General features: G+C 55.2%; 94 protein-coding genes, 3 tRNA genes and 1 other RNA gene. 12 read left to right on the top strand and 86 right to left on the bottom strand.

What is annotated here, in order from left to right:
• Positions 1-97 precede the first annotated feature (97 nt).
• From ACO5R6_RS01180 to ACO5R6_RS01190, 3 genes are read right to left on the bottom strand one after another with little or no spacing between them, the layout of a single operon-like run.
• The gene (locus ACO5R6_RS01180; RefSeq protein ID WP_485625350.1) at positions 98-712 is read right to left on the bottom strand and encodes a M48 family metallopeptidase; all 615 of its coding nucleotides are present in this window, start codon (positions 710-712) and stop codon (positions 98-100) included.
• The gene (locus ACO5R6_RS01185; protein WP_485625351.1) at positions 699-1,355 is read right to left on the bottom strand and encodes a YoaK family protein; all 657 of its coding nucleotides are present in this window, start codon (positions 1,353-1,355) and stop codon (positions 699-701) included. Before ACO5R6_RS01185 ends, ACO5R6_RS01180 begins: the two co-directional genes overlap by 14 nt.
• A gap of 60 nt (positions 1,356-1,415) precedes the next feature.
• Positions 1,416-1,682 carry a glyoxalase gene (locus tag ACO5R6_RS01190; protein ID WP_485625352.1) on the bottom strand — a complete coding sequence of 89 codons (267 nt, stop codon included), beginning with the start codon at positions 1,680-1,682 and terminating at the stop codon, positions 1,416-1,418.
• Between the two features lie 234 nt (positions 1,683-1,916).
• On the opposite strand from ACO5R6_RS01190, the gene ACO5R6_RS01195 reads away from it, so the two are divergent.
• Positions 1,917-2,666 (top strand): helix-turn-helix transcriptional regulator, encoded by a 750-nt coding sequence (locus tag ACO5R6_RS01195; protein WP_485625353.1) that lies wholly within the window; start codon positions 1,917-1,919, stop codon positions 2,664-2,666.
• Here the strand turns inward: ACO5R6_RS01195 and ACO5R6_RS01200 are convergent.
• The 9 genes from ACO5R6_RS01200 to aroD all read right to left on the bottom strand — a co-directional run bounded on the left by ACO5R6_RS01200 (position 2,635) and on the right by aroD (position 16,680).
• On the bottom strand, positions 2,635-6,540 hold the full coding sequence (locus tag ACO5R6_RS01200) for a UvrD-helicase domain-containing protein (protein WP_485625354.1): 3,906 nt from the start codon (positions 6,538-6,540) through the stop codon (positions 2,635-2,637). The two genes, ACO5R6_RS01195 and ACO5R6_RS01200, sit on opposite strands and share 32 nt — an antisense overlap.
• Positions 6,541-10,101 carry a PD-(D/E)XK nuclease family protein gene (locus tag ACO5R6_RS01205; protein ID WP_485625355.1) on the bottom strand — a complete coding sequence of 1,187 codons (3,561 nt, stop codon included), beginning with the start codon at positions 10,099-10,101 and terminating at the stop codon, positions 6,541-6,543.
• 4 nt (positions 10,102-10,105) lie between these two features.
• On the bottom strand, positions 10,106-11,074 hold the full coding sequence (locus ACO5R6_RS01210; protein WP_485625356.1) for a homoserine O-succinyltransferase: 969 nt from the start codon (positions 11,072-11,074) through the stop codon (positions 10,106-10,108).
• A gap of 51 nt (positions 11,075-11,125) precedes the next feature.
• A complete protein-coding gene (gene ligA, locus ACO5R6_RS01215) occupies positions 11,126-13,141 on the bottom strand; it encodes an NAD-dependent DNA ligase LigA (RefSeq protein ID WP_485625357.1) in 2,016 nt (671 codons plus the stop codon).
• A 49-nt stretch (positions 13,142-13,190) separates the two neighbouring features.
• Positions 13,191-14,000 carry a pseudouridine synthase gene (locus ACO5R6_RS01220; RefSeq protein ID WP_485625358.1) on the bottom strand — a complete coding sequence of 270 codons (810 nt, stop codon included), beginning with the start codon at positions 13,998-14,000 and terminating at the stop codon, positions 13,191-13,193.
• A gap of 32 nt (positions 14,001-14,032) precedes the next feature.
• The gene (locus tag ACO5R6_RS01225; protein WP_485625359.1) at positions 14,033-14,956 is read right to left on the bottom strand and encodes a YesL family protein; all 924 of its coding nucleotides are present in this window, start codon (positions 14,954-14,956) and stop codon (positions 14,033-14,035) included.
• A gap of 244 nt (positions 14,957-15,200) precedes the next feature.
• Positions 15,201-15,274: transfer RNA gene (locus ACO5R6_RS01230), tRNA-Arg, on the bottom strand.
• A 103-nt stretch (positions 15,275-15,377) separates the two neighbouring features.
• Positions 15,378-15,905, bottom strand: a complete 528-nt coding sequence (locus ACO5R6_RS01235; protein ID WP_485625360.1) for a shikimate kinase — start codon at positions 15,903-15,905, stop codon at positions 15,378-15,380.
• Positions 15,898-16,680, bottom strand: a complete 783-nt coding sequence (gene aroD / locus ACO5R6_RS01240) for a type I 3-dehydroquinate dehydratase (RefSeq protein ID WP_485625361.1) — start codon at positions 16,678-16,680, stop codon at positions 15,898-15,900. The genes ACO5R6_RS01235 and aroD overlap by 8 nt, the downstream gene beginning before the upstream one ends.
• A 166-nt stretch (positions 16,681-16,846) precedes the next feature.
• Here aroD and aroE point away from each other — a divergent pair, with 166 nt between their 5' ends.
• Positions 16,847-17,719, top strand: a complete 873-nt coding sequence (gene aroE / locus ACO5R6_RS01245; protein ID WP_485625362.1) for a shikimate dehydrogenase — start codon at positions 16,847-16,849, stop codon at positions 17,717-17,719.
• Between the two features lie 9 nt (positions 17,720-17,728).
• Here the strand turns inward: aroE and thrH are convergent, their stop codons facing one another.
• Positions 17,729-18,328, bottom strand: a complete 600-nt coding sequence (thrH, locus tag ACO5R6_RS01250; RefSeq protein WP_485625439.1) for a bifunctional phosphoserine phosphatase/homoserine phosphotransferase ThrH — start codon at positions 18,326-18,328, stop codon at positions 17,729-17,731.
• A 205-nt stretch (positions 18,329-18,533) separates the two neighbouring features.
• On the opposite strand from thrH, the gene ACO5R6_RS01255 reads away from it, so the two are divergent.
• The 4 genes from ACO5R6_RS01255 to ACO5R6_RS01270 all read left to right on the top strand — a co-directional run bounded on the left by ACO5R6_RS01255 (position 18,534) and on the right by ACO5R6_RS01270 (position 20,292).
• Complete coding sequence (locus tag ACO5R6_RS01255; protein WP_485625363.1) at positions 18,534-19,037, top strand: CYTH domain-containing protein; 504 nt, start codon at positions 18,534-18,536, stop codon at positions 19,035-19,037.
• A 58-nt stretch (positions 19,038-19,095) separates the two neighbouring features.
• Positions 19,096-19,179: transfer RNA gene (locus tag ACO5R6_RS01260), tRNA-Leu, on the top strand.
• A 27-nt stretch (positions 19,180-19,206) separates the two neighbouring features.
• A tRNA-Leu gene (locus tag ACO5R6_RS01265) sits at positions 19,207-19,290 on the top strand.
• A 132-nt stretch (positions 19,291-19,422) separates the two neighbouring features.
• Positions 19,423-20,292, top strand: a complete 870-nt coding sequence (locus ACO5R6_RS01270) for a nitroreductase family protein (protein WP_485625364.1) — start codon at positions 19,423-19,425, stop codon at positions 20,290-20,292.
• A gap of 85 nt (positions 20,293-20,377) precedes the next feature.
• On the opposite strand, the gene ACO5R6_RS01275 is transcribed toward ACO5R6_RS01270, so the two are convergent.
• From ACO5R6_RS01275 to rd, 8 genes are all read right to left on the bottom strand, one after another.
• Positions 20,378-22,051, bottom strand: a complete 1,674-nt coding sequence (locus tag ACO5R6_RS01275) for a TRM11 family methyltransferase (RefSeq protein ID WP_485625365.1) — start codon at positions 22,049-22,051, stop codon at positions 20,378-20,380.
• A 299-nt stretch (positions 22,052-22,350) separates the two neighbouring features.
• Entirely contained in the window at positions 22,351-23,223 is an 873-nt protein-coding gene (locus ACO5R6_RS01280) for a YhfC family intramembrane metalloprotease (RefSeq protein WP_485625366.1), read from the bottom strand.
• Between the two features lie 134 nt (positions 23,224-23,357).
• Entirely contained in the window at positions 23,358-24,398 is a 1,041-nt protein-coding gene (locus ACO5R6_RS01285) for a branched-chain amino acid aminotransferase (RefSeq protein ID WP_485625367.1), read from the bottom strand.
• Between the two features lie 121 nt (positions 24,399-24,519).
• Positions 24,520-25,692, bottom strand: a complete 1,173-nt coding sequence (locus tag ACO5R6_RS01290) for an endonuclease/exonuclease/phosphatase family protein (RefSeq protein ID WP_485625368.1) — start codon at positions 25,690-25,692, stop codon at positions 24,520-24,522.
• Positions 25,693-25,941: 249 nt separating this feature from the next.
• Positions 25,942-27,786 carry an aspartate--tRNA ligase gene (gene aspS, locus ACO5R6_RS01295; protein WP_485625369.1) on the bottom strand — a complete coding sequence of 615 codons (1,845 nt, stop codon included), beginning with the start codon at positions 27,784-27,786 and terminating at the stop codon, positions 25,942-25,944.
• 49 nt (positions 27,787-27,835) lie between these two features.
• Positions 27,836-29,095, bottom strand: coding sequence for a histidine--tRNA ligase (gene hisS / locus ACO5R6_RS01300; protein WP_485625370.1), 1,260 nt, complete (start codon positions 29,093-29,095; stop codon positions 27,836-27,838).
• A gap of 453 nt (positions 29,096-29,548) precedes the next feature.
• Complete coding sequence (locus tag ACO5R6_RS01305) at positions 29,549-32,083, bottom strand: thioester domain-containing protein (protein WP_485625371.1); 2,535 nt, start codon at positions 32,081-32,083, stop codon at positions 29,549-29,551.
• Positions 32,084-32,366: 283 nt separating this feature from the next.
• The gene (rd, locus tag ACO5R6_RS01310; protein WP_485625372.1) at positions 32,367-32,528 is read right to left on the bottom strand and encodes a rubredoxin; all 162 of its coding nucleotides are present in this window, start codon (positions 32,526-32,528) and stop codon (positions 32,367-32,369) included.
• Positions 32,529-32,625: 97 nt separating this feature from the next.
• Between rd and ACO5R6_RS01315 the strand changes: the two genes are divergently transcribed.
• On the top strand, positions 32,626-32,937 hold the full coding sequence (locus tag ACO5R6_RS01315; protein WP_485625373.1) for an integrase core domain-containing protein: 312 nt from the start codon (positions 32,626-32,628) through the stop codon (positions 32,935-32,937).
• 90 nt (positions 32,938-33,027) lie between these two features.
• On the opposite strand, the gene ACO5R6_RS01320 is transcribed toward ACO5R6_RS01315, so the two are convergent.
• Both ACO5R6_RS01320 and ACO5R6_RS01325 read right to left on the bottom strand, forming a co-directional pair.
• Positions 33,028-34,281 (bottom strand): hypothetical protein, encoded by a 1,254-nt coding sequence (locus tag ACO5R6_RS01320; RefSeq protein WP_485625374.1) that lies wholly within the window; start codon positions 34,279-34,281, stop codon positions 33,028-33,030.
• Positions 34,282-34,286: 5 nt separating this feature from the next.
• Positions 34,287-35,006: an ABC transporter ATP-binding protein gene (locus ACO5R6_RS01325; protein ID WP_485625375.1), complete on the bottom strand. Its 720-nt coding sequence runs from the start codon at positions 35,004-35,006 to the stop codon at positions 34,287-34,289.
• A gap of 155 nt (positions 35,007-35,161) precedes the next feature.
• Here ACO5R6_RS01325 and ACO5R6_RS01330 point away from each other — a divergent pair, with 155 nt between their 5' ends.
• Positions 35,162-36,163: an aldo/keto reductase gene (locus ACO5R6_RS01330; protein WP_485625376.1), complete on the top strand. Its 1,002-nt coding sequence runs from the start codon at positions 35,162-35,164 to the stop codon at positions 36,161-36,163.
• Positions 36,164-36,194: 31 nt separating this feature from the next.
• Here the strand turns inward: ACO5R6_RS01330 and ACO5R6_RS01335 are convergent, their stop codons facing one another.
• The 6 genes from ACO5R6_RS01335 to ACO5R6_RS01360 all read right to left on the bottom strand — a co-directional run bounded on the left by ACO5R6_RS01335 (position 36,195) and on the right by ACO5R6_RS01360 (position 42,814).
• Positions 36,195-36,899, bottom strand: a complete 705-nt coding sequence (locus tag ACO5R6_RS01335) for a precorrin-2 C(20)-methyltransferase (protein ID WP_485625377.1) — start codon at positions 36,897-36,899, stop codon at positions 36,195-36,197.
• A gap of 70 nt (positions 36,900-36,969) precedes the next feature.
• Positions 36,970-37,491, bottom strand: a complete 522-nt coding sequence (locus tag ACO5R6_RS01340) for a pyridoxamine 5'-phosphate oxidase family protein (protein ID WP_485625440.1) — start codon at positions 37,489-37,491, stop codon at positions 36,970-36,972.
• A gap of 70 nt (positions 37,492-37,561) precedes the next feature.
• Positions 37,562-38,074 carry a nitroreductase family protein gene (locus tag ACO5R6_RS01345; RefSeq protein WP_485625378.1) on the bottom strand — a complete coding sequence of 171 codons (513 nt, stop codon included), beginning with the start codon at positions 38,072-38,074 and terminating at the stop codon, positions 37,562-37,564.
• 61 nt (positions 38,075-38,135) lie between these two features.
• Positions 38,136-40,265, bottom strand: a complete 2,130-nt coding sequence (locus ACO5R6_RS01350; RefSeq protein ID WP_485625379.1) for a YhgE/Pip domain-containing protein — start codon at positions 40,263-40,265, stop codon at positions 38,136-38,138.
• Positions 40,258-40,617 (bottom strand): hypothetical protein, encoded by a 360-nt coding sequence (locus ACO5R6_RS01355; protein ID WP_485625380.1) that lies wholly within the window; start codon positions 40,615-40,617, stop codon positions 40,258-40,260. The genes ACO5R6_RS01350 and ACO5R6_RS01355 overlap by 8 nt, the downstream gene beginning before the upstream one ends.
• 34 nt (positions 40,618-40,651) lie before the next feature.
• Positions 40,652-42,814, bottom strand: coding sequence for a YhgE/Pip domain-containing protein (locus tag ACO5R6_RS01360; protein WP_485625381.1), 2,163 nt, complete (start codon positions 42,812-42,814; stop codon positions 40,652-40,654).
• Between the two features lie 244 nt (positions 42,815-43,058).
• Between ACO5R6_RS01360 and ACO5R6_RS01365 the strand changes: the two genes are divergently transcribed.
• Complete coding sequence (locus ACO5R6_RS01365) at positions 43,059-43,970, top strand: DMT family transporter (protein ID WP_485625382.1); 912 nt, start codon at positions 43,059-43,061, stop codon at positions 43,968-43,970.
• Here ACO5R6_RS01365 and udp read toward each other — a convergent pair.
• The 7 genes from udp to hisA form a co-directional block, all read right to left on the bottom strand.
• Positions 43,949-44,746 carry a uridine phosphorylase gene (gene udp / locus ACO5R6_RS01370; RefSeq protein WP_485625383.1) on the bottom strand — a complete coding sequence of 266 codons (798 nt, stop codon included), beginning with the start codon at positions 44,744-44,746 and terminating at the stop codon, positions 43,949-43,951. The genes ACO5R6_RS01365 and udp overlap by 22 nt on opposite strands.
• 14 nt (positions 44,747-44,760) lie before the next feature.
• On the bottom strand, positions 44,761-46,629 hold the full coding sequence (gene hemZ, locus ACO5R6_RS01375) for a coproporphyrinogen dehydrogenase HemZ (protein WP_485625384.1): 1,869 nt from the start codon (positions 46,627-46,629) through the stop codon (positions 44,761-44,763).
• Between the two features lie 39 nt (positions 46,630-46,668).
• Positions 46,669-47,301, bottom strand: a complete 633-nt coding sequence (locus ACO5R6_RS01380) for an MBL fold metallo-hydrolase (protein ID WP_485625385.1) — start codon at positions 47,299-47,301, stop codon at positions 46,669-46,671.
• Positions 47,302-47,382: 81 nt separating this feature from the next.
• Positions 47,383-49,758 carry a RelA/SpoT family protein gene (locus ACO5R6_RS01385; RefSeq protein ID WP_485625386.1) on the bottom strand — a complete coding sequence of 792 codons (2,376 nt, stop codon included), beginning with the start codon at positions 49,756-49,758 and terminating at the stop codon, positions 47,383-47,385.
• 78 nt (positions 49,759-49,836) lie between these two features.
• Positions 49,837-50,658, bottom strand: coding sequence for a GNAT family N-acetyltransferase (locus tag ACO5R6_RS01390; RefSeq protein WP_485625387.1), 822 nt, complete (start codon positions 50,656-50,658; stop codon positions 49,837-49,839).
• Positions 50,655-51,872: an LL-diaminopimelate aminotransferase gene (locus ACO5R6_RS01395; protein ID WP_485625388.1), complete on the bottom strand. Its 1,218-nt coding sequence runs from the start codon at positions 51,870-51,872 to the stop codon at positions 50,655-50,657. The genes ACO5R6_RS01390 and ACO5R6_RS01395 overlap by 4 nt, the downstream gene beginning before the upstream one ends.
• A gap of 18 nt (positions 51,873-51,890) precedes the next feature.
• Positions 51,891-52,676 carry a phosphoribosylformimino-5-aminoimidazole carboxamide ribotide isomerase gene (gene hisA, locus ACO5R6_RS01400; RefSeq protein WP_485625389.1) on the bottom strand — a complete coding sequence of 262 codons (786 nt, stop codon included), beginning with the start codon at positions 52,674-52,676 and terminating at the stop codon, positions 51,891-51,893.
• 180 nt (positions 52,677-52,856) lie between these two features.
• Here hisA and guaB point away from each other — a divergent pair, with 180 nt between their 5' ends.
• Positions 52,857-54,329, top strand: a complete 1,473-nt coding sequence (gene guaB, locus ACO5R6_RS01405) for an IMP dehydrogenase (protein WP_485625390.1) — start codon at positions 52,857-52,859, stop codon at positions 54,327-54,329.
• A gap of 102 nt (positions 54,330-54,431) precedes the next feature.
• Here the strand turns inward: guaB and ACO5R6_RS01410 are convergent, their stop codons facing one another.
• The 13 genes from ACO5R6_RS01410 to mtaB form a co-directional block, all read right to left on the bottom strand.
• Positions 54,432-54,938 carry a phosphatase PAP2 family protein gene (locus tag ACO5R6_RS01410; protein WP_485625391.1) on the bottom strand — a complete coding sequence of 169 codons (507 nt, stop codon included), beginning with the start codon at positions 54,936-54,938 and terminating at the stop codon, positions 54,432-54,434.
• Positions 54,935-55,633 carry a peptidoglycan recognition protein family protein gene (locus ACO5R6_RS01415; protein ID WP_485625392.1) on the bottom strand — a complete coding sequence of 233 codons (699 nt, stop codon included), beginning with the start codon at positions 55,631-55,633 and terminating at the stop codon, positions 54,935-54,937. Before ACO5R6_RS01415 ends, ACO5R6_RS01410 begins: the two co-directional genes overlap by 4 nt.
• Positions 55,634-55,657: 24 nt before the next feature.
• Complete coding sequence (locus ACO5R6_RS01420) at positions 55,658-55,996, bottom strand: DUF3837 family protein (RefSeq protein ID WP_485625393.1); 339 nt, start codon at positions 55,994-55,996, stop codon at positions 55,658-55,660.
• 151 nt (positions 55,997-56,147) lie between these two features.
• A complete protein-coding gene (locus tag ACO5R6_RS01425; RefSeq protein WP_485625394.1) occupies positions 56,148-56,705 on the bottom strand; it encodes a CarD family transcriptional regulator in 558 nt (185 codons plus the stop codon).
• 198 nt (positions 56,706-56,903) lie between these two features.
• Complete coding sequence (locus ACO5R6_RS01430; RefSeq protein ID WP_485625395.1) at positions 56,904-58,352, bottom strand: aminoacyl-histidine dipeptidase; 1,449 nt, start codon at positions 58,350-58,352, stop codon at positions 56,904-56,906.
• Between the two features lie 4 nt (positions 58,353-58,356).
• Positions 58,357-58,713 carry a PqqD family protein gene (locus ACO5R6_RS01435; RefSeq protein ID WP_485625396.1) on the bottom strand — a complete coding sequence of 119 codons (357 nt, stop codon included), beginning with the start codon at positions 58,711-58,713 and terminating at the stop codon, positions 58,357-58,359.
• An 84-nt stretch (positions 58,714-58,797) separates the two neighbouring features.
• Positions 58,798-60,690, bottom strand: a complete 1,893-nt coding sequence (locus ACO5R6_RS01440; RefSeq protein ID WP_485625397.1) for an OPT family oligopeptide transporter — start codon at positions 60,688-60,690, stop codon at positions 58,798-58,800.
• 261 nt (positions 60,691-60,951) lie between these two features.
• On the bottom strand, positions 60,952-61,677 hold the full coding sequence (gene tsaA / locus ACO5R6_RS01445; RefSeq protein WP_485625398.1) for a tRNA (N6-threonylcarbamoyladenosine(37)-N6)-methyltransferase TrmO: 726 nt from the start codon (positions 61,675-61,677) through the stop codon (positions 60,952-60,954).
• A 165-nt stretch (positions 61,678-61,842) separates the two neighbouring features.
• Positions 61,843-62,370 carry an adenine phosphoribosyltransferase gene (locus ACO5R6_RS01450; RefSeq protein ID WP_485625399.1) on the bottom strand — a complete coding sequence of 176 codons (528 nt, stop codon included), beginning with the start codon at positions 62,368-62,370 and terminating at the stop codon, positions 61,843-61,845.
• Positions 62,371-62,484: 114 nt separating this feature from the next.
• A complete protein-coding gene (locus tag ACO5R6_RS01455; RefSeq protein ID WP_485625400.1) occupies positions 62,485-64,764 on the bottom strand; it encodes a glycogen/starch/alpha-glucan phosphorylase in 2,280 nt (759 codons plus the stop codon).
• Between the two features lie 13 nt (positions 64,765-64,777).
• A complete protein-coding gene (locus ACO5R6_RS01460) occupies positions 64,778-65,848 on the bottom strand; it encodes a LacI family DNA-binding transcriptional regulator (protein ID WP_485625401.1) in 1,071 nt (356 codons plus the stop codon).
• 15 nt (positions 65,849-65,863) lie between these two features.
• On the bottom strand, positions 65,864-67,378 hold the full coding sequence (gene malQ / locus ACO5R6_RS01465) for a 4-alpha-glucanotransferase (protein ID WP_485625402.1): 1,515 nt from the start codon (positions 67,376-67,378) through the stop codon (positions 65,864-65,866).
• Positions 67,379-67,553: 175 nt separating this feature from the next.
• Positions 67,554-68,900: a tRNA (N(6)-L-threonylcarbamoyladenosine(37)-C(2))-methylthiotransferase MtaB gene (mtaB, locus tag ACO5R6_RS01470; RefSeq protein WP_485625403.1), complete on the bottom strand. Its 1,347-nt coding sequence runs from the start codon at positions 68,898-68,900 to the stop codon at positions 67,554-67,556.
• Positions 68,901-69,079: 179 nt separating this feature from the next.
• Between mtaB and ACO5R6_RS01475 the strand changes: the two genes are divergently transcribed.
• Positions 69,080-69,316 (top strand): HPr family phosphocarrier protein, encoded by a 237-nt coding sequence (locus ACO5R6_RS01475; RefSeq protein WP_485625404.1) that lies wholly within the window; start codon positions 69,080-69,082, stop codon positions 69,314-69,316.
• Positions 69,317-69,429: 113 nt separating this feature from the next.
• Here the strand turns inward: ACO5R6_RS01475 and thiI are convergent, their stop codons facing one another.
• From thiI to holA, 15 genes are all read right to left on the bottom strand, one after another.
• Positions 69,430-70,614 (bottom strand): tRNA uracil 4-sulfurtransferase ThiI, encoded by a 1,185-nt coding sequence (thiI, locus tag ACO5R6_RS01480; protein ID WP_485625405.1) that lies wholly within the window; start codon positions 70,612-70,614, stop codon positions 69,430-69,432.
• A 33-nt stretch (positions 70,615-70,647) separates the two neighbouring features.
• The gene (locus ACO5R6_RS01485; RefSeq protein WP_485625406.1) at positions 70,648-71,802 is read right to left on the bottom strand and encodes a cysteine desulfurase family protein; all 1,155 of its coding nucleotides are present in this window, start codon (positions 71,800-71,802) and stop codon (positions 70,648-70,650) included.
• Between the two features lie 8 nt (positions 71,803-71,810).
• Positions 71,811-72,551, bottom strand: coding sequence for an RsmE family RNA methyltransferase (locus ACO5R6_RS01490; RefSeq protein WP_485625441.1), 741 nt, complete (start codon positions 72,549-72,551; stop codon positions 71,811-71,813).
• An 81-nt stretch (positions 72,552-72,632) separates the two neighbouring features.
• On the bottom strand, positions 72,633-73,589 hold the full coding sequence (locus ACO5R6_RS01495) for a 50S ribosomal protein L11 methyltransferase (protein ID WP_485625407.1): 957 nt from the start codon (positions 73,587-73,589) through the stop codon (positions 72,633-72,635).
• A 202-nt stretch (positions 73,590-73,791) separates the two neighbouring features.
• Complete coding sequence (locus ACO5R6_RS01500; RefSeq protein WP_485625408.1) at positions 73,792-74,670, bottom strand: sugar ABC transporter permease; 879 nt, start codon at positions 74,668-74,670, stop codon at positions 73,792-73,794.
• A complete protein-coding gene (locus ACO5R6_RS01505) occupies positions 74,670-76,013 on the bottom strand; it encodes a carbohydrate ABC transporter permease (RefSeq protein ID WP_485625409.1) in 1,344 nt (447 codons plus the stop codon). Before ACO5R6_RS01505 ends, ACO5R6_RS01500 begins: the two co-directional genes overlap by 1 nt.
• A gap of 93 nt (positions 76,014-76,106) precedes the next feature.
• Positions 76,107-77,348, bottom strand: a complete 1,242-nt coding sequence (locus tag ACO5R6_RS01510; protein ID WP_485625410.1) for an extracellular solute-binding protein — start codon at positions 77,346-77,348, stop codon at positions 76,107-76,109.
• Between the two features lie 278 nt (positions 77,349-77,626).
• Complete coding sequence (dnaJ, locus tag ACO5R6_RS01515) at positions 77,627-78,811, bottom strand: molecular chaperone DnaJ (RefSeq protein ID WP_485625411.1); 1,185 nt, start codon at positions 78,809-78,811, stop codon at positions 77,627-77,629.
• A 7-nt stretch (positions 78,812-78,818) separates the two neighbouring features.
• A complete protein-coding gene (gene dnaK, locus ACO5R6_RS01520; protein WP_485625412.1) occupies positions 78,819-80,693 on the bottom strand; it encodes a molecular chaperone DnaK in 1,875 nt (624 codons plus the stop codon).
• 54 nt (positions 80,694-80,747) lie between these two features.
• Positions 80,748-81,440 (bottom strand): nucleotide exchange factor GrpE, encoded by a 693-nt coding sequence (gene grpE / locus ACO5R6_RS01525; RefSeq protein WP_485625442.1) that lies wholly within the window; start codon positions 81,438-81,440, stop codon positions 80,748-80,750.
• 233 nt (positions 81,441-81,673) lie between these two features.
• Positions 81,674-82,744, bottom strand: coding sequence for a heat-inducible transcriptional repressor HrcA (hrcA, locus tag ACO5R6_RS01530; RefSeq protein ID WP_485625413.1), 1,071 nt, complete (start codon positions 82,742-82,744; stop codon positions 81,674-81,676).
• A gap of 136 nt (positions 82,745-82,880) precedes the next feature.
• Positions 82,881-84,158 carry a radical SAM family heme chaperone HemW gene (hemW, locus tag ACO5R6_RS01535; RefSeq protein WP_485625414.1) on the bottom strand — a complete coding sequence of 426 codons (1,278 nt, stop codon included), beginning with the start codon at positions 84,156-84,158 and terminating at the stop codon, positions 82,881-82,883.
• A 33-nt stretch (positions 84,159-84,191) separates the two neighbouring features.
• Positions 84,192-86,006 (bottom strand): translation elongation factor 4, encoded by a 1,815-nt coding sequence (gene lepA, locus ACO5R6_RS01540; protein WP_485625415.1) that lies wholly within the window; start codon positions 86,004-86,006, stop codon positions 84,192-84,194.
• A 142-nt stretch (positions 86,007-86,148) separates the two neighbouring features.
• Complete coding sequence (gene rpsT, locus ACO5R6_RS01545; protein ID WP_485625416.1) at positions 86,149-86,412, bottom strand: 30S ribosomal protein S20; 264 nt, start codon at positions 86,410-86,412, stop codon at positions 86,149-86,151.
• A gap of 131 nt (positions 86,413-86,543) precedes the next feature.
• Positions 86,544-87,545 (bottom strand): DNA polymerase III subunit delta, encoded by a 1,002-nt coding sequence (holA, locus tag ACO5R6_RS01550; protein WP_485625417.1) that lies wholly within the window; start codon positions 87,543-87,545, stop codon positions 86,544-86,546.
• A 189-nt stretch (positions 87,546-87,734) separates the two neighbouring features.
• On the opposite strand from holA, the gene ACO5R6_RS01555 reads away from it, so the two are divergent.
• Complete coding sequence (locus ACO5R6_RS01555; protein ID WP_485625418.1) at positions 87,735-88,184, top strand: hypothetical protein; 450 nt, start codon at positions 87,735-87,737, stop codon at positions 88,182-88,184.
• 14 nt (positions 88,185-88,198) lie between these two features.
• On the opposite strand, the gene ACO5R6_RS01560 is transcribed toward ACO5R6_RS01555, so the two are convergent.
• The 22 genes from ACO5R6_RS01560 to recA all read right to left on the bottom strand — a co-directional run bounded on the left by ACO5R6_RS01560 (position 88,199) and on the right by recA (position 112,509).
• A complete protein-coding gene (locus tag ACO5R6_RS01560) occupies positions 88,199-90,808 on the bottom strand; it encodes a ComEC/Rec2 family competence protein (protein ID WP_485625419.1) in 2,610 nt (869 codons plus the stop codon).
• A gap of 17 nt (positions 90,809-90,825) precedes the next feature.
• A complete protein-coding gene (locus ACO5R6_RS01565) occupies positions 90,826-91,752 on the bottom strand; it encodes a GerMN domain-containing protein (protein WP_485625420.1) in 927 nt (308 codons plus the stop codon).
• Positions 91,749-93,248, bottom strand: coding sequence for a sensor histidine kinase (locus tag ACO5R6_RS01570; RefSeq protein ID WP_485625421.1), 1,500 nt, complete (start codon positions 93,246-93,248; stop codon positions 91,749-91,751). Before ACO5R6_RS01570 ends, ACO5R6_RS01565 begins: the two co-directional genes overlap by 4 nt.
• A gap of 54 nt (positions 93,249-93,302) precedes the next feature.
• A complete protein-coding gene (locus tag ACO5R6_RS01575) occupies positions 93,303-93,992 on the bottom strand; it encodes a response regulator (protein WP_485625422.1) in 690 nt (229 codons plus the stop codon).
• A gap of 8 nt (positions 93,993-94,000) precedes the next feature.
• Positions 94,001-94,612, bottom strand: a complete 612-nt coding sequence (locus ACO5R6_RS01580) for a helix-hairpin-helix domain-containing protein (RefSeq protein ID WP_485625423.1) — start codon at positions 94,610-94,612, stop codon at positions 94,001-94,003.
• A gap of 101 nt (positions 94,613-94,713) precedes the next feature.
• Positions 94,714-96,060, bottom strand: coding sequence for a bifunctional folylpolyglutamate synthase/dihydrofolate synthase (locus tag ACO5R6_RS01585; protein WP_485625424.1), 1,347 nt, complete (start codon positions 96,058-96,060; stop codon positions 94,714-94,716).
• Position 96,061: 1 nt separating this feature from the next.
• The gene (locus ACO5R6_RS01590; protein ID WP_485625425.1) at positions 96,062-96,901 is read right to left on the bottom strand and encodes a DegV family protein; all 840 of its coding nucleotides are present in this window, start codon (positions 96,899-96,901) and stop codon (positions 96,062-96,064) included.
• A 151-nt stretch (positions 96,902-97,052) separates the two neighbouring features.
• Positions 97,053-97,256 carry a cold-shock protein gene (locus ACO5R6_RS01595; protein ID WP_485625426.1) on the bottom strand — a complete coding sequence of 68 codons (204 nt, stop codon included), beginning with the start codon at positions 97,254-97,256 and terminating at the stop codon, positions 97,053-97,055.
• Between the two features lie 106 nt (positions 97,257-97,362).
• Positions 97,363-97,869, bottom strand: coding sequence for a DUF5721 family protein (locus tag ACO5R6_RS01600; RefSeq protein WP_485625427.1), 507 nt, complete (start codon positions 97,867-97,869; stop codon positions 97,363-97,365).
• Positions 97,866-98,165: a YerC/YecD family TrpR-related protein gene (locus tag ACO5R6_RS01605; RefSeq protein WP_485625428.1), complete on the bottom strand. Its 300-nt coding sequence runs from the start codon at positions 98,163-98,165 to the stop codon at positions 97,866-97,868. Before ACO5R6_RS01605 ends, ACO5R6_RS01600 begins: the two co-directional genes overlap by 4 nt.
• Positions 98,166-98,167: 2 nt before the next feature.
• Positions 98,168-99,544, bottom strand: coding sequence for a glycosyltransferase family 2 protein (locus ACO5R6_RS01610; RefSeq protein ID WP_485625429.1), 1,377 nt, complete (start codon positions 99,542-99,544; stop codon positions 98,168-98,170).
• A gap of 168 nt (positions 99,545-99,712) precedes the next feature.
• Positions 99,713-100,060: a hypothetical protein gene (locus ACO5R6_RS01615; protein ID WP_485625430.1), complete on the bottom strand. Its 348-nt coding sequence runs from the start codon at positions 100,058-100,060 to the stop codon at positions 99,713-99,715.
• A gap of 206 nt (positions 100,061-100,266) precedes the next feature.
• Positions 100,267-100,601: RNase P RNA component class A (gene rnpB, locus ACO5R6_RS01620), an RNA gene on the bottom strand.
• Positions 100,602-100,727: 126 nt separating this feature from the next.
• Positions 100,728-102,407 (bottom strand): uridine kinase family protein, encoded by a 1,680-nt coding sequence (locus tag ACO5R6_RS01625; protein ID WP_485625431.1) that lies wholly within the window; start codon positions 102,405-102,407, stop codon positions 100,728-100,730.
• Positions 102,408-102,470: 63 nt separating this feature from the next.
• On the bottom strand, positions 102,471-103,319 hold the full coding sequence (locus ACO5R6_RS01630) for a Nif3-like dinuclear metal center hexameric protein (RefSeq protein WP_485625432.1): 849 nt from the start codon (positions 103,317-103,319) through the stop codon (positions 102,471-102,473).
• 36 nt (positions 103,320-103,355) lie between these two features.
• A complete protein-coding gene (locus tag ACO5R6_RS01635) occupies positions 103,356-104,063 on the bottom strand; it encodes a tRNA (adenine(22)-N(1))-methyltransferase (RefSeq protein ID WP_485625433.1) in 708 nt (235 codons plus the stop codon).
• A 2-nt stretch (positions 104,064-104,065) separates the two neighbouring features.
• Entirely contained in the window at positions 104,066-105,295 is a 1,230-nt protein-coding gene (rpoD, locus tag ACO5R6_RS01640) for an RNA polymerase sigma factor RpoD (RefSeq protein WP_485625443.1), read from the bottom strand.
• 844 nt (positions 105,296-106,139) lie between these two features.
• Positions 106,140-108,065 (bottom strand): DNA primase, encoded by a 1,926-nt coding sequence (gene dnaG, locus ACO5R6_RS01645; RefSeq protein ID WP_485625434.1) that lies wholly within the window; start codon positions 108,063-108,065, stop codon positions 106,140-106,142.
• 9 nt (positions 108,066-108,074) lie between these two features.
• Positions 108,075-109,091, bottom strand: a complete 1,017-nt coding sequence (locus ACO5R6_RS01650; protein ID WP_485625435.1) for a deoxyguanosinetriphosphate triphosphohydrolase — start codon at positions 109,089-109,091, stop codon at positions 108,075-108,077.
• Between the two features lie 110 nt (positions 109,092-109,201).
• Positions 109,202-110,755, bottom strand: coding sequence for a ribonuclease Y (gene rny, locus ACO5R6_RS01655; protein WP_485625436.1), 1,554 nt, complete (start codon positions 110,753-110,755; stop codon positions 109,202-109,204).
• 99 nt (positions 110,756-110,854) lie between these two features.
• Complete coding sequence (locus tag ACO5R6_RS01660; RefSeq protein ID WP_485625437.1) at positions 110,855-111,469, bottom strand: regulatory protein RecX; 615 nt, start codon at positions 111,467-111,469, stop codon at positions 110,855-110,857.
• Complete coding sequence (gene recA / locus ACO5R6_RS01665; RefSeq protein ID WP_485625438.1) at positions 111,466-112,509, bottom strand: recombinase RecA; 1,044 nt, start codon at positions 112,507-112,509, stop codon at positions 111,466-111,468. The genes ACO5R6_RS01660 and recA overlap by 4 nt, the downstream gene beginning before the upstream one ends.
• Positions 112,510-112,617 lie beyond the last annotated feature (108 nt).

The following is a 112,617-nucleotide window of genomic DNA, read 5'->3' on the forward strand; positions in this document are numbered from 1 at the left end:
CTCTATTTACAAGGCTTTAAAGGGGTTTTCATCAACACGTTTTGTCCTATAACTCTTCATGTATGTCTTCTGTCTCGCCCGGCCAAGGGAATCCCCACTAGCGACTCCTGTCCGGCAACCGTCTGATCAGGTCTCTTCCGTGCTCTTTGAGCCAGGCCCGGCTCTTGCGATAGTCCGGGCAGTAGTCCTCCACAATCTTCCAGAAGGCCTGGGAGTGATTCATCTCAAAGCGATGGGCCAGCTCGTGCACCACCACATAGTCCTGCACCCGATCCGGGCAGAGCATGAGCAGGCAGTTGAAATTGAGATTGCCCTTGGAGGAACAGGAGCCCCAGCGACTTCTCTGCCGCCGGATCGCAATGCGATGGTAATCCGTTCCCATCATCTCGGCATAGGAGGCAGCCTTCTTTCGGAGCAGCTTTTGCGCTTTTCCGGTCAGGTCCTTGAGCTCCTCCTCACTGTAGGAAGCAGCAAGCCCCAGTGCCCGGCACTTCTCCTCGAATTGCATCCGGTCCTGTCTGGCCTGCCCGGACTTCCTCTCAATCCAATCCTCATGCTCTCTGACAAAGCGCAGGATTCCCCGATCGGGGATCTCCATGGGCGCCCGCACCAGGATATCTCCGTTCTCACGGACCTCGATCGCAAGGCTCTTGCGATGAGTTCGAATGACATCCACCGGCCTTGCGCTTTGCTTTCTCTTATTCCACCACATGCTCCGCATCCAAAGACATCAAGCCAAGAGCCACCATCAGAAGCAGGCAGCAAATCCATATGGACTTTACGCCCAGGAGGAGGGAACAGTTCCCTCCGACTCCGGCCCCCAATCCAAAAATAAGGATCACCGCGAAATAATAAGAGGCCTGTTCCAGCTGCTGGGTCTTCCTGTCGTGCAGGTAGGCCGAGACGGCTGTAATTCCCGACCTCAGATTGCCGATGCACATGGTTGAGGCATAGGCATGCCCGGCCACCTTGCGAAAGGACTGCACCTGCATGGCACAGGAGAAGCTGACAAACGAGCTGGCCAACATGTTGACCGGGCCTTCCGGCATGAAACCGACTGCGAATAGGATTCCGATTTCAAGGAGCAGAATTGCCTGCCTCCAGTGAATCTTTCTCGCGTACTTATAGCGGTGCTGCACCTGGTCGGCCAGGAAGACCCCCAGGGCAAATGCCAGGATCGGGAACAGATAGCTGATCGCCCGGGCCAAATCTCCCCGCATCAGATGCGAGAACATAAGAACGATGTTGCCGGTCTCCGCATTGGAGAAGACGTGATCCCTGAGCATGTAGGTGTAGGCGTCCTGAAATCCTCCGGAGAAGGCTAGAAAAGCTGCCAGAATAAATGCCTCTGACATCTGTTCTCTCCTCGTCAGCCGTCTCTTGATTTGATTCCTGCGACCGCTCTTTGACATCTCTCACCCTTCCACGATAAGGAATCTGCCGTCTCCGACCGCGAAGACCTCCGGAATATCCTCCAGATCCTTAAGCTGCGGATCGCTGACATCCATATTGTCAGCCAGATACGCAAGGGCCTCCTGTTTGGACGCGGCCACTAGCGCACAGACCTCCTCCAGGAATTCATCCGCTTCTTCAAGATTCTCCGCAACCGGCTCCGGAAAGAGCTGCAGCTGATTGGCAAGAAAGGCTTCCAGAACCTCGTCATCGTAAGCATTCATACTCATTACTTCTTCCTTGTTAAAACCGCTCACGCATACCATGCTTCGCTTGTATTTCCTAATATTATAGGGCATCTTCTCCTGTCAGCGCAATTCAATGGGTCCGCTTTTACACCGCTTTTACATTTGATCCGGCATCTGCTATTGTATATCTAACTTATAGATCGACTCACTCAAACAAATCTCTTCTCTCATACTCAGGCGCTTATATGCGCCCTCACTTATCAGGGGGCTTACCCTATGTCCTTTTCTCTCTCAAGAATTCCGCAATCCAGTGGCTTTGCTATTCAAGAGCAGATTGCAAGCCTGATCGAATCCTGCGACAGCGACTACCGGGCCAAACTATCTGCTCTCCTCCCCTCCGTCCATCCTCCTGCCGAGGGATCCCGGGAAGTGATCCTCCTATGGATCTGCCTGGCCCAATCTCTTCTGCTTCTATCCTGCCGGGCGGCCAGAAGGGGCGGCCTGCCTGAGGAGACCGTCCTCGCCCTCGCGAACCGCTACCAAGAGGCCTTTGCAGACGCCGGAGATATCCGCAGGCTCGATGAGGTCTTCGACCAAATGCTGGATGATTTCATCCGCAGGCTCCGGCAGTGCCGTCAGGCTTGTGTCCTGTCCCCTCCCGTCCGCTTCTGCATGGATTATATCCGGCTCCACTACGACCGAAACATCAGCGCCGCCGTCCTCGCGGGCAAGATGGGCTATACCGCCTCCTATCTGTCCTCCAAATTCCGGGAAGAAGTCGGTCTGACTCTGTCAGCTTATATCCTCAGGGTGCGAATGGAACACGCCATACACCTGATCCTTCAATCGGACCTCAGTATTACAGCTATCTGCCGGGCGGTCGGCTACCGGTCCCGGTCCTTTTTCAACGCTCAGTTCCGAAGCTACACCGGCATGACTCCGTCTGCCCTTCGAAGAAGCGGTCATCTTCCGGCTGCAGAGGCTTGCTGCCCCTTCATCGAACTTCAACCAGGTCCTCTAGCATGAAGGAGTACATGACCGTCTGACCCCTGACCAGGGGCCGCCGGTCCGTGGACATAGCCCTGCGAATCGCCTCCTCATAGAGCAGGAGCTGAGCCTTATACCGATCCAACAATTCCTGCTTGCTCTTCACCCGGTCTGTCTTATAATCGACCAGCACGATCTTCCCGTCCTCGATGAAGAAGAGATCAATGATTCCCTGCACCAGAACCAGGTCCTCCTGCGGATCACTCCCGGGAGCATCCTCTCCCTCTTCTCCCTGTCTATCATCTCCCAGGATTTCAGCCATCTCCGATGGCCTAAAGCCCATGGTAAAGGGCTGCTCCCGGTACAATTTGCCTGCGAGAGCCGCCCTGTGAATACGGGCCGCCATCCGACTCTCCAGGAAATTCTGAATCCGATCCGGCAGGATCCGGTCGGCCTCCTCTTCCCTCAGCCTGCCATCGGACCGCATCTGTATGATTTGTTCTCGCAAAGAGTGGGCGTAGTCTTCTCTCGTAAAGTCATAGCACTCCATCAGACGGTGCATCGCCGTTCCCCGCAAGGCCCCGGAGCCGGCTGCCCCGCCTGCCTTCTCCTGCTTGGCCTTGCTCTTGTCATTTCGCATGAAGTCCGGGACCGATCTTTCCTTTGGATCCGGGCAAAAGACCTCCTGGGCCTGCTCATCCCCCAGAGTCCTTTGCATGGAGGCATGCTTGATCTCAGAGACAGAATACTTGCTCTTGTAATTCAGATTTTCCTCATAGGGATAGCGATAGGCAAAGATCTGATGCAGCGACTGTCGCAGGCTGTCATCGGACTCCATGATCGGTTCGCAGGCAGACAGGCTCAGGTCCGGCTCTCCTGCCGTGGGATGCTCCTCCTTCTCCGCCGCATAGAAGTAAATCTGATCTCTGTAAGTCCCTCCATAAGAGGCCAGGGCCGGAAGAATCCAGTCCAGGTACATCTTTGCCCCAAGCCGCTTCTGGTAGGGCAGGACATAGCTATCTTCCCTGCACTCTTTCCAGGCTTCCGGCTTCAGCCATTCCTGCAGGCCTTTGCCACTTGCGCTCAGAATCAACTTCTCCTTGGCCCTGGTCAAGGCGACATAGAGGACCCGCATCTCCTCCGCCAGGGAATTCTCAATGATTCGATCGCTCACCGCCCGGTGCAAGAGGTTGTCTGCCTCTGTCCTCCTGATGGGATCCCTGGTCCGAAGAGAGATGCCAAGATCTGCGTCGATCAGCATATCCCCTCTGCTGTCTTTCATATTGAACTTATGTCCCAGGCCGGAGACGAAGACAACCGGGTACTGGAGTCCCTTGCTCTTGTGAATGCTGCTGATCCGGACGGCGTCATCCTCCTCCCCGATCAGCTCGGCCGCCGACAGGTCGACATCATAGGTCCTGAGCTTCTGAATGTAGTTCATGAAACGATAGAGACCCCGATAAGAAGACCGCTCGAATTTAATGGCCTCATCGACCAGTTTGAGCAGGTTGGCTCGCCGGATCCGGCCCGCCGGCAGGCCGGTCACATAGTTCAAATAGGCGGTTTCCTCCAGAAGCTCCTCAATCAGCCGGTGAATGGGCGTATAGGGAAGACGGGTCCGCACTGCGTTCAGACGTGTGTCGAAATCAATGGCCTTTTGTATCAGGGACCTGTCTGCAGTCAGCCGCTTGCGAAGGCGAAGGACCTCCCCTGTTTCGCTCGGCATCCCCGGCTCTTCCGGTCTTCCCCGGCTGTAGTCAAGCATGGCCTGAAACGACTCCCAGAGAGACGCATTGCGGCAGATGTCCGGCTCCCCGACCCCTGACCCTCGGAGCAGAATTCTGGGGAAGGCGGACCGAATCAGATAGAGGTCATCCTCCGTAAAGGGGTCTCCGAAGACATGAGACAACATAACGGCGGCCAGACACTTGTCATCCTGACGATTGTTCAAAAGGGAGAGAAGGGCCAGAAAACGTGAGACCTCCACCGTATCGAAGTATCCCTTATTGGAAGTCATATGGGCCGGAATCCCCATTTTCATGAGCTGGTCCACATAGGCCTGTCCGCAGGAGCCGGGGCTTCGCAGCAGGATCACAATATCCTGGTAGCGCAGCTTGCGAAGCGGAGATGTCTCCTCTCCCTTATGATCCTCCTTGACCACCCTCTGCTCTCGCATCAGCCTGAGGATCCGCTCTCCAACCATCCTGGCCTCAAGCTCATCCTTGTCTTCAAGACCGGCGGCCTCCGCCGTCTCCTCCTCCCGGTCACAGAGCAGAATTTCCACCCGGTAGGGATCTTCCCCCGCCGGCTCCGCAGCAGTCCGGTCTCCCGCATCAGCAGCCGGATATGCCGCTCCCGGATAGAGGGCAACATCCTCATGGTAGGCCACGCCTCCCAGGTCCTCCTGCATCACGCGATAGAAGAAGTCATTGACGAAGTCTAAGATCTCTTTTCTGCTCCTGAAATTCCTGGACAGGTCGATTCTCTGCCTCTTAACCCGGTCTGTACTATCTTCCGGGACTTTCTCATAGGACTTGAGCTTGCTGTTAAAGAGGTCCGGCTTAGCCTGGCGAAAGGAGTAGATGCTCTGTTTGATATCTCCTACCATGAAGGTCTTATGCTCACCCAGGTCTCTCCCGGCGACCGCGGAGAGAATTGCCTCCTGGAGCTCATTGGAATCCTGATACTCATCAATCATCACTTCCGCATACTGCCGGCAGAGTTCCTCCGCCGTCTCCGTCATCGGATGCGACGGATCGGCAGGATCTCGCAGGATTCTAAGGGCATAGTGCTCCAGGTCCGCAAAATCCACCACATTCTTCTCTCTCTTACGCGCCTCGAAGGAGGACGCATACTCCCGGCTCAAGTCCAGCAAGCTGCTGAGATAGGGGGCCATGCGGGAGATTTTCTCCCCCTCCGCCGCCGGGTCTCTGCCGTACTCCTCCCGCAGCTTGTCCATGACCTTCTTGGACTGGTCCCTAAGTTCCTTGGCCCTCTCTTTGAGTTCCTCGTCCACGCCCTTTCTCTTGCTCGGAAGCCGCTCCCACGCAATCCCGGACAGGACGTCCGCAATCTGACCCAAGTCCTTTGCCTGACCTATGCTCTTGCAGTAAGTCAGGTCTGTCGCAAGCACGTCCTGGTAGGAGGGGCCCCCGGGGAGCCGGCTCAGCCGCATGGCCTCATTCAGAAGCTCTTCACATGCCGCCGCCTGCTTCTTGATTCTCTCGGCAATCCCTTGGATCCAGGGCATTTTCATCATGTCCTCAGGGCTCTTGATCCGATAGAGGTCATAAGACCGGTCCATCCAGTCCATGGGCCAGGGATCTGCGCTGGCAGCCGTGTAAATGTCCCGGATCATATCTGTAATCCGGTCATCCTTGCCCCGCCTGGAATAGAGGTCGACCAGGTCTAAGAAGGCCTGATCTTCGGCCTCGTAATGGTCATCCATGAGCTGATCCATAACCTCCTGGGCGATCAGCCGGACCTCCCCCTCTTCTGCAATCCGAAAGTCCGGCTCCAGATCGATCTCATTGTAGTGATTGCGGACGAGATTGGCGCAGAAGGCGTCAATCGTCATAATCTTGGCAGAGTGAACCAGGGTCAGCTGTCGCTCCAAATGAGAGAGCAGGACTCTCTGCTCGGCCGTCGGATTGACTATGGTCCTGGCCGCCAGGACCTCTGCGTCAATGGCCCTCCGAATCTTCTCCTTCATCTCATGGGCTGCTGCCCTGGTGAAGGTGACGACCAGAAGCCGGTCCACATCCATGGGTTGATCCCGGTCTGTCAACATGCGAATGATGCGCTCGACAAGGACCGCTGTCTTGCCGCTTCCTGCGGCAGCAGAGACCAGAAGATCTCTGTCCCTGCTTCGGATCACCTGACGCTGCTCCGGCGTCCACTTTTCCTCGGACATCTATGACTCCTTCTCCTGCATCTTGTCCTGCATCTCGTCCTGCATCTCGTCCTGCATCTCGTCCTGCGCCTTGTCCTCCATCTTCTCCCGGATCAGGTCCAGAACCTGGCTGCTCTTGTAATTGATCATCCGGTGAAAGTGCATCCCCCTCAGGCCGTTCTCAAAGCCGCAGATCGGTCGAAATCCGCAGTACTGACAGCCATTCTCTCCCCCGAGCTGGTAGGGATCTTTTTCTATCCTGCCTCCCAGGATATGACGGCCTGTCTCTTCTATTTTGCCATGGACATAATCCCCGAGAAGCCGCAGATCTTCTTCTGTCAGAGCGTCTCGGCTTGCCGCCAGGCTTCCGTCCTTCTTGCGCTTGGCGCTGATGACCCGAGAGGCCTCCGAATTCGGTTCGGCCAGACTCCGATCCAGGGCATTGACCACCAGATCCTCGCAGTTATAGAGGCCTCTTAGCTGATGGGCGGCGAGCTGTTCCTCCCGGATTTCCTCCTCTCCTGCCCCCTCCTTACTCTTGATCCAGGGCTCATCCACATGAAAGTAGAAGAGGCCGGCCGGATGTACCTTTCTTCCATCCCTGCCCAGCTTCTCAAGAGCCGCTGTCATATAGAGAATCAGCTGAATCTGCAAGCCATGATAGAGGCGGGTCAGGTCTATCTCCCTGCTGCCCGACTTATAATCCGTCAACTTGACATAGACTCCCCCGTCTGTCCGCAGGCAGTCCACCCGGTCAATCTTGCCGCGAAGCTGCATCCGGTCTCCCTCTCTCAGCCGGAAATTCATGGAGGCCAGCCGATCCTTGGGGCCGAAGGCCATCTCAAAATCCTCCGGCACAAAGTCTCCCCGGGCCGCCTGCTGGCGAAGGGCCCAGATTGTCCGCCTTAAGACGGTCTTCATCCGCAAGATCACATGTTCCTGTCGCCGTCTCTCCAGAAAATCAGCCCTCTCCATCTCTTCTAAGGCCCTGTCGAAAGCCCTCTCCAAGACCGCATCCGAGTCCCGGTCCGAGATCTCCTGCCAGGACAGGCCCTCTTCCTTCAAGTCCTTTGAATAGAGTTCCAGTGTCCGATGATAGAAGTTTCCCATATCCAGGTCATCCATGTCCGGCTCCTCCTGATCCTGCAGAAGGAGTCCGTAACGCAGGTAGTACGCGTAGGCGCACCGGACATACTGCTCCAGCCGACTGACAGATCCGCAGATCAGATCTCCGGTCACAGCGCGCACAATTTCTTGAGACAGTCTGACTTGACCCGGCTGGCCGAAAACCGTCTCGAAGATCATCCGGGCCCGGCCGGCAAAGGTCTCATCCTCTGCCAGTTCCCGGTAGACCGCACAGGCCAGCTGCCGCTCCCGGTCAGAGGAGGTCTGCTCGCGCATCCCGCGCAAGGCGTCCGGCAGGTAGTCAAGGGCCAGGGGAGCTGTCGCAAGCCTCTGCCGGTCCTCCCGCTCCTCCAGATTCTCAACCCTGAGGCCCGGGAAGAGTTTCCGAATCAGGCTGATCAGGTAAGACTCCCGCAGGGCGCTGCCGTCCCTGCTCAGGCGAGCATAGGTGATCACCAGCTGGTCTGAGGGCTTGGTCAGAGCCAGATAGAGATAGAACCTCTGCATGAAAGCCCTCTCCCGATCTCCGGGCGCGAGCTCAATCTGCCTGGCCCTGAGCTTCTCCCGGTCTGCCTGTGAGAAGAGGCCGCCCCCTTCTGCCGCCTTTGGAACAGCGGCGTCTGAGACCCCCAGGACATACAGAGTCTTGATGTTCTCCAGGCGGGTCCGCTCCAGATCACCGACAACAACCGCATCCAGACTGGGCGGAACCGTGGGAACAGAGATGGAGGCAAATCCGGCCTCCAGAAGCTGCGCGAAGTCGGCAAGAGGCATCTTCTCCTCCCCCAGGAGGTCAGACATCTTCTCTAAGACCCCCATGGCAAGCCCAAAGACGCGTCTGTGAACACTGGCTGCGATTTCGTCCCCGGCTGCTTGACAGGCATCGGCCTTCGCCTCCAGCCGGTCCTCCACCCTGTGGCCTTCCAGATAGCGATAGAGGGCGATGGCCCGATCCCGGCTGCTAGCCTCTTTGGAGCACATCTGCTCCCGAAAATCGGCCAGATCAGAGACGATCTCTCTTCGCAGTTCCTCCAGCCGAAGCGCCCGGTCTCTGCTCAGCTTTCCGGCCATGCCCCCGAAAGGACGGCGGTAGCGCGCAAATCCGCGGATCTGTCTCGCGTGAATATAGCGCTCCAAGAGATCCACATCCTCTCCCGCCATATCTGACAGACCGCTTCGCAGCTGGTGAACCAGACTCTCCTCACTGAAATCCTCAATCAGAACCGCAAGCGAGGACAGGATGAACTCAAAGAGGGGATGAAAGAGGACCTCCTGGTTCTGATCCAGATAATAGGGCAGATCCATCTTCTGAAAGGTCAGAGCGACATAGTCGGCGTAGTCAGGCAGATTGGCGCACACAATGGCGAAGTCCCGATACTGCCCCTTCTCCTGACGGATCTTCTTCTTGATCTCCTCCCCGGCAAATGCCAGCTCATCCCGGAAATTGGCCGCCCTTCCCAGCCGGATCTGGGACTGCACATATCCGGTTCTATCTTCTCCTTTGACCTCTTCTCCTTTGGCCTCTTCCTCTTTGGCCTCTTCCTCTTTGGCCATATAGGCCTTGCTCTTTGGGCGAAAGAGATTGGCCTCCAGGTGGGCCAGCATGGGAGATCCGGCAAAACGGTGCTCCTCCCTGCAATAGACCGGCTCCTCGATCCGGCAGTCTGCTTCCCGGGACAGGCGCAGGAGGTCCTCCCCCATCGCCTTGGTCATGGCGAAGAGCTCATAGTCCAAGTGCCTGCCGCTGATCCTTTCTCCGGGGTCCATGGTCATCGTCACCAAGATCGAAGAGGCCAGCCTCATCATCTTGGCCAGGACCTGTTTCTGAATGGGGGTAAACCCCGTGAACCCGTCGAAAGCGATCACCGCGTCCCGGATCATGGAGGACCGATCCATGACTTGAACCAGACGGTCCAAGACCTCCTCCGCCGTGATATAGCGGCCCTCGATCTCCTGCCGGAATGCCCGGTAGATCACCGAGAGGTCCCGGGCCTTCCTCTGAAAGGCCCTGCTCATCTCCGGCAGTTCAGCCAGGTCTGCAAATTCCTCCGGTCCGATCCGATACTGCTCCATCTCGGTCAGAAGAGACTTGATCTCATCGATCGAGCCGGGCCGGCGGACATTGCCCCTTAAGACAGTCAGCTCGTCCTCATGTTCCTGGGCCACCCTGCGCAGAAGGAGGTTCTTTCCCGCATCCTCAAGCACGTCATTGAGTCTGGTCCCTGTCTCCTCGAAGATCCGATAGGCCAGCCGGTTGAAGGAGAGCACATCCACATTCATGATGGCCTTCTTGGGGGATCTCTTGACCAGTTCCCTCTGCGCTGCCATGGTGAACTGCTCCGGCACGAGAAGAAGGAAGCGACGCCCTGGCTCCTCTGCCGCTAGACCTAAAATCTGATGGAACAAATATGTGGATTTCCCGCTTCCGGAGCCGCCGATGATCATGCGAAGTGCCATTGACTCAGTCCTCCTTGACCAGGTCTGTCAGTCGCTGCGACGCCTGCGGAAGGACCTTGTTGGCGTCGATGAAGTCATAGGGTGTCATCTGATAGACATAGTAATTGAGCCAGTTGCTGTAGAGGGCATTGGCATGGCTTCTCCACTGCAAGAGGGGCCGTCTCGAGGGATCGTTGTCCGGATAGTAGTTGACCGGCATCTCCGGCTGCAGGCCGTTTCTTATATCCCGCTTGTATTCCCGGTCCAGGGTCATACGGTCATATTCCAGATGGCCGAAGTCGAAGATCTGCTTACCGGCCTTGGTCATGCACAGAAGGATTCCAGCCTCCTTGGAATCGGACACGACAACCAGGTCCCGGCAGGCGCGTATTTCATCCGAATGACATTCCGTCCAGCGGGATACCGGAGCCATAAAGAGGTCGTCAAAACCTCTGACCAGGGGGACCTTGCGGTTTTCCACATGCTGCGGATAAACTCCTGACAGCTTCCTGTTAAGCTCGTACTTCTTGATTCCGTAGTGATAATAGACTCCCGCCTGCGCGCCCCAGCATACATGCAGGGTGGATGTCACATGAGTCTTGGTCCACTCCATGATGGAGCATAGCTCCTCCCAGTAGTCCACCTCCTCGAAGTCCTTCATCTCCACAGGCGCGCCGGTGATGAGAAAACCGTCGAAATTCTGGTCCCTGATATCGTCAAAGTGCAGATAGAAATTGTTCAGGTGGGACTTGGATACGTGGCTTGCCCTATGGCTTGCCGTTGTAAGAAAGGCCACATTCACCTGCAGGGGGGTATTGGACATACTGCGCAGGATGTCCAGTTCTGTGTCCTCTTTGAGGGGCATCAGATTCAAGATGCAGATCTCAATCGGTCGAATATCCTGGTGCAGGGCCCGATCCTCATCGACTACGAAGATATTTTCACGCTCCAGCTTCCTCTTAGCCGGAAGATCATTCTGTGTGCGAATTGGCATGGATCTATCCTTTCTGGAACTCATGTGTTCGCCCGGTCCAAAACCGGGAGCCTAGTTCTCCCCAATGAGGGCGAGCAGACCCGCCTCGTCGATGACAGGGATTCCAAGGCTCTTTGCCTTGTCCAGCTTAGATCCAGCCGCCTCTCCGGCTACAAGATAACTGGTCTTGCCGGAGACGGATGTTCTGCATTCGCCTCCGTTCTTCTCAATCAGGGCCTTGGCCTCAGACCGGCTCAGGTTGGGAAGGGTCCCCGTGACAACAAAGGCCAGGCCCGCAAGGGCATCGGTCTTGTCCTCCCGGGGCATGACCATGTTAAGACCCAGGGAGGAGAACTCCTCCATCATCTTCCTCTTATCTTCATGCGAGAAGAAGCGTACGATCTCAGCCGCCGTTGCCTCTCCGATGTCCGGAATCTTCTGCAGGTCCTCATAGCTTGCCCCCATGAGGTCCATCAGGTCCGGATAGGAAGCCATGAGGGCGGCGGCTGTCGACGTCCCGACATTTCTTATCCCAAGTCCTGCCAGCAGGCAGACCGGGCTCCTGGACTTGGACTCCTCAATGGCGGCGAGAATCTTGTCCGTGTTCTTCTCCTTGCCGAGGATCCCCCGGCAGATCAGCTCGTCCCTGTGGTCTCTCAGCCGGTAGATATCCAGGTAAGAAGTCAGATAGGCCCTCTTTTTCCCCTCCATCTTCTCCCTGCAGAGAGCATCAACCAAAGTCTGCCCCAGTCCCGCGATATCCATGCAGGATCTGCCTGCGAAGTAGGCGATGGTGCGGGAGAGCTGGGCCGGGCAGGATGGATTGACGCAGCGGATATCCGCCGTATTCTCCTCTTGCTCCAGTTCCTCCCCGCAGACCGGACACCGGTCGGGTGCCTGAAAGACATCCTGCGGCTCTTTCACACAGCCATTCAGCTTGGGAATGATCTCCCCGGACTTAAAGAGTCGATAGTGGCCCCCGATCCCGATTTTCATCTGACAGATATAATCCTGATTGTGCAGGGTTGCTCTGGAGACGGACGTCCCGCAGAGCTGAGCCGGTCCTCCCGTCTCTACATCGTGAAACTGACCCGTGAAGGTCAGCTTACCGGTTCTTCCCACATCGACCAGAATCCGGTCCATCTCGACCACCCGCTCTTCGGGTGGGTACTTATAGGCGATATGGCCGGCAGAGTACTTGGCCCCGGCGGGGAAATCCGCCCGGTAGGCGATCTGGTCGATCTTGACCACGGCCCCATCGATGTCGTAGGCCAGCTGTCCCCGCATCCGGCCGATCTCCTTGATGGCCCCGATCACTTCCTCGGCATTAACCGCCCTCTTATGGTAAGTCACGGGAACTCCCATCCGGGCCAGCCGGTCCAGGTTGTCCAACTGACTTGACATGAAGTCAGGCTCTCCCGCCTGGACATTGAAGATAAAGAGGGCCAGGCCGCGCTCCGCCGTGATCCCGGCATTCAGCTGTTTTAAGGTGCCTGCCGCCAGATTCCTCGGATTGGCCGCCGGGGGCTTCTCCTGCCTCTCCTGTTTGGCGTTGTAGGCCTCGAACCGGTCCCGGGTCATATAGACCTCCCCCCGCAATTCCAGATAGGGATCCGCAATGGGAAGCCTTTGAGGGACCTGGGGAATGGCCCGGGCATTTTGCGTGACATCATCTCCGGTCCGGCCGTCGCCGCGGGTCTCCGCCAGGATTAGCCTGCCGTCCCGATAGCGAAGGGTCATCGAAAGACCGTCGATCTTCTGCTCTACAGAGAAGATCGCATCCGGATGCAGGTCCTGCACCCGATGAACCCAGTCGACAACCGACGGATAGTCAAATACATCTTCAATCGAGAGCATGGGCACATTGTGCTTGACCTTAAGGCCGGCCTCCCGCCTGGCGCTCCCGCCGATCTTCTGACTGGGGGAATCCGCCCTCACCCAGTCGGGATGGTCTGCTTCTGCGGCCTTGAGTTCCTGCATCAGCCTGTCATATTCATAATCGGAGATCTCCGGCTGGTCCTGATTATAGTAGAGATCCATATGGTGGTTGATCTCGTCGATCAATGCCCGGTATTTCTCAAAGGTCATAGGTCCGTCTCTCCTTGCTTTTATCTCGTTGATCGCTTTGGATTGCCGGTTACTGCCGGCCGATCGTTGGGGGAGCGGATAAGAGTTTCTCCAGATCCTCCCTCTCTTTTTCTGTGATATGCCGATACTCTCCCTCTCTGATCCCATCCAGATACAGGTTCATAATCCGAACACGAACCAGGTCCATAACCCGATATCCCAGTGCTTGGCACATCCGACGGATCTGCCGGTTGAGCCCTTGGGTCAGGACGATTGAGAACTCCTGATCTCCCAGCCGGCGCAGCCGGCAGGGCCGGGTTGTCACTCCAAGCTCTTCCAGGAAGACCCCCTCCTCCATCTTCCTCAGGAATGTCTGATCCATAGGCCGGTCTACCGTCACCCGATATTCTTTCTCGTGCCGATTTTTGGCCCGCATCATGCGGTTTACAATACCGCCCCGGTTGGTCATGAGGATCAGTCCACGGGACTCCTTATCCAGCCGGCCGACGGGATAGATGCGGCTCGGATAGGCGATGAAGTCAACAATATTCTTCTTCTCCCGCTTCTGCGTCGTACAGACAATGCCTCTTGGCTTGTGAAAGAGGAGGATGACCTCCTCCTCTTTGCCCCCGATCACTGTCCCCTGGACCGCGACCTCCTGGCCCGGCAAGACCCTCTGTCCGACCCGGGCAGGCTTGCCGTCCACCGTGACCTGACCGGCCGCAATGAGCCGGTCCCCTTCTCTCCTGGAGCAGACCCCGGCATTGGAAAGGAACTTATTCAGGCGCTCGCCCTCCGGCTCAAGGTCTGTCTGCCGGGATTCGGGATCGGCAGACCCATTCTTTCCGGCAAGGGATGCTATAGGACCTTTTCTTGGCATCGGTGCCACCTCCTCTGTCCGACCTGTGAATTTCAAGACGAAAGGAAGTCATGCGGGTCTCCCCACTTTCGCTCCTTGTCCGCGATCTTCTTAGCCTCGGGGCTCTCTAAGGCCCTGGCCAGGTCAGCCTCATCCTCCGCGCCTGCCCTGACCAGGTCCTGCCGGTCCTCAGAAACCCGGGATGAATGTCCGCCGGCATCAGCTACAGCTTCCTCCTCTCCCCGATAGACCTTGCCTATGCCGGCTACAGGCGGCCAGCGCATCTCGGATTCCTCCCGCATACGGGCCATGTCCTCGCTCTCCTCTGAGAACCGGTCCGGGACAGGTGCTGCCGGGTCCACATAGTCTTTCGGCAGCAAGGGCTTGAAGAAGGCCACACAGCGGTCTGCGACAAAGAGCGTCAGGAAGGTCGGAATCAGCATTGCCACTACAGCGAACTGGGGCAGGTAATAGGTCAAGAGAAAGGGGGCCGCAAAGAGGGCCAGGCATAAGAGGCTTGTCGGAAAGTGGAGTCCCACCATGGCAAGAGAGTTCTTGATCCAATTGCGATTGGTCACTTCAAATCGCGCCAGCATGGGAAAACCGAACAGAAGACAACCGAACAAGAAGACGGCGATCAGAAGACTTGAGGCCTGCAGGCCCCGCATGGGCCAGCCGGTCAGAAGGCGGCCCGCCGCCAGAAAGTCAAATGTCAAAAGGGCAAAGAGGGCCAGGCTGGGAATCCAGATCAAGGTTGCCTGCTTGAAATTCTCCTTGAAAGAGTGAAAAAAGCCCCGAATCAACTTCACATCATGCCCCTGAACGATCTTCATGGACACATAGTACTTGGCCGTTATGGCAGCCCCCGCCGTGATAATGGGCAGACTGACCGCAAGAGCCAGAAGATTGATAAAGAAGACATCGACATAACGATTGAGGGAAGTCATCAGCTTTCCCTCCGGTGCAAAGATCCCCATAAATAACTCCCGGATATAGTTATCAACGACAGGTCTATTCTAACAGATTTTACCCTATCTTGTAGCAGTTCCTGTCGGCCCGGCCGGCCCCCTCGCATCTGCCTCCCGGACCGGTTCGAGAGCTTGTCTTCGCACAAGGGCACAAGATGAGGCCGGCCGCCCTTTCCTCCGCTGCGTCCATGACGCAAGTGCGGTGTATGGCGACCGGCCTCGATGAATTTATCAATAACCCTTTTCCTATCAGTGTAGACGACTGGATTCGAACCAGCGATCTTCGGAGTCGGAGTCCGATGCGTTATCCAGCTACGCTACGCCTACAATTGTCTCAAAGAGACTTGACTATAGTAACGCTAGGGCTGCATAAAGTCAATTGCCAATGCCTAAACTCCCGATTTCCCGATTTCAGACCTTGGCAGCAGCTTTACTCTTCCTCATAGCCCCGCTTTTTCAGTCGGCGGACAATCTCCTCTACCACCATCCGAACCGTCCGGTGATTGACGGAAACCCGCTCGTCACAGGCCTTCTCGTAGTATGGCATCCGCATTTTCACAAGACTTGAGATGTCCCGGATGGTCTTTTTGCCCTCCAGAAGCGGCCTGGTGTTCTTCTTCTCGACCCGCTTTAGGATGACATAGGGAGAAGCTGTCAGGAGGATGCAGATCCCGTTCTCCTTCATGATGCGGATGTTCTCATCTCTCATGGGGATGCCGCCGCCGCAGGAGATAATCTGACGCTCTTTCTCAGAGATCCTGACCAGGGTCTCGGTCTCAATCCGGCGGAATTCCTCCTCTCCCTTCTGCGCGAAAATCTCTGTCACCGGCATCCCCTGGTCTCTTACAATCAGAGCGTCTGTATCCACCAGTTCCCAGCCGATCCGCTTGCGCAGAGCACGGGCAATCGTCGATTTGCCGACCCCCATGAAGCCGATCAGGTAGAGGTTCTTAATCATCTTCCCCCTCCGGCTTGAAATGGCGGTGCAATATCTCCATGACCTCCCTCACATCCGCGACCGGAAGCTGTCCCGGCGCCGAGGCGGTCCCCATTGCGGCAAAAGTCACACAGGAGCCGAAGAGTTCGCCTCCCACACGGGAAATGATCCCCAGATGTCCCATAGCCATGGCAATCAAGGGCGTCTCGGAATACTCCGTGAAGCTGGTGGAGGCGTCCAGAAGACGGAGGACATCCTCCCTGCTGTGAGGCATGACGGCGATTTTGACCAGGTCCGCCCCGCTCTCCTCCATGGTCAGCAAGTTAGAGATCATCTCCATGGCTGAGGGGGTCTTGCGGAAATCGTGCTGACTTGCGATCACCTTGACGCCCTCCCTCTGCAGGGAGGCGACCAGGTCTCCCTCGCCCTCTTTTTTAAAGAAGTAGTCCACGTCAATCAGGTCAGCCGCATGTGAATTCGCGACCGCCATCAGGGTTTTGACGAAGGTCTTCTCGTCAATCCTTGCTCTTCCCCCCTGACCGGAGGTGCGCAGGGTGACAAGGAGGATCGTTTTTTCACAGACCGGCTTTAAGTCCATGAGCAGCTGGCGGATTACATTGGTATTCGTGCAGTCCTTGAGATAATCCAGGCGCCACTCGATCATTTTGATTCCGGCCTCCACCAGGCGCCCGGCCTCCGCCAGGACTGCCTCCGGATCGGATGCGGTGATCGGAACGCAGATTATGGGGACTCCGCTTCCGAGACGGATGTCCTTGATCACAAGCTCTTTACTCATATTTTTCTCTCCCAAGCCACAAGCCGCTCCCCCCCTGTCTGGAGGCCTCATTGCCTCTGCACAAGACAGATGGGAACCGATCATGGAATAGCCCCATCATAAAACAAGGCGGTCCAGTCTGCAACGCCCTTCATTTTATTGTAAAATACATGACATGAATACGAAAATGAAACTCGCAAAAACCATATCCGGCCATACCCGTCTGGCCTGCCTCCTGGGTCACCCCGTGGCCCACTCCATGAGCCCGGCCATGCACAATCTCGCCGCCCAAGCCTGTGGCGTTGACCTGGCCTATCTGGCCTTTGACACAGACCAAGACCATCTGCCCCTGATCCTAGATGCCTTAAGGGAGATGAACTTCCTGGGGGCCAACCTGACCATGCCCCTGAAAACCGCTGTCATCCCTCTCCTGGATCAGATCTCTGAGGCCTCCCGCCTTTGCAATTCTGTCAACACCATCGTCAACGAAAAGGGACGGCTGCTTGGTCACAGCACCGATGGGATCGGCTACCTGGACTCCCTGCGCCATGCGGGATTTGACATCAGAGAGAAGACCATGACCATCTTGGGAGCCGGCGGAGCCGCGCGCTCGATCATGGTTCAGGCGGCCATAGACGGCGTCCGGGAGATCCGTGTCTTCAAGCGCAGGAATGCCTCTTTCGCCTCGACCCGCGACTTTATCAACCGGGTCGCAAGGGAGACGGGGACTCCCATCCGCCTTCTGGATATGGCGGACAAGACTGCCCTGGCCGACTCGATTGCAAGCAGCCAGCTTCTTACCAATGCAAGCAGCGTGGGCATGGAGGGAGACCCCAGGAGTCTGGTCGAAGGAGATCTCCTGCACCCGGGTCTATTTGTCTCAGACATCATCTACCAGCCCCGGACCACCCCGCTTCTGGCTCTGGCTGAGGAGAAGGGACTGGCTTATGCCAACGGTCTTTACATGCTCCTCTTTCAGGGGGCAGCCTCCTTTAAGCTCTGGACCGGCAGAGACATGCCCCTGGACACAGTGAGTCCCCTCTTCACGGGAGAGCTTTAAGCCGTATGGTCAGAGGGCTGCAAGGATCTCCCTGTAGAAGTCCTCATAGGTCTCAATTGCCGGATACTGTGGATAGTCCCTTCGGATCTGCTCGGTTGTCCGAAAGAAAATCCCTGTCTTGGAGGCCTGGATCATGCCCAGGTCATTGAAGCTGTCGCCGGCCGCAATCGTATCATATCCCATCTCCTGCAACTTCTGGACAGTTGTCAGCTTGGATGGATTGCAGCGCATCTCATATCCCACAATCCGTCCATCCTCCGCCAGCTTCAGGCGGTTGCAGAAGATGCTGGGATAGTTCAGCTTCTTCATCAGGGGCATGGCGAACTGCTCGAAGGTATCGCTTATAATCACAACCTGCACCTTCTCCCGCAGCCGGTCCAGAAACGCTCTGGCCTCCGGCAGAGGATCGATCATGGCGATGGTCTCCTGAATCTCATTGAGACCCAGGCCGTGTTCTCTTAAGATCTCAATCCGGTATTGCATCAGCTTATCGTAATCCGGCTCATCACGCGTCGTCTTCCTCAAGCCCTCAATCCCGGTCTTCTCCGCAAACGCAATCCAGATCTCCGGAACCAAAACTCCTTCCAAATCCAGGCAGACAATATTCATTCCGGTCTCTCCTCCCTTGCAGCGGCCATCATCAACCCCGTTTAGGGTCGATTCTACCACAAGACCCCCTCTGCCGCATGGAATTTGTCGCATGGAACTGCCGCATGGAACTTGCCGCATGGAATTGCCGCATGGAATTGCCGCATGGAATTTATGGACGGAAGAATGATAGAATCTCCTATATAGGCTCGGGAGGAGGATTGCTATGGAAATAGAACGCAAGTGGATGGTGACCGGCTGGCCCGAGGGCCTTCCCCTCATCCGCGAACAGAAGATGCGGCAGGGCTATCTGTCCCTTCATCCCACCGTCCGCATCCGGGAAGAGGCCCTGTCCGGCGGTGACACCCACTATATTCTCTGCTTCAAGACCGGCAAGGGCATAGTCCGGCGCGAGACAGAGATCGAGATTCATCGAGATCAGTTCCTGGAACTGGAGGAGATGATTGCCCTCCCCCTCATTCCAAAGATCCGCCGGACTTATGCCCTGCCCGACGGCCTGAAGCTGGAGGTCAACCGGGTAGACCGGGGTGCTGACACGGAGTTCTGGTACGCCGAGATCGAGTACCTGACCGAGGCCGCTGCGAGAGCCTGGCAAGCCCCGCAAGATCTGGCTGCCTACCTGAGTGATGACGTCTCCGAGAAAGCCGGTTATTCCATGGGAGCCTACTGGATGTGGACCAGGAAAAAGAAGGGCCGGTCCCGAGCCTGATCCGGTGAAATTCCTTGTTGACAAGCAATCCCATGTCCTGTATTATCATCTATGTTGCGCAGGAGTGGCGGAATTGGCAGACGCGCAGGCTTCAGGTGCCTGTGGCAGCAATGTCGTGTGGGTTCAAGTCCCATCTCCTGCACTTCATCATCTGCCTGTCAGATGATATGCGGAAGTGTCGGAACTGGCAGACGAGCAAGACTAAGGATCTTGTGGCAGCAATGTCGTGTGGGTTCAAGTCCCATCTTCCGCATGAGATCAGAGTCCCGGACTTAGGTCCGGGATTTTTTATTTGCGGGATTCGATCGGCCTTCTTCTCTTTAGAAAGCCCCTCGCATTGTGTATAATAGATTCATAATATGCTTGATTTTCCGGGAGGCAATCTATGAATTACGAAGAACTGATTGAACGACGTGAATCCATCCGCAAGTACCATGATAAGCCTGTCTCTGACGCCCTGATCGATGAGATTTCTGCTTATTTTGCCGACAGCGAGAAATTGGTCCCTGATCTCCGGGTCAGCCTCAGCGCCTGCAAGGGTATGGCAGACCGGCTGGAGGGGGTCGTCGGCTATCAGGGCAACGCCTTTCATGCCCCCCTCTACCTGGTCATCGCGTCAGCCGATCACGAGCACATGTATATGAATGCCGGCTTCCTGGGAGAGAACCTCATCCTCAAGCTGACTGACCTTGGGCTCTCCTCCTGCTGGCTGACCATAGAAGATATTAAGGCCACCAAGGCCGCTCTGCGCTGGACCTCTGATCTGACGCCGGTTGCCATCATCGCCTGCGGCTATGGCTTCAAGGAGGAGGAGGGGCCCCGTCTGGATATCAAGACCATGTCCGATGTTCGCGTGTCTACCCGCAAAGGCCATATCGCTCCTAAGATCTCCCTGCAGGAGATCGCCTATAAGGACCGGTGGGGCCAAATGGTCAAGGACTGGACTTCCGATGAAGTGGATCCCGATCTTGGCAAGGGACTATACGCGGCCAGTCTTGCCCCCTCTCTCTTAAACCGCCAGGCCTATCGCTTTATTGACACCGGCAGACAGCTCTATCTGATTGCCAAGTCTGATGATATCCAGTCCGATGAGGATCAGAGGCTGGACCTTGGAGCCGCCATGCTCAACTTCCGCATCGTCTACAAGCGCTACAATGCCCTCTCAAAGAACTGGGCTTTCGGGGGCGATAAGACCGCATCGGAACTAGGTGCGCCGGAAGAGTATGAGACCGTGGCGACCTACACCCTCTTCTGATTGGACTTTATCATGCCCCTTTCGGGATTCTTCTTCCTCTTGAAATTATCTTTCCCCGAGAGAGTGGACAAATCAGCATAAATAGCTAAGACCGTCTCGCGATGACATAGATGGACCGCCTCTCTCCCATGGGGATCTCTTCCCTCAAACAGAGGGACTCATGCAGGCGGATCTGCTTTCGAACCAGGTTCCCCTCCCGGGTCAGGAGCATGATCAGGCCGGTCCCGGCCAGGATGCCGATGGCATGATCAAAGAAGGATCGGTAGAAATACTCCTTCTCCTCCCTCTGTCCTCCGGCCATCTGGGGCGCCTCCGTCAGGATCTCATCGAAGAGATCCTCATCTTTGAAGTCGAAGAAGCTCCGGTTGATGTAGCGAACCCGCAGACCGGCGGCAAGGGCATTCTCCCTGCCCTCTGCGACCGCCTGTCCATAGGTGTCTAAGGCATAGCAATCCCCGCCCCGGGCCCGCCCGGACAGGATATGAAGCTTGTAAGCCCGTTCAATCAGAAGGCTTCCGACACCGGCCAGAGGGTCGATCACCCGGTGGTCCGCCCGCAGATAGGGGGATAGGAGCTCTATCATCTGGGCTGCCTTGTAGGGGGCCATCGATGTCGGCTCCGCATGCAGGCGGTAGGAAAAGCGCCGATCCTGATAGAGAGACGGTCTCAGATAGATGGCATAGGTCCCGTCTCGTTTGGCTGCCAGAAGAATCTCAAGCTGATAGCTGCCCGGGACATTAATCAGGCGATGCCGGGACTCCTCCTCAATCTCTGCCGCAAGACGCCGCAGGAAATCGCCCTCTCTCCCCGGATCACAGTCCCTTGTCCCGGGATCCGACTGCTTCAAGCTCTCCATCCGGGACAGGCGAAAGCGGTAGGAGGTCTCCCGGGAAGGGTCCTCTGCCAGCTCCTCTTTCCTGCAATAGATCCGGCCCAGAATATCCAGGAGCCCGGACTTGCAGATAGCCTCGGCCACCCCCTTGCGATCAGCTCGCGTTCCCTTTCGCAGGGGCACATAGATATAGAAGCCCTTATAGATCCGACAGGCCAGGACTTTCTCCCAGTTTTCCGCTGTCAGCCTGACCCTGAGCCCTCTCGGGACAATCCGGGACTCCGCCGGCTTCCTTGAGATAGCATCAACCCTTGCCTTCAGTTGATTCCTGATATAAGGCTGGCACTCCAAGAGGATCTCTTCCTCCCCCGAGATCCCCCTCCAGCAGAGTTCTCCACCATATGCCCCAAGCTCGCTTAAAATTGACTCCAGGGCCTGTCTCTCGGCCCGGATATGGGCCAATGTCTCTTCGGAGCAGGCGCACGCTCTCAATTGGTCCAGTCGGTCCTGCATCTCTCCCAGGGCAAAAGAGCAGTCTCCTCCCTCCAATGCCTTCAGGTAGACGCTTCGCACAAAGAGCGTCTCCTCCTTCCGATAAGCCTCCCAGAGCATCCGGCCGGTTCGGTCGGACCAGGCCTTATCCCGACACGTGCGGAGGAGATCCCCGGCCAGGGAAGCCGCATTTTTACGCGCCTTGGCGTCCTCCGACTTGAACAAAGTCAGCCAGTCTCTCTCCTCCAGCGCGCCGCGAATCCAATCCGCGCAGGTGTGTTCATCGGATTCCCGCTTCCTTACTTGTCCTCGGCTCTTCCGCAGGATTTCCCGAAGGGCGGACAGGTTCCGCCGTAAATTCCTGCCTGCGCGGAGCTCGTCCAGGATCCTCTTTTCATCCGCTTCGACGCGATAGCTGCTTTCCTCATTGATCATCTTTGCTTCTTCCCTTGGTGGCATATGTGCTAATTGTCCAGTAGATTGTATGCAATATATCTCTTTCTTGTGCGTTTTTCTGAGAAGCCCGCATTTGACAGCAAATCCAACAAGGGAAGAACGTTTCTCCCCCAATATTTTTGTCTATATTCTCTCTTGTTGCATTTTCTTAGCCCTGCTATATTATACGTGACCTGAGAAATACACCCCCCTAAATCGTATTTCTTAAGTCACTTCCCCTTTTATATTATTATACCCCCCTTAAGGCAGCTGACCCCCTCAGCTGCCTTAACTTTTGTCTATTGATCGGAGTCCGCCTGATCAGACGTCAGCAGCGGGTCCTCCGATGGTTCCTTATCCCGGCCACCTGCATCCGGCGACCCCTTTTCGATGATGTGCGCAAAGAATCCGGCCGTCAGCGTGATCGCTACAATCGCCGCCAGAAGAAGGACTGCCTCCGCCACAATCGGACCGAATAGCTTTACGACAAATATGAGCCCCGTATCAACGAGAAAATGCATGATCAGGGCCACTCCAAAGTACTTGCTCTTCTTCCCGATGACTGCCAGCCATACCAGCATCGACAGACAGATCTGCAGGAGGATGGCGCTGATCCTCTCCATGCCTCCCAGAAGAAAGGTCTGCGCCGGCGACAGAACCAGCTGCTCGATCACTTGCTGCATCTGTCCCCGGGAAGCCTCCGGCAGCTGCGAAACCATACTCTCGATCATCCCCCGATTGATCAGGGCGGAATAGATCAGATTGTTAATCATGGGAACCGTCAGTACGACCACAGCCTCGATTCCCCCATGCCCGGCTCCATACATCAGGGCGTTCGAGGGATTGGCCTGCTGCTTCTTCATCAGAAACCGCATGGCCAGATAGCGGCCGGTCTCCTCGAAGAGCGCAGCCATCAGGCCTCCATAGATGGAATAGCTGATAAAATTCCCTCCGATCAGGGCCAGAAGCGGCGAGCCGGCCAGCAGATTTAAGACGGCGCGCTCCAGGACGAAGGCAAAGAGGACCATGACAGCGGCCCCGATTGCAGCAGAGATCAGGTCCGCCTTCTTCTTCCGCTTGAAATAGATGACCAGAGCCAGGGGGAGAAAAAAGCCAATTGCCCCGGAGACTGCCATAAAGGCCATTGACAAGCCCGATACCTGTGTCTGCATATGTTCGACCTCCTCATCTTCACTTCTTCTTCTCTTGCTTTTCCCTTAATTTTGATTCTCCCGGCATTAAGAAAAGCGCAGGCGTCAGGACTGCTCTCTCTGACGCCTGCACTTTCTCTCCGAGATATGATCAATCACTCGCCGATTTCGAAGATCCACCCCTCGGGTGCCTCAATGATCCCCTCCTGGATTCCCAGCAGGGTCTGGCGAAGTTTTGTCATCCAGGGGCCCATCTCCTCCATGCCGGAGCTAAAGCAGATATCCTTGCCGTGATCGTAGATCTTGCCGATCGGACTGATCACAGCCGCCGTTCCGCAGAGACCGCACTCCTTGAAATTGCCCTCCCGCACTTCCTGAATGCGAACCGGTCTCTCATCGACCTTCATTCCCAGGTAGTGTTCTGCCACATATACAAGACTCCTCCTGGTGATGGACGGAAGAATCGAATCGGACTTGGGGACAACCAGCCGATCCTCCTGATCAATCAGGAGAATATTGGCGCCTCCGGTCTCCTCCAGTGTAGAGCGGGTCGCGGGATCCAGGTAGATATTCTCCGCAAATCCCTCCCGGTGCGCCTCCATAATCGCCTTGAGAGACATGGCGTAATTGAGACCGGCCTTGATATTACCGGTTCCGTGGGGAGCCGCCCGATCGTAGTCTGTGATTCTGACATAGATGGGCTTTGCCCCTCCCTTGAAATAGGGCCCGACGGGAGTAGTAAAGACCCGGTACTGGTAGTCATCGGCCGGCTTGACCCCGATCACCGGACTGATTCCGAACATATAGGGGCGAACATAAAGGGTCGCGCCGGAGCCATATGGGGGAACCCAGGAGGCATTGGCCGAGACGACCTTGCGGATCGAGTCTAAGAACTGGTCTTTGCATAGAGGGGGCATCTCCAGGCGAACCGCCGAGTCCTGCAGACGGCTGGCATTCAGATCGGGGCGGAAGCAGACAATCCGGCCGTCCCTGGTCTCATATGCCTTCAGGCCCTCGAAGACAGTCTGGGCATACTGGAGGACGCCTGCGTCCTCACTCATGACGATATTGGCGTCATCAATCAGAGCCCCCTGATCCCAGCTTCCTCTCGCGCCGATATAGTTGGCAACGTATCTCTTGTCGGTCTTCATGTATGCGAAGCCGAGATTCTCCCAGTCCAGATTTTGCTTTGCCATATGTGCCTCATTTCTCAGACAGATCTACTGTAATGCGTCTCCTATTATAGACGATGCCCTCGAAAAAGGGGGATGAAAATGCCTGTCTCCCATACCGGTCTGTTATCGCTGCCATTCGGTTCTAATTCAAGCTGGCCCTGAGGACAACCGGATTGTGATCGGATGCGTGAAAAGCAAGATCCTGAACCTGTGTGCTCTCCACCGTCACGTTTTTAGAACAGATGAAGCCGTCAATAATGTAGAATTGAAAATTCTTCCGGTCAGCTCCCTCCAAAGGCCTGTCAAGACTCCGACAAGAGGCTGTCTTCTCATCCATAAGAAGCTGCATGTCCTTCCCGAAATCAGAGACGTTAATCACGCCAGGCTTCCACCTGCCATCAAAAATCGGATAGGCGGATGCATCCACATTGGAGAAGATCTGATTGAAATCTCCTCCCGCAATCACATAATTGCCGGCATCGACTTCCTTCTGCAGGAACTCTCTGAGTAATTTGGTCTGAGCTAGCTTGCCCTCTCCATCGTCATAAGCTTCCAGATGCAGGTTGACAAGCACCAGTTCCTTCCCATTGGATACCTGAATGCGATGGACTGCCAGGCACCGTTTCAGATTTCCAAGGCGGTTGGGCCAGGAGAAAGGGTTCGGCAGAGAGATCCTGTCCGCCTCCTTGATCTGATATTTGCTCAGCGTCTCAATTCCCCCGTTCACCTTCCCGATCGGGGGCAGGGGGTAGGGAATGAAGGCCACCTTGAAATTATAGGCGAAGGTCATCTCCCCCTTGGGCATGGCCTGACTCAAGACCTTGCTTTCATCAATCCCATAGGACCGATGCGAATTCGTATCTACCTCCTGGAACATGGCAAAATCCGGATTAATCCTCTTGACCTCCTCAATCATTTCGTTCAGATTCTGGGTCACCCGTTCCCGGCTGGCAGTCTTAACCCCCTTGCCTCCGTCCATGAAGAAATCCGCATTATCTCCCAGCGCCCCGTAACCGACATTCCAGCTGAGGAAAGACAGCATCTTTCCGGTGGGAATCTGACTCTCCGCCCGGGTCTTCTTCTCATCCGGAACCGCATCGACGCTCTTCCTCTGGTTGGACCCCAGCTCTTTTCGATCTGTCGTCTGAACGGCAACCGTCTCCTTGGCCTCCGGTTTGAATTCTGTCAGACTCAGATATCCGATCAAGAGGCAGAAGGCCAGGACCAGAGCGAGCGGGATCCCAACGATCGTCCGTATCACCCGGTTTCTGATTCGATGCTTCTTGCTCTTCGTTCGATCAACCGATTCTCTCATTTTTCCCCCATCTGCAAAATATACCCCGCTGCGTCCGCAACTCGCATGTTAATACTATAGCACAGACCACATTTCCATGGCCGGATTTTGAATATTTTTTTCACGTAAATTATGTTTTGAAACTTCTCTTTCGATACAGAAAGAGAGGTCTCTCTTTCTGCCCAGACCGGGATTCTCTTCCCCGCCCGTCATAGAGACCTCTCTGCGTTTATCTGCCTGATTTATGGTCTTTCGCTTGATCGCTCGAGCCTATGCCTCCTCTTCGTCCTTCTCTTCGTCCTTCTCTTCGTCCTTCTCTTCCTCTCCCTCTATAGCAAGGGTCTCAAGAGATAATTCCTCAAGCTGCTTGCCATCGACCGGCAAGGGCGCCTGGGTCATCAGGTCTGAGGCGTCCTTGACCTTGGGGAAGGCGATCACATCGCGAATGGACTCCGCTCCAGTCATAAGCATAATCATCCGGTCCAAGCCAAAGGCGAGACCCGCGTGCGGGGGGACACCGTACTCGAAGGCGGTCAGCAGAAAGCCGAAGCGATCACGGGCTTCCTCGATCGTGAACCCGAGTGCCTTAAACATGCGCTCCTGCACCTGGTCCTGGTGAATACGAATGGATCCCCCGCCCAATTCCACGCCGTTTAGGACAATGTCATAGGCCTTAGACCGAATGGATCCCAGATCGCCGCTCTCAAGCTTGTCCAGGTCCTCCTCATAGGGCATGGTGAAGGGGTGGTGCATGGCCAGGAAGCGGCTCTGCTCGTCCGACCACTCGAAGGCCGGGAAATCGACAACCCACAGAAAATGGAACTGATCCTTCGGAATCAGGTCCAGGTCTCTGGCCAGAGTCAGGCGAATCTGTCCGAGAACTTCCACTGCCGTCTTGAACCGGTCTGCGGTAAAGAGAAGCAGGTCACCGGCCTTGGCATCCATAGCCTCCAAGAGGGCGTTCATCTCCTCCTCGCGCAAGAATTTGGAGAAGGAGGACTTGACCGTGCCGTCAGACTTGCACTGAATGTAGGCTAAGCCCTTGGCTCCGCATGCCCTGGCCAGATCAACCAGCTTGTCGATCTTCTTGCGTCCCATGTCTCCCTGTCCCTTGACATTGATCCCGCGAACTGTGCCGCCGGATGCGAGAGCAGACTGAAAGACGGCGAACTCACAGCCGGAAAGGACATCGGAGACATTTACAAGCTCCATCCCAAAACGGGTATCCGGCTTATCAGAGCCAAAACGATCCATGGCCTCCTGCCAGGTTAAGCGGGGAATCGGATCCGGAACCTCCACCCCGATGGCATCCCGAAAGACATTGCGCAGAAGCTTGGACGTGGCCTCCAGGACATCCTCCATGTCAACGAATGACATTTCCAGATCCACCTGGGTGAACTCCGGCTGTCGGTCGGCGCGCAGGTCCTCATCGCGGAAGCAGCGGGCAAGTTGAAAATAGCGGTCAAAACCGGACACCATCAGGAGCTGCTTGAAGAGCTGGGGGCTCTGGGGCAGGGCATAGAAGGAACCCGGATGCACACGAGAGGGAACCAGATAGTCCCTCGCCCCCTCAGGCGTGGACTTCTGCAGCATGGGAGTCTCAATTTCCAGGAAACCGTCTTCTGTCATGTACTTGCGGATCAAGCTTGTCACTTTGGACCTGAGAATCAGTTTCTTCTGCATTTCCGGCCGGCGCAAATCCAGATAGCGGTACTTGAGACGGAGCTCATCCCTGGTCTTGATCCCGTCTTCGATGGGGAAGGGGGGAACCTCCGACTCACTGAGGATGCGGATGTCCTGGGCGGCCAACTCAATGGAGCCGGTCTTTAAGTTCTCGTTGACAGCGGCCTCTCTCTTTTGCACCCGGCCGGTCACTGCCAGCACATATTCACTTCTGACACTGCCTGCTGCAGCAAAGCCCTCGCTGCCCACGATATTCTCATCAAAGAGGATCTGCATCAGGCCGGACCGGTCGCGCAAGTCGACGAAAATCAGGCTGCCCAGGTTCCGCCGCTTCTGCACCCAGCCCATAAGCGTGACCTTACGGCCGATGTCGGCCTCCGAGAGTTCTGCGCAGCGGTGGCTGCGGCGCAGTCCCTGCATTGATTCTGCCATTGATATCCTTCTTTCTCTGCTCAAACAAAGTGAACGCAACAAACGCTGCTCAGTCTCTGTTGAAGAACTCGAGGAAGTCCTCGTAGCCCTCAGCAGACAGCTGTTCCTTCTGGAACTTCTTGTTCTTCTTCATGCGGACAAGGAGAACCTGTTCTCCCGCCTCTCTGGCTCTTTGGGCCTGATTCATCAGTAGGGCCAGCTTCTCTGCCGGATAGTTTTTCTCGACCAGATAGGCTACTTTCCTCCCTGTCTTTGGGACTTGAAAATCCGACTCCAAAAGCAGAAGAACGATCCGCTCAAAACCAATGGAGAAGCCGCAGGCCGGCGTATCATGACTGGTAAAGCCGCCGATCATCTTATCATAGCGTCCGCCCCCTCCGCAGGATCCTCCGAACTCGGGAATCGCAATCTCAAAAATCGTCCCGGTATAATAGCTCATGCCCCGAACCAAGGTGGGATCGAAGACAAGGGCAAAGTCCGCCTCCTTGCTTGCGTTCACGACACTTGCAATCTCCTCGAGAGAGCTTGCGACCTCTGGATCAAGGAATTCTCCCAGAGTCTTTCGAAGATAGTCAACCCCCTCGCGCAGGTCTCTCTTATCAGACAGGTTCTCAAAGAGTTCCATGTACTTGTCGACGGCGGCGCCGTCATACTTCTCCCTCAACTCTTCGTTTACCCCGGCCGCTCCGATCTTGTCCATCTTGTCCAGGATAATAAAGATCTCATCGAAGTCAGACTCTGAGAATCCGGCATAGGAAGCCATGGCCTTTAGGATTCGGCGCTCATTGATCCGAATCTCAAAGTCCCTGAAGCCGATTTTGCCAAGGCAGCTGGTCGTGGCAAGAATCAGCTCTATTTCAGCCAGGTTCGACGGCTCGCCCAGGATGTCGATGTCACACTGGGTGAACTGGCGATAGCGGCCTCTCTGCGGCCGATCCGCCCTCCAGACACTGCCGATCTGCAGAGCCTTAAAGGGGCTGGCCAGGTCATTGGCATGATTGGCGTAGAAGCGGGCCAGGGGAACGGTCAAGTCATAGCGCATCCCGTAGTCTACGATATCTTCCTCTGTCTCGGCCGTATCCAAATGGAGCTTCTCTCCCCTCTTTAAGACCTTGAATATCAATTTCTCGTTATCTCCGCCCTGCTTATTGCTCAGATTGGCAATATGCTCCATACAGGGAGTCTCAATGGGGGTAAATCCATAGCTGCGATAGGTCTCCTTGATGACCCCTGTCAGATAATCGCGGATCTCCTCCTCGCGGGGCAGGATATCCTTCATTCCGTTGACCGGCTTCTTGCTCAGGGCCATGTGGTTCCTCCAGTCTTTCTTCTATAACAATTCGGAAAAAGCGCTTCTTTCTTTCCTCTCGGCGCCCGATTCGGGCAGAGTACAACGCATTTATTATAGACATCCGCCTAAGCCGATGCAAGCGAGCCGGCCCGCCGGATCCCGCCAAGTCAAAGGGGCCGGGCAAGAAAAAGCAGGACCTCTTCCGGGTCCTGCCTCTTATCTCTCAAATCAGAATCAAGCTGACTGAAAACTGCTTCTGAAAATCACTTCTTCTTGGCCTGTTTGCGCTTGAGTGCCGCAAGCTGCTGCGCCATCTTCTTCTCTGCCGCCTTCTTGCTGTCACCGTTTTTCCTTCCGAACTTTCCCATGAACTGCCTTCTTTCTCCGCTGTCAGATCCGTAAATCTCCCCCATTCTAGCACAGAACTTGAATCAATGCGCAGATTGACCTTGTGATTTCGCTCTTCTATCACTACTTCTTTTTGCGTATTGCCAGAAGAACCGCCATGCTTCCCAGGGCAAATGTTCCGCAGATCAGAAGAACCCATATCTGGCCCGGATCTCCCATCTTGGGCGCGCGTACTTCTCCCGGCGCCGGCGGTTTCCTTGGTGTGATGGGATGGTTTCTGATCTTTCCCAGGTTCACAATTTCTTCCGGCTTTTTGCCCTCCCGGTCGACGGTAAACCGAAGATCCACCGGCTTATACCCCCGGTTCCTGTCACAGGACAGTTCGATCAGACGATAATGGCCCTTGGGAAGGGCTCCCAGGCGGTCGTTTGGCCCGGCCATATTCCCATGGCTTCCCCTGCCGAACCAGAGGCCCGCATCCTCTGTCATCTCCGATACTTTCAGATCCCTCTTCTGCCTGATCTGCGGCTTTCCGCCCGGATTTCCCTCCGGCTCCTGCCCGATCTCGACCAGATCCAGAAAGCGGTCATTGGCATTTGTCTTCTGACTGTGGGGTCTTAGACTTGCCCTGCTGTCAAAGTTTCCCTTGGAATCCGTCATCAGGATGTGCTTCTCCCCACTCTCCTCCCGGATCAGGAGGAAGGGAACGGAGATCCTCTCCCCTGTGTCCTCCTTGACCTTGCTTAAGACAAGGTCTGACCGCATGGGCAGGTTGTTCTCTGCGAAGGTCAGCTTCCGGCCGGCCATATCTGTCCGGCAGAGCTGCCCCTCCTGCAGATCTCCGTGAATCTCAACCAGTTTCTCCTGCCTCTCGCGCAGGATATAATCTCGATTGACCGGGCCCGACAAGCCTGAGCCGCCCGTCGTCTCCTCGACGATCCCATATCTTCCGCTGGGTAGACTCTGATCACTGCCGTCCCTGTCATCGTCCGTTGTCGCCAGATAGACTTCCTCTGCCTTGCTCTTAATGCCATAGAGGCGGTCCGCCTCGTCCCTGCTGTATTTCCTTGTTGTAATTTCCCGGATCTTGGCTCCGGGAGCGAAATATTCCCTCCGGCTATAGGTCCCGTCCCGGTCCAGATCTACTGCCACCGTCTCGGCTGACCGATTATAGATGGAGAAGCGGATCCCCTCCAGGCTCATCCCCGCCGTGTAGTCGCTTCCGTCCGGATAGGAGGCCTCCCGCTTCTCAATCAGGATCCCACCGCGCAGGATCTGCTCCCTGTGCCCTTCAAGCAGAGGATTCTCCACCCTGATCTTCCGGTCTGCTCCGATACGGATCTTGACCAGATAGATCTTTGGATCAAGGGCATACCGGGCTCTCCCTTTCGCGTCATGCGGAGCCTTTTGCTCTTGGATCAGACAGGACCCCAGGGGGAGGACCCTCTTTCCCTGATATTCCGGCAGCGGATCCCCTGACACATAGGAGTCCTTATTCTGAAAATGAATCTCTCCCCTCTCGTCTGTCCGCATGATCCAGCGGTAAAGAGGCTTCTTTCCCCCGGAAGCCTCTGCTGAGGGCAGATCCTCCGGGTAATAGCTGATCGCATACTCTGCTCCGGCCAGTTTCCCATCACCTTGCCCCTTGGAGCCGAGCTGGGCGTCCTTCTTGCGCAGGAGCAGGTCCGGCGCCGCATAGACCGGTTCTTCCTTCATCTCCAGGGATGAAATCTCCCCTGGGCCGGCTTCTTTTCCTGCGGTAAAGGGATAGACCCTCTCGTCTATGGCATAGGACCCATTCGCAGGCGGCCGGATCTCACGGATGAAATACTGCTTCCCGACCGTCAGTCCCTGAAAACACCCCTCATAGTCCCCGGATTCCTTCCGGTCCGGGCAGACCTCCTGCAGGCAGGTCTTGCAGGCCGAATCGGCATAGAGTCCATAGCAGGCTCCGGCCAGAGAATAAGATGCATTGCCCTTGGTCAGATGGTCTGCCGCAGACCGCTTTCTGATCAGCAGAGAGGTCTTCTTCTCTTCCTCGGACTTGTCTGCCTGCCAGGAGTAGACCAGATCCTGCCCTCCCCTCTTTGTGTTGTGACAGAGAAAGGCCCGCTGCTCTTCTCTTCCCGGCAGAGCTTTCGAGGCGAGGAGATTCAGGAACCGATCCGTCAGCTGCCTGCCCCTGGCATTGAGATCAATGGCCCAGTGGGGATCTCCCAGGGCCCTGGCCAGGGCTACATGTGAGATTACAAGTCCCTCCTCGGAAGACAGACCCAGATCCCCCAGAACACTGGTCTTGCTTCCGTAGCCGTAATAGAGAATCTTGCGGACCTGCGCATCATCCAACTCGCGGACTGTGAATCTGGATCCTAGCTCAGGTGTGGACCTGGCCGGATTAACGCAGAATCCGTGATAGTCCCTCCCGCCCCTCTCCAGGACGAAGTCATCTGTCCAGTTGGATCTTCCCAGACCGACCTGTTCGTACTTAACCTCCTTATCATAGGCCTTGAGAACTGCCAGGTCCTCCGCCGCGTGCGCAAGCCCCTGCTTTCCGCCCCTTCCTCCGGGCGAGAAGGGCAGAAGGGTTCCCATGATTGCCAGTAACAGGGCCAGGCATAGGATCCATCTCCGCCGCCCTCTGCATGTGTATTTTCCCATACTTCCTCCCATTATCGATCGACTTGACCGATCAAGCCCATCTGTCACGAGAGCTAAGGCCAGAATAGCCCCTGTGGGATCACTGCACAAGAGACAGACTCCACAAAGATTCTGAGTTTTTTTCTCCCTTTCCGACAGGATGAAAGATTCCCTGCATCCGCAATCTGCGGAGTTTTCGGGCGAAAAAATAAATGCTCCCCTGTCAGGAACAGGAAAGCATTCATAGGTCGGGCCTGCCGGGACCCGTGTCCGGTTTTATGGCGGAATTTTATTTCCGATCCGCTTATTCAGCTACAACAAAGGCATCCTTGGACGCGCCGCAGACAGGGCAGACCCAGTCATCGGGAATGTCCGAAAAGGCGGTTCCGGGCGCAATGCCCCCATCGGGATCGCCAAGCTCGGGATCATAGATATAACCGCAGGGCTCACACATATACTTATCCATATCGCATTTCCTTTCTCTCCACACAGGCGGTGGAGGTCCCATAAATCTATAATTAGGAATTGTTACTGAAACGGATTATAGGTCATCTCTCTTATGCTTGCAAGGGCTTTTTATAATTTCTCTTCGGCAAGATGCGATTTTCCACTTCCTGGCTAACAAGGTACGTCAGAGTATGGACGGCAAGAGCCGCTGGGCTGACAACATCAAGATCGAGCGGTGGTTCCGCTCTTTCAAGTATGAGGAAGCCTACCTGACAGAATGGCACAACATCAAGGAGGCCAGAGCTACGGTCAGGGAGTACATCCATACCTACAACTTCGAGTGCTGTCATTCGGCGATCGGGAATGTACCGCCTGCTTCTGTGTATTACCCGGCAATGCTTTATGAGGAAGCCAGGGATATAGCTTGAACATCAGTACCCCAGGGTATCAATACTCTCATAACTATGGATATCAGTTCATTATAAAAATCTCGGATTTTTGTCTTGAAAACTGACCCATTATAGAATGCCATAGATAATTACCCCCACAATACCCATAATAAAATTGTATACATACGAACAAATAATTTTTCTGTGCTTTTTCTCCGAAAAAAGAATGGCTCCTAAACTGGTAAAACCAACTAAAAATAAAGAACAAACCGACTTTATAAAATTCAACTGCATTATAATATCAACAAATGCTGTCGTAGCAATTACTACTCCACTTCCCACTACACCATAATTTAATAAGATAAATTTATCCGTAAATGGAAGTAAAAAAGCCAGTCTATTTTTCGCTAAAAATTTTTCTACCTGGACTAGCACAGTACCATAAATTGATGACATACCCATCATATAACATATAACACCTCCTATTTTTCGAAGTAGTGGGTCAGAAAAAAATGGTATTATAGTTATTAACGAAGTTTTATTTAAAACAATTCCCCCTCCAATTAAAATCAGCAGTAGGATTTTTACACGAGGTGAATACCGTATAAATTCAACAACCACCTTCCAAATAAGTACAGTACTTTGTTTATCTAGTAAAAAATCTAAAAACGGTTGATATCTTTTTTTTGCCACCCGCTCCGTTGTAAGTTGCTGCATTTCAAGGTAATTTCGGTATCTGCTTGACCGATCTGCGCGTTCTAAAAAATTTATATCTTCAATATATTGATGCATATCCAGCTTAATTAGCATATCAATCAAAAGCAAAAAAAACATAAACACTAGCTGTAAGCATATAAAAAGAGAATAAAGAAATGAGGCCAGAAATAACGCTGTTGATATTAAGGTTAAAAGTAAGATATACACTATATATATATCTTTATATTTAAGCCAACATAATAAGTCTATCGTCAGAAAATACAGTATAAATGCAGATAAAACTATCACGTTTCTTTGATTGTTTTTTTGTTCCCAGAATAAAAGCGAAAAACAAATTGCTACTACCAAACTCTGTATTAAACGAACTCCGCGAGCAAGCGTCACAACTGCCTTATAAAATTTTGTATTGTAAAAATAATGTATACTTGCTGTCCTAATTTTAAAAATAGGTTTTTTCCCCACAAAAATACGAATGGCATTAATAACGCCGATCCCAATGGCCAATTGCATTTGGTTTGCATTGATTATTCCTTTATTAACGGCAATCAAATGGAAAATTTGGCTTACCCCAACTACCCCAAATAAGACCAATAAGATAACCTCATATTTATAATTCAAAATCAGAACTTTTGTCTCTCGAATTTTATTAAAAAACAAGTACTTCATTTTTCCTACTCCCTACATGCATCAATATTTTCTAACAGCAGATAAACTTCCTCTAAAGATGTTGCAGACAGTTCACCACGTATCTCCTCTAAACTTCCTCTTATCTTTAGTCTTCCTTTTTCAATAAATATAAAATATTCACATGTGTTTTCAACAACCTCTAACAAATGTGTCGATAATAATACCGTTTTCCCTTGTTCTTTTTCCTCTACAAATATTTTTTTTAGATTATTAATCTGCTTGGGATCTAAACCTGTAAAAGGTTCATCCGCCACAAGTATTTTATGCGGTTTTAGTAGCGCACAACCTATTGAAAGCTTTTGCATCGTTCCCTTAGATAGGGCAAAAGGGGTTTTAAACAAATGATCTTGCAATTCCAATCGATCAATTAGCTTTTCCATATCCTTATTTGTTCCATATACAGCGCTGATAAACATCAAATGTTCTATGACTGTCAATTCATCAAACACGACAGGTTCATCGGGAATATATGAAATCGGGAACATATTATCTGCAAGCTCATATATATCCTTATTCATATATTTAATCATCCCTTTATCAGGTGTTAAATAACGTACTATATGCTTAATTAATGTTGACTTACCAGCTCCGTTTGCACCAATTAGTCCTATGATCTTTCCTTCCGGGATATCAAAGGTAATATTATCCAAAACATTTTCTTGATCATATGCATAACTCACTTCTTGGAAGCTTAAAATAGACATTTCTATCCTCCTATATATTCAATATTCTCGATATCAGTTCTTTATTTTTCGTTTCCTCCTTCGGTCGGCCATTCCATAATCTCTCATTTGTTCTATAATAGTCCGGTAGAAACAGCCCAATCGTCCGACAAACAAGTATGGCAGAGGAGGGAACCATGTCACACACCTATCAGGCAGCTGATGATCGCTATGAGAAGATGCTCTACCGCAGAGTCGGCGCAAGTGGTCTTCTCTTTCCCGCTATTTCTCTTGGTTTCTGGCACAATTTCGGAGAGAATGACAACCCGGACAATATGCGGGCTATGATGCGAACCGCCTTTGATCTTGGAATCACCCAGTTTGACCTGGCCAATAACTACGGCCCCCAGTACGGTCGGGCCGAGAAGAATGCAGGCAAATTCCTTGCCGAGGACTTCAAGCCCTATCGGGATGAACTGATCATCACTTCAAAGGCCGGCTATGACATGTGGCCCGGCCCATACGGCAACTGGGGCAGCCGCAAATATCTGATTGCAAGCCTGGACCAATCCCTGGGCCGGCTCGGACTCGACTATGTAGATATCTTCTACCATCATCGCCCGGATCCAGACACGCCGCTTGCGGAGACCTTAGACGCCCTCAAGTCTCTTGTGGACGCGGGCAAGGCAATCTACGCCGGAATCTCCAACTACAATCGCGAGCAGACCGAGGCGGCAGTCAAGTATGCCCGCAAGATCCACCTGCCCCTGATTGTCAACCAGCGGCGCTACTCCATCTTTGACCGGCAGATAGAACGGCAGGGCCTTCCCCGGGAGGCAGAGCAAGACGGCCTTGGCATCATCGCCTTCTCCCCTCTGGCCCAGGGTCTCCTCTCTGACCGCTATTTAAACGGCATCCCCTCTGACAGCCGGATCGCCCACGACGGCCGCTATTTAAAGCGTGAAGACCTCACGGAGGCTAAGTTGGAGGCCGCCCGGAAATTACAGGCCCTGGCCGCCTCCCGCGGGCAATCTCTGGCGCAGATGGCCTTGGCCTGGGACCTGCGTCTGCCCCAGGTCTGCTCGGTCATCATCGGGGCCTCAAGTCCCCGGCAGATCAGGGACAATGTGGATGCCTTAAGAGCTCTGGATTTTCATCCTGAGGAGCTGGCGGAGATTGATGCGATCCTTCGTGATTGATCAGCCCTCTTGTCTCTCTGCCCCGCGCTCCTTACCCGGATCCTTTTTCCTCTTTCAAAATGACGGTCAGCATATAGTCTCCCGGTATATCTTTGACCTGATCATAGACTTCCTCCCCGGGCAGACCGCAATCCTTGACTCCGTAGACCTTCATGTCCGGATGCTCTTGAAGCGCTTCGGCCAGATCGAAAAGACAGGAGCCGGCTTTCATCAGGACTTTGGTGCCCGGCAGGGCAAGGCCCTCCTTGAGCCGGCTCTTCCCGTTGAGCAGGTGGAGCTCCTCATCGTCCAGGCAGAGGGGGATATTCCAACGGGCAGAGGCGGCCGCAACGGAGCTGATTCCATTGACCATCTCTGTCTTGCAGGCATCTGCCTCGGCACAGGCCTTGAGATGACAGAAGGTAGAGTAGAGGCAGGGGTCGCCGATGGTCAGAAAGACCAGCCGCTCGTTCGCCTGCAGGTAAGGGCGCAAGAGCGCATAATTGGCGGCGATCTGCCGGTCCCGCGCATCCCTGTCACGGGTCATGGGGAAATGAAGGCCGATCAGGCATTTGTCTGCCAGAGAGGGAACTGCTCCCAGGGCAATCTGATAGGCCCGGGCCTCTCTCGCCTCCCTCTGGGGCAGGATGACCCGGTCTGCCTCCTTGATCATGCGAATCGCCTTCAGGGTCATCAGTTCCGGATCTCCGGGCCCCACACCCACGCCGATCAAGATCCCCCTCTTATCCTCTGTCACCGCCATCCTCCTTCCGGTACTCTGTAAAGCTCTTTCACTTTCAGCCGCCCGTATGCCTTGTGATCATCCCTCACATGGAATGCCCGGTCGGGACGGACTGATCACGCGGGATCTTGGTCCGCTTCTGCTTGCCTGTCAGGGAGGAGGTGTCGACCCGAAGTTCCAGAACCTGTGTCCTTGGAATAGCCGCCTCATTGAAGGGAAAATGGTCCATGTGATAGTGGTCTGTCATGACCGACAGGTCATGGGCTTTGGCCTCAGGATCCTCGACAAATATGATCCGGCCTCTGCCCATAACGGACCGAAAATTCATCGTACAATACCCCCGGTCCCGGTCGGAATAGAGGACATGTCCTGTATCCATCTCAAAGGACACAAGCGGATCCATGCGCAGGAGATCCAGTTTATACCCCTCCATGGCAGAGTGCAGGTAGATGCACAGGCTGCCGTCCCTGTCTTCCAGTCCGAAGTTGAGCGGGACAATGTAGGGGTAGCCGTCATCATCCTTAATCCCCAGCCGGATGACGTCACAGGCCTGCATGATCTGTATGATTTCTTCCCGGTCCGTTGTCTGCCGGTCATGGCGTCTCATTGGTCTCACAGATGGCATCTTTCACCTCTTTCTTTCTTCTTCCTGGGGCATAGCCGCAGACAGGTCTGTATCAGAGATAGGTCACTGTCTCAGACAGATCCTTGCGGCTCTTATGGTTGGGCAGGGGGCCGGCCCCATCTGCGGCATAGCCCAGGTCAATCATCATGACGATTTCTTCCCTCTCGGGCAGCTTGTAGACTTCCTTTGCCCGGTCCGGATCAAAGAAGTTCACCATGCAGGAATCAAGTCCCTGATCGGCGGCCGCCAGCATCATATGGCTTGCAACAATCGTCGCGTCCTCCACCCCGGAGTTGTACTGATCTCCCGGCAGGACATAGGTCCTGGTCCTGTCGTATGTAACCATCAGAACTGTTCCGGCCCCATAGCGGCAGGGGGTCAGCCGGTCAAGCTCGGCCAGTGCCTCTTTGGACTGGAGGACGTAGATATGCTGCTCCTGCAGGTTCTTGGCTGTCGGAGCCAGCCTTCCGGCCTCCAGAACTGCCATGAGCTTCCCGGGCTCGACCTCTCTCTGGCTGTATTTCTTGCAGGAATAGCGTCTCTCTGCCAGTTCTAAAAATGTCATAAAAACCTCCTTATGAATCCTTTTTTTCATTACTGTGATTAAATCCCTCCTCTCTCCCGCCCTAGGCCCAGAGGTCGGATCCCGTCTTGGACGCCTCAATCTTATGAGTCAGGCCGCCGATCCACTTGCTGATCCCAAGCCCGATCAGAAGGGCCGGAATCCCGAAGGCCAGAAGATGGAGGAGGTTGTATGCATAGTTGTGCGCATAGAAGCCGCCGATGCACTCCCGCAGGGCGTTGATCCCATACCGGAAGGGCATAAAGGGGTAGAGGCTCCGGTAGATCTTCGGCAGGACTTCGATGGGGAAGGTTCCACCGCTTCCGGCGACCTGCACTACCATAATAATCACGCCAAGTGCCTCTCCCACTGCCCCGAAGGCGTAGGTCAGAGCGTAGAGCAGGAGGGTGAAGGCCAGGCTGGACACGGCTGCCGCAAGCCAGAAGAAGAAGCAGGACTTGACATGGATCCGCACATAGAAGAGGGTCCCAAGGACGATAATCAGGGCCTGAACCTGTCCCAGGAGGAAGAAAATCAAATAGCGGCCCAGGAACTCATGCCGGGGCTTGACCCCCGGAATCTCCCCCGGATGCTTCTGGCGGGGTCTTAAGATCGCCACCTGGATCAGGGCCCCGACCCAGACGGCAAGAACCACATAGAAGGCCGCCATGGCTGATCCGTTGTTCTCAATCGGATAAACCGACTCCGACTTAAGTCCCACCGGAGAAGAGATGAAGTCCGCGATCAGGTCCGGATCGGACTCGATCAATCGGACCAACATCTGGTACTGATCTGAAGATTGGAGCTTGGACACTTCCTCAATCAGACTGCGCAGCTTGGTCTGGATCTGGGACAGATTGTCTCTTGCCGTCACAAGGTCCCCCCTGGCCGCCCCGGATAAATCCGGATGGGATGCGAGGATCTTGTTCACAGCGTCAATATTTCCGCCGACATCGTCAAGGAGTGTTCCGGCCTCTGCGATCGAATTTCGAATGGACTGCATGGAGGAGGCGATCCTGGGCTTGACCTGGCTGCGGTAATCTGCGATCAGGCTCCGACTCTCAGCGAGCAGCTGGCCGCAGTCATCCGCCGCTTGCTTGGCCAGGGCGACGGTGGACTGACCGGCCCTCGCTGCTGCCTTCACTCCCTCCAACCGATCTCTCAGGACCTGGTACTTCCGGTTCAGACGGTCTAATCCGTCCTGGAGGCGGGGAGGCAGGTTGATTGCGCTGAAGGCCCCATTGATCTGCTCGTGCAGACGGTCCAAAACCGCCTCCAGCTGGTTGATCTCCGGCTCGGTCAGCTCTCTGCCGCTTGCCAGCTGATTCTCCAGAGCCTGCAGGAAGTCAGAGGCCTGGGCCAACTGTGATTCAATGTAGTCGGTCGTCTGGCCGGACCCGGCCCGGTTCGAGGAGGGATCCTGCTTTTGGGCCTCCTCTCTCGCCGCCTCGAGCTTCTTCCTTGATTCTCCGGTCATCTCCTGAAGTTCCTTGGAGAGAGATCGGCTTGCCTGCTTGACTTGGTCTGCCGAGTCGGCCAGACCAATATAGGCATCTATGATCCCCATACTGATCGTCATATCGGCATCCATCTGTCTGAGATGACGCAGGGCTGCATCCGTCAGGGGCATACTTCCATCCGAGTGGGAGATATATTTGCCCGCGGAGAGCAAGCCCTGGGCTAAAGAGCTGACAAATGCCTTGTTGACCTCCTCTTGCACGGTCGTCTTCACCTTGCCGGTGATCTTAGGGGCAATGGCGTTCTTCTTCTCATTCTCGTAGTAGTAGATTTTGGGATGATTGAGCCGGCCTCCGATGAATGAGAGCATGTTCTCAGAGAAGTCGCCGTCGATGACTAAGGCCGCATAGTACTGGCCGCTGGTCACTCCCTCCCTTGCGGTCTCGGCCTTATCCACGAAGACCCAGCCAATCGACTGGTTGGTCTTTAACTTGTCGATGACGATATCTCCGATATTGAGCTTGACCCCGTCTAAGTCCGCCCCCCGGTCCTCCGTCGCCACAGCCACCTTGAGCTGGACCGTGGAGGCGGGCCCGTAGGGATCCCAGTTGGACAGGATATTAAACCAGGCATAGAGAGAGGGTATGACAGCAAGCCCCATGATGACCACCAGGGCCACCACATTGGTCCAGATTCGCCCGGCATCCCTGTGGAAGATCTTGAAAATATTAGACATGAGATTCCTCCTGCGTGGACTTCAGGGGATTATGGAATTCCAGATATTTTCCCCCAATAAGAGATTCCGGTGTCTCTCCCTCCTGAGCCTCCAGGTCAATCAGTTTCTTCTGGAGCTCAAAATCCGTGTACTCGACGAAAATCAGATACCCGGCAATTCCAAAGAGACTTGCGATCCAGAGCATGAGAAAGGCAAAGCGAGCCCCCTCGATCATAAAACTCAGGATAAGAAAAAAGAGCGGCAGAATCAGGTTGACCCGTATTCCGAGGACAATCCGCCTGACATTGATCTCATGCTTTTCCCTGAGCTCAGCGATGTATTCCCGATAGAACTTCTGGTAATCCTTCATCATTCAACACTCCACACGCCGGTCTTTTCGGCCGGCCTCACATCAGCTCCGTGTCATCCATCCGAAGCTCCATGAAGTGAAGGAGCTTTGCTGTCGGCCGATACATCCAGATTCCGATCGCCAGGGCAAGCAGGATGAAAATCGCCAATTCTCCCAGGTAAACAATCACATTGATCCCGTAGAGACCTGCCACGCACTCCCGCAGTGCATTGATCGCATAGGGGAAGGGGAAGAAGAGATAGGCGTTCTGGAAGAAGCCCGGAAGAAGCTCAATCGGATAGGTTCCGGAGGACCCTGCGATCTGCAGGACGACAATGACGACGGCGATCGCTTTCCCGACATCTCCGAAGGCATAAACCAGAGAATAGATCAGAAGTGAGAAGGTCAGGCCGGTTATGGCACAGACTGCCCAGAAGAGCAGGGGGTGCAGGCATTGAATCCTGAGCACGAAGAGATCTCCCAGGACCAGAAGAATGACAAAGAACTGTTCCAGCAGGGCGAAGATCAGATAGCGGCCCAGGTAGAGCTGATACGCTTTGGCCCCGGGATAGGATTTGGCGTCCGGATGCGTCTTCATAACCGCCACAAGAAGGAGCCCCATAACCCAGATGGCCAGGACGGAGTAGAAGGGGGCCACAGCGGACCCGTAATTCTCGACCGGGTAGATCGTCGTCGACGCAATCTCCACCGGATTGGCAAAGAAGCGCCCATAGGCCTCCGGGTCTCCGGAGAGCGTATTGATCAGAGCCCTGACGGAGTCCTTGTCTCCCGCTTCCTTGACTGCGTCCAGGACAGAGGAAATCCGTTTGTCGAGCAAGGCCAGGGCCTGCCTTGTCTGAACCAGGCTGACATTGCCCGCATTGACTGTGCCGGACAGGGATCCGAACACGTCGCCCATCCCTCCGAGAAGACCGGAGATCTGATTCATTCCGGCCCTGGCGTCCCTGATCGTCTTGGCCGTACTGTCCAGGGCTGATTCCACTTCCCTGGGGAGCGTTTTTGTCGCTTGGTCCGTCAGCTGCCGACTCTCCTGCTTGATCTGGTCCAGATGGCGGTAGAAATCCTCCTTCTGCGCCTTCTCCCGGGGACTCAGCTGGGCATCGGTCTTCCCGACCCATGAGGCCCGGTTCATAGACTCCAATTCCCTGAGACCGGCCTTGATAGCATCCAGCTGCCGGATCATCCGGTGCAGGTTGGGCGTCAGTTCCTCCGGAAGCGCTTCTGCCAGAGCATGAAGTTTTCCATCCAGTTGATTCAGCTTGTCTCTGTGCGTCTGTATGGCCTTCTGAATGCTCTCCATATCGCTGCCCGAGGTCAGGTCATCAATCCCCTTCTGCCAGTCCGAAGCGTTGTCCTCTGCCATGGCCTCTATATTTCGAACCCGCTTGCTGTACTCGTCCAGGGTAAGCTGGGCTTCTTCTGCCGCCTCCCGGGCCTGCCCCAAGCCGGACCGGGTCCTGTCAAGAGCTCCCTGGACACTTTCCGTCGCCTGACCGGCCTGGGCGAGCGCCCTGTCAAGAGCTGCATTTCCCGCAATGGCCATGTCGATCTGAGCCTGATAGCCTGCAAGATCGCTTCGGATCTGCTCAAAGCGTGAAATCAGACTGTCAATTCCCCCGCCCTCCTTCAGATTCGCGGCGAAATGATTGCTGTCTGAGAAGGCTCGTTCCACCATAAATTCAATAAACTTCTCATTGACCTGGGATTGAATTGTAGTCACGACGGTGTCTGTGATCTTGTTGGCGACGGCATTCTTCTTCTGATTCTGATAGAAGGTCAGCTGAGGCTTATCCACGCCATCCGTGAAGACTCTCGTCATCTTCCTGGTGAAGTCTTCGCCTACAATCAGGGCTCCGTAGTATTCGCCGGATACGACCCCATCTCTGGCCTTCTCCTCCGAGTCCAGAAATACCCAGTCGATCTTATCGTTGTGGTGAAGCTGGTCCACAATCTCCGCCCCCAGATTCTTCTGTCCGCCGGTCCCCTTGCCGTCCCCGGCTTCTCTTGCCGGCTCTTCTCCCCGGTCCAGGGATACCACGGCAATCTTGATTCCCCTGGTATTTCCGTAGGGATCCCAGTTGGAATAGATATTGGCCCAGGCATAGGTCCCGCCCAGCAGGCAGACTCCCAGCGCAATGATGATGGTGAAGACGCTTCTTCTCAGTTCCTTAAGATCATGTCGAAATAATTGTAAAATCATATTTCCCCTGTCATGCAGATCTCATGTCCTCAGATTGATTTTTCTATTCTAACACCGGGCCCCGGTAAAATCGGCACAAATCACACAAATCCTCATCCATGCATACAGTCCGATGCGATTGTATATCTATCTTCCCCCATTCTTCTTGCAAAAGAATCAAATCTTTCCTCTGCCTATCTGTTATCATTCACGATAAGAGATTCTATCCACACCGCAAGAGAACGGACAGACAAGGGAGCGGGCCATGCCAAATCCAAAAATCAATCGAAAACTTCTGGGTGCTGCCTGCGCCATCGGCTCCGGGATCTGCTGGGGGCTCTCCGGCTCCATGGGCCAGTACCTCTTCACCCATCAGGGCATGCAGACCTCCTGGCTGGTTCCCATCCGTCTCTTTCTGGCCGGTCTTCTTATGCTCTTCTTCTGCCTTGTTTCCTACGGACCCAGGAAGACCTGGCAGCCCTTCACCAATCGAAGGGACGCCTTCTTGTGTCTGGTCTACGGAATTCCGGGAGTTGCCCTCTGCCAGTTCCTCTACTTCCTCTGTATCCAGCTCTCATCCGCCAATATGGGGACCATTCTTCAGGATCTTGCCCCCAGCCTGACCCTGATTCTGATCTGTCTCATACACCGGCGCCGACCCCGTGCCCCGGAGCTTGCCGCCATTTTCTTTGCCTTTCTTGGCGTACTCTCGATTGTGACCCACGGAAACCCCAAAGCCCTCCAGATCTCTCCCCTGGCTCTGGCTGCCGGTATCGGGTCTGCCGTTGGCATCGCCATCAATAACCTGGTCGGAAAGTCCATCCTGAAGAAATACCCGGTTGCAATCATGCAGGCCTGGGCCTTCTTCTGGGGCGGCCTTGTCATGGCTCTGATCTTTCAGCCCTGGCGCATTCCCTATCAGCCCAATCCGATCGGCTATTTGGGCATCCTCTTTGTGGTTTTGATCGGCAATGTTGCTGCCTTCTCTCTCTATATGACCGGCGTCGGCATCATCGGCCCTGTCCCCGCGAGCCTCTATGCCTTCTCGGAACCCCTCACGGCGGCTCTTGTCACGGGCATTTTCTTCAAGACCCCTTTCAGTCCCTGGGATGGCCTGGGCTTCCTCCTCATTTTGACCATGATGATCTGCATCTCCTACCGGCCAAGGCAGGGATGATCTTCATTCTCCTCTTCTGCAATCAGGCTCCTCACCGCCTCAACTGCGCAGCGCACCGCCAGGTCTGTATCGTCTGCCAGGGGATTGGGCAGCCCGGCCTTCTCCCGCTCCTGATTGGCCATAACGAGGAGGATCGAGGCCGCCCGGACGCCGAGCGCCTGAGCTACGGTGTACAGCGCGGCTGACTCCATCTCGCTCGCAAGGCAGCCCAGGCGCTTCCAGGCCTCCCACTTGTTCTCAAGTTCATAGGAGACCGGGCTCCTCTCCGGGTCATGCTGGCCATAAAAGGAATCCTTGGACTCGACGACACCGGTATAGTATCTTGCGCCCAGCTTCTCTGCTGCCCCCTCAAGGGCAGCCACCAGTCCGAAATCCGCCACAGCCGGATACTCAATCGGGGCATACTCCTTGCTGGTTCCCTCCATCCGAACGGCTCCCGTTGCCACAATCAGGTCTCCACCCAGGATCTCTTCCTGCATGGCTCCGCAGGTCCCGACGCGGATGAAGCAGCGGGCCCCCGCCCGGACCAGTTCCTCCATGGCAATTGCGGCGGAGGGACCGCCGATTCCCGTAGAAGTCACAGAGACCCCGGTCCTGTGAATCCGGCCTGTATAAGTGATAAACTCCCGGTTCTCTCCAACCTTGACCGGGTCCGTAAGATAGGCCGCGATTTTGGCGCAGCGGCCCGGATCGCCCGGCAGAATGACGTAAGAGCCGATGTCATCGGCCCCGATTCCCAAGTGGTACTGCTTCTTCGGATCTCTGGCATATTTCATTGCGTTTCCCCTCCTTAGTCCCTCTCCCCAAACAGGGCCCTCTTACGGTCAATCATCTCGTCGACGCGGGCGATGTAGTCCTCGATATTCTTCACATTCTCACAGCGGTCTGTACTGCCGTCCGGCAGAATTTTCTTGGAGTCAGCGGCGCAGCCCAGGGCCACGATGTCCTGCTGTTCCTCCATGATGGCAATATTATAGATGCACTCACGGCCCTCCTTGGCATAGCCCACATTCTCCTGATTTCCTGCAATATTCTTCTGCCGGTAGAGATAGTAGGGGGTCAGGCCCATTTCCCTGGCGTAGGCGGCGGCCAGCTCCATCCTCTGATCGGAAGACTCCATCCGGTATTTCTCATAGGTCTCCCACTGCCGGTTCAAGCGAGCCGTTCGCTTCAGGGCCAGAGAGTGAACCGTCAAATTCTCGGGGCCCATATCCATGACCTCTCTTAGGGTCCGCTCAAGATCCTCCAGACTCTCGCCCGGAAGGCCGATGATCAGATCCATGTTGATATTGTCAAAGCCCTTGGCCCTGGCCAGGGCATAGGCCCGTCGGGTCTCTTCCGCCGTGTGCCGGCGGCCGATCAATTTGAGGGTCTCGTCCTTCATCGTCTGCGGATTGATGCTGATCCGGGTCACTCCGTGTTCTCTGATTGCGTCCAGCTTGGCCTCTGTAACCGAGTCCGGCCGTCCCGCCTCGAGAGTCCATTCCCGAAGCTGACTTAAGTCCAGCTTCTGCTCGATATAAGACAGGAGCCGGTCCATAAGTTCCGGAGAGAGCGAGGTCGGGGTCCCGCCTCCTATATAAATACTGTCAAGAACCCTGCCCTTCTTGTCCTGGAAATCCTCCCTCACATAGTCAATTTCTTTCTCAAGCGCCCTGATATAGTCCCCCATAACCGCGGCATAGCTTCCCTCCGGGTAAGAGGTAAAGGAGCAGTAGAGACAGGTGGAGGGACAGAAGGGGATATTCAGATAGAGGCTGTATCCCTTCTTCCCGTCTTTCATCCCACCAATGCCGGTTGCCGTGTGGATTCTGCGCAGAACATCAAGCTCCCTTCGCACGATCCGGGCCGAGGCATCAAGTTTTTTGTCTGAAATCAGATAGACCTCCTTCATCCAGCGGGAGGCCTCGGAGAAAGAAGCCCCGGAAGCCAGCTTCTTCAGGAGAATCTTCGTCGGACGAATGCCTGAGAGGGTTCCCCAGGGCAGCTCCTGTCCCCGATCCTCTGCCAGGGCCCGATATATAAGCCTCTTCAGGGCGTTCTTCTGCTCCCGCCGGCAGAGAAGGTCTGCCTCTCTCTGTCCCGCGTCGACCGGGAGCTTCCGGTGCGTGCAGAGGGTCTCCTCATAGAGCCGGCCGCAGCTTTCCGACAGGAGGCCGGCAATGATGGACTCCACCGCCGGTTCCCTTCCCTCTGCCAGGGCCAGGGCCTCGAAAATGCGGGCCGCCTCTCCTCCGTCGGGCTCCCAGCGAAGGCGGATGGAGTCCTCTTTGAATCGGACCAAAAGAAAGGCCTCCGCCTCCTCTTTGCGAAGGGCCTGTAAGTGTTCCCGGGCCCCGGCCAGCTTCTCCTCCAGGGCTTTAGAACTCCTGGCATGGGAATTGGCATGCCTTGGCTTTTGCCTGTCCTCTCCGCCTGTGCTCTCCCCCCTTGCTTGTCTTCCGGCAACTTCCTCTCTCCAGCGGGCCAGGTCCCTCTCAGCCCGATCGACCCGGCCCCGATAGGCAGTCAGTGCCTCCTTTGCTGTCCCGGCCCCCTCCGGCTTTTTCTCAAGTCCGGCCGGATAGAGAAACCGCACCTCGGCCCTCGGGAGAAAGGATCGCAGCAGGTTATAGATATCGTACTCAAAACCGGTCTCATTCAAATACGCGTAAATCATAAACTCATCCTACATTGTCCGCGATGGTCCCAGCTCACATCAGACCAGGTAAGGATTATAGACCCTCTCTTCTCCAATTGTGGTCTCGCTCTCATGTCCGGGAAGGACCCGGGTGTCCTCCGGCAGAACCATCAGCTTATCCTTGACAGAGGCGACCAGCTGCCGCATAGACCCTCCCGGAAAATCACTTCTTCCCAGGGAACCGGCGAAAAGGCTGTCTCCGGAGAAGAGGACCCCCTCATACGGAAAGTAGAAGCAGCAGCCTCCCTCCGTGTGCCCCGGCGTGGCTAAGAGCCGGAAATGAAGGCCGGCCAGATCTCTCTCCTCCTCATCTCTCATAAAGAGATCCGCGTGAAAACGCATATCGCGTCCCAGAATCCAGGAAGAGAGGTTATAGGAGGGATCTGCAAGGGTCCTCTTCTCAGCAGAGGAGGCGATTACGGGGGGATTGTCGTCCAAGTGCTTCCTCAGGTCATCGATCCCGCCGGCATGGTCGGCGTGTCCGTGGGTCAGGAGAATGGCCGCAAGATGCAGGTCCGCCTTCTTGAGATACTCTGCCAGCCGGTCTCCGTCTCCCCCCGGATCAATGATCAGAGCTTCTTTTGCTCCTTCCTTGTGAATCAGATAGCAGTTGGTCTCAACCGGTCCCACTACGAATTGCTGTACTCTCATGATTTACCCTCAAAAATGCCGACCGACGGCCGGAACCGCAGGTCGGCAGCGATCTTCGCTTTGACCGGTCCGACAGGCTTATCAACCTCCTGTCGTCCGCTCTATGTCTACAATCGATTCAATCTGGCGGAGCTTCTCTGTCAGATTTCTGAGTTCCTCCTTGCCGTGAACCTTGAACTGGATTGTAATGGTCGCGACCCCCTGCTTGGAGGTGTTAGAGTGTATCTGCTCAATGTCAATATCCGCTCCGGAGAAGACCCTGGACAGGTCCACCAGAATGCCGACCCGGTTATTCGCATAGATCTTGATGACGGTATCGTAGAGCTTGCCGCTGGGATTGGGCCAGCCGTCCTCCCACTCCGCCTCGATCAGACGGTTTTTCTCCATTTCCGGCAGATTAATGATATTGATGCAATCGGTTCTGTGGATGGAAATTCCCCGTCCCCGGGTGATAAATCCCACGATCTCATCTCCCGGAACCGGGCTGCAGCACTTGGAGAAGCGGACGGAAATATCATGCAGTCCCTTGACTACAATGCCGCTCTTGTGCCGGTAGAGAGGTCTGTCGTTCTCCGCATGCTCGCGGGCCGAGCCGGAAGCCCCCTCCGGCAGATCTCCGTCTGCGGGAGTCTGGGGCTTGACCGATGCCAGGATATCCTCGTCCGTCAGGATCCGGGGGTGGTCCTTTCGATAGTTCTCCAGGAGGCGATTGATGACCTGCCCCTCCTTTAAGCCGCCGTGCCCCACTGTGGCCAGGGCATTGCTCCAATCGTGAAAGCCGAAGCGGCGGAGAACCTTCTTCTGGTATTCCGGTCGGTTGATGGCATTGAAATCGATATCATGGCTCTTGGCGTAAGCTAAGAGCAGGTCCTTGCCCCGCAGGATATCCTCGTCCTTGGTCTGGGCGCGAAACCACTGGTTGATCTTATTTCTGGCCTGGGAGGACTTGACCAGCTTGACCCAGTCCCGACTGGGTCCCCTGGAGTTCTGCGAGGTGATGATCTCGATCCGGTCGCCGTTCTGAATGCTATAGTCGATCGGGACAAGCTTGCCGTTGACCTTGGCCCCCACCATCCGGTTCCCGACCGCGGAGTGGATGGAATAGGCAAAATCCACCGGAGTGGATCCGGCCGGGAGGTTCTTGACATCCCCGGTCGGCGTAAAGCAATAGACCGTGTCGGAAAAGAGATTCAAGTCACTCTTAATCAGAGAGACGAACTCCTTATTGTCCGTCATATCCTGCTGCCACTCCAGAATCTGCCTGAGCCAGGACAGCTTCTGCTCCTCCTGGTTGGTCGTGGCTCCCTCCCCGGACTCCTTGTACTTCCAGTGGGCAGCGATACCATATTCGGAGATCCGGTGCATCTCCCAGGTCCGGATCTGGATCTCAAAGGGCTGACCCTTGGGCCCGATGACCGTCGTGTGAAGCGACTGGTACATATTGGGCTTCGGCATGGCGATGTAGTCCTTAAAGCGGCCCGGGATGGGGGTATAGTGCTCATGGATGATCCCAAGGGAGGCATAGCAGTCCTTGAGATCGTCGACGATTATGCGGACCGCAAAGAGGTCATAGATCTGGTCCAGGGTCTTGTGCTGATTGACCATCTTCTTATAGATGGAGAAGAGGTGCTTGGCCCGGCCGTAGATCTTGGCCTTAATGCCGGCCGCGTCGATCTGCCCGGTCACAAGATCCACCAGAGACTGGATGTACTTGCTTCTCTCGCTCTCCCGCTGGTTGAGCTGCTCCAGGAGGTCATAGTAGGCATCCGGTTCCAGGTACTTAAGAGACAGGTCATCCAGTTCGACCTTGACCTTGCTGATACCCAGTCTCTGAGCCAGGGGCGCGTAGATCTCCATGGTCTCGCGCGCCTTCTCTTTCTGCTTGGCTGGCGACATGTACTTTAAGGTGCGCATATTGTGCAGGCGGTCTGCCAGTTTGATCAGGAGCACCCGGATATCCTTGGACATCGCCAGGAACATCTTCCGCAGATTCTCCGCCTGGACCTCCACCTTGTCGGCATCATAGGACAGCTGACCCAGCTTGGTGACGCCGTCGACCAGGAGGGCGATCTCATCGCTGAACTCCCGTCGAATATCCGCAAGACTCATGACGGTGTCTTCCACAACATCGTGGAGGAGGCCGCCTGCGATGGTCTCCTTGTCAAGCTCCAGATCAGCCAGGATTAAAGCTACGGACAGGGGGTGGATAATGTAGGGCTCTCCCGACTTCCGCCGCTGGTCTCTGTGGGCCCGACGGGCGATGGCATAGGCCTTCTCAATCATAGAAATATCGGTATTGGGGTGGTATCGGTTGATTCGGTTCACCAGTTCCCGATAGATCTCATCCGGATCCATGAAATCATCCGTGGCAATGACGCGAGCCGCCTGTGTGTGCAGGATCTTCTTCTCGATTTGTTCCAGTTCTTCTCTGGATTCCGAATGCGTCATATCCGCCATAGACCGCCTCCTCTCACAAGAGTAACCTGCGCCGGGCGCCTCCCCCACAGATCCGATAGATGCACATATTATAGAAGATCAGAGGGATAAATGCCAATAGTCCGCCGGATTCTCACGCCCTGAAGATCCCCTGTCTTCTGGGATAAATCCGGCCTCTTCCAGCAGTTTTCGAGAGGGGATATTATCCGGATGCACGCGGGCCAGAAGTTCTTCCAGCGCAAGCTCATCCCTGGCATAGGAGCAGATGGCCCTAAGGGCCTCTCCGGCATAGCCCCTGCGTCGGCAGCCGGCGTCGATCAGGTAGCCGACCTCTGCCTGCCCCCCTTGACAGATGGAAGAGGGAATGAGGTCTATTCTCCCGATGACCGGACCTGCCGCCCCGCTCTCCTTCTCCCTCCTTACGATCATGAAAGCTCCCATTCCAAAGAGGGGATAGAGACAGTCCCTGTATGTCCTGATCAGGGCCTCTGTCCCCTCGATACCGCCCAGGGGCTCCATGTATTCCGTCGCCCCTGGGCTCTCATGCAGGCGGGCCAGGATCCGGCTGTCAGAGGGAAGCATTTCCCGGATGATAAGCCGCTCGGTCCTTATGACTTGCTCCGGGATTCCTCTTCCCCTGCGATACGTTCGAAGGAGGTCTTCCTCTTCCAGGGCGTCGAAATCCGTAAGGACCAGGTCTGCCGCAAGCTGGTCCCTCCCCGTCTCGATGCCGATGACGGGGATACCTGCCTCCTTCATTGCCAGGGCCCTTGCCTTGTGTCTGCAGATGGCCAGGTCGATTTCCCCGCCCCTCTCTCCGGGGAACAGGGGGCGGTGCCCACAGCCGATCAGGAAGGCTTCCATCGCGGGATCCTCTTCGCGGTCGAAGTCCAACGCGATGGTCAGATGCTCCTTTGTCATACCCTCATCTTCTTGATGCGGTCTACCGCGCGAAGGGTATTCTCATAGGTTCCGAAGGCGGTCAGACGGAAGTAGTGCTCCCCGGAGGGGCCGAAACCGGACCCGGGTGTCCCCACGATGTGGACCTCACGCAAGAGATAGTCAAAGAAGTCCCAGGAAGTCATCTCCCCCGGTGTCTTGAGCCAGATGTAGGGGGCGTTGACTCCCCCATAGACCTCAAATCCGGCCCCGGCAAGGCCCTCCCGGATGATTGCGGCATTATTCATGTAGTAGGCGACTAGGCCTCTGATCTCCTCCTGTCCATCGGGAGAATAGACTGCCTGGCCGGCCCGCTGCGTGATATAGGGAGCGCCGTTGAACTTGGTCCCATGTCTGCGGGCCCACATACTGTGGAGGCTGACCCCGTCTCTCTGTAAATCCTTGGGAACCAGGGTAAAGCCCAGGCGCACCCCGGTGAACCCGGCATTCTTGGAGAAGGATCGCAGTTCTATGGCACAAGACCTGGCCCCCTCGCACTCATAGATGGAGTGAGGAACGTCCGGCTCTTTGATATAGGCCTCATAGGCCGCATCAAAAATGATAAGAACCCCCTTCTGATTGGCCCAGTCCACCCAGTCCTGCAGCTGGCTCCTGGTCAGGGTCGTTCCGGTCGGATTATTAGGCAGGCAGAGATAGACCACATCGGGTATCCGGCTTGGGAATTCCGGGACGAAATGGTTGGCCGCCGTCACCGGAAGATAGATGATGTCGGTCCACCGTCCTGTCTTTGCGTCCCATGTTCCGCAGCGGCCGGCCATCACATTGGAGTCGACATAGACCGGATAGACAGGATCCGTGACAGCGATTCGCGTGTCCGCGGCAAAGAGCTCCTGGATTGCAGCGGAATCGGACTTGGCTCCGTCAGACACGAAGACCTCGTCTTCGGAGATATCCACTCCCCGGTCCCTGTACTCTCCGGCAATGGCCTCTCTCAGAAAATCATAACCCAGGTCCGGCGCATAGCCGTGGAAGCCCTCCTCTGTTCCCATCTCATCAACTGCATCATGCATGGCCTTGATGATGGTGGGGGTCAGGGGTCTCGTTACGTCACCGATGCCCAGGCGAATGATATCCGCTTCGGGATTTGCCTGAGAGAAGGCCTGGATCCTTTTGGCGATGTCGGAAAAGAGATAGCTTCCGGGCAGCTTCTGAAAATTCTGATTGATCTGATACATTCTGATTGCCTCACTTTCCTATAGGGAGCCTCCGGCCCCATATTCTCTGATCTTCTCATAGGATAGGTTGCCTCCGAAGAGGTCCAGAGCCGATCCCACTGTAAAATCCACTCTCCCCCGCCCCTTCTGACGGATCAGGTCCACATCCTGATAAGAATGGATCCCGCCGGCATAGGTAATGGGGATCTTCCCCCAGCCCGCCAGAAGTTCCAGCAGATCCTCTGCGATGCCGGCCTGCATCCCCTCGACATCTGCGGCGTGAACCAGAAACTCATCGCAGTATGCTGACAGATCGTCCAGAAGGCCTGCATCCACCGGCTCATCCGTGATGGTCTGCCATCGGTTCGCGGCTACATAATAGCGGCCCTGCCTCTTGCGGCAGGACAGGTCTAAGACCAGCCGCTCTCTTCCGACCGCTTCAAGCATGGCCTGAAGCCTGTCATGGCTGATTCTGCCTCCTGAGAAGACATAGGAGGTCACGATCAGGTGGGAGGCCCCGGCCCTCAGATAGGTCTCGGCATTCTCCGGGCTAATCCCGCCCCCGACCTGCAGGCCTCCCGGATAAGCCGCCAGGGCAGCAAGAGCAGCCTCCCTCGTCTCCTCATAATGGGCGGATCCCCGGGCATTCAGGAGGATGACATGTCCTCCCGTCAGCCGATCCTCCCGGTAGCGTCTTGCGTAGTCTGCCGCCGAGCGTGCCGAGACGAAGTTCTCTGATGCCCGGCTCCCCTGATCCCTCAGACTGGAACCTATGATCTGCTTGACCTTGCCGTTATGAATATCGATACAGGGACGAAATCGCATCTCTTCTCCTCTTAAGGGCTGTCAGTTGCAGCTGTCCTACATGCGGTTGGCCTTAAGATTAGCAAATTTACAGAAACAAGTAAATTGATTCCACCCGGATTCATTGACCCCATCCTCCGCTTTTGATAGTATAATTGACTAAAAATACAGGAATGGACCAGCAGAAAGAGAGGATCCGGAATGGCTACAATAATCGGTGAAAGCATTACATTCGATGACGTCTTACTGGTGCCCCAGTACTCAGAAGTAACGCCTAACTTAATTGATCTGAAGACGCAGCTCACCAGAACGATCAGCCTCAACATCCCCATGATGAGCGCAGCCATGGATACGGTAACCGAGCACCGGATGGCAATCGCCATGGCCCGCCAGGGCGGGATCGGCATTATTCACAAGAACATGTCCATCGCCCAGCAGGCCGAGGAAGTCGACAAGGTAAAGCGGTCTGAGAACGGTGTGATCACCGAGCCCTTCGCCCTGACTCCGGACCACACCCTGGCCGATGCGAATGCCCTGATGGGCAAGTTCCGTATTTCCGGCGTGCCCATCACAGAGGACGGAAAGATGGGCCGGCTGGTCGGAATCATCACCAACCGGGATCTCAAGTTCGAGGAGGACTACAGTCGGAAGATCTCCGAGGTCATGACGGCCGGGGACAAGCTGATCACTGCCAAGGTTGGCGTCACTCTGGCAGAGGCCAAGGAAATCCTTGGCAAGGCCCGCAAGGAAAAGCTTCCCATTGTCGATGATCATTTCAACCTCCGCGGCCTGATCACCATCAAGGATATTGAAAAACAGATCAAGTACCCGAACGCCGCCAAGGACGAGCAGGGTCGCCTCCTCTGCGGCGCAGGAGTCGGCATCACCGGCAATATGATGGAGCGGGTCGAGGCTCTGATCGCCGCGCATGTGGACTGCATTGTCGTGGATTCCGCCCACGGGCACTCCAAGAACATCATGGATGCGGTCAAGAAGATCAAAGCGGCCCATCCCGATCTCCAGATCATCGCCGGCAACATCGCGACCGGCGACGCCGCCAGGGCTCTGATTGAGGCCGGCGCTGACGCCGTGAAGTGCGGTATCGGGCCCGGCTCTATCTGCACCACCCGGGTGGTTGCCGGCATCGGCGTCCCCCAGGTATCTGCCATCATGGACTGCTACGCCGTGGCCAAGGACTATGGGGTTCCCGTCATTGCCGACGGAGGCATCAAGTTCTCCGGCGACATGGTCAAAGCCCTTGCCGCCGGCGGCAATGTCTGCATGATGGGGTCTCTCTTCGCCGGCTGTGATGAGGCTCCCGGGGAATACGAGCTCTACCAGGGGCGCAAGTTCAAAGTGTACCGCGGCATGGGTTCAATTGCCGCCATGGAGAACGGGTCTAAGGACCGCTACTTCCAGGAGGGCGCCAAGAAACTGGTCCCTGAGGGCGTTGAGGGTCGTGTCGCCTACAAGGGCTCTGTCGAAGACACCATCTTCCAGATGATCGGCGGGATCAGGTCCGGCATGGGTTACTGCGGCACGCCCACCATCCCGGAGCTCCAGGAGCGCGGCAGGTTCGTCAAGATCTCCTCTGCCTCCCTCAAGGAGTCCCACCCCCACGATATCCACATCACCAAGGAAGCTCCCAATTACAGCTTAGACGACAATCTCTGATTGGCCTCTCTCTGTCATGTGTCCATCCAAAAGGCACCCGGGCTCAGCCCGGGTGCCTTTTTACTTGCTCTGCTCTCTTCGCGCCTCCCGGGCAAAGACGGCCTAATTCGGAAAGACCAGAAAGAATCCTATCCCGCCCAGGGCCAGGCCCATCAGGGCTCCGGCAACCACATCTCTCGGGTAGTGGAGCCCGGAGATCACTCTTAAGATGGCCAGAAGCAGACCCAGGGCCAGGAAGAGGAGACCCAGAAAGAGATTCTGCTCGAGCATAGCCATGGCTATGATGAAAATAGAGAAGACATGTCTGCTGGGGAAAGAATCTCCCCTCGTCCCCTTCTCCACAATGGGGCGAATCGGCATGGTCTCATAGGGCCTCTTTGCTCCTATCTTCCTCCGCATCAGGCTGACGGCCACAAAAGAGACCCCTGTCACAAGAATATTTTCATAGAGCGCCCGGTAGCGGCCCTCCAGTAGGAAAAGGCCGAGCATGACCGCATAGCCCACAAAGGCCGCATGCGTAATGATCCGCATGGCATAATCGATAAGCCCCGGCCCGACCTGATGAGAACGGATCTTCTTTAGAATATTCTGATAGGCTTCTTCGCTCATGAGCTGGTCTTCTCCCTGATGGAATTCTCTTCCATATAGGTGTTCACGTCCGCCTTGAACTGCTTCCAGGCATTCGGATGGTCAACAAAGTACTTGGGGCAGATCTTGCCCGTCACATCATAGTGGCGGATCAGCTGGTCCTCACTCAGCTGAAAGCGCGCCATCAGGTAGGCCACAAGCCGCACGAGGGAGTCATAGGTCTCGCGCTTGAATTTGCCGCTTGCATCCGGATGACAGACCTCAATCGAAATCGTATCCGCATTTCTCTGATTGGAGGCGTAGGCGATCTCGGAAGTCGGAACGCACTGGATGATCTCCCCGTCCAAGCCGACAATGAAGTGGGCACTGGCCCGGGTGACATGCGAGTCCTTCAGGCTCTCGAAGTAATTCCGATTCGCCATGGCTGTTGACCCCGGATTCGCCGTGTAGTGGACGACAATTCCTCGGACCTTGCGCAGTCTTGTTCCCGGCCTGCTGTTGGGATTTGGTGTCAGCAATTCCACCTGCAGGTCAGGAAGGGCTGAATCCGACAGCCGGGGCCGGACCTTGTGAGGACGCAGTCCCAAGGGGTCGAACCAGAGGATCAAGAGGACCAGAGAAGAAATTCCCAATAAGAAAAGCCACTTTCTCTTCCCCCGCCTTCTTTTTCCCCGGTAAGCCCTGTACTTGTTATTTCTTGGTGTCTTCTGATTCATGTCCACATTATATCTGTTTTCGACTCATTCGGCATCCGGGGGGAAGGGATTATCTCCCGTCTTCGCCCAGGCGAAGAGCCCCTCCATGACCTGATCATGAGCATCCTCTTCCACCCGATAGCGGTGAAGAAGAAAGCAGAGATTCCGGTCCGGATCCTCTGCCGGAAGATAGGTCTCCTGATCCAGATCCTCCATCAGGGCCGCCTTTAGGTCTTGGGGCATCATCTTCCCGTCAGCGGAGCACCCGGGGTGTTCCGCTGCATAGAGACCTGCGGCATAGTAGAATTCATAGTTTCCGACAAGAACCGAGCGCTGCCTCTTGATCTTCATCTGAACCGCCTGTTTCACCAAAAGAGGCACCATCTTCCGTCTCCCCTCACCACTTTTTTGACCGATCTTCTTGACCGATTGTCTTATCATTTTATCTCTCGAAGTCCCCGGGGAGCAAAGGAAAACCCCCGAGGCGGCTTCCGCCGCTCGGGGGCAAGAACTGCGCCGCATCAACCTCTGCTGCCTAGATTCTCTTTCTCGGCTTGCGCCTGGCCATGAGCTCTCTGGAAGGATCATCCCGGTCCAGGATCTCACAGAACCTGGTCTCCAGAGCCTCCTGAGTCTCTTCCAGAACGAAGGCCATCTCATCAAAGAGCTTCTTCTTGGCTGCGGACATAACCCTCTCATCCTGAGACATGATCTTCTTCCCCTGGGCAAGCCGCATATGATTGCGATAATAAATCGTCTTGATCAGCTGCGCCATCTCCCCGGGATCCTGATTCAGCAGGATCTGCCTGTAGTGCTCTGCCCTCTGCCGGTCCCCCTTGATCTCGATCGTCTCAAGACTTGACAGGTTCGAGAAGATATCCTTTAAGGTCTTCCGGCTGGAAACCGACCGAAGTCTCTTCTTGCTGTTTTCGACCGGGGTGATCACATGACTCCGATTTTCAAAGACAGGATCCAGGTCATAGTACTCCCGCTCTGCCCCCGTGTGCATCAGATCCTGTCGGATAATGGCCTTGACCTGGCATACTCCGCTCGCCTCGTGAACCAGAAAATCATCGACGCAATATCTCTTCATTTTGCCGGCTTTCTCGCGGGCGCGGTCACCGCGCTAAGAAAAAACCCCTATAGGAAATAGGTGATTAGGAGCTCAATCACCTACGTGAAGCAAATAAACTTAAATTTATTATAGCATCTGTTTTCCGCTTTGTCTCATCTCCGGCCGATTCTGATCTCTTTCTTCTCTTTCCCTTCCTTACAAAGGGCCCCTGTCCCGTCAATTCCTGCAGGCGATCAGGCGGACAATATAATCATAGACCCGCTTGGAGGAGGCGATGGACAGGTGCTCCTTTGGCGTATGGATGTCATAGATATCCGGTCCCATGGAGACTGCGTCCAGGCCTTGGATCTTGCCGGCCAAGATACCACACTCAACACCGGCATGAATGGCCTCGGTCTTGAGCTCGCGGCCGAACATCTCCCGGTAGACGGCAGCCATATCCTCGCGCAGGGCAGACTCCCTGACATACTCCCAGGCAGGGTAGCTCCCGCCGATATCCGCTCTGGCTCCCAGCATGTCTGCAATCAGAACCATCTTGTCTGTCAGGGGCTCTAAGGCGGAAGCGACGCTACTGCGGACTGCATAGCTCATGAAGAGTCCCTCCTCATTCAGGTCGCAGATACCCAGATTCAGAGAGGTCTCGGTCAGACCCTCGATATCCGAAGACATCCTCTGGACCCCATTGGGCTCCGCCAGGATCAGGGCCAGGACCCGCCGGCTATCCTCTCGCGTCAGGGGTGCAAGAGAGGCCCTGCTGTCGGAGATGTCCATGGCAAGCTTGGGATCTGTCACGGCATACTCTCCTCTTGCCCCGGCGAACTTGTCTCGCACAAGCGCCTCGAAATCCGCCCTCTTTCCCTCAGGCAGAAGGACCTGGGCTGAGGCACGGTCGGGAATCGCATTGTTCTTGGATCCCCCGGTCATCGTCACAAGGCGAAGGTCCATCTCCTTTGAGGCGGCCAGAAGAAGCTGTGCCAGCAGCTGACTCCCGTTCGCCCTTCCCCTGTGAATCTCCACGCCGGAATGGCCTCCGGTCAGCCCGGTCAGCTTCAAGGCAAGGCACTCTCCCTCTTCCTGCACGCGGTCGACATCCATGTGAATCTCCGCCTTGCAGCCGCCGGCACAGGAAGCTAAGATGACACCCTCCTGCTCAGAGTCGATATTTAAGAGCTTGTGTCCCTTCAACATAGAGACGTCAATCCCAAAGGCCCCGTCCATACCGACCTCCTCTGCAGTCGTGCAGATGAACTCCAGGCGGGGATGTTTTAAGCTGTCATCATCCAAAATCGCCAGGGCATATGCCACCGCGATCCCGTCGTCGCCGCCGAGGGTCGTCCCCCTGGCCCGGATAAAGTCGCCGTCGACATAGAGGTCCAGGCCTTCCTTATCCATGTCCTTCGTGCAGTCATGCGTCTTCTCGCAGACCATATCCATATGGCCCTGCAGGATGATCGGAGCGACATCCTCGTAGCCCTCGGAGGCCTCCTTAATCATAATGACATTGTAGTAGCTGTCCTGGTAGTACTCGAGCCCATGTTCTCTGGCGAAGGAGACCAGATAATCACTGACCGCCTTCTCCTTGTAAGAGGGCCTGGGGATCTGCGCCAACTCTTCAAAATAGTAGAACACCTTGTTCTCAGCCAAACCATCCAATACTCTTGTCATGATCCTATCCTCTCTTCTTGATCTTGTTCTCGTAGACGATAAAGCCCTCTCTGTGCAGGGTCTTGATATACTGACTCAGCCGACTGTAGAGGGGTTCTGCCTTCTGGCCGAACCCAGCCTTCACCGCCTGCCCGATCTCCTGCACGCTTTTGGATCCGTCCATCTGCAGCCAGATGAAAGAGCCTAAATCATCCAGCTTAATGTGGCTGACACGGGGCCTGTGAAAGAACTTCTGGGCAATCCAGTGGCTGATCCCCCTGTGTTCCATGTCGATCTCGACAATATCACCAAGCTGCCGCCAGTCCATATTGGCATTGCGCCGGGGATAATAGTCCAGGAAGTTCTCCTTTTTCTTCGCCATTTGTCCTCCTCCATGAATATGGCATCCGGTCATGTGCGGAACCGGATGCCAGAAACAAAAGACTCAATTTACTGTCGCACGCTCTTACTTGATCGCGCTCTTGGACTTCCTGTTGCTGAAGAGAATCAGGGTCAACGTGAGGAGCGCATAGAAGACCACTCCTCCGATTCTTCCGAGAGAAACTGTCTTAGAGACGTCAAAGCTGATGTTAAATACAGCAAAGAATGCCAGGAGAATTCCGAGTACGCCCTCACCGGCAATCAAGCCTGAGGAGTAGAGCAGACCGTTCTCAATCTTATCCTTGCGCTCCGTCTCGTCCATCTTCTTCTTATCGAAGTAGAGGCGAACCAGACCGCCGACCATCATGGGCAGGGACAGGTAGATCGGCAGATACAGACCTACCGAGAAAGCCAGGACGGGGATGCCGATCATCTCCACAACAATGGCGATGAAGACACCTGTGAATACCAGAGCCCAGGGCAGGTTCCCGTTCATAACGCCCTCGACAACCAGCTTCATCAGAGTCGCCTGCGGAGCGGGAAGCTGCTTTCCGCCATAGCCCCACGCGCTGTTGAGCAGATAGAGGACGCCGCCTACCGCAAGAGCAGAGGCAAATACTCCGATCAGCTCACCCACCTGCTGGCGGTAGGGGGTTGCGCCTACGATATAACCTGTCTTCAGATCCTGTGAGGTATCGCCCGCGATTGCTGTTGAGATGCAGATGATCGAACCGATCGTGATCGCAGCGATCATGCCCTGGCTTCCGATGTTGCCGGTCGCCTTCAGTACGGATGTAGCCAGAAGCAGGGTCGCAATCGTCATTCCCGATACCGGGTTGTTGGAGGATCCGATCAGACCAACCATACGAGAGGATACCGTCGCAAAGAAGAAACCGAAGACGATGACAATAAGAGCACCGATCGGGTTCAGGGGAATGGCGGGAATCACAACCATGAGGATAGCCAGAACAACAATCGACCCGATGACAACTCGCATGTCGATGTCCTTGTTCTGACGGGAGATCCCATCATCCTTGACCCCGATGCCCTTGATCGCATCGCGGAAGGTAGTGATGATCATCGGCAGAGACTTGATCAGGCTCATGATACCGCCGGCTGCGACTGCGCCTGCACCGATGTACTTGACGTAGTTAGCCCAGATGGCATCCGGACTCATCTCAGAGACAAGCTTGGTTGCAGGGAAGATGGGCTCTGCGACACTTGCGCCGAAGAGGGCGATCAGAGGCATGATCACGAGCCAGGCTGTGACGCCGCCGGCCGTAATGTAAGAGGATACCTTGGGTCCGCAAATATATCCGACACCCAGGAGGGCAGGCAGGACGTCTCCTCCGACCCCTGCTCCCTTGTAGCCCTTGATCTCCCATGCCACTTCACTGGGGAAGAGCATCAGTCCGTCGGCAATAAACTTATAGAGGGCTGCGATTCCAAGACCTGAGAATACGGTCGCCGCCTTGGCGCCTCCGGTCTCGCCCGCCTCAAGCACTTCTGCGCAGGCAGAGCCTTCCGGATAGGGAAGAGTACCGTGCTCCTTGACAATCAGGGCCGCGCGAAGGGGAATCATGAAGAATACGCCAAGCGCTCCGCCGATGGCGGCAATAATCGCAATGGTCACAAGAGAGGGAGGATTGGTAATCCCCTCCTTGGCCCAGAGGAAGATGGCGGGCAGGGTGAAGATTGCGCCTGCTGCGACAGACTCACCTGCGGATCCGATGGTCTGAACCATATTGTTCTCCAGGATCGAATCCTTGCGGAGAATAAAGCGGATCACGCCCATAGAGATTACAGCCGCCGGAATGGACGCGGATACCGTCATTCCAACGCGTAAGCCCAGGTAAGCATTGGCTGCGCCGAAGAGAATCGCCATCAGAATACCGATGACGATAGAGGTAACTGTCAGCTCAGGCGGATTCTCATCTGCCGAGATGAAGGGCTTGAAAGCCGGTTTTGATTCACTCATGTTTTAACTCCTTTTTCTATTGTGTCCTCGAACGAAGCGAGAGTGCTGTTCATTCCATGATACTTCTACCAATCTGCCGCACTAAATCAGTAGTCTTTTATACTTCGCATGGGCAAAGTCTATGGGATGAACAAAAAGCGGCACCTTGTGATTCAAAGTGCCTCTTCGATTCTTGCGTCATTCATAGTTCATTATTGTAAGTTTTTTGGCTGTTTTTTGCAATCCATTTAACTATTTTTATGTCCCGCGGGGATTTCCCCCTTAGCTCCCATCAGCTTCTCCGAGCCCATTCTTCCGGTCCGGTGCCGACCGGACCAGAAGTACGCGAAGACGCTCCCGGCAGACGCAAAAGGTCAGATCATAGCCCCCGTAAAGCAGGTGAAATTCTCTCTCCTTATCCCGGTCATAGGCAGGTCTCGGATCCTGCCCAAGGATCTCTAACATAGCCAGGTAGGTCTCTCTGCCAATCCCAGCCTCCTTGGCCAGGTCCTCGGGGAAATCCACCATAAGCTCCTGCCACTGCAGCCGGTCTGTAAAGCCGCCTGCAGCGCCCGGGTGCGCGTCTGCGTAGGCCAGATAGGGCTTGATGTCGTAGATGGGACTTCCGTTTAAGAGATCCACTCCCCCCAGGAGCAGACAAGTCCCTCGCCGGCTCTTCTCCAGTCCAAGCAGGCGGACCGAGGAGAGGCCGATGGGGTTCGGCCGGTAGGGAGACCGTGTGGCAAAGACCCCCATCCGCCTGTGTCCTCCCAGAAGAGGAGGCTTAACCGTGGCGGCCCAAGGTCGTCTACGGTTCGCGGAGAAGCCCCAGAGCAGCCAGAGATATTCAAAGCCCTCGATTCCCCGCAGGGCGGCCGGATTGCGGAATTCAGGCTCAAAGACCAGGCGGCTTGTCGCGTGCTTCAGGAGCCCCGCCTGGCGGGGAATCCCGAATTTATCCGTGAAGTCATTCTCGATATGGGCGATTTGTCTTAATTTCATATCCATATGGTCCTCGCCGGGTGTTTTCTGAGGCTTTTCTCTGTCGGACAGACCCATAAAAAGCCGACCACCGCTTGCCCCGCGACACAGTGTGCCGGGGCAGAGCGGAAAGGTCGGCTCTTATCTTGATCCGATGGATCTCTGATGGTCTTTCGCCTATATCTTCCGGACCTAATTGCCTGGATAGACGACGACAGAATCCAGGTCATACTTGGACAGGCGCTCGCGGCCCTTGAGACCGGCCAGCTCCATGAGGAAAATAATCTTGCTCACCCGGCCTCCCAGACGCTCCACCAGCTTGGCGGAAGCCTCAATGGTTCCGCCGGTGGCAATCAGATCGTCCACAAGGACAACGCTCTGGCCGGGCTTGATTGAGTCTGTGTGCATCTCAACCGTCGCCTGGCCGTACTCGAGCTCATAGGACTGGCGGATGGTCTGCCGAGGCAGCTTGCCCTCTTTACGAACCAGGACAAAGGGCTTTTTAAGAGCATAGGCGATCGGAGCTCCGAAGACGAATCCCCGGGACTCCGCCCCGCAGATGACATCGAACTCCACGCCATCCAGAAGCCGGATCATCTGATCAATCGCCAGGTGGAAGCCCTCTGCATCCTGCAGAACGCTTGTGATGTCCCGAAATATGATCCCAGGCTTCGGATAATCCGGAATACTTGTAATATAATCTTCTACTCTCTTACCCATTGCTCTTAACCTTGCTGCATTTTCTTCCTGCAATCAGCGATTCCGCGGGCATTTCCTCCCGAAGAGCGCACTTGTCCGTAAGCCCATCCTCTTCCCAAAAGCCTCTTTTGAGGATCAGTTCAGATGCCAGATGTCGTCATTGTACTGACGGATGGTCCGGTCGGATGAGAAGAAGCCGGCCTTGGCGATGTTGATGATCTCCTTCTTGAGCCAGCTGTCCCGATCCTCATAGTCGGCCAGGAGGCGGTTCTTGGTGTTGATATAGTCCTTGAGATCCAGAAGAGACATGAAGTAATCTTTCCCCGCGATCTCACGATGCAGGCGCTCCAGGCTCTCGCTGTCGCCGATCGCCCGCATCCGGTCGCTGACAATGAAGTCGACCAGCTCATGGATCTGGGGATCTGCGTAGTAATCCGCCACATGGTAGCTTTCCTTGGCATAGGCATCTATGACATAGTCCTTCTTCTTGCCGAAGATATAGATGTTGTCCTCGCCGACCAGATCCTTGATCTCCACATTGGCCCCGTCTTCCGTGCCCAGGGTCAGGGCCCCGTTCAACATGAACTTCATATTGCTGGTGCCGGAAGCCTCCTTGGAGGCAAGAGAGATCTGCTCGGAGACATCTGCTGCGGGAATGATCTTCTCCGCCTTGGTCACATTGTAGTTCTCAATCATAATCAGCTTGAGATAGGGGGCGACCTCCGGATCATTGCAGGTCAGCTCCTGCAGGCAGAGCAGAAGGTGGATGATGTCCTTTGCAATGACATAGGCCGGAGCGGCCTTGGCCCCGAAGATCATGGTGATGGGGCGGCGGGGCAGGTTCCCCTTCTTGATCTCAAGATACTGATAGATGGCAAAGAGGGCATTCATCTGCTGACGCTTGTACTCATGCAGACGCTTTACCTGCACATCATATACGGAAGCGGGATCGATGGTCACGCCCTGGGTCTTCTCCAGGAAGAGGCTCAACTTCTTCTTGCACTCGGACCGAATCTCCTCCAGATGCTTGTATACATCGGTGTCATCCGCATAAGCTAAGAGTTTCTCCAGTTCTGTCGCATCCTTCTTGAAGCCGTCCCCGATCAGAGTCTCAATGTAGTCGCTCAGAGCCGGATTGGCGGCCAGAAGCCAGCGGCGGAAGGTGATTCCGTTTGTCTTGTTATTGAACTTCTCAGGATAGAGCTTGTAGAAATTCTTGAGCTCCGCCTCCTTTAAGATATCGGTGTGCAGGGCCGCAACGCCGTTGACCGAGAATCCGTAGTGAATATCCATATGAGCCATATGGACCCGGTTCTGATCGTCGATCAGATAGGTGCTGGCATCGGACACCTTCTGTCTCACCTTCTCATCCAGGCGGCGGATGATGGGCATCAGATGGGGAACGACCTCCTCCAGATAGTCAATCGGCCACTTCTCCAGGGCCTCTGCCAGGATGGTGTGGTTGGTATAGGCGCAGGTTCTGGAGACAATCTCCGCAGCCTCATCGAATTCGATCCCCCTCTCCATCAGGAGTCGGATCAGCTCGGGGATGACCATAGAGGGGTGGGTGTCGTTGATCTGAATAACAACGTACTCATCCAGATGATGGAGGTCTACCCCTCTCTCCTTCGCCTCCATGAGGATTAGTTGAGCGGCATTGCTGTTCATGAAGTACTGCTGATAAATACGAAGAAGCTGGCCGTTCCGATCGCTGTCATCGGGATAGAGGAAAAGGGTCAGGTTCTTGGAGATATCCCCGGTGTTAAAGCGGATCCCGTCATCGCCGGGAAGGTTCTCATCCACACTGTCCACATCGAAGAGACGCAGGCGGTTTACTGCCTCCTGTTCATAGCCGGGAACATAGATATCATAGAGCGTGGATTTGAGGCTGAAATTAGCGAACGGAACGGTAAAGCTAATCGGGCTCCGCTCCTCCCAGTGGTCTTTGGACAACCAGGGATTGGGCATCTCGCACTGCTTGTTGTTGCGGAACTCCTGACGGAAGAGACCCAGATGATAGTTCAGGCCGACCCCGTCTCCCCGCAGGCCAAGGCTCGCGATGGAATCCAGGAAGCAGGCAGCCAGACGGCCCAGGCCGCCATTCCCCAGAGAGGGCTCTTCTTCCTGGTCCTCCAGGTCGGCCACATGAAGTTCCCTCTCCGCAAGAAGGTCCTCCAGTGCCTGATACCAGCCCAGGTTAATCAGGTTATTGGACAAGAGCTTGCCCATCAAAAACTCCGCAGAGATATAGTAGAGCTTCCTCTTCCCCTGAATCAGGGGCCGTCTCTTGAGCTCTTCCTGGACCAGGGTCATTGCGGCTTCCGCCAGCTGGCTGGGGTTTGCCTCATCATATCCAACTCCGTGCAGCTTTCTGAGACTTGCCTCCAGATTCGTTCTCATGATCTGTTTATCCATCTTTTTCTCCTAACTAAAATGATCTTCTGTTTCTATAATGATCTTCTGTTTCTATCGCTCTGTCAATCACAGAGTCTGCCTCCATCAGACTTGCCTCCAAGAGTCGCTTTTCATGCACCGGTTCTCCTCGGATCTGTCGAAAGAGGAGATCCACTGCTGTCTCCGCCATCTGCTCTGTCGGCTGCTTGATACTGGTAAGAGGCGGGATCAAATAGCGAACCGACTCGATCCCGTCAAAGCCCATGACCGAATAATCCTCGGGAATCCTCTTCCCGGCGTCATAGATGGCCTTATAGACCCCCAGGGCCAGGCGGTCTGAAATCGCAAAGATCGCGGTAAAATCCGCCTCCGACTCGATCAGCCGCTTGGCCGTCTCATATCCGCAGGCCTCCGTGTAGCCCTCCTCCTCGGGATCGGCATAGCCAATCAGGTCCGGATCATAGGCGATTCCCGCCTCCTCCAGAGCCCGGCAATATCCCATCCGTCTTAAGCGGGCAACGGTCGTGTCCGCCTCATGACCGGCGATCAATGCAATCCTTCTGTGCCCGCGTCCGATCAGATAGGCGATCGCCCTGTGCGCTTCCTTCTCGTCGTCAATGGTGACGAAAGCCGCCTTATTCAGGCCATCTTCCTCTTCCACCGCAACGGAACACAGGACGGTCGGCACAGGGATCTGCTTGAGCTCCGCCTCCGGATAGGTCATGCAGCCGCCCAGAAAGATAATTCCCTTCAGCCGGCGCTCCTTGGCCAGCCGCACTGCAGCCGGCACCAGGTCTTCCTCTTCCTGCAGGCTATGGACGAGGAAGCTACAGCTCCCCCTGCGCAGACACTTCTCAATGCAGGTCATCATTTCCTGAAAGAAGGGGTTGCCGATACCCTTGACTAAGAGAGCAACCGTATTGCTGTCCACCATGCGAAGATTTCTGGCGCTGTTGTTCGGTACGTATTGATACTGCTGAACCACCTGAAGAATCTTGGCCCGTGTCCTGCTATTGATCGTCGGATCATTGTTGATTGCCCGGGAGACGGTGCTGATACTGACATTGCATAATTTCGCAATATCCTTGATGGTCAGATTCTTCACATCGTCCTTCCTTGTCTACTCTGTCCTCTCCTTCTGTGAGTCCAGACGTCCATAGGTCTCGGTCATCTCCCAAATATACTTGGCCAGGTCAGAGCTCAGGGCCTCCTCTCTCACCCTCCAGGACCAGTTTCCTCCCAGGGTGGAAGGCCGGTTGATTCTGGCCCTGTTGTCGAGGCCCAGATAGTCCTGGATGGGGATGATGCAGCTGTCCGCCACCGATCCCTGCGCCAGACGCAGGGTCCGCTCGGCAAGGATCTGCTCATCGGTCTCATCAGTTCCCAGATAGGCCAGGAGTTTCTGCTTGTCCTCCGGGTTCAGGCCTCGGATCCAGCCGACCAGAGTCTCGTTGTCATGCGTTCCCGTATAGACCACGCAATTCTTATCATAGTTATGGGGAAGATAGAGGTTGGCACCGCCGGTATCCCTTGAGTCAAAGGCGAATTCCAATACCTTCATATTGGGATAAGCGGTCTTCTCAACCAGTCGGCGAACCGATTCCGTGATGAAGCCCAGGTCCTCGACCAGGACAGATACGCGGCCTGAGGCCTCCCAGATTCTCTCGAAGAGCTCGATGCCCGGCCCCGGCCGCCAGGAACCCTGGATGGCATTGGGAGCGCCGGCCGGGATGCAATAGTACTCATCCAGGCCCCGGAAATGGTCAATCCGGATCACGTCATAGAGCTTGATGCAGCGCTCGATTCTCCGGATCCACCAGGAGAAGCCATCCCTCTTCTGTCCCTCCCAGTCATAGAGCGGGTTGCCCCAGAGCTGGCCCTCTGCCGAGAAGCCGTCCGGCGGGCAGCCGGCAACACCGGTGAGCCGGTTGTGCTCATCTACCTGGAAGAGTCTGGGATTGCACCAGAAATCAGAGCTGTCATGAGCTACATAGATGGGGATATCTCCGATGATCTCGATCCCCTTCCCGTTGGCATAGGCCTTGAGGCGGAAGTACTGATCCTGGAAGACAAACTGCAGATATTCATGGAAGAGGATTTCCTGCCGAAAATCCTGTCTGGCCCGGTCCATGGCCTCCGGCTCCCGGTCGCGCAGAGAGGGATCCCATTCCGTGAAGCTCTTTCCTCCGTTGGCCTTCTTCAGGGCCATGAAGAGGGCATAGTCCTCCAGCCAGAAGGCATTGTCCCTGACAAAAGCCTGGAAATCCTGGTTTCCCTCAATGCCGCTGCGCTCAAAAGCCATGCGCAGGAGGTCATAGCGTCTCTCATAGAGAATTGCGTAATCGATCCTCTCCGGATCCGACTCCAGATCGGCCGCCCTGCACTCCTCCTCGCTGAGAAGCCCCCCGTCAATCAGCTCTTCCAGGCTGATGAAATAGGGATTTCCCGCAAAAGTAGAGAAGGACTGGTAGGGAGAATCTCCGTAGCTGGTCGGCCCCAGAGGAAGCAACTGCCAATAGGTCTGTCCCGCCCCGGCCAGAAAGTCCACAAAGCGATATGCCTGCCGGGAAAAGCAACCGATTCCATACTCACCCGGAAGACTGAATACAGGCATTAATACACCACTTCGTCTCATAAGCAAACTCCTGCCTCATTCTAAAATTTCAATCATTGCCATCAAAATATAGCATGTACTGAAATCGTTTTCAATACCGGTCTCAAACATTCGTATAAACTAGCCAATCGGGGCTTGCTTTTTTTGACCAGGATGCACATGGAACAGCGGTCTGTCCATGCGTGTCCCCCTTCTCTCATGCCTCCTCCAGACAGAGAATCTGTGTCTCTCCGATGAAATTTCCAAGCCTGCCGGGAACAAGACGGTTGCCCAGGTCCCTTTCATCCGCCCGGACCGCCACGCGCACATATTCGCCGGTGAAACCCGTCCAATAGTCCTCACCGCATATCCTCTCTCTTGTCTCCATGAGGGCCTCGGTCTGCCTCCCGATTTCCCGGATCCGAAAATCTTCAGACATCCGGTCTGCCAGGCTGAGCAGTATGTGACTCCTCCCGGTCTTGGTCATCTCGTCGACCTGTCCCGGCATCTGATCGGCCACGGTTCCCCTCCGGCGTGAATACTTGAAGATGTGCATCTCATAGAAGCCTATCTCCTCCAGAAAGCGTCTTGAGGTCTCGAACTCCTCCTCTGTCTCCTGGGGAAAGCCCACGATGACATCCGTCGTAATGGCCGGGTGATCGAAGTTCTCGCGCAGGACCCGGACCGCCTGGCGGAATTCTTCCGTCGTGTACTTCCGGTTCATCCGCCGCAGGGTGTCGTCACAGCCGGACTGGAGAGAGAGGTGGAAGTGGGGGCAGACCTTGTCCACCCGGGCCAGCCGCCTTGCAAATGCCGAATCCACCAGGCGGGGCTCCATCGAGCCAATCCGAATCCGCTTGATTCCATCCAGCTCCGCCACTGCCTCAATGAGCTCGATCAGATGGCCTCCGCCGGCCATTTCCTGGGACGCCACCTGTCGGTTGTAGGAGGTCATCCCATAGGAAGAGAGGTGGATTCCGTTTAAGACCAGTTCCTGATAGCCAAGGGCCGCCAAATCACGAGCTTCGGCGAGGATATCCTCCGGACTGCGGCTCCGAATCCTGCCCCGGGTCAGGGGGATGATGCAGTAAGAGCAGAACTGGTTGCAGCCATCCTGAACCTTGATGAAGGCCCGGGTGTGCTCAGCCGCGCGGCTGACCCGGAGCTGCTCATAGTCCAGCTGCGGATCTTCCGGATCGACCTCCCGGATCCTCTCCCGACTGCGGCAGAAATCATCAATGGCCTGGACCAGACGGGTCTTCTTGTTGTTTCCGATGACAATATCGATCGCCGGGTCCGAGGCCGCCTCTTTCGCTGAGGCCTGGACGTAGCAACCGGTGGCGACTACGATGGCCTCCGGGTTCTTCTTTCTGGCCCTGTGAATCATCTGTCTGGACTTGGCGTCAGCCATATTGGTCACGGAGCAGGTATTAATGACATAGACATCTGCCTCCTCCTGAAAGGGGACGATGGTATAGCCCGCCTCCATAAGCATCTCCTGCATGGCCTCCGTCTCATAGGAATTCACCTTGCATCCCAGATTGTGTAGCGCCGCTCTTCTCATATCGCTTCTTTCTATGTTAATCGGATCCCCTTCTTCATAGCCTGGATCCATTTTCAGCCCACGTTCGGGACCGCTTCTTATTCTGTCATTTATCCTTCTTCATTGACATCTGTCCTGCCGGGTCGTAAGATGAGAGCAAATATTCACTGGATACGCAAGCAATTGAGGAGGTTGCTAATATGAGCAATACATTGATGATTTCTCTCAACTCCATTGACAAGGTCAAGTCTTTTGTCAATACCATCGGCAAATTCGATTCCGATTTTGACCTGATCAGCGGCCGCTATGTCATCGACGCCAAGTCTATCATGGGAATTTTCTCCCTGGACCTCTCTAAGCCCATTGAGCTGTCCATCCATGCGCAGGACAATGTCGATGAGATCCTTGAAGCCTTAAAGCCCTACGTGGTCGAATAATCCCATCTCAGCAAGAAGAAATTCCATCTTGAAAGAACAGTCCCGAGACAGACTCGGGGCTGTTTTTCTTTTCTCTCACATTTTTCTCGCTTCCCTTCGTCTCCCGGACCGGGTCACTTACAGAGGATGCTCTCTCTTGTCTCGATCGCCTGCCGGCAGAGTTCCTCCATCTTCTCACCGAGCTTGGCCTCGCTGCGCTCGATGATATCAAGCCTTGGCTTGGTGACAGGATGCTTGGCCACGAAAATGGTGCAGCAGTCCTCATAGGGCAGGATGGAGGTCTCATAGGTGTCAATCTTCTCGGAGACAGAGACGATGTCCTGCTTATCGAAGCCGATCAGGGGACGGTAGACGGGCAGCTGACAGACCGCATCCGTGCAGAGCAGGGACTGCATGGTCTGTGAGGCCACCTGACCGATCGACTCTCCGGTCACCAGTCCCATGCATCCGCTTTCTACGGCGAAATGCTCCGCGATCTTCATCATATAGCGGCGCATAATAATGGTCAGCTCGTCATGAGGGCATTGCTCGTAGATATGGAGCTGGATGTCCGTGAAGTTGACAATATGGAGGCGGATGGGTCCCGCGTACTTGGCCACCTGACCGGCCAGGTCGATCACCTTCTGCTTGGCCCGCTCGGAAGTGTAGGGCGGAGCGTGAAAATAGGTCGCCTCCAAGCTGACACCCCGCTTTGCGATCATCCAGCCGGCCACAGGGGAGTCGATTCCTCCGGACAAGAGGAGCATGGCCTTGCCGTTGGTCCCGACCGGCATGCCGCCGGGACCGGGGATCATCCTGGCATAGAAGTTAATCTGCTCTCGGATCTCTACATTCAGTTCAAAGTCCGGATGGTGCACATCCACTCTCATTTCCGGATAGGCTTCCAGGATCTTCTCGCCGATCATGGCATTTAAGTCCATCGTGTGGATCGGATACTTCTTGTTGGGGCGGCGGGCTTTCACCTTGAATGTCACATGCCGGTCGCTGAAGGCCTCTCCTATGTAGTCGACGATCTCCCCGGCCGTCTCCTCAAAGTCCTTGATCTCTGTCAGGACACAGGGGCAGATCCATACGATTCCGAAGACCCGGGATAGTGCTCCCATCAATTCCTCATAATCGTAATCGGACAGGCAGCGGACAAAAATGCGGCCCGTCTGTCTCTCCACGGCGAATTCCCCCTCGCAGTCACGCAAATTGCGCTTGATATGTTTCTCCAGAGCCTCCTCAAAGACATGTCTGTTCTTGCCCTTGATGGCGATCTCTCCGTATTTGATTAAGAACGCTTTATATTGAACCATTTGCTCTATCCTATTCTTCTATTGTTTGCCGGACTAGTGCCTGCGAAATCTTGCCAGGATGGGAACCAGCTGCCCCATACAGTCGCAGGTATAATCAATCTCCTCCATTGTCGTGTAGACGGAGAGGGAGATCCGGATGGTGGAATCCAGGAGCTCTCTTTTCAGGCCGATGGCCTGAAGGGTTCGGCTGATCCTTGGATGGTTGGAGGAGCAGGCGCTTCCCGCGGAGACGAAGATCCCCTTGTCCTCCAAGGCGTGCAGCATTACCTCCGCCCGGATCCCCTCCAGAGAGACAGAGATGATCTGGGGAGCGGAGTCACGACCGGTCCGGCCGTTGACCGTAAGGCCCGGGATCCTGGTCAGTCGTTCGATCAGATGTTCCTTTAACTTGTAGAGTCTGTCCTGATTCTCTTCCAGTCCGGCGCAGATCTTCTCCGCGGCCAGGCCCAATCCGGCAATGGCCGCGGTGTTCTCTGTTCCGGACCGATAGCCCCGCTCCTGGCCGCCGCCCAGGAGCAGAGGGCTCAGCTTGCTCTTATCCTTGATATAGACAAAGCCGCTTCCCTTGGGCCCGTGGATCTTGTGGCCGGAAGCGGCCAGAAGATCCACCCCCAGGTCCCTGGGAACGATTCGGATCTTGCCGTAGGACTGAACGGCATCTGTGTGCAGGAGACAGGCGGGGTTGACCTCTTTTACAATGCGTCCGATCTCCGCGAGAGGCTGCAGGGCGCCCATCTCATTGTTGACCTGCATGATGCTGACCAGGATCGTATCGGGCCGGATCCGGTCACGAAGTTCCTCCGGATCGATTCTGCCGTCCCGGTCTACATGCAGCTCTTCGATCTCATAGCCCTCTTCTTCCAGAAAGCGCATGCTCTCATAGACACAGGCGTGTTCAAAAGGGGAGGTCAGGATATGCTTGCCCGCTCTGGCGTTGGCATGGGCCGCGCCCAGTACAAGCAGGTTATTCCCCTCGGTGCCGCCGGAAGTAAATACGATCTCCTTGCTCTTCACCTTGAGCGTCCCTGCAATTTGCTCCCTGGCCTCTCTGAGATAGGCCTCCGCCTTCATTCCCTTAGTGTGCAGGGCAGAGGGATTGCCATAATCCTCCCGCAGGACCCGAACCATCAGATCCACTACGTCCTGATCAGTCCTCGTGCTGGCTGAATTATCCAAATATACTTCCATCTGATCCTCTACTTGCTCTCACAGGCCATCATGACCATGGTTATGGCGGCAATGGCCGCCGTATCAGTCCGAAGAATCCGCCTTCCCAGGGAGATCACCCTGGTATTCTGTCTCAGTCGGGCCCGGTCGACTTCCTCTGCGGCAAAGCCGCCCTCGGGTCCTATGATGACAGCAATGCTCTTCGCTTCCGCCGCGTCCGCCAGGGCCTCGGCGGTCAGGCGCATCTCGCCGGCATGCTCATAGGGAAGCAGGAGGACTTCCTTGCTCGAGGCGTAGTCCAAAGCCCTGGCATAGGACATGACCTCTCCGATCTGCGGAATCATGCTCCTCTTGGACTGACGGGCAGCATTGGCCGCAATTGTCTGCCAGCGCTCGATCTTTCTCTTTTGCTTCTTCTCATCCAGCTTGACGACACAGTACTTGGTCTCCACCGGAATAATCTCATGCACGCCAAGTTCGACCGCCTTCTCAATGACCGTCTCCATCCGATCCCCCTTGGGGATGGCCTGAAATAAGCTGATCCGCTGGATCAGTTCCGTGCTGGCAGCCTCCTCCAGCAGTTTGACTGTGAGCTCATCCCGGTCCACGGTCAGAACATGGCCGAAATAGTCCTTTGCTCCCCGCACGCTGATGCGGATTTCCTCGCCGGGGCGAATGCGGACCACCCTGCCCAGGTGTCTTGCGTCCTCTCCTGTGACGCTGACAAGCTCTCCATTCACTTGCTTTTCATCGACGAAGACCTGCTGCATCCTAGCCACCTGCTCTTCTCATACCTTATTGCTTGTGCTCTGCCGGGGGCCGATTTCCGGCTGTCTCTGCCCTGCAGAAGATCATGCCGGCCGCCTGCAGATCACACTCCGCCACTCACCCAGGCCATTGATCTCAAGGATCTCCAGGCCCTGTCCTCTTAGGGCCTCGGCCACCTCCTCCTGCTTGAAGTCGATAATGCCCGATGTAATCAGTATTCCTCCCGGCTTGATCCGGTCCCGAAGAGGCCCTGCCATAGACACGATGATATCCGCCAGGATATTCGAGAAGACAATATCGTAGCAGGCCTCGCCCAAGTCCCTCTGCAGGAGACGATCATCCCTCAGATCTCCGATATAAAAGCGGGCCGGATCATAGGACAGACCGTTGGCCTTCATATTCCGGGCGATCGGCTCCCTGCAGGCGGGATCGATATCCGTCCCCGCAAGCGGGCCGGCCCCCAGGCGGGCGGCAAGCAGGGAGAGAATCCCCGACCCGAATCCCACATCCAGGACCGCATCGCCCTCTTTTAAATACTTACGCATTGCCTGAACGCACAACTTGGTGCTCTCGTGTTTTCCCGTACCGAAGGCGGTGCCCGGGTCAATTCGGATCAGAATCCTGCCGGACAGATCCGCCGGGACCTCTTCCCAGCCGGGCACGAAGAGGATGTCTTCAATGGTGAAGCTGTGGAAGAAGTCCTTCCACTTGTCCTGCCAGTCCTCCTGCCGAACCAGATGCTCTGTGATCGTAAGAGACCCCATATCGGCATAGGCTCTGGCCGCCTCCAGGGAAGCTCTGATCCTCTCAAGGAGTGCAGAATGGTCCTCTTTCGCGTCCAGATAGATTCGAATGCGGCAGGATCCGTCATCCGCGGGCAAATCGGGCTGCAATTCCTCGAAGTTCTCTCCCTGGATGCTGTCGTCCACCGGTATCAGGTCCTCAATCTCGACTGAATCGACGCCCTGCTCTGCCAGGAGATATGTCACGATTTCCTCGGCCTCTTCCCTCGTCTCAATCGTATAGCAGATATAATCCATACACTCTCCTCTTTCCCCGGGAAAGGCCGATTCTGCCGGCAGAGCCGGCCTTACGGGAAAAGGCCAGACGACCCGCGGCATCCCTCTTGTCCGGGACGCAAAAAAGCACACGGATGCCTCCCCTTGGGAAGGCATTTCCGTGTGCCATACTAGCATAAATTCCGGCGACTGTCGATGCAGGGCATCGCTGCTTCCGCCAAACTTATCCCTTTACTGCTCCCGACATTCCCTCAACGTAGAACTTCTGCATGAAGACAAAGAGGATCGCAATCGGTACGGAGATTACAACGGCACCTGCCGCAAAGCATGTGTACCACTGGTTGATATACTCCTTCTGCAGCATATTCCACAGGCCGATCGCAACGGTAAACTGATCTGAATTCGCGCGGACAATTACTTTTGCGAAGATGAAGTCTACCCAGGGACCGATGAAAGACGTCATAATCGTGTATATGATGATGGGCTTGGACAGCGGGATGGTAATTCTTGTGAATACCTGCCACTGAGTTGCCCCATCCACGATTGCGGCCTCATCAATCGCCCTCGGAATCATGTCGAAATAGCCCTTTGTGATCTGGAATCCCAGTCCGGTTCCGGCAGAGTACACAATGATCAGGGCCAGGCGGATCAAGGATCCCTCGGTCAGACCGAGTGCCTTTAAGATGTAGTACTCCGCAATCATCGCCATGAATCCGGGGAAGAGTCCCAGGATCATTGCCAGGTTCATGTAGGGCTTCCGGAACCTGAACCGCATGCGCGACAGGCTGAAAGACACCGACAGGACGAAGAATGTCGAGATGATACATGTGCAGATGGCAATGATCAGTGTATTCCCGAACATACGGGGGAAGTCCAATACATTCCGGTCCGTAAAGAGCTTGACATAGTTTGCCAGAGTATAGCTCTTGGGCAGGAAGGTGCTGACATATGAGCCGGGTTCTGCTCTAAAACTTGTCAGAACGATCCAGAAAATAGGCAGTACCCAGATTACCGCAAGGATCGCCAAAATCAGATGAACAACGAGGTTGCTGATACGTTTGGACAAGCTTCTTCGGTTACGCTTTACTTTATTCGTATTCATCACATGAATGCCTCCTCGTTCTTATAGGATTTCGACCTGCGGTAGGTCACAAGCGTAACAACCGTCAGGATAACGAAGGTCAGGATACCAATGACTGCACCGAGATTGTAGTACTGCTGGTCGATCGTCAGCTTGTACAACCATGTTACCAGAAGATCCGTCTGTCCTGCCGTATCGCCGACATAGGTTGGTCCACCACCGGATAAGAGGTAAATCACGTTGAAGTTATTGATGTTGCCCACGAATGATGTGATCAGGTAGGGGGTCGTCACGAATAACATATAGGGCAATGTTATCTTCAGGAAGATCTTGACCGGACCTGCTCCATCCATACGGGCGGCCTCATACAGTTCACTCGGAATATTCTGCAGGATACCCGTTACCTGGAGCATCGTATAGGGAATACCGATCCAGATATTGATGATGATGATGGTGATCCTGGCCCACATAGCATCTGTAAAGAAAGGCAGGGGGCCCTTGATCAATCCATAGTTCTGCAGAAGGACGTTGATTGCGCCCGACGGCTGCAGCATGATGTTCATGATCATCAGGGATACGAACTGCGGAACGGCAATGGAGAGGACGAAACAGAAACGCCAGAATCCCTTTGCCTTTGTGTCTCTGCGATTGATAACCATCGCGAGAATCATTCCGAGAATGTAATTTAAGAAGGTTGCGGCAATCGCCCACACAACCGTCCAGGCCAGAACGTGCCAGAACTGCCGGCCGATATTCCCGCCAATATTCAGGACACGCTGGAACTGCGCCAGCCCATTCCAGCTGAACAACTGCAAGTGGTTGTCTTCCTTGGAATAGGATGTGAAAGCCATACTGATCATGTAGACCAGGGGCACGATGTTGAAGATCAAGATCCCAGCGCAGGGCAGGGACATGAGGGTAATGTGCAGATTCTCATCATAGAGTGACCTGATATCCTCAGAGAATGTCTTGATATGGATCTTGTTCTCTTTCTGTAACTGCAGCCTATAGGCATGCTTCATCTGCATAATCCACAGGAGGATAAATCCCGCAATTACAAAGCACGCCACTACGCCGGTCAGAAGGATCAACTGTGAATTATCTCCGGCTGTGTATTCATAGACCTGTTTTGCCTCGTTCCACACCTTCTGATGCGCTGTATCGCCCAGGCTGGGCAGTTTGGATAAGGCATAAATTCCGGAAGTGGCCATATAGAAGGCAAAGGCAACTTCCAGCAGGAAAATGAGACAGCCCTTGATCCTCTGCCCTTTCAAAAATATTCCAAGTCCCATAAAGGGAATGGAAAGCTTTGTCTGTAAATCTCCTGCGGCAATCGCCTTTGCCAAGGGGATTTTACTCTGCATTTGTCTTTTTTCCATACGATTAGCCCAATTCTATAAGCAAAGAGGAATGCGGTCCTAAGACATACCGCATTCCCTCCGTCAGTAAATGCAAGATTATTGAACAGCAGCCGTATTCATCGCCTTGTTCATGCTCTCCGTCTTCTCGGCAGCATTCTCATGCGTTACAGTGCCTGCAATGATTTCCTTACCCATAGATTCTGCAGGAGTCCAGTACTGTCCCATAGCTGACTGCAGCGGCTGAACGATTGCTGCATTCTGCATGGTATCCAGCTGAACCTTGGCCAGATCATCGGAAATGTTCAGAGAGGTATCTGAGGGGATCACCTTGCGGAGATCATAGTGATCCTTCTGTGCCTGGGAGCTTCCGAGGAAAGCTGCCAGAGCAACTGCGATCTCGGAGTTCTTGCTGTTCGGGTTCACACCGATTGCCTTAGAACCTGCGAAGGCCTTCATCTGAACTTCCTTGCCGCCTACTGTGAACTTGGGAGGAATGGCGATGCCGACATTCTCCTTGCCGAGAGCATCTACAACTGCCTTGTAGTCCCATGCGCCGGAGAACAGAGCGTTAACGGTTCCGTCTGCCAGAGTGCTGGGGGTCAGGCCGTTGGCATCCTTGAAGTTGGGATTCTTGGCCATGTCGATCAAGTAATTGGTAACTGCGGTTGCCTTCTCGCCACCGAAGTCGAAGCCTGCCTTCTCATCCTTGCCGTCCTTACCGAACATGGTGCAGCCGTTTGCCACATAGGTAGATTGGAAGTACCAGGAGTTGGATAAGGGATAGCCTACCTTGCCCTTCTTGAGCATGGTGTCGAGGTTCTTGGCATCATCGGCAGAGAAGACGCGCTTGTCATAGTACATAAACCATGTGTTGCCGGTGAAGGGAACACCATAGACGGCGTTGTTGTAGGTTACCGTGTTGACGGTCGTCTCATTGTTGTTCTTCTTGATTGCCTCAAGGGTTGTTCCGCCCAGCTCAGCAAGAGCGTTGGCCTTGAGCAGGTCAGGGATCTGGTCATTGGCAAACATGAATACATCCGCAGCAGCTCCGGGATCGGTTGCAACCATAGTCTTGGCATCACCCTCGGGGCATACGCCGGTGTTAAAGGTGAGCTTCCACTCCGGATGTGCCTTCTGGAATGCCTCTAATTCCTTCTTGAGCCAGTTTCCCTGCTCCTCGGACTGATCCTCGGACGGTGACCAGACGGTGAGCGTAGCTGACTTGCTCTCGCCATCTTTCTTGTTGTTGTCAGATGACTTTGAGCCCCCGCAGCCTGCCAGAGCAGAAACTCCCATCAGGGCTGCCAAGCCAAGTGCTACAAGTTTTTTACTTTTCATATTTCCCTCCATAAAAGTACCTTAACTTGTAAACGTTTCCAACGCGTTCACATAACTTACATCGTTTATTTTATGCAAAATGCTCTTTGATTTCAAGCGATTTTTGAAAAAAAAAGTCATTTTGCCTATATCCGATAGGTCTTCTCCCCCTTATTCCCGCAATAATGCCCTATTCCTGCGTCCTTATGTCGGACCGGACACAGACAGGCAAGTAAAAAGCGGGCGACCGGTCCTCTTGGGGAGGGCCGGCCGCTCGCCATGCTCATTGATTGATTTTCTCATTCCATTGCGTCGTCAAACCGATCCTTCATCTCCTGCATCTTCTCGCGAAAGCCCTTTTTCCTGGGCTTGGACGAAGCGTCCGATGAGAGACTTTTGTCGGAGAGGGCGTCAAATTGCCGAAGGGCCTCCTTGGCCTCCTCGCTCAAATGCGTCGGTGTCTGAACGACCAGGGTGACATAGTGGTCGCCGCGCACATTCTTGTTGCGCAGACTTGGCACGCCCTTGCCGCGCAGGCGAATTCTCGTGTCTGTCTGGGTGCCCGCCTTTACCGTGTAGAGCACCTTGCCGTCGATGGTGTCAATCTCCACCTCACTTCCGATCGCCGCCTGCGCATAAGTGATCGGCGCCGATGAGTAGAGGTCGTAGCCGTTTCTCTGAAAAATCGGATGGGCCGAGACACGAACCTCCACCAGGAGGTCTCCTCTGGGGCCGCCTCCTGTTCCGGGCTCTCCCTTATCACGGATACGAACAGACTGGCCATTGTCAATCCCTGCCGGGATATTGACCTGGATCCTCTTACGTTTTGTGACATAGCCGCTTCCGTGGCAATCGGGACAGGGGTTCTCAATCACCTGGCCGCTGCCTCCGCAATCGGGGCAGGTCGTCACATTCTGCATGGTGCCGAACATGGACTGCTGTGTCATGACAACCCGGCCCTTGCCGCCGCACTTGGCGCAGGTCTTCTTGCCTGTGCCCGGCTTACAGCCCGAGCCATGGCAGCTGGGGCACTCCTCCTTCAGGTTCAGATCCAGCTCCTTGACCACGCCGAAGACTGCCTCCTTGAAGCTGATCCGGACTGCCGCATGGACATTTGCCCCCTTATGAGGACCCCGCTGGGCAGAAGATCCGCTGAAGCCGCCGAAACCGCCAAAGCCCCCGAAGAGATCTCCGAAGATATCTCCGAAATCCATGCCGGAGAAGTCGAAGCCGCCGGCCCCGCCTGCTCCGTTCCCATCGAAGGCTCCCATGCCAAACTGGTCGTACTGGCGGCGTTTCTCAGGATCCGAGAGAACGGCATAGGCCTCGGAAGCTTCCTTAAACTTCTCCTCAGCAGCCTTATCACCCGGATGAGAATCCGGGTGATACTTCTTGGCGAGATTCCGATATGCTTTTTTCAGCGCTGCGTCGTCCGCATTTCTGTCGACGCCCAGCACCTCATAAAAATCTCTCTTTTCTGCCATAATCTAATTAAACTTCCTTGAAGTCTGCATCTACAACATCATCGTTGCCGGCTGCTGTATTTCCCGTCTCAGCTCCCGCCTCGGGGCCTCCGGCAGTCTGTGCCTGCTGGGCGGCCGCCTGCTGCTCATACATCTTGGAGAATACCTTCTGGGCAGATCCCTGCAACTTCTCGAGGGCTGCCTTGATCTCACCCACCTGTCCGTCGGAGAGTTCCTCCGGCTGCGTGTACTGGTTCAGGAGATCGCGAAGAGCCTTTAAGTCTCCCTCAACCGCGGACTTGTCTGCCGGGTCAAGTTTGTCGCCTACCTCCTCCATAGCCTTCTCTGTCTGGAAGGCAAAGGAGTCCGCGTCATTTCTGGTGTCGACCGCTTCCTTGCGCTTCTTGTCCTGAGCCTCATACTCCTGAGCCTCCCGGACTGCCTTCTCAATATCATCATCCGACATATTGGAGCCGCCCGTAATGGTGATGTGCTGCTCCTTGCCGGTTCCAAGATCCTTGGCGGATACGGTCACAATCCCATTGGCGTCGATATCGAAGGTCACCTCGATCTGAGGAACACCGTGCTGTGCCGGGGGAATCCCATCCAGACGGAACTGTCCCAGAGACTTGTTGTCCTTGGCAAACTGACGCTCACCCTGAACCACATTGATATCGACCGCGGTCTGGTTATCAGCAGCGGTAGAGAAAATCTGACTCTTCTTGGTGGGAATCGTCGTATTTCTCTCGATCAGACGGGTGGCGACGCCTCCCATGGTCTCGATGGACAGAGACAGGGGGGTGACGTCCAGAAGGAGGATGTCGCCGGCGCCGGCATCGCCTGCCAGCTTACCGCCCTGGATGGCGGCTCCGATGGCAACGCACTCATCCGGATTCAGATTCTTGGAGGGCTCCTTGCCGGTCAGCTCCTCCACCTTCTTCTGTACGGCGGGAATACGGGTAGAGCCGCCGACCAAGAGGACCTTGCCCAGGTCATTCATGTTAAGTCCCGCATCGCGAAGGGCATTCTGAACCGGCGCTGCCGTCCTCTCGACCAGGTTATGGGTCAGTTCCTCGAACTTAGCCCTGGTCAAATCCATGTCAAAGTGCTTGGGTCCCTCGGACGTAGCAGTAATGAAGGGGAGATTGATATTGGTTGTCGTTGCGGACGAGAGTTCCTTCTTGGCCTTCTCGGCAGCCTCCTTCAGTCTCTGCATGGCCATCTTGTCACCGGACAGGTCCACGCCGTCCGTCTTCTTGAATTCAGACAGCATCCACTCGACAATGGCATCATCGAAGTCATCGCCTCCCAGATGGGTGTCTCCGTTGGTCGAGAGAACCTCAATGACTCCGTCGCCGATATCAATGACAGATACATCGAAGGTACCGCCGCCAAGGTCATAGACCATGATCTTCTGCTCTTTCTCATTGTCGAGACCGTATGCCAGAGCAGCCGCCGTGGGCTCGTTGATAATACGCTTAACGTCGAGACCGGCGATCTTGCCGGCGTCCTTGGTGGCCTGCCGCTGGGCGTCATTGAAGTATGCGGGAACCGTGATCACCGCCTCCGTCACCTTCTCTCCCAGATAGTTCTCGGCATCATCCTTGAGCTTGGAGAGGATCATTGCGGAGATCTGCTGGGGCGAATACTTCTTGCCGTCAATGACCCGGCCGTTATCCGTTCCCATATCCCTCTTAATTGAAGCAATGGTCTTCTCCGCATTGGTCACAGCCTGTCTCTTGGCCGGCTCACCGACCAGACGCTCGCCGCTCTTGGTAAATGCCACGATGGAGGGCGTGGTTCTCGCGCCTTCCTTATTGGGGATTACATTGGGCTGTCCGCCCTCCATAACGGCGACACAGCTGTTGGTTGTTCCTAAGTCAATTCCGATAATCTTGCTCATATATCTTTCCTCCTAATCAATCTATTGAATCTGATGAATACACTTTTGGCATCCTCAGTTGGCCACCTTGACCATACTGTGCCGGATGACCCGATCGTGGAACTTGTAGCCTTTTAAGAGCTCTTCTACGATCTCATTCTCCCCGAAATTCTCATCCTCCACGTGCATCACTGCGTTGTGGAGCTCCGGATCGAAGGTCTGTCCCAGCGCCTCGATGGGGCTGACTCCCAGATCGGCCAGGGTCGTGACCAGCTGCTTGTAGATCTTATCCATGCCCTCGGCAAAGGCGTCCGTCTCTCCCTCCGGCAGGGTACACAAGCCGCGCTCGAAATTATCGACCACGGGAAGAATCTTCTCGATGATGGATGAGGCTCCAAGCTCGAAGCTCTTGCTCTTCTCCTTCTCCGTCCGCTTGCGGAAATTATCAAACTCCGCCATCTGACGGGCGATCCGGTCCGTCAGGTCTGCAATCTTTTCATCCTTCGGATCCTTCTTCCCTGGAAGGGCTTCCTCATTCGCAGAATCTTCCTGCTCTCGATCATCCGGATCCTGTGTATCATTAGCTTCTACCGTCTCCTCCTGATGAGAATCCGCTTCTGCCTCGGCCCCGGGGATTTCCTCTTCCCCGGTCGGATGCGCTTCATCCGTCCCGGTCGAATTCAGATCCGCCTGCCTTCTCGCCTCTTCTCTGGCCTCTCTTACGGCTTCTTGCACAGCCTCCTGCGTGCTGCTTTCTGGAGTCTTCATCTCTTCAGCCAAAAAAATTACCACCTTTCTCGAGCTTGCGCTCCGGGATTTTGTTTCAATTAGCACTCATTCATGTCGAGTGCTAATATCTTCATGCACTAAGATAACACCGGGCTCGGATCATGTCAACTCATATTTGCAAAAAATATTCACAAAACAAGTGCAAAAATCCGCAGCTGCCCTGTCTGTTTCCACAGGCAGAGAAACTGCGGCTTCCGGTAAGCGCGACGGGGTCAGCTGCGAGCCTCATCCATTATTTCAGACAGCTTGCTCTTGAGCTCCTTGAGACTGCCCATGACCTTGGCGTAATCCATCCGCTTGGGTCCCACGATACCGATTGTTCCCCTGACTCCGTCTCCCAGATCGTAGTTGGCTGTGACCACAGAACAGTCCGGCATATTTTCCATGGGGGATTCACTCCCGATATAGACCTGGATTCCGGTCGCGTTCGGGTTATTCAGGCTCTGTTCCTGCACGTCGTTAATCAGCTCCGCCAGCTGTCCCTTCTCCTCAAATGTAGAGATAAAGGTGGAAGCTTTCTGGCGATCGGACAGTTCCGGGTACTTGAATATATTGGTTGCCCCTGATGTATAGATCTCAAGTCCATCGTCCTCCCGCAGGGTCTCCGGAATGGTCTTTAGAACCTCTGCCACGATATCCTCGTGGATCCCCGCCTCCTCCTGGAGCTTGGAGATGGTTGTCAGGTTAATCTCCTGCGCGGTGAGCCCGTTTAAGCTGTTGTTGAGCAGCATATTGAGTTTGAGAAGGTTCTCTCCGCTCAGGACACTCTCGACCTCGATCAGGCGGCTCTTGACCATGTTGCCCCCCATCATGATGACCGCCAGAATCTGATGGTCATTGACCTGGGAGAGCTGAAGGAACTTGATCCGGTTCCTGCTCATGGCGGGAGCGGAGATCAGGGATGTGTACTGGGTGGTCTTGGCCAGGAACCTGGCGACCTGCTGCAGAACCTTGTCCATCTTCTCTGTCTTCTGAATGACAAAATCCTTGAGCTCCAGGACTTCCTGATCCTTCTCCGCCAGAAGATGGTCTACATAGAATCGGTAGCCCCGGTCGGTCGGAATGCGGCCGGCCGAACTGTGCGGGCGAAGAATATATCCCATCTCCTCCAGGTCACTCATCTCATTGCGGATGGTGGCGGAGCTTAGGGTCACGCCCTCCAGCTTTGAAATTGTCCTGGAACCGACCGGCTCCCCGGACTCCAGATAGTTCTGAATAATGGCGTTTAGGATCTTGGACTTACGCTCGGAAAGCTCCTCACCCATCTGCTTGGAATCAGCCATGGCTTACTCCTCTCCTCCGGCATCAGCAGTCATCATGCTTGAGTGCTATAACTGTTCTTCATTGTAAAGTTGGCCCCTTCTCCTGTCAACACAGGTCGGCCTGTCCTCTTTGCCCGCTTACTGCAGGCCCTCTCTGTCAGGGCAGGTACTCGGCCAGGACGACATTGGAGATGTCGATGCCCCTTTTCGTCAGAGCGATCTGCCCGCCTTCTCTCCGTACCAGTCCTCTCCTTCTCTGGCTCTCTATGACGGGTCCGAAGACGCTGTCGATCGCAAGACCGAATGCATCCAGAAAATCCGCCTCACGAATTCCTCCCGTCTTGCGCAGACCCAGAAAGAGAAATTCTTCCATGGCCTCGCGGCAGGTCAGCTTCTGAATGGTCTTTGGATCAATCCACGGGGCGTCCGCCAGGATCTCGTCCGGGCCCTCCTGCCTGCTTGGGTCATAGGCCTCCCAGAGCTCAATATAATGGTCTGTCTCCTTGATGTTGGAGAAGCGGATATTGGGATAAGCTGGGGTTCTCAGTCCCTCCGGCCTCCGCCCGCCCCCACCGTCTCCCGGGAAGGAGTCCATAAGCAGGGAGGCCGCCCCCACCCCCAGCCCCAGGTAAGGCTTTCTCTCCCAGTAACCGAGATTGTGGCGGCAGGCAAAACCCTCCCTGGCATAATTGGAGATTTCATACTGGCCGTACCCCCGCCCGATCAGAAATTCTCTTGTCAGATCGTAGAGTCTGTAGTCAAGCGCCTCATCCGGCAGGTCTGTGGTCCCCTCTCCCCGGTCTCTTCTGGCGACATCCTCTGCGTATCGCTCGTAGAAGGGGGTGCCGGGCTCCACCATCAGAGAGTATGCGGAGATGTGCTCGGGTCTGAGCATCGTCAACTTCTGCAGGGTCTTCTTGAGCTTGTCCTCCGTCTGATGGGGAAGGCCGGTCATAATATCCACATTGATATTGGCAAAGCCCGCCGCCCGGGCCCTCTCAAAGGTGCGCAGGAAATCGGAGAATGTATGAATCCGGCCCAGAAGGGCCAGCTCCTCGTCGTTGGCCGACTGGAGGCCGATGGAAATGCGGTTGATTCCCATCCTCCGATAGGCCAGGAGAGTCTTCTCTGTCGCCGTGCCCGGATTTACTTCCAGGCTGATCTCTGCCGCCTGATCCAGAGCGAAATTTCTCTTGACCGCCGCGAAAATCTCCTCCAGCAGGGAATCGTTGAGCCAGGAGGGAGTGCCTCCCCCCACATAAATCGTAGCCACCCGGGCCCTGCCTGTCAGCCTGCCCCACCAGTCGATTTCCCGGATCAAAGCGCGCGTGTAGGCCTCATGCTCTCCCGGCCCTCCCGGATGAGAGTTGAAATCGCAATAGAGGCATTTTCTGACACAAAAGGGAATGTGTATGTAGAGCTCCAGAGCTTCCACGGAACGGCCTCCTTTCGTGTTCTCGGTCTGTTCTTAATCGTCTGAATCCAGCTTGAGGACCGCCATAAAGGCCTCCTGGGGGATCTCCACGCTTCCGACCTGCCGCATGCGCTTCTTTCCCTCCTTCTGCTTCTCCAGGAGCTTCTTCTTGCGGGAGATATCCCCCCCGTAACACTTAGCCAGGACGTCTTTTCGCATGGCCCTGACTGTCTCCCTGGCGATCACCTTGCCTCCGACCGCCGCCTGGATGGGTATTTCAAAGAGGTGTCTCGGGATCTCCTCCTTTAACTTCTCGCACATCTTCCTCCCCCGCTCATAAGCCGTACCGGAGAATACGATGAAGGACAGGGCATCCACCTGCTCCTTGTTGATCAGAATATCGAGCTTGACCAGGTCGGACCGCTGATAGCCCTTCATCTCGTAGTCAAGAGAAGCATAGCCCCGGCTTCTGGATTTCAGGGCATCGAAGAAATCATAGATGATCTCGTTGAGCGGAAGGGTATAGCGCAGCTGGGCCCTGCCCTCTTCCATATACTCCATACCGATATACTGGCCGCGGCGCTCCTGGCAGAGGTCCATGATGGCCCCGATATAGTCGGATGTAACCATGATCTGCGCGTCTACTACCGGCTCCTCCATGTAGTCGATCTCGGAGGGATCCGGTAGATTGGACGGGTTTGTAAGTTCTATGAGGGTCCCATCCGTCTTGTGAACCCGATAGACAACGCCCGGCGCCGTCGTCACCAGGTCGAGCTTATACTCCCGCTCCAGCCGCTCCTGAATGACATCCAGGTGCAAAAGTCCCAGAAAGCCGCAGCGGAAACCGAATCCCAGAGCCGCGGAGGTCTCCGGCTCAAACTGGAGTGCCGCATCATTGAGCTGGAGTTTTTCAAGGGCCTCACGCAGCTCCGGATATTTGGCAGAATCCGCCGGATAGATTCCGGAGTAAACCATGGGCTGGACCCTCTTGTAGCCCGGGAGTGCCTCCGCGGCCGGCCGGTCAGCCGAGGTGACCGTATCCCCGACTCTGGTCTCTCTTAAATCCTTAATGGAGGCGGTGAAATAACCCACCATCCCGGCCTCCAGCTCATCGCAGGGGATCAGCTGGCCGGCGCCGAAATAGCCCACTTCCACAAGATCGCAGCTATAGCCGCTGGCCATCATGCAGACCTTATCCCCCCGCTTCATCCTTCCCTCTTTGAGACGCACGAAGACAATCACCCCCTTGTAGGGGTCATAGAGAGAGTCGAAGATCAGTGCCTTTAAGGGAGCATTTCTGTCCCCCTTGGGTGCCGGCAGACTATGGACAATCGCTTCCAAAACATCTTCCACATGAAGGCCTGTTTTGGCGGACACAAGAGGGGCATTCTCGCAGTCCAGCCCGATCACATCTTCGACCTCACTCTTGACCCGGTCCGGGTCGGCGGAGGGGAGGTCGATCTTGTTGATCACAGGCAGGACTTCCAGATCATGATCTATGGCCAGATAGACATTGGCCAAGGTCTGGGCCTCAACCCCCTGGCTGGCGTCCACCACGAGGATCGCCCCGTCGCAGGCCGCCAGAGCGCGGGAGACCTCATAGTTGAAGTCCACATGGCCCGGGGTGTCAATCAGGTTGAAGATATACTCCTCCTCGTCCTTGGCCCGGTAGATCACTCGAACCGCCTGTGATTTGATGGTAATTCCGCGCTCGCGTTCCAGATCCATCGTGTCCAGGACCTGCTCTTGCATCTCGCGCTTGGTCAGGGTTCCGGTCATCTCAATGATGCGGTCAGCCAGGGTGGACTTCCCGTGGTCGATATGGGCCACTATACAGAAATTGCGGATTTTACGCTGGTCAATTCCCATGAGTTCTCTCCTCTTGCATCAGCAGCTATGGTCTGCGGGATCCTCATTCCATCGGCGGAGGTCGAAAAAAGAGAGCCAACAGATGTCGGGCTGTTGACTCTCTTATCCTTCACTCCTCTGGCGCCTCTTCTCGTCCTGTCGATTAAGCGAGCTTATTGACAGCCTTGCTGAGACGAGATACCTTGCGGGCGGCCGTGTTCTTATGATAAACGCCCTTAGAGCATGCCCTGGCGATTACGCCGGTTGCTTCCTTGAGCGCCGCGGCGGCCACGTCCTTGTCTCCGGCCTCAACCGCTGCGTCCACCTTCTTGACATAGGTCTTCACCTCTGACTTGATCGCCTTGTTTCTGGCGGTCTTGGTGGCAGTTACGAGTACTCTCTTCTTTGCAGACTTAATGTTAGCCAATTTAGATTACCTCCAATGTAAATCGAATGTTTCTTATAGGAAAAATCCTTAGTTACATTGTAGCCGGACACGGACAGTTCAATGTAAACATACTCGTACATAATACTGTTCGGCATCGGTCCTGTCAAGGCTTAATTCCCGTCATTGGCATACCCGTCATTGGCATACTGCATCATCAGAAGTTCCACCCCCATCCGATCCGAAATCCGGCCGGTCTTAATCCGCTCCTCCACATCGGAGGCGTCCGCGAGCAGCTGCCTGATCTGCTCCTGCCTGTAGGCTCTTGAACTGCGCCGAATTTTCCCCACGATATAGGGCGGAATCGAGAGTTTCTTCCCGATTGTCTGATCGGACAGGTGGTCGGCGGACATCTGCCGCACCGCAAGCATCTGCATGAATTGGCGTTCCAGCAGGCTTAGGATGCGAAGGGGCTGCTCCTTGGCCGTGACCAAGTCTGCGTAGCAATCCATCAGTCTCCGGGTATCCCGGTCGGCCATCGCATCGACCAGGTCGAAGACTCTGTCATTTAACGGCCGAACCGTGATCGCCCGGACGTCATTGAGCTCGATGCGGTCCCTGTCGAAGCAGTACATCACCAGCTTCTCGAACTCCCGCTCCATATTCTCCATATTCTCCCCGCTTCGGAGGAAGAACTCCCTCCAGGCCTCGGGCGCCATCGTCTTCTTCTCCCTGGCAAGGCGAGCTCCGATCCATTTCATAAGGGTCTCCTCACCGGGCTTTGAGAAATCACAGGCATAGCCATACTTGCCGATCGTCTTGAAGGACTTGGTCGACTTGTTGACCTTCTTCTCGACAAAGATGAGTACGGCCGTCTCCGGCACCGCCTCGAGGTAGGCCGCAAGCTCATCATTGCTGCTCTGGAAGAAGCCGGACTCCATGAGCAGGATGCAGCGGTATTCCGCAAAAAAGGGCATCGTCTGCGCCAGGTCAATCATGTCCTTCAGGTTGCAGGACTCCCCCTCCAGGCGGCTGAAGTTGACACTTTCTCCTCCGCCTGTCAGGGCCTTGATCAAGCGATCCCGGTACTGGAGCTTGAGATAGTCTTCCTCTCCATAGAGCAAATAGGCCCTGTGAAATTGTCCCGTCTTGATATCATGATTTATCGTCTCCATGAAAACGATTGTAAAATCCCCAACCGGACAAGTCAATCTGCTGTCTTCCGGGGCAAAAGCGCCGGTCCCAGGAGTCCGGGACCAAGTCCTGAGACGGCAGATGAAAAAAAGCTTATCTCGATGGGAAAAGGCTTATAATGGTGATCAAGCATCCGCAATACATACAGGCAATTTCGCGAGGAGAAAACGATGGAGCAAAAAGTCACAGGCGTTCACGAAGCCTATCAGCTTGCGCAAAACTATATCAACCGGCTGGCGCCCGATGAGAATATCTTCTATCACGCCTGGGTCTGCCACCGCTACTATATTTTCGACTTCCTTCCCGTGAAATTAGACCCCGGGAATCTGACTGCACCAAATGATAAGAAGACGGGTCTTCTCGCCTCTTTGTTCCACGGCAAAGAGGTCGGTTCCGCGGCCGGCAAGGGAGGTCAGCTCCTGGCCACCGGGGACGGCTACACTGCTTTTAGCTACGGCAAGTTCGGCCCTGTCTTGGTGGAGAAGTCCTCCGGCGAGTGCTTCATCCACCCCCTGAATGATCTCAAGGGCCTTGACCACTACCGGACTCTGATCGAACACGCTAAGACGATCAGCGTCAGCGAGGACCGGCTGTCAGAGGGGGATGGACCGGCAGATTGAGGTCGACTCGGCCCTCAGGGAAAGCGCACCCGGTATTTCCATCTGCCCTCCTCTCTCCGGAGGGTCATCTGCCCCCGATCCATCGTGCGATCGATGGGACAGCCCCTTTCTTTCATCCGCTTTAGGGCCTCTTTGCCCGGATGCCCGTAATGATTTCCGGCCCCGGCGCTGATCCAGATCAGATCCGGCTGAAAGTCCTTTAGGATCTCTTTTCCGTTGGCCCCGTTGCTCCCGTGATGTGATGCCTTATAGAGGCGAAAGCCCTCCTCATTCTGATCGCAGATCGTGTTTTCCCTCCGCAGGAGAGCTTGTTCCTGCTCGGTCCCGATATCCCCGGCGCTAAAGACCCTAAGACCCGGCATCGCTATGGACAGGATCAGGCTGTTTTCATTGGCCCCTCTGGCAGACCGGTCCTCTGCCGGACCCAGACACCGCACCGAAAGGCAGCCGCTCTCCCCCGCCTTGCATCCCGGTCTGAGGCAATCTCCCCGATCTAGAAGCAGGATCTGACATCTGTTTTCCCTTGCCAATTTCACAAGCCTCTCATAGGCGGCATTTCTCCCGTCGTTCGCACGGGGCATATTGACGGAGAAGACCAGATATTGAATGGGATACCGGTCGCTCAGGGCTTCCTCCAGACCACTGATGTGGTCTAAGTCCGTGTGGCTTACGAACCAGTAGTGAATCTTCCGAATCCCCCTCGCCTTGAGAAAAGGGAGGATTCTCTGCTTGCCGACCCGGTCGATGCTGGTCGATCCGCCGTCAATCATGTAGTGTCCCCCTCTCCCGTCGCAGAAATAGAGCCCGTCCCCCTGACCGATGTCCAGCATGGTAAACTCTGCCCCGGCCCGATCCGAGAGGCCGGCGGACCAGAGGATGGGAAGAAGGATCAGGAGGGAGGCCAGAGCGCATCCAAGGATTTTCTCCCGAATCCTCTGTCGCGGAGCCCTCCTGAAGGAGCATCCGGCTCTTGCCCTGGTCTGTCCCCTCCGGCAAATCCTGTAGACGAGATAGAGAAGGAGGCCGTAATAGAACAAAATCAACCAGACGGGAGGCTTTCCGCTGATTATCCTTGCCAGGGGAAGGCGAAGGCTTAGGTCAGAGCTCCACTCATAGAAATAGAGAAGACCATGACAGAGCCTCAGACAGAGACCGGAGAAGAGGGAGGGAATCGCGAGTCCCGGGACAAGACCCAGGAGTCCTCCCAGAAGGCCGCTTCCAAGGACCAGACCCAGAAGAGGGATCAGGAGCAGATTCAAAAGGATTACATAGGATGCGATCTCGCTGTAATAGAAGGCAGTCAGGGGAAGCAGGACCAGCTGAATTCCCAGGGCTAAGATGATCCGGCTTAGGATGCGGTCTGCCAGATTTGCCTGGTATTGACCGGATTCCCCCTGATTCACTCGATTCCAGGGCAGCTGCCTCGGGCGCAGCCGATAGAGCCTGTGCCGTCTCTCTTCAAATCTCCTTGCGCAGGATGACCTGTAGGCCTCCTGCAGGGGTCTTGCCACAAGCAGGAGCCCAAGAATCGCCGTAAAGGAAAATTGAAAACTCAGATCTCCCAGGGCCATGGGATTTTGCGCAAGAATGACAAGCCCGGCCAGAGCCAGCGCGGACAGAGAATCATATGCCTCTCCCAGACAGTGTCCAAGAATCAGCAGGAGGTACATCAGTACCGCCCTCCTGGTAGAGACGGCACTTCCGGTCATGCGCCCGTAGGCGATAATGATCAGGGCCGATAGGACAGAGGCAAAGGGCAGGGGCAGGCGCGCTATCCTTAAGAGACGAAGCAGGACTGTGCCCAGAAGAAACACATGGAGCCCGGAGATAGCCAGGAGATGGGATATGCCCGACCGGGAAAAGAGGTCCCGCAGCTCTTCGTCCAGGCCGCTCCTTGCGCCCAGAACCATGGCCGAGAGGAGACCTCCCTCTTCTGCCGGAAGTTCCCTCCGAAAGACCGTCTCGAGCTCCAGCCGAAGGCGATCGAGCCCCTGTACCAGCTTCCAGTAGGGATGACTGCTTCCCCGTGTGAGCCAAACCGGCCTCTCGGCTCTCCATAGATGTCCATAGATCCCCCTGGCGTACTCATAGGCTCTCTGGTCGAAATTCCCCTCATTGGACGCGGGCGGAGCAAAGGAATAGGATCCCCTGACCCGGATTTCATCTCCGGGATCCGGATTGATGTCGCTCTCCCCTTCGGATCTCGCCGGAAAGTCCAGATAGACCGACCATAGCCGGTCCCCCTTCTTGTCCTCTTCTCGCTCACAGATCCGGGTCTCGCCCAGCAGAACCCTAAGCCCCTTCTTCCTTTTCTCAAGGGCGTAGACCCTGCCTCTGACGGTAATTTCCTGCCCCTCGGACAGAATCGCTTCCACTCGCTGCCGGTGGTCCAGGAAGACGCGCCCTCGCGCCAGTCCGACCAAAAAAAGCACACAAATAAGAAGAACAAGCCTTGAATTCATCCGCCTGTTCCAATCCGGCTGTATTCGGATTCCAAGACCTGCTGCGCAGCAGAAAACCATAAGTGCGAGCGGGATGATCTTGTATGGAAGAGCCCACCAGGCAGTGAGAATGCCTGCGATCAGACTCATGAACATGATGACCAGGGGCCTGGCTCTCAGCATAGGCCACCTCCTTGCGCCTATTTGGCGCCGGAAGTCACCAGATCGAAGTTGGGTGTATAGGCATTGGACAGCTTGTCCCCGCGGAAGAGGGAATTCATCTCCCCATTAATAGCGATTTGTACACTGGATATGTTCCCCAGCTCACAGAGGGAATTGACAATCGAGTAGATGACCACCTGCTGGGAGATCTTATCCGTAGCATTGAGAAAATTCTCGCTCAGATTCAGATAGCAGACTCCCCGGTCCACATTGACATTGAGCAGCTTGGTGCTGTCCGGAATGGGACTGATGGCCTCATCCGCGCGAGGACTTACCATCAGATATTCTATCACCAGCTTCTCCGGTGAAAGATTGCTGTTGTAATATATCTCCCGATTCTCTCTGACCAGACTCTGCCCGTCCTTGCTGGCATAGTAGAGGGTGAAATTTCTGCGAACCATAGCGTCCTCGGCATCCCCTCCGAAATCCATGAAGGTATCCGCGTTCATGGCGCCGACTTCGCTGCCGTCGGCATGGGTCAGAGCCTTGCCCTGCACCGTAAAGGTCACGGAAGTGATGTCCTCTATCTGCAGGAGGGTCTTCACAATGGCAGAGCGCATGAGAACCTCATTGGGACCGGTGACTTTGTCATAGGCCGCGTTAAAGTCTAAGAAGAGGTGCCCCCCATCCATGTGGTAAGAGATAATCTCCAGATCCTGCGGCATGACACTGACTTCTTTCGACCGGTCCGGAGCCTCCTTCAAGGCGGTCAGAAGTTCCCTGATCTGTTCATCCCTGTTCCCGGCCGCAAGCCGGTGAGGACTGGTCTTCAGAGCATTGCCGGCCACATTCATATAGTAGACCTGACGCTCTCCTGTCTTCCGGCCGCAGGCCGTAAGGGGGCCCAGGGCCAGAGCCAGGATCAGAACGAAAGTGACCGCTTGATTCTTGAAATTCACTCTCATTCTTTGCTCCTCTCATCCCGGGATTCATCCGCCCTCTCGGCAATGACATTCTCCTCGGGATCCACAATATAAGTCAGGGGAATTCGAACATCGAAGGTCGTACCATGTCCCGGATCGGAGGCCACGCGGATCTCCCCCTTGTGCATGCGGATGGAATTCTGGGTGATCGCGAGTCCGAGCCCGGTTCCGCCGATCTCCCTGGAATGAGACTTGTCCACTCGGTAGAAACGCTCGAATATCCGATCCAGAGAATCCTCAGGGATTCCCACACCGTTGTCCTCAACCGTCACATAGCAGTACTGGTGGTCGGCATTGAGAGAGACATGGACCCAGCCGCCCGGATTATTGTACTTGACCGCATTCTCAACCAGGTTGGAGATCGCCAGAGAGAGCTTGGTCTCATCGATTTCGCAGAAGACCGGCCGGAAGGACTCGAATACCAGCTCCACTTCCTGCCGGTCTGCAATCGGGCGGATCCTGCGCAGGATGGATTCAATCAATTCATTCATGTTGACCGAGGCAATGTTCATTGTGATTCCGGTCTTGTCCAGACGCACCAGAGAGAGCAGGTCGTTGATGATCTTCGTCTCCCTGTCGATCTCATGACTCATATCCTGCATGAACTCCTGATAGAGCTCAACAGGGGCTCCCTCCATGCTGTTGATGGAGTCCGCCAACACCTTCATTGAGGTCAGGGGCGTCTTCAACTCGTGAGAGACATTGGAGACAAATTCCTGCCTGGAAGCCTCCACCGTCTGCATCCGGTCCAGAAAATCATTGAAATGTCCCGCCAGTTCCTCCGCCTCGGAATAGTCCAGCTCCTTCATTTCCGCTGAGGAGCTGCCGTTCCTGGCCTTGTCCAGGGTCTCGGCAATGGTCTTAAGCGGGCGGATGGCATAGGTTGCGGTCCCGACTGCAAGAGCCAGGAGAACCAGTCCCAGGAGAACAAAACCGATGATTCCGGGAGCAGTCATCTGATCCAGAGACTGGTTCATGTAATCCATCGACCGGACCACCATGAGCACACCGCGCACAGGCGCATTCGAATCCGTCGAGTTTCGGATGGGCAGGGTGACCGTCAGGAAATTGTTCTGCCTGTCGTAGTAGTTGAGTGTCTCTCCCTTGAGGGAGCGAATCGCATTCTCCCAGACCAGTGTCCGCCCGGTGTCAATGCCGTTGGTGTCCTTGATGACCCGAAGGGTATTGTCGATCACCAGAATGCGGCCGCCGTAGATCTGACGGACTGTATCCAGCTGACTGTTGATCTCCGTGTCCGAAGGGTCAGACAAATAGTCCTTGGCGAGAATTCCTCCCGTAAGGACCTGCATCTGCGAGTGAACTTGTATTTCTTCGGTTGAAATGGTGTTCTGCCGATAGGTGTAGAGATAGAGATAAAAAGCGACCGTATAGGGAATCAGGCCCGCCAATAAAATGATAAGAATCAGGCGCAGCTTCAGCCTGTGAAATTGATTCCGGAGTCGTTGAAAAGCATTCATGAAACTAGTATAGCAAGGAAAAAATCAGGGGGCAACGATCATTCCGTGTCAAATTCAGTTTTGAAAATAATAACCCACCCCCCACTTGGTGAGGACGTATCTGGGTTCACTGGGATTGGGCTCGATCTTCTCTCTCAGCCGGCGGATGTGCACATCCACCGTTCTTGCGTCCCCGGGATAGTCATGGCCCCAGATCGTGTGAAGAAGCGCCTCTCTGGAGTAGACCTTGCCCGGATGGTTGACCAGGAGCAGGAGCATGTCAAATTCCTTGGAGGTCAAATTAATATCCTCTCCCGCAATCCTTAAGTTCCTGCGGTCAATATCCATGCTGACCTCTCCGGAAGTCACCGTGTTGTCGTGATCCTCCTCCGGTTCCTGACTCTTGGCCCGGCGCAGGATGGCCTTGATTCTGGCCTTGACCTCCAGAATATTAAAGGGCTTAGTAATATAATCATCCGCCCCGTACTCCAGGCCCATGATCTTATCCATATCATCGCCCTTGGCCGTGAGCATGACGATCGGCACATTGGAGAACTCGCGGACGGCCCGGCAGACCTCAAAGCCGTCCATCTTGGGCAACATGACATCCAGAAGGATCAGGTCATAGTCTCCCTGCCGGATCATATCCAAGGCCTCCCGGCCATCATAGGCGCAGTCGACCTTCATCTCATCCTGCTCCAGAGAGAAGCGGATCCCCTTCACGATCAATTTTTCATCGTCGACCACTAAAACCTTCTTGGCCATCTCATACCTCAATTCACTGTGATCCTGTCCTTGATCTTGGCGTAGGCCGCCTCCTTCAAGCCCGGGATCTTCATGATATCTTCTTTTCTGGCAAATGCCCCGTGCTTCTTTCGGTAGCTGATGATCGCATCCGCCTTGCCGGCTCCGATGCCCGGCAGAGTCATCAGCTGGTCTCTTCCGGCCCGGTTGATATTCACCTTGCCCGCCCGGTCGGGGGCTTCCGGGCCGACTCCTTGCACCGGATCTTCCTGCGACGCATCTCTTTGATCTCCCTGTCTCGGAATCCGGTACATGGCTCCGTCTTCCAGCAAGACGACCTGATTGACCCGGTCGGAATCCGCATCCTGACAGAGGCCGCCCGCAAGCGCGATCAAGTCCTTCAACCGGCTTCCCCGGGGAAGGGGGTAGACACCGGGGCGCTCCACCGCCCCCTGAATCTGAACCCAGATGGCATTGGCATCTGCTTTTTTATCCTCCGGATCTGCTTTTTTATCCTCCGGATCCGCCTTTTCCTCTTTCTTCTCTAATTCTCTTGACTGCAGGAAAGACTGGTTTTTGCAGGCAGATAGACTCAGAGTCGTAAGAAGAAGTCCTAGGACAAGATATTTTCGTATTTTCATCACACACCTCCCCGGAGGTGCCCGATGCGTCATCTACGTCAAATATTGTAACGAAAATGAGATATATTAGCAAGAAATGCCCATGCCGTCGGTCTATGGGCCTATGGGCAGTGTGACACAAATTCCTTGACCTGACCCACGAAATAGAGGGACCCAAAGAGGACCAGAGGGGCGGCCTGTCCCTTCTCCTCCCTTCTCTCACAGATGTCAAGGGCCAGGTCCAGGGCCTCTGGCACAGAATCCGCCTTTCGGGCATGGATGCCCCGCGCCCGGCTCAGCCGGACCAGGTCTTCTCCTCTTAAGCCTCTCCTGTTCTCCACGGTCACAGCGACCACTTCCCCCGCCAGGGGGAGAATCTTCTCCAACATGGATCTGTAATCCTTGTCGGCCAGGACTCCGATGATAAAGACGCAGGCCCCCCCCGGATAGAGCCTGGCAATACTCTCCGCCAGAGCATCCACCCCCTGCGGATTGTGGGCGCCGTCGATCAGAAACTGCCTTCCCCTGTAGCAGATCCTCTCCATGCGGCCCGGCCAGCTGACCCGGGCCAGGCCGCGGCGAAGGCCCTCCGCAAAACAACCGGTCTCCGCGCTCTCTCCCCGGATCACCCCCATTTCACGCAGGAGCTTTGCCGCCAGAATGGCGCAGGCCCCGTTTCCAAGCTGAAAATCCCCCTCCAGGGCCAGGTCCTCTCTCATCAGCCCGTAGTCTGCGAAGACTTGTTCTGCGCCCTCCCTGGTCAGCTGGCGAAAGGGAATCTGCATCCGCCGGCAATCCCGCAGGATCACCCGGCTGGCCGCCTCTTCCATAGGACCCAGAATACACTGTGTCCCCGGGCGGAGAATTCCCGCCTTATTGGCTGCGATCTCCTCTAAGCTGCCTCCCAGAATTGCCGTGTGATCCAGACCGATGCTTGTGATCAGGCAGATCAGGGGCGTCACGTCACAGGCCCTGGTGGAGTCGAATCTCCCCCCCAGTCCGGTCTCAAGGATCGTGACATCGCAGGCCTGGTCCCGATAATAAGAGAGTCCCATGCCGAGGCAGATGTCAAACATGGTGGGGGACAGGTCCATGGGAAGAGCGAGGATCTCCTCGCCCAGCCGCAGGACGTCCTCATCCGAAATCTCCCTCTCTGTCACGGGTCTTCCGGCCTTTGGATCCGAGGATCTGCCCGGATCCTCCCCCGGCTCGAGAATGCGGATTCTCTCATTGAACCGGACCAGGTGGGGTGATGTGAAGAGGCCTACCCGAAGGCCCAGAACCGCCAGGATAGACGCCAGAATGGCCGCTGTCGACCCCTTCCCGTTGGTCCCGGCGATATGGATGATCTTCTGTCCTCTCTCCGGGTGTAAGAGGCGATCCAGCATTTCACAGGATACCTGGTAACCTGTCGCCTCGCCGAATCGCCTCATTGACTCAATCTTATTCACAATTTCCTGATAGAACATCTTAACCTGCCATAATCACTCCGCCGTCATTGGCATACATGGTAGAGACCCCGGCGGTGTTCAGAATCAGTATTTCCTTGAAATGCGCCATCTTCTCGACCTGGGCCCTGACCATCTGCGCCCGCTCCGGACAGTTGCAGTGAGAGATGGCCAGGATGCGGTTCTGTGGATCGGGCGTCGCCTCAATGAGGCAGCGGACCATCTTGTTCAGGGCCCGCGTCATCCCCCGCTCCTGCCCCAATTTCTGAATGGACCCCTCCTCCGTAGATCCCATGACGGGCTTGATATTGAGTGCCTTGATGATCGTCGCCGCGAGGCCTGAGAGACGGCCGGCCTTGCGCAGGGTCTCCAGAGTCTCCAGGACGAAGAAAGTGTGCTCTTGCTCAATATAGGCCTGGGTCTTCTCCACAACCTCTTCAAAGGGCAGACCCGCCTCCTCCAATTCCGCAATCTTAAGGCCGATCAGGCTCTCTCCGACAGAGGCGGACTTAGAGTCAAAGACATGGATCTTCTTGTCCCCTCCATGCTCCTCCTCATAGAGTTCCCTGCCGAGGCTCGCGCTGGCGTAGGAGCCGGACAGCTTGGAAGAGAGAGTGACAACATAGATGTGGTCCGCAGCCTCCTCCATCAACTTCATATAGGCGTCCGGAGAGGGGCAGGCCGACTTGGGCTCACCGGAGCTGGCCGCCACCTTGGCCAGAAAATCCTGCTGATTGAAGCGGTCATCGTCTATAATCTCCTCATTGTCCACACGAAGGATCAGGGGAATATTCACGAAATGCCCGCTGGCCTTCATCTGATCTGACAGCTCTCCGCAGGAATCAATTAAAATCTTATACATCCTCTGCCTCCTATACTGAACGCGGGGATTATCAAGCTAATACCATAGACTGGATTTATTCTACAACAGATTCGCCAAAGAAAAAAGAGAAGCGGCTTGCCGCTTCTCCGGCTTGCTGCTTCTCCTCTTCATTCACACAAGAGAATCCGATTCATTCCACAACTGTGACATCGACCGCCTGGGGCCCCTTGTCGGAATCCTCAACCTCGAAATCAACCCTAGCTCCCTCTTTCAGGGTCTTAAACCCCTCCATGTTGAGCTTGGAAAAATGCACGAAAACATCCTTGCCAGCCTCATCAGAGATGAAACCGTACCCCTTACGGTCATCAAACCACTTTACTGTCCCTTTTGCCATTCCTATACCTCCATACAAAAACTATGTCAGAACAGAATACTCCAACAGGGTGAGGATAGCACAATCTGCGAAAAATTGCAATAGTTTTCACACAATTCTAAGCATTTCAGGCGAGTTCTGACCAATCCAGATAATTTTTTGACAGGAAGTCACAAACCCAGCGATCCCATCTCCGGTCCAGGCTCTTGTCCCTTGTGAAGACATGATAGGAAGACCCGGTTATCAACTGCAAATTCCCCTCCCGGTAGATCAGATTCATGGCCAGGGCATCCACATCCTTCGGATTGATTCCATTGCCTTCCTCCTCTGCCAGCTGCCGGACCAGGCCCGGAGGTGCCAGGAAGACGAATTTGAAGTAGGCGGGCGTCTTCTTTCCCGTGATCGCCTCCAGACAGATTTTGCGCAGACGGCCATAGGGCAGACACCGATAACCGGCCTTGCGCAGGGTCTCCCATTCATCCTCGGAATAAAAGTCCCGAATGAGGTGTCCGTCGAGAACCAGGCCAAAGGAGGAGCGAATCGTCGCCTCAGCCAGGGGAAACTTGTCCCATTGCTCCTCCAGAAGCAGGCTGTGCATGATCTTGGCCTGGCTGGGAAAGCACAAGGCAATCATAGCTTCTTCTCTCTCTTGATCTTGGACAGGATGTCATCAATCACACCGGTTCCGTCTTCAAACACTCTGGACACCCTGGAAATCGTCGCAGTAGAGGCCTTGGTCTCCTCCTGGATATCCAGATAAGTCCTGCCCTCATCCAGCATTTTCGCCACATGATAGCGCTGTTCCATCGACCGCATCTCATGGTCGGAGCAGACATCCTTGAAGAACTTAAAGCACTCCTCCGGCGTTCTAAGCAGCAGAATAGCCTCATAGATCTCCATCTCATGAGGCCTCTTGGGAGCTCTTGCCATGTTCACAATCCTCCGCGCTTTCTCGCCTTGTCGCCCGGCAATCTCTCCTCCTTCTCTCCCGAAGCCGAGGAATCCCTATCCTCCCTCCGGACGAAGGTGTCTTCGCTCCTATGCAAGACCCCCTCCTTGTCATCGTCGACTGCGATCCTCTTTTTCTCTGCCCTTGTCGGCAGGGCCTTGGCCTCCTGCGGAGCGGCAATTCCGCTGTGGTCAATCCGCTTCCAGCTTCTGACCGGGTGCACCAGGGCAATCACCGAGCAGATGCTGTAGAAGAAGAAGAAGACCGGCATAGAGAGCAGGGCCGGCATAAAAGCCCGGATATCCCGGTGATAGAAGTAGCGGATCATACAGATGAGGACAATCTCCGTTCCGATCAGGATCAGGGCAAGCCCCCAGAGCGCCAGACTTGGAAAATACCAGAAGGTCAGGGGAACCATGATCAGGTTGGAGAAGAAAGCGACAAAATTGGCCGGCCCCAGGAGCAGAAGCATCAGATTATCCGTCGTGCGTCTTCGATAGGGCTCCTCCTTTGAAATCTTAAGGGCATTCATCCAGGCCCCCATATAGCGGCGCAGAATCTGATAGGACCCCGTGCACCAGCGAATCAGCTGCCGGAAGAGAACCCTGACTTCAGAGGGCTGCTCGTCAAAGCACACCGCCTCCAGGCAGAAGGCCACCCTCCTTCCCGCCAGACACTGCTGCACCGAGAATTCCACGTCCTCCGTGAGAGAGGATGTCCTCCATCCGGCCGACAGGACTTCCTTTCGAACCGCAAAGCCTGTACCGGTCAGGAAGGCGGAGAGCCCCATTTTCTGTCTGGGATAGGAGAAGAGGAAGGAGTAGACCATCCAGTAAATCGCGAACCACTTGGTGACGAAGGTCTTATAGGGGCCGCCGCCCAGGCGGTTTCCCTGCACAATCTCCTCTCCCGCCTGCAGCATATCATTGATATGAATCAGATAATCATCCCGGACAATGTTGTCCGCGTCAAAGAAGGCAAAGGCATCGATCGTCTCCCCATACTCCCGGAGAATGCGTCGTATGCCCCAGGCCAGGACATCGCCCTTGCCCCTGGTGGGGCCGTCCGACCGCTCCATCACAACGACATTTTCAAATGTTGCTGCAACCCGGGCCGTTCTGTCCGTGCAGTGGTCCGCCAGGACAAAGATCTGTATCTTATCCTTGGGGTACTTCTGCTGTAAGAGGCTGGTCAGGAGTTTGTCAATGACCGCCTCCTCATTTCGCGCGCAGACAATAATCGCAAACCGATCCTGTCCCTCTGCGGGCTTATAAAGCTTCTTTCTGCGGCTTAAACCCCAAATAGCCACAAAAGCCAGCCAAATGCTGGGAATCACTGCCAGAAATTGTATCAGCAGCACAATTATTCCTTCAATACGGGGCATGCATCTTCCTCACTGGACCATTTCAAAAAGCAATTGATAGGCCCTATTATATCGGATCCCCCGCAAGTACTCTATTAAACTTATCTTAATTTTTTGTAAGGCAGGTCCCGGCGTCTGCTGTAACCCTCTTGTTTGAATGTCCTTTTATTGCCGAATCTTCTTCCGACGGCTTTCACCTTGCAATTGCAGGAGGCGGGCAATCAGAACTCCGATCACCGCGCAGGATGCGGCAGGTATTCCCCACACGCAGCAATAATCCACCGCAAGCCATATCAAAAGAGCAAGAATCGTTCCCGCAATCATCAATTTGCTCTTGAGCTTACTTGACATCCGGGCAATCAAAAAGAACAGAAGCGCAATGCCTGCCGTTTCCAGGATCAGATTGAAAGTTGCGTTGTAGGTATGACTTGCAAGCTCAAGCGCCCATCGTCTTGCAAATTCATACAGGATGGATAAACATAGTATTCCTATACACATGATACCGTCTAGCATAGGTCTCCTTTCACGATAACAAATCCGTTCAATTTTTTGTTATCTCTTAAATATAATTATAATTGCCGGAATAAAAATATCTATCTGCATTTTTATCATATTTTTATTTTGTTCTTTGTTTATTATGTTGTTTTTCGCATAAGCCTTACGGTTTTCCACACAAAAAGACCGGTCTCCGAAGGAAGAACGGTCTCATATCATGCAAAGCTGAAAGTAAGGCGATAAGCCGGGTTATGTCTGGTGTGATCATCTATCTAGGACGACTGTTGCCAGCCGCCTCAAGCAACCAACCTGGAGCTGGCGGGCCGCGTCATCGCTCCTGCTTGGTCTTGCTTCGGATGGGGTTTACATGGCTACGACTGTTGCCAGCCGCACGGTAGTCTCTTGCACTGCCTTTCCACCCTTACCGGGTTGTCTCCCGGCGGTATATTTCTGTTGCACTGTCCTGGGAGTCGCCTCCACCGGCCGTTAGCCGGCATCCTGCCCTGTGAAGCCCGGACTTTCCTCTCCCGTATTCTGAGGTTCGACAGAGCCTCCCTCTTGGCAAGATCTGACGCCGAAACCGGCTCTCTTGCATACGGCAGCGATCACATGCCTTACTTTCAGTCCAGTATTATACCCTGACAAAAGGCCATCCCGCAAGTGGGAAGCCCCCGGCTATACCCGGCTATACCCGGAAGCAGCTGCCCCCGATAAATTCCCGGATCAGAGAATTATTGGCGATATCCTCGGTCGGTATGGCAAGGAAATAGTCCAGCAGCTTGAGCAGGCGGTGCGCCTCCGCATAGGCAGGGTCCTCCTTCTCAATGGCATAGAGCAGGGGCTCCGCATAGAGTTTGAGCACGCCGATCTCATAGATGAGGGCGGAATTGAACATCTCATCCGCCATTTCCTGGAAGGGAAAGATCCCGCTCTCCTCCCCCCGGCGGACCGAATCCCACATGGCAATCGTATCCGCCGCAGACGTCCCCCGAGTCCTCGCGTCCCGGACAATCCGGCGCAGAAGCCTGCCATCCGTCGTCGACAGGGGGTTGTGCTCGTCAATTCCGAGCTGGGTCAGGGCGGAAATATAGATCTTGTACTTCATAGAGGCCGGAATGGAGTAAGAGAGCCGGTCATTTAGCCCGTGAATCCCCTCAATCAGAAGGATATCCCTCTCTCCCAGCTCCATATACCTGGAGTGGTATTCCCGCTTCCCTGTCGTGAAATTATACTCCGGCAGGAGAACCCGTTTCCCGGCAAAGAGGTCTGTAATATTGCGGTTAAACAGCTCGATGTCCAGAGCCTCAATGGCCTCAAAGTCTTTCTCCCCCTTGTCGTCCAAAGGCACCTGGCTTCTTCCGCGGTAGTAGCTGTCCAGGGGGAAGGGATGCGGGGTGAAGCCCCTGGCCATCAGCTGGGTCCCCAGGCGGTGGGAAAAGGTGGTCTTGCCGGAGGAAGACGGCCCGGCGATCATGACGACACGCCGACCGGTGTCAATGATACGGGAAGCAATATTCCCGATCTGCTCCTCCATCAGGGCCTCCTGGGCCAGGATAATCTCCCGGATTCTCCCCGCGGCGATAGCGTCATCCAAGGCTCCCACGGACGGTATATTTAGTCTGGCCGACCAGTTGCCGGACTTCTCCTGCACATCGAAGAGTTTCATCGCCGGCTCAAAATCAGCCACCTTCTTCCCTTCCTTGTAGGGAAAGAGGATCATAAATCCATCCGCAAATATCTGCAGGTCAAAGTACTTGAGCAGGCCAGTCGATGGGATCATATAGCCATAGAAATAGTCGCTGATCCCGTCCAGGTCATAGAGATTTGTGTGGGAGTCCATCCGATAGCGAAGGAGGCTTACCTTATCGCTCAGTCCCTCCCTGCGAAAATACTCCCTTGCCAGGTCTGTCGCGACAGACCGCTTGATGATCGGCCGGTCTTCTACGACAAGCTGCAGCATCTGCTCCTTGAGTTCTTCAAGCATCCGGGGCTCAGGATACGAGAGGAGCCTGTATTCTCCCTCCTCCCGGATGTAGATATGGCAGAAGTAGCCCTGTCCCAGTGAATGCTCCACACGGATGTCGATATGCCCTTTGGGGGCAAGCCGGTCTGCCGCGGCCTGCATGAGGAGAATGAGGCTCCTTCGATAAGCCCGGCGGCCGTTCTTGTCCACACTGGTCAGAAATCGGATCTTCTCTCCCTCCCCGGCCACATAGTTGAGTTCCCGCAGATGGTGGTCAACCTCCGCAAGGACTATATCCTCCCCGTAGACCTGCGGTCTTCGTTCCTGTTCTTCCCTCGCAATCTCCAGCAGGGTCGTCCCCTCCGGATACTGCAGCTGCTCTCCCTCTATCTCGATTCGCATACGTCTTCTCCCCCCTGATCTCTTTTCATCAGCTACACGGACTCGCAGCGGCGCAAATGGCAATCAGACCAGCCAGACCGGCTCTCTCATGGGTTCTGTCAGCACATCTACCTGCGCCAGCTGGGCTCTTAATGTCATGGCCATGTGTTCGATGAAAATATGCTCGATCCCATAGTGACCGGCGTCGATGACGGCCAGCCCCTGCGCCACCGCATCAATCCCCGTGTGATGGTCAATATCTCCGGAGACATAGGTATCAGCGCCGGCCTCCAGGGCCAGGCCAAGCTCCGACTTCCCTGAGCCCGGACAGATGGCCACCCGGTGCACCTCCCGCTCCGGATCCCCGAAGACGCAGACATGAGACAGACCGAAGGCCTCTTTGACCCGCTTCGCGTAGTCGCGCAGATTGGGTGCGATCGCGTCCCCGGTCTCCCCCACCTTGCCGATTCCCATGGAAGTGCTGATCCGAATCGGTGAAATGGCATCCGTTCCGTCTCCCGCCGCCTCGACAGCATCAATGTCGCTCCCGTCATAGCTGACGTCCAGGGTCTTAAGTCCGGTCATGCCCAAGGTATCTGCCGCCAGATCCCCCATTTCACAGACATCATAGTTGGTGTGCATGGCGTAGTAGGCGATCTTATGCTTGATCAGCTTCATAATCCGCCGCCCCACGAAATCATCTGCTGTCACAGACCGGATCGGCGAATAGAGCATGGGGTGATGTGTGATAATCATGTCCGCGCCCGACTCAACCGCGTGGTCGATCACCCGGTCAGTCGCGTCCAGGGCGATATAGATCCGGTGGACATCCCAGTCGAAATCCCCCAGCAGAAGGCCCACATTATCCCATTCCAAGGCGGCCTGACGGGGAATGCGTTTTTCAATCTTATCTGTAATTTCTCTGACTTTCATCTTTGCCTCTTCAAAATGCGCCGGCTTGGCGCCATATTAGATTCGCTCTTTGATTCGAAAAAGAGTCTTTTGATTTAAATCCAGGCGAAGCAAGATCTCTTCCCTCCGCCCGGACCGGCCCTCGGGCAAATGATCCAGGATCTTTGCGAGAAGTTCTGCCTCCCTCTTCAAATAAGCTGCCAGAAGGGGGTGACCCTGATCAATCAGGAGCTTCCCATAGGCCAGTTCTTCCGGAGTCCAGGGCACTTGCCTCCTGCCCTCCCCCTGATAAGAGATCCTGGCGAGCGGATACCACTTTCCGTCCTCCTCGACCAGGTCTTCCGCGAGTGTGACAAAGCCCCGATCAAGCAGCCATGCCCTAAGCATGGGCAAGTCCGACTGTGGGCCTAGAATGATTTGCCCGGCCGCCCTGGCCGCATCCAGATCCGCCTCCAGGATCTTTCGGATCAGGTTTCCCCCCATCCCGCTGATCAAGATCGCCTCTGTCTCCCCGGGGCGGTAGTCCTGCAGACCGTCGGAAAGACGGCTCTCGACCCGGTCTTCCATCCCCGCTTCTGCGATATGCTGTCTGGCCCGCTTCAGGGGGCCGGGTCGGATGTCCATGGCAAGGGCCCGCCGGACCCTGCCTGATTCAACCAGAAAGAGGCTCAGATAGGCGTGATCGCAGCCCACATCCGCCAGGCTCTGGCAGGGGACAACCAGGTCTGCCAGGGCCCGCATCCGCCTCGATAACTTGACCGCCATACTTACTCCAGATAGTCCTTGAGCTTGCGGCTCCTGGATGGATGACGCAGCTTGCGCAGGGCCTTGGCCTCAATCTGCCGGATCCGCTCGCGCGTCACATTGAACTCCCTGCCGACTTCCTCCAGGGTGCGTCCCCTGCCGTCCTCCAGACCGAAGCGCAGGATCAGAACCTTGCGCTCACGCTCGGTCAACGTATCCAGGACCTCGCCCAACTGCTCCTTGAGCAGGGTGAATGTAGCCGCCTCCGCGGGGACGGGAACATTCTCGTCCTGGATGAAGTCACCCAGATGTGAATCTTCCTCCTCCCCGATGGGGGTCTCCAGGGAGACCGGTTCCTGGGAGATCTTCAGGATCTCGCGGACCCGGTCCGGGGTCGTCTCCATCTCCTTGGCGATTTCTTCCGGCACCGGTTCTCTGCCCAGTTCCTGCAGCAGCTGACGGCTGACGCGAATCAGCTTATTGATGGTCTCTACCATATGCACGGGAATTCGGATGGTTCTGGCCTGATCTGCAATGGCACGAGTGATCGCCTGGCGGATCCACCAGGTTGCATAGGTCGAGAACTTATATCCCTTGGTATAGTCGAATTTCTCGACCGCCTTGATCAATCCCAGGTTCCCCTCCTGAATCAGGTCGAGAAAGAGCATGCCTCGGCCCACATAGCGCTTGGCAATCGATACCACCAGGCGCAGGTTGGCCTCAGCCAGTTTCTGCTTGGCCCGCTCGCCGACCGCGGAATCATTCTTTAAGATTTTGATCTGGGCCTCCAGCTTCATGACATCCTCTTCGGACAAGTCGCCGGATCGGATCTCCTCACGCAATAGCTCAATCTGCTCATCGGCCTTGAGGCCTGCCTCCATCTTCTGTGCGAGATCTACCTCTTCCTCCGCAGTCAAAAGCTGCACCTTGCCGATCTCCTTCAGGTACATCCGAACCGGATCATCGATATTCACCGCATCCGTACTTGTGGTCAGAGCCGCAATGTCGACTTCCGGCTCCTTATCCTCTTCCTCATCGTCATTTTCTTCGATCAGCAGATCTTCCTCTAGGCTCAGATCATCCTCGTCCATCTTGAGCACATCGACGCCGGACTGTTCCAGGTAGTCCTGAATGATGTCCATCTTGTCCTCATTGTCCTTAAACTCCGGAAAAGCCTCCTCCAGCTCGGCGTAGTCCAGGATATTCTTCTTGCTCTTGCCCAGATCCACCAGGTCTCCCAGGCGACTGTACATCTCTGCAGCGGTCACCTCGCTGCTTCCCTCATTCTCCGCCTGCGCTTTCGATTTTGAATCATTCTTGTCCTGCTTGCCATCCGTCTTGGCGGCCTTTGTGGCCTTAGCAGACTTTGCTGTCGTGGCGGACTTAACTGACTTGGCTGGCTTGACCGACGTCTTCTCGGTCTCCTTCTCCTTAGTCTCCTGCTCCTTAGCCTCCTTCTCCTCGCTGTCATCCTCGGCTGCCTTTGTAGTCTTGGAAGACTTTGCTGGTTTGGCGGACTTAGCTGACTTAGCGGGCCTGGCCGTCGTCTTCTTGGCCTCCTTCTCCTTAGTCTCCTTCTCCTCGCTGTCAGCCTTTTCTGTCTTGGCTGCCTTTGTGGCCTTGGCAGACTTTGCTGTCGTGGCGGGCTTGGCTGACTTAGCTAACTTGGCTGGCTTAGCCGTCGTCTTCTTGGTCTCCTGCTCCTCGCTGTCAGCCTCGGCTGCCTTTGTGACCTTAGCAGACTTTGCTGTCGTGGCGGGCTTGTCTGACTTGGCAGACTTGGCCGTCGTCTTCTCGGTCTCCTTCTCCTTAGTCTCCTGCTCCTCGCTGTCAGCCTTGACAGGCTTGGTAGACTTTGTGGTCTTGGCGGGCTTGGCTGACTTTGTCGTCTTGTCAGCCTCGGCGGGCTTGGTGGACTTGGCTGGCTTAGCCGTCGTCTTTTTGGCCTCCTCCGGCTTGTCTGCGGCTACCGCAGTTCCTTTTGTCCCAGTCTTTTTGACCTTTCCCTTCTCGCCGGTCTTAGCCTTCGTCTTCTTTACCTCCTGCTCTGCGGTCTCCTTGCCTCTTGCGTCCTCAGTCAGCTTCTTGCTTGCCATCTTATCTCCTCTTCTTTTCATTCAGGTCGATGCTGATATGCTTCATCTCCTGTAATTTTTTCTTCTCCTCAATCATTTCTGTCAGAAAGTTGGGATCCGCTGTGTTCCCCTTCTCTCTCTTACGGTCCATGGCTGCCCGCTTGATCCGAAAGAGGATCTCCTTTAAGGCCTTGCTTTGATCGGTACGCTCTGTCAGCCCGCCGACCGTAGTGTTGAATATCTTGACGACCTCCCGCTGGGTCTCCTCGTCCTCCTCCTGAAAACGGTCCATAATCCGGGCGGGGTGAACTTCTCCCTCTTCAGCCTGGCTCCAGACCTCTCCGGCCACCTGCCGGTAGATCCCTTCCTCGAAGTCCTCCGGTCCCAGGTAGGCCTTGATCGCCCGGTAGACGGCCGGATCTCCTGTGATCCAGGTCAGAAGCAGTCTCTGCGACTGGCGCACCCCCCTCTCCCGGGGTTTTCCTCTTTCTCTCGCCCCGCCTTGCATCACCCGGTCAGGGGACAAGTCCATGCCCGGATCATAGCCTCCATTGGCCTCTCTGTAGGCGGCTTCCATCTCATCCTCTGCCTCCGCATAAGCATCTGCCATGGCAAAGCTACCGGCCGTCCTCTTTCTCTTTTCCATCAGAAGCCCCTCACAGGAAGCCATTCGAATCACCAGCTGATTGATCGAATCGGCACTTCTGTGATATTTGTCTGCGACCGCCCTGATATAATTGCTTCGCTCAATCTCCTCCGGAAAATGGCTGATCTGCAGGGCAACCTCTTTGAAGAACTCCGCGTTCGACTCCGGATCATCCATCTGATAATCCCTCTCCAACATGCGAATGCTGAACATGAAGGCGTTCTCCGCCTCCTCGATCCGCTTCTCATAGGCCGCCGGTCCCAGATTTTTCATAAACTCATCCGGATCCTTATAGGGCTGCATATTGATCACCTTGCAGCGGATTCCCGCATTCTTCAGAATGGGAATGGCCCGCAGGGCGGCCTTGACACCGGCTTGGTCGGAATCGTATGACAGATAGACCTGCCTTGTATAACGCCCTAAGATCTGCGCATGTCCCTCGGTCAGAGCCGTCCCCAGAGAGGCGACCGTGTTGTCGAAGCCATTCTGATGCATGGAGATCACATCCATATAGCCCTCGCAGAGGATCATCTGCTGGCGGCGGGTCTTCTTGGCCAGGAAGAGTCCGAAGAGGGTCCGGCTCTTGTTGAAGATCATAGTCTCCGGGGAGTTTAAATACTTGGGTTCTCCCTCTCCCATGATGCGACCGCCGAAGGCAATGACCTTGCTCCTTTGATCCATAATCGGAAAGATCGCCCGGTTCCAGAACCTGTCATGCGGCCCCCTTCTCTCATGAATGGCAATGAGGCCGGAGTCGACCAGATCGCGATCCTCATAGCCTTTCCCTTTCAGATAGCGAAAGAGCGCATTCGAGTGGCTTCCCGTGTAGCCGAGTCCCCAGGCTTGCATGGTCTCCTCGGTCAGTCCCCTACTCTTGAAATAGTCCCTGGCAGCTGCTCCCTCCTCGCTTCGCAATAGGGCGAAATAAAACTTCGCCGCCTCCCGGTTGATCTCAAGGAGCAGGCTTTTCTTGTCGGCTCTGGCCTGTTCCTCTCTGCTCATCTGCCGCTCGGGAAGGACAATACCGGCTCGGTCTGCCAGGCTCTTTACAGCCTCCGGAAAGGTCATATTCTCATACTTCATCAGGAAGTTATAGACATTACCCCCCGCGCCGCAGCCGAAACAGTGGTAAAACTGATGGCTCTGATTGACGTGGAAGGACCCCGTCTTCTCGTTGTGAAAGGGACAGAGGCCCACATAGCCTGATCCCGTCTTCTTAAGTCCCACATACTGACCTATGACATCGACAATATCATTGGCCTCCCGGACCTGCTCAATTATTTCATCTGAATAATATGGCACGATAACTCCTTAATATCCGTCCACCTCCCAGGCCTTGGGCAGGAAGAACTCGCTGAACTTCGTCACCGCGTACTGGTCTGTCATACCGGAGATATAGTCACATATAATCCGTCCCCTGTCATCTCCGGTCCGCTCTGCAATCCTGCGGTATTTATCGGGAATCTCTTCAAAATGATTTGTGTAATACTCATAGAGCATCTTCAACATCCGTTTGGCTTTGACCTCTTCCGACTTGGCCACGGGATTCGTGTAGAGACTCTGGAACATGAATTTGCGCAGGTCCAGAAGGGCCTGCCAGATCTCATCGGACATGCAGATCTCGTCTGTGTTCCGGCTTGAGATGATCACATTGTGGATCATAGTATCCAGCCGGTCCTTGGCTGTCTGTCCCAGGGTCCTGCGCAGGTCTGCCGGAATATCCTCCTCATGGAGGATCTCGGCCCGGATCGCGTCATCAATGTCGTGGTAGACATAGGCGATCTTATCGCAGAGCCGGACAATCTTCCCCTCCGGTGTATGGGGCATCAGAGAGGTCTGGTGGTTTCTGATCCCGTCTCTGACTTCCCAGGTCAAGTTGAGCCCCTGCCCGTCTTTCTCCAGGAGATCAACCACCCGCACGCTCTGCTCATTGTGGCGAAATCTGCCCGGATAGACCTCATTTAGGGCCCGCTCCCCGGCATGTCCGAAGGGCGTATGTCCCAGATCATGTCCCAGAGCAATTGCCTCTGTCAGGTCTTCATTCATCCGAAGCGCTTTGGCGATTGTCCTCGCATTCTGAGATACCTCCAGGGTGTGGGACATCCGGGTCCTGTAGTGGTCACCCAGCGGCGTCAGAAAGACCTGGGTCTTGTTCTTCAGACGGCGGAAGGCCTTGGAGTGAAGGATGCGGTCACGGTCTCTCTGAAAGAGGGGGCGGATATCACAGGGCTCCTCCTCCCTCTCCCTTCCCCTGGAATCCACATTATGAGTGGCATAGGGGCTTAGAATTTCTCCCTCTAGAAGTTCCATCTCCTGGCGGATGTTCATCTGGTCTTTCCTCCCGGGCAGTGCCTCTATCTTCTTATTCCGGACAAGTTCTTCTTTTCCTTCTCCGAATGCAAAAGAAAAAGACCGACGCCTTTGCATCGGTCTTCTTCTTACTTGGCAACATCACTGACACGAGACTCTCGAACCAAGTTGACCTTGATCTGTCCGGGATAGTCCAGCTCGCTCTCAATTCGCTTTGCGATATTGCGGGCCAGAAGGACCATGTCTGCATCACTGATCTGCTCGGGAACAACACTCACGCGAATCTCGCGGCCCGCCTGAATGGCATAGGCGTTGTCAACCCCCTTGAATTCCTTGGTAATATCTTCCAACTGCCGTAAGCGCTCTGTATACGCTTCCAAAGACTCGCGTCTTGCTCCGGGACGGGCTGCGCTGATGGCATCCGCTGCGGCGACAATCCACGCGACAAGAGACTCCGGCTCCACATCACCATGATGCGCTGCGATCGCATTGATGACAACCGGACTCTCCTTATACTTCTTGGCGAGTTCCACACCGATCTGCACATGCGTGCCGGTGATTCCCTCCTGATGGTCAATTGCCTTGCCCAGGTCATGCAAGAGTCCTGCTCGCTTGGCGACGCGAACATCAACGCCCACTTCCTGAGCCAGAAGACCGGACAACTGCGCGACCTCAACGGAGTGCTGCAGGGCATTCTGCCCATAAGAAGTACGATACTTCATGCGGCCTAAGAGTTTGATCAGATCCGGATGCAGGCCATGCGTCCCCACCTCAATGGCGGCAGACTCACCGGCCTCCTTCATGGCACTGTCTACCTCTCTGCTGGCCTTCTCGACCATCTCCTCAATCCTGGCGGGATGGATTCGACCATCCACGATCAAACGCTCCAGCGCAATTCTCGCGATTTCGCGACGGACGGGGTCAAAGGCAGACAGGACAACCGCTTCCGGCGTATCATCGATAATTAATTCCACCCCGGTCAATGTCTCTAGAGTCCGGATATTACGGCCCTCACGACCGATGATCCGTCCCTTCATATCATCATTGGGAAGCTGGACAACGGAAATCGTTGCCTCCGCGACATGGTCCACCGCGCATTTCTGAATGGCGGTCACCACGATTTCCCTCACCCGTTTGTTGGCCTCGTCCTTGGCCTGGGCGACGGATTCCTTCACGATCTTCGCAGCATCGATCTTGACATCTTCTTCGACAGTCTTCAGCAGATATTCCTTGGCTTGTTCTGAGGTTAATCCTGAGATTCGCTCGAGTTCTTGCAACCTCTTTGCGTTGAGCTCGGCCACTTCTTCCTTAGCCTTCTCAATGTTCTGCTCGCGGTCGTGCAGGCTCCGTTCTCTTCTGGCGAGAGCATCGGTCTTCTTGTCGATGTTCTCCTCCTTCTGCAGAATACGATTCTCAGAGCGCTGTACTTCTGCCCTGCGTTCGCGAATCTCCTTCTCCAACTCATTCTTGGTCTTCAGGGAGTCCTCCTTGGCCTCCAGGAGAGCCTCGCGCTTCTTCGCCTGGGCCTCGGTAACGGCCTCGTCGATGATCTTGCGCGCCTGCTCCTGAGCGCCGCTGATGGTCTCAGCATCCTGCTTGTTATGAATGGAGTTCGCAATCGCCAGGGTGACCGGAGCTACAACTACTAGGGTAATCAATACCGCAATGAAAATTGCAACCACGGGAGCACCTCCTTATGAAATTGTGATTGTATGCTTCAAAATGGACTATCCATAATGTTGTCTACAATATGTAAATCTTATTAGTTTCACACAAATTAGTCAAGAATCATCCATCTCCTGCAGGGCTTTCATGATCGCCGCAGACGAAAATCCCCGATAAGCCAAAAAGCGATAGAGCCTCCCCTTCTCCTTTTGATCAGCATGGGCGGCGACATAGTGCTTCTTTCGCAAGAGGGCTCTGATCTGTTCATCCTCAGAGGCCTCGTACTCCCGGTCCAGGACCTGATCGATCAGGTCTCGGTCAAATCCCTTTCGCAGGAGGTCCAGGGCAATCCGCCTCTTGCTCTTTTTCTCCTGCTGACAGCAGACATAGCTGGCCGCAAGACGGCTGTCATCCAGATAGCCTGCCTGCTTGACATATTCTATGGCCCGGCAGACGGCCTCCTCCGGGTAAGAAGCTGCCATGAGCTTGTCCCGCAGTCCCTTCTCTGAGTAGTCTCTCTGTTCCAGAAGCCGCATCGCCTTTCCGACAGCCCGGGGGGATAGGACTTCTCTGACGAGGAACTGATATTGGTCCTCTGACAGGACCTCTCCCTGCTTCAAGCCGTATTTACCGACTTCTCCCCGGTAAAGGAGAAAGTCTGTCCCCTGATCGAGACAGACCCTCTGCCGCCGGTTCCCCACCGGCTCAATGGATATGATCACAAAACTCACGCTTCTTCCTCATCCTCCCGGCCTGTCTCTTCCCCGAGGGCATAGTGGTCCCTGATCAGCCCCTCAATCTTGGCCATCAGGTCGGGGTGTTCCTCCAGATAAGTCTTGGCATTCTCCCTGCCCTGACCGATCTTCTCTCCCTCATAGGCGTACCAGGCCCCTGACTTATTGATGATGTCAATATCAACCGCCAGATCCAGGATATCACCGGACCTGGAGATTCCCTGTCCGAACATGATGTCGAATTCCGCCTGCTTGAAGGGGGGAGCCACCTTATTCTTGACAATCTTGACTCTGGTGTGATTGCCGATCACATCTCCCCCCTGCTTAATCGCTTCCGTCCGGCGGACATCCAGGCGAACAGAGGCATAGAACTTAAGGGCCCGGCCTCCTGTCGTCGTCTCCGGATTTCCGAACATCACTCCGATCTTCTCACGCAGCTGGTTGATGAAGATGACTATGCAGTTGGTCCGGCTGACCACCGAGGTCAGTTTGCGCAGGGCCTGAGACATGAGTCTGGCCTGCAGGCCCACATGGCTGTCGCCCATATCCCCTTCAATCTCCGCCTTGGGTACAAGCGCGGCCACTGAGTCAACAACAATAATGTCGACAGCGCCCGACCGAACCATGGTCTCTGCGATCTCTAAGGCCTGCTCCCCGTTATCGGGCTGTGAGATATAGAGATTATCAATATCGACGCCGATGTGCTTGGCATAGACCGGATCCAATGCGTGCTCCGCATCAATAAATCCGGCAATTCCGCCCCTCTTCTGGACTTCGGACACACAGTGGAGTGCCACTGTGGTCTTTCCTGAGGACTCCGGTCCATAGATCTCAATGATCCTCCCCTTGGGGAGGCCTCCGACCCCCAGGGCCAGGTCCAGACTGATAGACCCGGTGGGGACGGCCTCTACTTTCATGTGCTGGCCGCTCTCGCCCAGCTTCATGACCGATCCCCTGCCGTACTGCTTCTCGATATGTGTGATCGCCGCCTCCAGCGCTTTCTGCTTCTCTTCTCTTGCCTTCGCCTCTGCTGCCATGGTCTGCTCCTCTTGAACATTCGTTTGCGAACAGTTGTTCGAGTTTCTTGTTTATCTTAATGCTGTTTCAGATAGATGTCAACGGCATTTAAGCATTTCTATTCTCCC

It is taken from the genome of Shuttleworthella sp., assembly GCF_057251025.1.

Coding starts and splice junctions, on each gene's coding strand:
- ACO5R6_RS01275 (WP_485625365.1), bottom strand. CDS start 22,051: ATGATCAATGAGGAAAGCAGCTATCGCGTCGAAGCGGATGAAAAGAGG.
- hrcA (WP_485625413.1), bottom strand. CDS start 82,744: ATGGCTGATTCCAAGCAGATGGGTGAGGAGCTTTCCGAGCGTAAGTCC.
- rd (WP_485625372.1), bottom strand. CDS start 32,528: ATGGATAAGTATATGTGTGAGCCCTGCGGTTATATCTATGATCCCGAG.
- hisS (WP_485625370.1), bottom strand. CDS start 29,095: ATGGCCCTGAGCAAGAAGCCGGTCAACGGAATGAAGGATATCCTGCCC.
- ACO5R6_RS01625 (WP_485625431.1), bottom strand. CDS start 102,407: ATGCGAATCGAGATAGAGGGAGAGCAGCTGCAGTATCCGGAGGGGACG.
- ACO5R6_RS01565 (WP_485625420.1), bottom strand. CDS start 91,752: ATGAGAGTGAATTTCAAGAATCAAGCGGTCACTTTCGTTCTGATCCTG.
- ACO5R6_RS01180 (WP_485625350.1), bottom strand. CDS start 712: ATGTGGTGGAATAAGAGAAAGCAAAGCGCAAGGCCGGTGGATGTCATT.
- ACO5R6_RS01475 (WP_485625404.1), top strand. CDS start 69,080: ATGAGCAATACATTGATGATTTCTCTCAACTCCATTGACAAGGTCAAG.
- ACO5R6_RS01485 (WP_485625406.1), bottom strand. CDS start 71,802: ATGGAAGTATATTTGGATAATTCAGCCAGCACGAGGACTGATCAGGAC.
- ACO5R6_RS01605 (WP_485625428.1), bottom strand. CDS start 98,165: ATGGCAAGAGCTCCCAAGAGGCCTCATGAGATGGAGATCTATGAGGCT.
- tsaA (WP_485625398.1), bottom strand. CDS start 61,677: ATGGATATGAAATTAAGACAAATCGCCCATATCGAGAATGACTTCACG.
- ACO5R6_RS01560 (WP_485625419.1), bottom strand. CDS start 90,808: ATGCTGAGAGCCAGGCCCCTGGTCATCATGTTCATGAGTCTGATCGCA.
- ACO5R6_RS01505 (WP_485625409.1), bottom strand. CDS start 76,013: ATGCAGAGTAAAATCCCCTTGGCAAAGGCGATTGCCGCAGGAGATTTA.
- ACO5R6_RS01270 (WP_485625364.1), top strand. CDS start 19,423: ATGAATTACGAAGAACTGATTGAACGACGTGAATCCATCCGCAAGTAC.
- aspS (WP_485625369.1), bottom strand. CDS start 27,786: ATGGCAGAATCAATGCAGGGACTGCGCCGCAGCCACCGCTGCGCAGAA.
- ACO5R6_RS01615 (WP_485625430.1), bottom strand. CDS start 100,060: ATGCTAGACGGTATCATGTGTATAGGAATACTATGTTTATCCATCCTG.
- ACO5R6_RS01380 (WP_485625385.1), bottom strand. CDS start 47,301: ATGAGAGTACAGCAATTCGTAGTGGGACCGGTTGAGACCAACTGCTAT.
- ACO5R6_RS01390 (WP_485625387.1), bottom strand. CDS start 50,658: ATGACAAAGGAGCATCTGACCATCGCGTTGGACTTCGACCGCGAAGAG.
- ACO5R6_RS01290 (WP_485625368.1), bottom strand. CDS start 25,692: ATGAGAGAATCGGTTGATCGAACGAAGAGCAAGAAGCATCGAATCAGA.
- ACO5R6_RS01355 (WP_485625380.1), bottom strand. CDS start 40,617: ATGATGAAGGATTACCAGAAGTTCTATCGGGAATACATCGCTGAGCTC.
- ACO5R6_RS01195 (WP_485625353.1), top strand. CDS start 1,917: ATGTCCTTTTCTCTCTCAAGAATTCCGCAATCCAGTGGCTTTGCTATT.
- ACO5R6_RS01590 (WP_485625425.1), bottom strand. CDS start 96,901: ATGTATAAGATTTTAATTGATTCCTGCGGAGAGCTGTCAGATCAGATG.
- ACO5R6_RS01205 (WP_485625355.1), bottom strand. CDS start 10,101: ATGGCACTTCGCATGATCATCGGCGGCTCCGGAAGCGGGAAATCCACA.
- ACO5R6_RS01385 (WP_485625386.1), bottom strand. CDS start 49,758: ATGGCGGATATGACGCATTCGGAATCCAGAGAAGAACTGGAACAAATC.
- ACO5R6_RS01585 (WP_485625424.1), bottom strand. CDS start 96,060: ATGTTCTATCAGGAAATTGTGAATAAGATTGAGTCAATGAGGCGATTC.
- ACO5R6_RS01450 (WP_485625399.1), bottom strand. CDS start 62,370: ATGGGTAAGAGAGTAGAAGATTATATTACAAGTATTCCGGATTATCCG.
- hisA (WP_485625389.1), bottom strand. CDS start 52,676: ATGCGATTTCGTCCCTGTATCGATATTCATAACGGCAAGGTCAAGCAG.
- ACO5R6_RS01435 (WP_485625396.1), bottom strand. CDS start 58,713: ATGGCGAAGAAAAAGGAGAACTTCCTGGACTATTATCCCCGGCGCAAT.
- thrH (WP_485625439.1), bottom strand. CDS start 18,328: ATGAATATTGTCTGCCTGGATTTGGAAGGAGTTTTGGTTCCGGAGATC.
- ACO5R6_RS01595 (WP_485625426.1), bottom strand. CDS start 97,256: ATGGCAAAAGGGACAGTAAAGTGGTTTGATGACCGTAAGGGGTACGGT.
- ACO5R6_RS01650 (WP_485625435.1), bottom strand. CDS start 109,091: ATGAACATCCGCCAGGAGATGGAACTTCTAGAGGGAGAAATTCTAAGC.
- malQ (WP_485625402.1), bottom strand. CDS start 67,378: ATGAGACGAAGTGGTGTATTAATGCCTGTATTCAGTCTTCCGGGTGAG.
- ACO5R6_RS01330 (WP_485625376.1), top strand. CDS start 35,162: ATGTCACACACCTATCAGGCAGCTGATGATCGCTATGAGAAGATGCTC.
- ACO5R6_RS01635 (WP_485625433.1), bottom strand. CDS start 104,063: ATGGCGGTCAAGTTATCGAGGCGGATGCGGGCCCTGGCAGACCTGGTT.
- ACO5R6_RS01415 (WP_485625392.1), bottom strand. CDS start 55,633: ATGAATCAGAAGACACCAAGAAATAACAAGTACAGGGCTTACCGGGGA.
- ACO5R6_RS01305 (WP_485625371.1), bottom strand. CDS start 32,083: ATGGGAAAATACACATGCAGAGGGCGGCGGAGATGGATCCTATGCCTG.
- ACO5R6_RS01350 (WP_485625379.1), bottom strand. CDS start 40,265: ATGTCTAATATTTTCAAGATCTTCCACAGGGATGCCGGGCGAATCTGG.
- dnaJ (WP_485625411.1), bottom strand. CDS start 78,811: ATGGCAGAAAAGAGAGATTTTTATGAGGTGCTGGGCGTCGACAGAAAT.
- ligA (WP_485625357.1), bottom strand. CDS start 13,141: ATGACCTTTGAGAAATACCGGGCATTGATCGACGAGATCAACCACCAT.
- ACO5R6_RS01285 (WP_485625367.1), bottom strand. CDS start 24,398: ATGGCAAAGCAAAATCTGGACTGGGAGAATCTCGGCTTCGCATACATG.
- udp (WP_485625383.1), bottom strand. CDS start 44,746: ATGAAATATGCCAGAGATCCGAAGAAGCAGTACCACTTGGGAATCGGG.
- ACO5R6_RS01325 (WP_485625375.1), bottom strand. CDS start 35,006: ATGTCTATTTTAAGCTTCCAAGAAGTGAGTTATGCATATGATCAAGAA.
- hemZ (WP_485625384.1), bottom strand. CDS start 46,629: ATGATTTACGCGTATTTGAATGAGACCGGTTTTGAGTACGATATCTAT.
- ACO5R6_RS01495 (WP_485625407.1), bottom strand. CDS start 73,589: ATGGATTATATCTGCTATACGATTGAGACGAGGGAAGAGGCCGAGGAA.
- ACO5R6_RS01555 (WP_485625418.1), top strand. CDS start 87,735: ATGGAGCAAAAAGTCACAGGCGTTCACGAAGCCTATCAGCTTGCGCAA.
- ACO5R6_RS01420 (WP_485625393.1), bottom strand. CDS start 55,996: ATGGTGCCTCTTTTGGTGAAACAGGCGGTTCAGATGAAGATCAAGAGG.
- thiI (WP_485625405.1), bottom strand. CDS start 70,614: ATGGTTCAATATAAAGCGTTCTTAATCAAATACGGAGAGATCGCCATC.
- ACO5R6_RS01200 (WP_485625354.1), bottom strand. CDS start 6,540: ATGTCCGAGGAAAAGTGGACGCCGGAGCAGCGTCAGGTGATCCGAAGC.
- aroE (WP_485625362.1), top strand. CDS start 16,847: ATGAAACTCGCAAAAACCATATCCGGCCATACCCGTCTGGCCTGCCTC.
- ACO5R6_RS01455 (WP_485625400.1), bottom strand. CDS start 64,764: ATGGATAAACAGATCATGAGAACGAATCTGGAGGCAAGTCTCAGAAAG.
- ACO5R6_RS01500 (WP_485625408.1), bottom strand. CDS start 74,670: ATGAATACGAATAAAGTAAAGCGTAACCGAAGAAGCTTGTCCAAACGT.
- recA (WP_485625438.1), bottom strand. CDS start 112,509: ATGGCAGCAGAGGCGAAGGCAAGAGAAGAGAAGCAGAAAGCGCTGGAG.
- ACO5R6_RS01220 (WP_485625358.1), bottom strand. CDS start 14,000: ATGCCAAGAAAAGGTCCTATAGCATCCCTTGCCGGAAAGAATGGGTCT.
- ACO5R6_RS01185 (WP_485625351.1), bottom strand. CDS start 1,355: ATGTCAGAGGCATTTATTCTGGCAGCTTTTCTAGCCTTCTCCGGAGGA.
- ACO5R6_RS01280 (WP_485625366.1), bottom strand. CDS start 23,223: ATGCAGACACAGGTATCGGGCTTGTCAATGGCCTTTATGGCAGTCTCC.
- ACO5R6_RS01575 (WP_485625422.1), bottom strand. CDS start 93,992: ATGGCCAAGAAGGTTTTAGTGGTCGACGATGAAAAATTGATCGTGAAG.
- aroD (WP_485625361.1), bottom strand. CDS start 16,680: ATGAGTAAAGAGCTTGTGATCAAGGACATCCGTCTCGGAAGCGGAGTC.
- ACO5R6_RS01235 (WP_485625360.1), bottom strand. CDS start 15,905: ATGATTAAGAACCTCTACCTGATCGGCTTCATGGGGGTCGGCAAATCG.
- ACO5R6_RS01255 (WP_485625363.1), top strand. CDS start 18,534: ATGGAAATAGAACGCAAGTGGATGGTGACCGGCTGGCCCGAGGGCCTT.
- ACO5R6_RS01410 (WP_485625391.1), bottom strand. CDS start 54,938: ATGAGCGAAGAAGCCTATCAGAATATTCTAAAGAAGATCCGTTCTCAT.
- rpoD (WP_485625443.1), bottom strand. CDS start 105,295: ATGTACAGTCGCCTGGGAGACCTGGTGGATCTGGGCAAGAGCAAGAAG.
- lepA (WP_485625415.1), bottom strand. CDS start 86,006: ATGGGAATTGACCAGCGTAAAATCCGCAATTTCTGTATAGTGGCCCAT.
- ACO5R6_RS01440 (WP_485625397.1), bottom strand. CDS start 60,690: ATGAGTGAATCAAAACCGGCTTTCAAGCCCTTCATCTCGGCAGATGAG.
- ACO5R6_RS01395 (WP_485625388.1), bottom strand. CDS start 51,872: ATGTATCAGATCAATCAGAATTTTCAGAAGCTGCCCGGAAGCTATCTC.
- ACO5R6_RS01190 (WP_485625352.1), bottom strand. CDS start 1,682: ATGAGTATGAATGCTTACGATGACGAGGTTCTGGAAGCCTTTCTTGCC.
- ACO5R6_RS01430 (WP_485625395.1), bottom strand. CDS start 58,352: ATGACAAGAGTATTGGATGGTTTGGCTGAGAACAAGGTGTTCTACTAT.
- mtaB (WP_485625403.1), bottom strand. CDS start 68,900: ATGAGAAGAGCGGCGCTACACAATCTGGGATGCAAGGTGAATTCCTAT.
- ACO5R6_RS01225 (WP_485625359.1), bottom strand. CDS start 14,956: ATGGGGATCTTTGCACCGGAGGGAAAGCTGATGACTTCCCTCAATCGT.
- ACO5R6_RS01425 (WP_485625394.1), bottom strand. CDS start 56,705: ATGAAGAGATATTGCGTCGATGATTTTCTGGTTCACGAGGCGAGCGGA.
- ACO5R6_RS01490 (WP_485625441.1), bottom strand. CDS start 72,551: ATGCAGCAGGTCTTCGTCGATGAAAAGCAAGTGAATGGAGAGCTTGTC.
- ACO5R6_RS01210 (WP_485625356.1), bottom strand. CDS start 11,074: ATGCCAATTCGCACACAGAATGATCTTCCGGCTAAGAGGAAGCTGGAG.
- ACO5R6_RS01360 (WP_485625381.1), bottom strand. CDS start 42,814: ATGATTTTACAATTATTTCGACATGATCTTAAGGAACTGAGAAGAAGC.
- ACO5R6_RS01580 (WP_485625423.1), bottom strand. CDS start 94,612: ATGAAAATACGAAAATATCTTGTCCTAGGACTTCTTCTTACGACTCTG.
- holA (WP_485625417.1), bottom strand. CDS start 87,545: ATGGAGACGATAAATCATGATATCAAGACGGGACAATTTCACAGGGCC.
- ACO5R6_RS01510 (WP_485625410.1), bottom strand. CDS start 77,348: ATGAAAAGTAAAAAACTTGTAGCACTTGGCTTGGCAGCCCTGATGGGA.
- ACO5R6_RS01365 (WP_485625382.1), top strand. CDS start 43,059: ATGCCAAATCCAAAAATCAATCGAAAACTTCTGGGTGCTGCCTGCGCC.
- ACO5R6_RS01340 (WP_485625440.1), bottom strand. CDS start 37,491: ATGAGACGCCATGACCGGCAGACAACGGACCGGGAAGAAATCATACAG.
- guaB (WP_485625390.1), top strand. CDS start 52,857: ATGGCTACAATAATCGGTGAAAGCATTACATTCGATGACGTCTTACTG.
- ACO5R6_RS01630 (WP_485625432.1), bottom strand. CDS start 103,319: ATGAAAGTCAGAGAAATTACAGATAAGATTGAAAAACGCATTCCCCGT.
- dnaK (WP_485625412.1), bottom strand. CDS start 80,693: ATGAGCAAGATTATCGGAATTGACTTAGGAACAACCAACAGCTGTGTC.
- ACO5R6_RS01570 (WP_485625421.1), bottom strand. CDS start 93,248: ATGAATGCTTTTCAACGACTCCGGAATCAATTTCACAGGCTGAAGCTG.
- ACO5R6_RS01600 (WP_485625427.1), bottom strand. CDS start 97,869: ATGATTGCCTTGTGCTTTCCCAGCCAGGCCAAGATCATGCACAGCCTG.
- ACO5R6_RS01320 (WP_485625374.1), bottom strand. CDS start 34,281: ATGAAGTACTTGTTTTTTAATAAAATTCGAGAGACAAAAGTTCTGATT.
- grpE (WP_485625442.1), bottom strand. CDS start 81,440: ATGAAGACTCCAGAAAGCAGCACGCAGGAGGCTGTGCAAGAAGCCGTA.
- ACO5R6_RS01345 (WP_485625378.1), bottom strand. CDS start 38,074: ATGACATTTTTAGAACTGGCAGAGAGACGCTATTCCTGCAAGAAATAC.